Source organism: Scytonema sp. UIC 10036, from assembly GCF_009725235.1.
Window position 1 is genome coordinate 57,672 of sequence record NZ_WJFC01000006.1, and the last position, 94,840, is coordinate 152,511.

At 44.5% G+C, this 94,840-nt stretch carries 45 protein-coding genes (1 of these 45 running past the window's edge); 31 read left to right on the plus strand and 14 right to left on the minus strand.

The window, feature by feature from the left end; genetic code table 11:
* The 6 genes from F7734_RS04825 to F7734_RS04850 form a co-directional block, all read left to right on the plus strand.
* Positions 1–411: the 3' end of a phytanoyl-CoA dioxygenase family protein gene (locus F7734_RS04825; protein ID WP_155743629.1), read on the plus strand. Its footprint begins 498 nt before the window's first position; 411 of the gene's 909 nt are visible here — the last part of the coding sequence; its start codon lies off the left edge, out of view; its stop codon occupies positions 409–411.
* Positions 412–880: 469 nt separating this feature from the next.
* Positions 881–7,321, plus strand: a complete 6,441-nt coding sequence (locus F7734_RS04830; protein WP_155743630.1) for an SDR family NAD(P)-dependent oxidoreductase — start codon at positions 881–883, stop codon at positions 7,319–7,321.
* A gap of 209 nt (positions 7,322–7,530) precedes the next feature.
* The gene (locus F7734_RS04835) at positions 7,531–32,046 is read left to right on the plus strand and encodes an SDR family NAD(P)-dependent oxidoreductase (protein WP_155743631.1); all 24,516 of its coding nucleotides are present in this window, start codon (positions 7,531–7,533) and stop codon (positions 32,044–32,046) included.
* A 72-nt stretch (positions 32,047–32,118) separates the two neighbouring features.
* Positions 32,119–56,154 (plus strand): SDR family NAD(P)-dependent oxidoreductase, encoded by a 24,036-nt coding sequence (locus F7734_RS04840; protein WP_155743632.1) that lies wholly within the window; start codon positions 32,119–32,121, stop codon positions 56,152–56,154.
* Between the two features lie 46 nt (positions 56,155–56,200).
* Positions 56,201–57,577 carry a cytochrome P450 gene (locus F7734_RS04845; protein ID WP_155743633.1) on the plus strand — a complete coding sequence of 459 codons (1,377 nt, stop codon included), beginning with the start codon at positions 56,201–56,203 and terminating at the stop codon, positions 57,575–57,577.
* Between the two features lie 98 nt (positions 57,578–57,675).
* Entirely contained in the window at positions 57,676–58,749 is a 1,074-nt protein-coding gene (locus F7734_RS04850; RefSeq protein WP_155743634.1) for an aromatic ring-hydroxylating dioxygenase subunit alpha, read from the plus strand.
* A 118-nt stretch (positions 58,750–58,867) separates the two neighbouring features.
* Here the strand turns inward: F7734_RS04850 and F7734_RS04855 are convergent, their stop codons facing one another.
* Positions 58,868–59,719 (minus strand): methyltransferase domain-containing protein, encoded by an 852-nt coding sequence (locus F7734_RS04855; RefSeq protein ID WP_166481736.1) that lies wholly within the window; start codon positions 59,717–59,719, stop codon positions 58,868–58,870.
* Between the two features lie 739 nt (positions 59,720–60,458).
* Between F7734_RS04855 and F7734_RS04860 the strand changes: the two genes are divergently transcribed.
* The 3 genes from F7734_RS04860 (at position 60,459) to F7734_RS04870 (ending at position 63,692) form a co-directional block, all read left to right on the plus strand.
* Positions 60,459–61,331 carry a methyltransferase domain-containing protein gene (locus F7734_RS04860; RefSeq protein WP_155743636.1) on the plus strand — a complete coding sequence of 291 codons (873 nt, stop codon included), beginning with the start codon at positions 60,459–60,461 and terminating at the stop codon, positions 61,329–61,331.
* A gap of 285 nt (positions 61,332–61,616) precedes the next feature.
* Complete coding sequence (gene fabD / locus F7734_RS04865) at positions 61,617–62,681, plus strand: ACP S-malonyltransferase (protein WP_155743637.1); 1,065 nt, start codon at positions 61,617–61,619, stop codon at positions 62,679–62,681.
* Positions 62,682–62,918: 237 nt separating this feature from the next.
* Entirely contained in the window at positions 62,919–63,692 is a 774-nt protein-coding gene (locus F7734_RS04870) for an alpha/beta fold hydrolase (RefSeq protein ID WP_155743638.1), read from the plus strand.
* 32 nt (positions 63,693–63,724) lie between these two features.
* Here the strand turns inward: F7734_RS04870 and F7734_RS04875 are convergent, their stop codons facing one another.
* On the minus strand, positions 63,725–66,904 hold the full coding sequence (locus F7734_RS04875; protein WP_155743639.1) for a DUF4394 domain-containing protein: 3,180 nt from the start codon (positions 66,902–66,904) through the stop codon (positions 63,725–63,727).
* Between the two features lie 496 nt (positions 66,905–67,400).
* Between F7734_RS04875 and F7734_RS04880 the strand changes: the two genes are divergently transcribed.
* Positions 67,401–68,951 (plus strand): S8 family peptidase, encoded by a 1,551-nt coding sequence (locus F7734_RS04880; RefSeq protein ID WP_155743640.1) that lies wholly within the window; start codon positions 67,401–67,403, stop codon positions 68,949–68,951.
* A gap of 89 nt (positions 68,952–69,040) precedes the next feature.
* Here F7734_RS04880 and F7734_RS04885 read toward each other — a convergent pair whose 3' ends face one another.
* From F7734_RS04885 to xth, 3 genes are all read right to left on the minus strand, one after another.
* Positions 69,041–70,537: an HlyD family efflux transporter periplasmic adaptor subunit gene (locus F7734_RS04885; RefSeq protein WP_155743641.1), complete on the minus strand. Its 1,497-nt coding sequence runs from the start codon at positions 70,535–70,537 to the stop codon at positions 69,041–69,043.
* A gap of 124 nt (positions 70,538–70,661) precedes the next feature.
* Positions 70,662–71,537 (minus strand): SDR family oxidoreductase, encoded by an 876-nt coding sequence (locus F7734_RS04890; RefSeq protein WP_155743642.1) that lies wholly within the window; start codon positions 71,535–71,537, stop codon positions 70,662–70,664.
* Positions 71,538–71,759: 222 nt separating this feature from the next.
* Positions 71,760–72,542, minus strand: a complete 783-nt coding sequence (xth, locus tag F7734_RS04895) for an exodeoxyribonuclease III (RefSeq protein ID WP_155743643.1) — start codon at positions 72,540–72,542, stop codon at positions 71,760–71,762.
* Positions 72,543–72,939: 397 nt separating this feature from the next.
* Between xth and F7734_RS04900 the strand changes: the two genes are divergently transcribed.
* Both F7734_RS04900 and F7734_RS04905 read left to right on the plus strand, forming a co-directional pair.
* A complete protein-coding gene (locus F7734_RS04900; protein ID WP_155743644.1) occupies positions 72,940–74,007 on the plus strand; it encodes a glycosyltransferase family 4 protein in 1,068 nt (355 codons plus the stop codon).
* 59 nt (positions 74,008–74,066) lie between these two features.
* Positions 74,067–74,252 (plus strand): hypothetical protein, encoded by a 186-nt coding sequence (locus F7734_RS04905; RefSeq protein WP_155743645.1) that lies wholly within the window; start codon positions 74,067–74,069, stop codon positions 74,250–74,252.
* A 669-nt stretch (positions 74,253–74,921) separates the two neighbouring features.
* Here F7734_RS04905 and F7734_RS04910 read toward each other — a convergent pair.
* On the minus strand, positions 74,922–75,194 hold the full coding sequence (locus tag F7734_RS04910) for a helix-turn-helix domain-containing protein (protein WP_155743646.1): 273 nt from the start codon (positions 75,192–75,194) through the stop codon (positions 74,922–74,924).
* 114 nt (positions 75,195–75,308) lie between these two features.
* Entirely contained in the window at positions 75,309–76,424 is a 1,116-nt protein-coding gene (locus tag F7734_RS04915; RefSeq protein WP_155743647.1) for a histidine decarboxylase, read from the minus strand.
* A gap of 458 nt (positions 76,425–76,882) precedes the next feature.
* Between F7734_RS04915 and F7734_RS04920 the strand changes: the two genes are divergently transcribed.
* From F7734_RS04920 to F7734_RS04930, 3 genes are all read left to right on the plus strand, one after another.
* Positions 76,883–77,425, plus strand: coding sequence for a GNAT family N-acetyltransferase (locus F7734_RS04920; protein ID WP_155743648.1), 543 nt, complete (start codon positions 76,883–76,885; stop codon positions 77,423–77,425).
* A gap of 328 nt (positions 77,426–77,753) precedes the next feature.
* Complete coding sequence (locus tag F7734_RS04925) at positions 77,754–78,065, plus strand: hypothetical protein (protein ID WP_155743649.1); 312 nt, start codon at positions 77,754–77,756, stop codon at positions 78,063–78,065.
* A 10-nt stretch (positions 78,066–78,075) separates the two neighbouring features.
* Positions 78,076–78,582: a GNAT family protein gene (locus F7734_RS04930; RefSeq protein WP_155743650.1), complete on the plus strand. Its 507-nt coding sequence runs from the start codon at positions 78,076–78,078 to the stop codon at positions 78,580–78,582.
* A 72-nt stretch (positions 78,583–78,654) separates the two neighbouring features.
* Here the strand turns inward: F7734_RS04930 and F7734_RS04935 are convergent, their stop codons facing one another.
* Together F7734_RS04935 and F7734_RS04940 are read right to left on the minus strand one after the other, a co-directional pair.
* Positions 78,655–78,861 carry a hypothetical protein gene (locus F7734_RS04935; protein WP_155743651.1) on the minus strand — a complete coding sequence of 69 codons (207 nt, stop codon included), beginning with the start codon at positions 78,859–78,861 and terminating at the stop codon, positions 78,655–78,657.
* A 1-nt stretch (position 78,862) separates the two neighbouring features.
* Entirely contained in the window at positions 78,863–79,126 is a 264-nt protein-coding gene (locus F7734_RS04940) for a hypothetical protein (RefSeq protein WP_207714020.1), read from the minus strand.
* A 219-nt stretch (positions 79,127–79,345) separates the two neighbouring features.
* Between F7734_RS04940 and F7734_RS04950 the strand changes: the two genes are divergently transcribed.
* The 10 genes from F7734_RS04950 (at position 79,346) to F7734_RS04995 (ending at position 87,582) form a co-directional block, all read left to right on the plus strand.
* The gene (locus F7734_RS04950; RefSeq protein WP_166481737.1) at positions 79,346–79,726 is read left to right on the plus strand and encodes a helix-turn-helix transcriptional regulator; all 381 of its coding nucleotides are present in this window, start codon (positions 79,346–79,348) and stop codon (positions 79,724–79,726) included.
* Between the two features lie 136 nt (positions 79,727–79,862).
* Positions 79,863–80,051 carry a hypothetical protein gene (locus F7734_RS04955; protein ID WP_155743653.1) on the plus strand — a complete coding sequence of 63 codons (189 nt, stop codon included), beginning with the start codon at positions 79,863–79,865 and terminating at the stop codon, positions 80,049–80,051.
* On the plus strand, positions 80,048–80,242 hold the full coding sequence (locus F7734_RS04960; RefSeq protein ID WP_155743654.1) for a hypothetical protein: 195 nt from the start codon (positions 80,048–80,050) through the stop codon (positions 80,240–80,242). The genes F7734_RS04955 and F7734_RS04960 overlap by 4 nt, the downstream gene beginning before the upstream one ends.
* Positions 80,243–80,272: 30 nt before the next feature.
* A complete protein-coding gene (locus F7734_RS04965) occupies positions 80,273–80,488 on the plus strand; it encodes a hypothetical protein (RefSeq protein WP_155743655.1) in 216 nt (71 codons plus the stop codon).
* A gap of 14 nt (positions 80,489–80,502) precedes the next feature.
* The gene (locus F7734_RS04970; protein WP_155743656.1) at positions 80,503–81,063 is read left to right on the plus strand and encodes a pyridoxamine 5'-phosphate oxidase family protein; all 561 of its coding nucleotides are present in this window, start codon (positions 80,503–80,505) and stop codon (positions 81,061–81,063) included.
* A gap of 159 nt (positions 81,064–81,222) precedes the next feature.
* Positions 81,223–82,272 carry a hypothetical protein gene (locus F7734_RS04975; protein ID WP_155743657.1) on the plus strand — a complete coding sequence of 350 codons (1,050 nt, stop codon included), beginning with the start codon at positions 81,223–81,225 and terminating at the stop codon, positions 82,270–82,272.
* Between the two features lie 485 nt (positions 82,273–82,757).
* Positions 82,758–82,958 (plus strand): hypothetical protein, encoded by a 201-nt coding sequence (locus F7734_RS04980; RefSeq protein WP_155743658.1) that lies wholly within the window; start codon positions 82,758–82,760, stop codon positions 82,956–82,958.
* 33 nt (positions 82,959–82,991) lie between these two features.
* Positions 82,992–83,570, plus strand: a complete 579-nt coding sequence (locus tag F7734_RS04985) for a hypothetical protein (RefSeq protein ID WP_155743659.1) — start codon at positions 82,992–82,994, stop codon at positions 83,568–83,570.
* Between the two features lie 345 nt (positions 83,571–83,915).
* On the plus strand, positions 83,916–86,750 hold the full coding sequence (locus F7734_RS04990; RefSeq protein ID WP_155743660.1) for a GAF domain-containing protein: 2,835 nt from the start codon (positions 83,916–83,918) through the stop codon (positions 86,748–86,750).
* A gap of 43 nt (positions 86,751–86,793) precedes the next feature.
* A complete protein-coding gene (locus F7734_RS04995) occupies positions 86,794–87,582 on the plus strand; it encodes an effector-associated domain EAD1-containing protein (protein WP_155743661.1) in 789 nt (262 codons plus the stop codon).
* A 272-nt stretch (positions 87,583–87,854) separates the two neighbouring features.
* Here F7734_RS04995 and F7734_RS65090 read toward each other — a convergent pair whose 3' ends face one another.
* Positions 87,855–87,986: a hypothetical protein gene (locus tag F7734_RS65090; RefSeq protein WP_279239665.1), complete on the minus strand. Its 132-nt coding sequence runs from the start codon at positions 87,984–87,986 to the stop codon at positions 87,855–87,857.
* A gap of 170 nt (positions 87,987–88,156) precedes the next feature.
* On the opposite strand from F7734_RS65090, the gene F7734_RS05000 reads away from it, so the two are divergent.
* The 3 genes from F7734_RS05000 to F7734_RS05010 all read left to right on the plus strand — a co-directional run bounded on the left by F7734_RS05000 (position 88,157) and on the right by F7734_RS05010 (position 89,469).
* Complete coding sequence (locus F7734_RS05000) at positions 88,157–88,459, plus strand: helix-turn-helix transcriptional regulator (protein WP_155743662.1); 303 nt, start codon at positions 88,157–88,159, stop codon at positions 88,457–88,459.
* A gap of 52 nt (positions 88,460–88,511) precedes the next feature.
* On the plus strand, positions 88,512–88,868 hold the full coding sequence (locus F7734_RS05005; protein ID WP_155743663.1) for a hypothetical protein: 357 nt from the start codon (positions 88,512–88,514) through the stop codon (positions 88,866–88,868).
* A gap of 205 nt (positions 88,869–89,073) precedes the next feature.
* Positions 89,074–89,469 (plus strand): 4a-hydroxytetrahydrobiopterin dehydratase, encoded by a 396-nt coding sequence (locus F7734_RS05010; RefSeq protein WP_155743669.1) that lies wholly within the window; start codon positions 89,074–89,076, stop codon positions 89,467–89,469.
* Between the two features lie 58 nt (positions 89,470–89,527).
* Here F7734_RS05010 and F7734_RS05015 read toward each other — a convergent pair whose 3' ends face one another.
* On the minus strand, positions 89,528–90,061 hold the full coding sequence (locus F7734_RS05015) for a DUF2808 domain-containing protein (protein ID WP_155743664.1): 534 nt from the start codon (positions 90,059–90,061) through the stop codon (positions 89,528–89,530).
* Positions 90,062–90,369: 308 nt separating this feature from the next.
* Between F7734_RS05015 and F7734_RS05020 the strand changes: the two genes are divergently transcribed.
* Positions 90,370–91,398, plus strand: a complete 1,029-nt coding sequence (locus tag F7734_RS05020) for a zinc-binding dehydrogenase (protein WP_166481739.1) — start codon at positions 90,370–90,372, stop codon at positions 91,396–91,398.
* Positions 91,399–91,512: 114 nt separating this feature from the next.
* Positions 91,513–92,124: a hypothetical protein gene (locus tag F7734_RS05025; protein WP_155743670.1), complete on the plus strand. Its 612-nt coding sequence runs from the start codon at positions 91,513–91,515 to the stop codon at positions 92,122–92,124.
* Positions 92,125–92,194: 70 nt separating this feature from the next.
* Here F7734_RS05025 and F7734_RS05030 read toward each other — a convergent pair whose 3' ends face one another.
* Positions 92,195–92,542 carry a hypothetical protein gene (locus F7734_RS05030; protein ID WP_038077332.1) on the minus strand — a complete coding sequence of 116 codons (348 nt, stop codon included), beginning with the start codon at positions 92,540–92,542 and terminating at the stop codon, positions 92,195–92,197.
* A 308-nt stretch (positions 92,543–92,850) separates the two neighbouring features.
* Between F7734_RS05030 and F7734_RS63100 the strand changes: the two genes are divergently transcribed.
* Complete coding sequence (locus tag F7734_RS63100) at positions 92,851–93,108, plus strand: hypothetical protein (RefSeq protein WP_243146691.1); 258 nt, start codon at positions 92,851–92,853, stop codon at positions 93,106–93,108.
* Positions 93,109–93,222: 114 nt separating this feature from the next.
* Here the strand turns inward: F7734_RS63100 and F7734_RS05045 are convergent, their stop codons facing one another.
* Both F7734_RS05045 and F7734_RS05050 read right to left on the minus strand, forming a co-directional pair.
* On the minus strand, positions 93,223–94,086 hold the full coding sequence (locus tag F7734_RS05045) for a fructosamine kinase family protein (RefSeq protein WP_155743671.1): 864 nt from the start codon (positions 94,084–94,086) through the stop codon (positions 93,223–93,225).
* A gap of 151 nt (positions 94,087–94,237) precedes the next feature.
* Positions 94,238–94,840 (minus strand): insulinase family protein (locus F7734_RS05050; protein WP_166481738.1); only part of this gene is annotated, 603 nt, incomplete at its 5' end.

The window sequence follows — 94,840 nt, forward strand, 5'->3', positions numbered from 1 at the left end:
TCTGACCAGGTAAGATTTCTGCATGCACCTGTGGAAGATTATCGCCAACCTTTGCGGACAGCTGCTTTTCAAGCAGGTGTGAAGCATCCGGAAATTATCCAACTCACAATTCCAAGGGGAGGATGTGTATTTATACACGGGGATTTATGGCGTGGTTTAGGGAAAAACACAACTCAAGAACAAAAAAGCCGTAGCTTTGCAGTCAGCAGCTTCCCAATGCATGCTCAGTTTCAACCGCCTGGAGTTGGATATGGATATATTTTTGAGCGCTATAGAATGATTGGTAGCCTTGAGATGGATGAAAGCTTTTTTCCCATTCTCTGGACTCCTAACGGTTATCGAACTCCAATGGTGGAAGTTTATTGTCAGGATGCACTTGTTCCTTCGGTAGCATTCACATCTTCAATCTAACCCTGTTTTTTCACTCTCGGAAAACAATAATCGAAGCCAATTTCTTAAATTTTGACTTAATCCAGGTTTGAGGCTTTGTTTTCTCACAAAAACTAAAATTTATAATCCTGCCTTGGAATACACAAGGGTACTTCGAGTAACAAGTTTGTGGATAGACCCTGTTGCGCTCGCTTGTGCGAGCGCAACAGTATACCAGAGACGTCGGCTGAAAACTTCATTCTTGCGTTACCTGGCAAAAGTTTTCGGTCTACTGAAAATGCCAAAACAATTATTACGACGAGCAGCTTAATAGATCGATGGTCACATATATGGATATAATCAAGAACAATACACATTTTTTCATCACAATGGTAAACTGCTAATTTGACTTTCTACCATTTTCTTGTGCTTGAATTATATTTTGGACGAGTCTAAAGGAATTTTTACGACCCATTGTTTTTGCCAAATCTCAGAGAAAAGGGAGTTAGTAGTGAAAGCATCATCAACTCACCCTCGTAAATTGGTAGAAGAATTGATCGTTCATGGAATTTTCAAAACCCTAAAGACGCTTGGTGTTTTGGAGTCCATGACGAATTTGTGCGATCTTGAAGAGATGAGAAAGCAACTCGATATCCCGGACAAGTATCGTCGTTTATGGGGTGAACTCGTTCGGATTCTCATTCAGGCAGAGAAAATTGAAGATCGCGGTTCACAACAAATTCTGTTAAAAGAAAAATCTGACGTCATTGAGAAACAAATTCGCTCCATCGATATAGATTGGGAAGCAGATCGGTTGCGTGAATCTTATCCCCTATTAAAGCCGCAACTGGATATCCTTGTGCCCTGCCTAAAGGAACTGCCGGAAATTTTGACTGGTCATAAACCAGCCACAGAAGTTATATTCGCCCATTCCTCGATGGAACGGGTGGAAGCAATTTATAAGGAGCATCCCTCCGCTGAATATTTTAACCTACGCGTAGCCGACGTTGTGACGGCTGCCGTAGAACAGGCGCTGCCAAACCTTAGTGTGGGGGAAAAAATACGCATTTTGGAAATAGGCGCGGGTACTGGTGGCACTAGTGCATTCTTGTTTAAAGCACTTAATGTGTATTCAGATCGGTTGCGCTATATTTATACCGATATATCAAAACGCTTCCTGATTCACGCTAACGAAACCTTCTGTGAGCAGTATTCATTTATAGAGACGCAATTGTTGAATATCGAACAAGCTGTTACCGAACAAGGGTTCGATCCCGCTAGTATCGATATTGTGGTAGCAGCCAACGTCTTGCACGCCACACGCAACATTAGCAGAACCTTACAAAATGTTAAAACATTACTCAAGTGCGATGGACTCCTGGTATTAAATGAGTTGACAGAAGTTTCGCCTTTTCTCACGGTAACCTTTGGTTTGTTGGATGGCTGGTGGTTGTATGATGACGAAACCATTCGTCTGCCAGGAGCGCCTGCTCTGTCAGCAAAAAATTGGCAGTTAATGCTGGAAAAACAGCATTTTCACCACGTCATCCTGTTGGATGAAGAAGCTCGGGCGTTGGGACAGCAAATTATCATCGCGCAAAGCGATGGTAAAATCGGAGATGCGCCTCCGATTACACGCAAGGTAGCCACCTCAATGAATCCTCTCAGGCAAGAGGAAACAGCGACGCTCTCATCAACGGAAATCGCCGCCTCAGTCGAAGCCAGCCTGATGATACAATTGAGCCTGTGCATAAAGATCGAACAAAATCGGCTTAACATCCATACCACGTTTTCAGATTATGGCGTGGATTCAATTCTCATGCTCGATTTTGTCGATAAAATTAATGAGGCGCTGGGGATTAAGTTAAACCCCTCAGAGTTATTTAATTATACTACTGTAGAACGTCTTACCGAATTTATTGTCGATCGCTATAAAAACGAGCTATCTGCACTAAAACAAACACCAGAAAAACAAGCGGTTCAGATTCAGGAAAACAAAAGCGAAATAAAGGAAATAAGGGAGGACAATAACAAGAGCGATAGGGATCTTCGTGACATCGCGATTATTGGCATATCAGGTCAGTTTCCGGGTGCGACAAACACCCAGCAATTTTGGCAAAATCTGAAAGTAGGCATCCATAGTGTGGACGAACTGCCCGAAAGCCGTCTGAATCGTCAAATGTACAGCCCGCAGCCAGAGGCAGGAAAATGTTATTGCAAGTGGGGCGGTATTTTAGAAGAACAGGCCTATTTTGACCCCTTGTTTTTTGAAATCTCTCCTAAAGAAGCCGCCGAGATGAATCCTTCTCAGCGGGTATTTATGCAGGAAGCCTATCGAGCACTAGAAGATGCTGGTCTTGTGAATGAAAACATTTCACAATTGCGTTGCGGCATCTATGTCGGTTGCGAGCCAAACGGCTACAGCCAACAGGGTTTCACTGGCTCCTCTGAAGCCCTTGTTGCTTCCAGAATCTCCTATTTTCTCAATTTGCAGGGACCAGCTATGGTGATTAATTCCGGCTGTTCCTCTTCTTTAGTTGCCATTCATCTGGCTTGTGAGAGCCTTCGTCATGGCGAGAACGATATCGCCTTGGCTGGAGGAGTGTTTACCAATCTTAATAGTGACTTACTAGTCTGTCTGTCATCCATTGAAATGCTCTCATCTTCTGGCGAATGTCGTGCCTTTGACGAAGCTGCCAATGGTACCGTTCTAGGGGAAGGTGTTAGCGTTCTGGTGTTAAAAAAATTACAGAACGCCCTGGATGATGGCGATCTGATTTATGGTGTTATCAAAGGCAGTGGCATTAATCAGGACGGAAGAAGCAACGGCATTACCGCACCCAACGGTCTCGCGCAAGAAAAACTTATAAAGCGAATCTATCAAGAATATAATATTGATGCTAGCAAAATTACCTATATTGAAGCCCACGGCACGGGAACCAAATTGGGCGATCCGGTTGAGGCGAATGCGCTGAAGAAAGTATTTTCTTCAATCAGCGCAGACTCAGGCTGGCGTTGCGGAGTAGGTTCAGTTAAATCAAGTATAGGACATACGGCGGCGGCGGCGGGTGCTATAGGTTTGATTAAGATTTTGTTGTGCATGAAACACCGCCAGTTGCCCGGTCTGGTGCATTTTAACAAACTCAACCCTCTGATCGATTTTAACGACACAGGTCTGTATATCGTCGAGCAATTGCAGGACTGGGAAGCCAAGCCAGGTGAGCCGTTAATGGCGGCTATAAACTCTTTTGGTCACAGCGGAACCAATGCCCACCTCGTTGTTCAAGAAGCGCCCGTGCAGCCAATTGCTGACAGTAACAAAGCATTTCATTTAATCTGTTTATCAGCCAAAACTGATGAAGCACTAAAACTTAAAATAAAGGATTTAAGTGAGTATTTGGCACGCAACGAAAAGCGGGGAACTTTAGGAGCGATCGCTTATACCTTGAATATCGGTCGTGCCCATTTTAAAAAACGCTGTGCTTTCGTCGTCGATTCAATAGAGGCTTTGCAAAATGCCCTGAAGGGAAATTTAGATGGTCTCATTAGCAACGCGGAAAAATTGAGCCGACAAGAACAGGCATTTTGCAAGAAAGTTTTTGATTTGACAGTGGCAGAGCTTCACAATACAGAAAACCTGGAAAGTGGAGGCGATCGCACCACCTATAAAGATAACCTCATGGCTCTGGCTGGTCTTTATCTCAAAGGTTTTGATTTAGACTGGCAGCAGATTTACGAAGGTCAGGTTTATCACCGAGTATCCCTTCCGCCCTATCCCTTTGCCAAAGAAGTATACTGGATTAAAGAGCAAAAAAAAATTAACTTCACCGAACCCGTTGCCCGCAAACCTGAAACCGTTAGCGACAGCCATCAGCCAAATCAAAAAGCAACCCTAGGTGGACAGTTTTATTTGCCCCAATGGAAACGCCTCGAACCAACGCGATCCAGTGCCAGCGATCGTGCGAAGCCAGCAATCGCTTCTGGCACCGTTGTTATTTTTTATCCACCGACAATGTCCGGTGTAAAAGATGATATTAAAAAGTGCCACGAGCAACCACCCGCAACCCAAGTCCTAAGCTTTGAGCTTGGCGACAATCCTTCGTCTGAGTTAAATGTTCGCGATCCCAATGCTTTTAAACTTGCCCTCGCATCCCCCCAACTGGCATTGGAAGCGTTGATCGAGCAAGGCAAAGCTTTAACACTCTACTTTATAATGCCCGCTCCCGATGAAGCCCTTGGTTTAGAGTTAAACCTCGAACGCCTTGAGAATAACCAGTCGCTGGGTTTAATCGCACTTTTGGGCTTGATTCAGGCACTGTTGACCTACCACTGCTATTCCAGCAAACTGACCCTTAAAGTCGTGACTCAGCAAACACAGGCGTGCAAAGCCTCTGAGCGGATTGCCCCCTATGGTGCAGATGTGGTTGGTTTTGTTCAGTCGTTAACGAAAGAATACGAGCTGTGGCAGGTAAGCTGCGTAGATATCAATCGGCAGACATTGCAGACATCCGAGCAAAGCAAAAAGTTTGCTTCGGCGCTGACTGCGCTAAAGCCACCGACGGACGGGCGCGTCCTGTGCTGGCGAGAAGGGCATTTTTATGACAATGTTTTAACCCTGGCAAATCTACACAGTACACAAGGAAGTTCCTTCAAGACTCGGGGCGTATACCTGATTATTGGCGGTGCTGGAGGTTTGGGTTTGGTGCTCAGCCAGTATCTGCTTGAAAACGTTCAAGCGAAACTGGTATGGGTTGGACGGCGTAGCGTCGAGGCTTTGGCACCGGAGGCGCTACAGCTATTAAAAGACCAAAGCGCCGACGTGTTGTACCAGCAAGCGGATCTTTGCGATCTTGAGGCTATGCAGCGAGTGGTGCAGCAAGCCAAAGCACATTTTGGACGTATTGACGGCGTTATCCATTCGGCTTTAGTTTTGGAAGACCGAGCGATCGCCGATATGGATGAGAAAACGCTACACAAAGTACTTGCTCCCAAAGTAAAGGGCAATGTGGTACTTCAGCAAGCCCTAGCCAATGAGCCTTTGGACTTCCTGTTGTTTTTCTCTGCCGGACAGTCCTTTATGAGTCATGCCGGACAGAGCAATTACGCTTCTGCCTGTACCTTTGAAGATGCTTGGGCGCGGTACCAGGAGCGGCAGCAAAACTATCCGGTAAAAATTATCAACTGGGGCTATTGGGGCGAGGTTGGCATTGTCGCTACCGACGATTACCGTCAAAGAATGGCCAAACAGGGCGTGCTATCCATTAATCCCCAAGAGGGGATGGAAGTGGTTGAGCGCTGTCTGGCGTCTTACGCCACACAAGTCGCTTATTTTAAAGCGCAACCGAGTGCCTTGAGCCGTTTTGGCTTAAACGATACAGGAATAATGTACGCGTGTCAGAAAAGTGCTTCACCTGCGCTGATTCATTCCGTAATGACTGCAACCCAACATCCATCAATTTCGCTGCAAGACAGACAGCGCCATCAGCAAGCCCTTCAACAGTTGGATCGTCTTGCTTGTTATTTACTTCTGCGTGCATTCCAGACAATGGGTGTGTTTTGTCAGCCCGGTGAGCGCTACGAGCAACAGGCGCTGGCAACTAGATTAGCTATTCCAGAAAGCTATCACCAGCTCTACAAAGAATGGCTGAACTTGCTGCACAAGGCAGGCTTTATTGAGGTGAATGGTTTGCACATTGAAGTGAAAAACACTTTACCAAAAGATAACGACGAACATCAGAACTGGTTAAAACCCTATCCCGAACTGGCATGCCACGAAAAACTGTTGCGAATTTGCCTGCAGGCTTACCCGGATATTATCCGGGGATCTGTTGCAGCGACGGATGTTATTTTTCCAGAAGCGTCGATGGAACTGGTTGAAGGTGTTTATCAGGGGAATACCGCCGATGCGCTGAATGCTAAAGCGAGAGATGCTGCAGTTGCCTGCGTAAAAGCACGCTTAGCCGAGTGTCAAAAAGATTCGGGCACGTTCTTGCAGGAAAAAATTATCTTTTTAGAAGTCGGGGCGGGAATCGGCGGTATGACCGGCGAGGTGTTGAAAGGTCTGGCACCCTATGGACAATATATAGAATATTATTACACCGATATCTCCGAGCATTTTGTTCAGTACGGTCGCCGTCGTTATGGCAAGGATTACCCCTTTGTCCAATTTCAACGTTTAGACATTGAGCAGGAGCGTGAAGCGCTAAGCGATGTTTTGCCTAGTGCCTGCGATGTCGTATTAGCTGCAAATGTACTGCATGCAACCCAATCCATTCGCAACACAATACAACACGTTAAAGCCCTACTAAAACGGCACGGATTGTTAATTTTAAATGAAGCTACGACCCTTACAAGCTTTGCCACGTTGACTTTCGGGTTATTAGAGGGCTGGTGGCTCTATCAGGATGCTGGAGTGCGTATGTCTGGCGGGCCTTTATTAAGTGCGCCCATGTGGCATAGTTTGCTCGAAGAGGAAGGTTTTGACAACGTTGTGTCCCTGGGCGAGCAAGGCGAAGGTGAAATGTTGGGACAGCACATTATTGTTGGTCGAAGTGATGGCTGGAGCTTGCGTAAAAACGCGATCGACCATCAAACACGGGAAAATTGGGACATGGAGGAAAAGCAAACCGAGCCGAAAATCTCAGACTCGGCAAGCACTGTTACTACCAGCATTGTTACCCAAGTCAAGAACGCCTACAGCCCCGCACAGCTTGTCAAAAAAGTCGAAGCGCAGATTGTGGAAATCCTTTCAGAAGCACTGGATATAGTAGGGACTCGTGTGGAACTTGATGTGCCGTTTTCTGAGTACGGTGTGGACTCGATTCTGTCTGTTTCGATTATTAACCAATTAAACGAGCGCCTGGGGATTCGTCTTAAACGTCCCGATCTCTTTAATTACACTACCATTGAAAGCATGGCGGCGCATATTGTTGAAACTTTAGCGATCGCCTGACGGAGTCTTAGCAGACAGGTAGACAAGTAGACAAGGATAGACAAGGTAGACAAGGTAGACAAGGTAGAAAGGTAGACAAGGCGGACAAGGTAGACAAGGTAGACAAGGCGACAAGCAGAAAAACAGCGCCAGATGATTCCGATCAAAAAACTCAAAGCAAGCCTCAAACACCTCAAGGCACTTTACAAACACACCAGGAACCGATTGCTGTGATAGGAATGTCTGCCTGCGTGCCCGGTGCTGATAATGTACATAAGTTCTGGGACAACCTGGTGGCAGGTAAAAATTCCGTGTCCCGGATTTCACGCGATCGCTGGCAACGGGAGTCAGTGAATGATTTACCTGGCGGGCTGGATACCTCCCAGCGGCAAGGCGGATTCATGGATAATATTGCCGAATTCGATCCGCTGTTTTTTGCCATTTCTCCTCAAGAGGCGCAGTGGATGGACCCGGCACAAAGGCTATTTCTACAGCAGGCTTGGTCTGCTTTGGAAGATGCCGGATATAATCCGCGATCGTTAGAGGGCACTTCATGCGCTGTTTTTGTTGGCTGCTCTGCAACAAACTATGGTGTAAAAGAAGGCGAGCGTGCGGGTTATGTGCCCTATGCAATGACCAATAGCGAAGCCATATTACCCGCAAGAGTCTCATATTTTCTAGATTTGAAAGGGCCGAGCATTCCCATTAACACCGCCTGTTCCTCGTCTCTGGTTGCTGTTCATCTTGCCTGCGAACACCTTCGTTCCGGGCAGAGTGACATGGCTTTGGCTGGCGGTGCTTCCACGCTGATTGGTTCTGCTTTACACATCGGTTTGAAAGGTGCCGGGATGTTATCTCCCGACGGCGTATGCAGAGCATTCGATCGCGAGGCTAATGGTTTTGTTCTTGGCGAAGCGGTTGGCGTTGTCGTTCTCAAACCTCTGTCCTCAGCATTAGCCGACGGGGATTCAATATATGGTTTAATTATTGGTTCGGCTATTAACCAGGACGGCAAAACCAATGGTATCATGGCACCGAATGGTCCGTCTCAAACCGCATTAATTGAGTCGGTATACCGCAAATTCCAAATAGATCCCAATACAATTGGCTATATTGAAGCTCATGGTACCGGCACGCAACTAGGTGACCCGATAGAAGTCAACGCCCTTGCTGCCGCCTATAAAACATTCACCACCCAAACACAGTACTGTGCCATAGGCTCGGTAAAAACTAATATCGGGCATACCACCACTGCTGCTGGTGTATGCGGATTAATTAAGTCCTTGCTGTGTTTAAAAAATAAAAAACTTGTACCATCCCTAAATTATAACGAGCCCAACGAAAACATTGAGTTTTCACAAACTCCTTTTTATGTCAATACCCAGGTAAAAGATTGGTCGGATAATAAGGTCAGTGTACGACGTGCGGCTGTGAGTTCCTTTGGCTACAGTGGCACTAACGCACATATGGTGGTGGAAGAGTTTGTTGACACCAGAACGAGCACTGCCGGACACCAGAGTCCTGCACTTATTGTATTGTCGGCAAGAAATGAGGCGTGTCTCAAAAATTTGGCTGGCAATCTAAGGGCTTATCTGAACAGACATGGCTTGAGTAAAGATAGCCAGTTGCAGCTTGCAGATGTGGCTTACACGCTTCAGGTTGGCAGACAGGCAATGTCAGAGCGTTTGGCTTTTGTTGCCAACAGTGTGACTGATGTGGTAAAATGCCTGACCGATTTTCTTGACGGCAAGGCAAATAGTCAGGATTTATACCGGGGTAAGGTTAAATCGACAGGCGACAGAAACGATTTGCTTTTGGAGGGTGATGCCGGACAAGCCTTTATCGACGCCATTTTCAAGCAACAGGATTACCGCAAGCTAGCCGCATTATGGGTGGTTGGCACGGGCTTGGACTGGAATTTACTCTATGGTGAAAACCGTCCCCGCCGCATCTCGCTGCCCAGCTATCCTTTTGCCAGAGAAAGTTATTGGTTGGATGAAGTTGTAGAAGCAAAGGCAGAGAATTTCACAACAGAGAAGGTAAAAGGAGAGACTGTCACCGCTCACATCGAACCAAGCACCGAGCTAATGACTTTTGAGGAAGTTTGGCAGGAGAAGCCTTTGAGCGACGCTTTTAATTCTGTCAGCTACAAAAACGTTATTTATTTTCTTTCCAAGTCAGAAAATCAGCAGGCAATGCTTGAGGCAATGCAAGCCATTGACCCGATAATTAATGTTATTTTCATTGCCCGAGGTGATGCTTATGCAAAACACTCGTCTCATACTTATACGGTTGACCCGACCGATATCCAGAGCTATCGTGAAGTTTTTACAGACATTGGTCAGAATCACGGCAAAGTAGACGCGCTGCTTTATCTATGGCCGACTGAGGATTCGCGTTGCTTGTACGATCCATCCGCCATCGTTCATATTTTGCAGGCATTAGCCAACAGCACGCTAAAACCTTCCCGGTTCTTGCTTGTGGCTTCTTTTGCTACTGCCCTGGAGCGTTGTTATCTTGAATCCTGGCTTGGCTTTGAACGCTCTTTAAAGCTAATTATGCCTGGAATTCAGGTTGCTGGGCTCTATCAGGAAAATGCAGGGCAAGGTCAAACTATCTCTATGGCAGAATGGAGTCAACGCATTTTCTCTGAACTTAAAACGCCTAAAGCCCAGACGGTGCTGATACAAAAGCAGCGACGCTACGTCTGTCAGATTCAAGAAACCATGCTGGCAACCCAGGGCGCTTCTGTAGCATCGGCAATCAAACCTGGTGGTACTTACCTAATTACCGGTGGCTGTGGGGGCTTGGGTTTTTTGGTTGCACAACACCTGGCACAACATTTTAAGCAACCTACCTCTGTACCGGGCAAAGCCGTTAATTTAATTCTGACAGGGCGATCGCCTCTGGATGAAAAGATACAGAGCAAACTAACGCGACTGGAAAAACTGGGAGCAAAGATTGAATATATTCAAGCAGATGTATCCGATTCGGTAGCCATGAGAAATGGCATTGACCGGGCTAAAAACCGCTTTGGCGACATACACGGTATTTTTCATATCGCTGGGATTGCAGGCAGTGCAACTATCCTCGACAAAAATATCGACGCCTTTCAAAAGGTGCTTAGCCCTAAAATTGCGGGAACGTTGCTGCTTGACGATTTGTGCCTTGATGAGCCACTTGATTTTGTCTGCTATTTTTCCTCTTCTGCGGCTATATTGGGGGACTTTGGGACTTGCGACTACGCCATTGGCAATCGTTTTCAAATGGCCTATGCCACCTATCGCAATCAATTGCAACAGCAAGGTATGCGCCAAGGTAAGGCGCTGGCAATCAATTGGCCGCTGTGGCAGGAAGGCGGAATGGGCTTTAATACAGACGAAAATACTAAGATGTATTTGCGCTCCAGCGGTCAGCGTGCTCTGGAAACTCAGGAAGGTCTGGCGGTTTTGGATAAAATCCTCAGCCAAAACAAAACACAGCATTTGGTATTGGTCGGGCAGCCAAGCCGGATTTATGGCTTTTTAGGGCTGACTCAAGCCCCCTTAAATCCATCACTCGAGCAATCACCTGTGAAGCCATCACCTGTGAATCAAGTATTGATGCGGCCAGAGCTAAGAGGCTTAAGTCTGGAAGAGTCGGTATTATGGGATTTAAGAAATATTATCGCCCAACAACTCAAAGTGCCTTGGGAACAGCTCGAGCGAGAAACCAACTTAGCTGATTTTGGTTTTGATTCAATTAGCTTATTGAGCTTTGCCACGCGCCTCAGCGAGCATTATCAACTTGAAATAACACCCGCCCTGTTTTTTGGGTATTCGACTCTGGAGCAGCTGACGCAGTATTTTTTAAGCGAACATAGCGACTTTATCCAAGCCTTTTATCAGGAGCAGGGGAAAACAGAAGTGCATTTAGCGGAGGTTCCCGCTCAAGAAAACGCTTTTAGCGAAAGCTTGCCTGAAGAAAGCGATTCTATCCAAAGCTTGTCCGAAGAAGTGCGATCGCAAACAACGGATGACGCGATAAACGAAGAACCCATCGCCATTATTGGCATGAGTGGCAGATTTCCCAAAGCCTACGATATCGAACAAATGTGGAATATTCTGGCAGAGGGCAAATGTGCGGTAGAAGAAATTCCCCAAAATTATTTTGACTGGCGCAGGTATTATGGAGACCCAAGTCAGGACGCCAACAAAACCAACGGAAAATGGTGCGCCTGTATTCCTGGCGTTGCAGAATTCGACCCACTGTTTTTCCAGATTTCCCCGCGAGAAGCGCCAAACATAGATCCCCGCCAACGGCACCTGTTACAAGAGTCCTGGAATGCTTTGGAAAATGCTGGATACGGACCGCATCATATTAATAACCAAAAAATTGGCACTTTTGTCGGCGCTGAAGAAGGGGATTATTATCTGCGCGTCAAAGAGGGCAACATCACCTCCAATCACTCGGGTATTCTAGCTGCCCGTCTGGCCTATTTCTTAAATTTGAAAGGGCCAACAATGACGATTAATACCGCGTGTTCCTCCTCCCTAGTGGCGGCCCATCAAGCTTGCTTGAGTTTGCGGCAGCGCGAATGCGATACGGCAATAGTGGCGGGCGTGAATCTTATGCTCACTCCCTATGGCTATATCGGCATGGCGCAAGCAGGTATGCTGTCCAATGATGGTCGCTGTTATGCCTTCGATCGCCGTGCTAATGGCTTAGTACCTGGTGAAGCAGTGGTGGTGGTTGTGCTTAAGCGCTTAAGTCGGGCGCTTGCTGACGGCGATCCCATTCATGCGTTGATATTGGGTAGCGGCGTTAACTATGATGGAAAAACCAATGGCATCACTGCACCCAGCGGCGTTTCCCAAACCGAGTTGGTTAAGGATGTTTATCGACGAGCCAGGGTTAGCCCGCAGAATATTGATTACATTGTGACTCACGGTACCGGTACCAAGTTAGGCGATCCGGTCGAGATCAACGCACTTAGCGAAGTCTTTAAGGGCAGCGAACACCCCTGCGCTATCAGTTCCAGCAAGACCAATTTTGGCCATACTTTTTCGGCTTCGGGTCTTGTCAGTCTTGTCAGCTTGGTGCAGGCGCTTCGTCATGAAACCCTGCCTAAAAGCCTGAATTTTGCTCAGCCAAACGATTTTATTTCGTGGGATAAAAGTCTTCTCTATGTTAATACGACAAATCAGCCCTGGCACGATTTACCAGGTAAAAAGCGCATTGGCGCGGTGAGTGCTTTTGGGATGAGTGGCACAAATGCCCATATGCTCGTTCAGAGTTACCGACTCAGCAAAAAAGAACAGCGCGTAACCCCACCTTATTCGCTGCTTGTTTTGTCAGCAAAAACTGAAGAAGCGCTGCAACTCAGAGTCAAAGCCATGATTCAGTTCTTGCAAGAGGGGCTTGGGGATAATGTCACACTAGACGATATCAGTTATACCTTGTTTGAAGGTCGCCACCACTTTCAATACCGTCTGGCGATCGTGGTTCAGGATGTCGCTGATGCTATTTACAGTTGGACACAGTCAGGGCATCCAGATAAGAAACCCAATATCTTTCAGGGTAAAGTGCCTACCGAATTTAACGGTCAAAAGGTCATCCGGAATTATATCAATGAATTACTTCAAAAAATTCGCCTCTCGTCCGGCGATGAGAACTTGTACCGGGAAAACCTCTTGGGTTTAGCCGATTTTTATTGTCAGGGCTATGATATTCCCTGGTCTACGCTGTATGGCGATACACCTCCACGTCGTATTAATCTTCCTGGCTATCCGTTTTCCCAACAGCATTTCTGGTTGGATTTCTCTCCACAGTCAGATGACGAGCAGGTTCCTACCGAAATATCTGTTGCTGAGCCGCAAAGAAAAACAGTCAATGAGCAAAAACCACTCAAGGAACTTAGCTATCTTTTAAAATGGGAGCAGCAAACACAAATCAAAACTGAGATAAAAGCAAGTCAGGTTGTTTTGCTAGTTTACTTTGAATCCGCATCGCAATTTGAAAAAACGCTGGCACACTTCTTCCAGCAGCAGTGTGCATCACAGGCGATCGAGATTCAATTAGGGCTTGAAACCAAACAAGTATCAGAACATAAATGGTACTGCGACGTGAATGCCCCTCAAGGTTTTCAGACCTGCCTGCAAGGGTATTCACAGACAATCGATAGCGTTTACTTTCTTTGTGCTGATGGTTCCCAAGGCAGCACGCAAGAAACTGAAATTCAGTTGTTGCGGCTTGTCAAAGCACTTAAACAACGCCTGCAGAACAATGCCTTTATCGATACCACCATCCTAAGCGTGGATAACTACCGCGTAGATAACAGCGTAACTAGCCCCAACGATGGTGGTATTAGCGGTCTCGGGTATTCGGTGGCACAAGGCGACCACCGTTTCCGGGTGAGAAACATTGACTTGTCTCGGGAAGATCTGGTTAGTGCGGAAAAACAGCGATCCCTACCAGGTATAATATTAAGCGAACCCCCGTCGGATAGAGGTGAGGTGACTAAGTTGCAGGCAGGCTTGCGCTACAAGCAGCGTTTCTTCAAGCTTGATTGGCAGGCTTTGCAAGGGTTGAAGCCACAGGCAGCGGGTTTAAAAACTGGCGGCGTCTATGTTTTGATGGGAGGAGCGGGAACCGTTGGCACGATTATTACCCGCTATCTCATAGAAAAATATCAGGCAAAAGTGGTTTGGCTGGGGCGTCGTCCGCTGACATCTTCTGCCGTGCAGGAAAAACTACAGGCGTTCGGTGCAATGGACGAAAGGAGTGTCCCACTTTACATTCAAGCTGATGTCACCGATCGCTCGTCAATGGTTCAGGCTGTCGAAAAAATCAAACAGCATTATCCTCGTATCAATGGTGCTATTTTCTCCGCACTCGTATTTAAGTTTGATAACTCCATAGCACAGACCAGCGAGGTAGACTTTAATGAGGTCTTAGATACCAAGAAAAAAGGTGCGCCTTATTTTTATGAGGCATTCAAAAATGAACCCTTGGATTTTATGTGTTATTTCTCATCGGTTCAAGCCTTTTCATTTTTGTCCTCTCGTGATAGTGCGGGATACGCAGCAGGAATCACCAGCGCTGATACCTTCGTACATTCCATCGACAGCAGTGCAGCCTTTCCTGTAGGTATTATTAATTGGGGCTACTGGCGGGCATCACTGGCAGGAACCGAGACCGAGAAGCGTTTGGCAGGTCACTATGATTTAATCTCCGATAATGAGGGCTGCCAATTTTTTGATGAATTTGTACCCATGCTCGGCACAGGGCTTGTAAAACAAGTGCTTTGTTTGGGTGCCTCAAAAGCCGTAGAGGGATTAATGGGTTGCGATCCAAAGCAGATAATTACCCTTAACAAACCCGACGCGAATTCTTTTATTCACCTTCTTTTCAACAAGAATGAAGCAGATAAAGATGCAGGTGAGGAGACAGACATAGCACGTCTTTTGGATAAAGATTTCAGAAACGAACTTAACGACTGGCTGGTGCGTCTGTTGTTTTTACAAATACGACAACTTGGGATATTTTTAATCGGCGGCGAGCAGAAAGAAAGTACCCATTGGCAAAAACAAGCCGGGGTGATAGAAAAATACGGACGCTGGTGGCGCGAGTGCTGCTTGGGGCTGCTGGAAAGCTATGGCTATGTCAAGTGTGAAGGCGAACGGGTTGAAGTCGCTACCAATATCAAAATAGACGAGGCGAATCAACTCTGGCAGGGCTGGGACAACTACCGAAACTCATTCCTCAACCAGCCGGAAAAGAAAACCGCTATCGATTTATTGGATAGCTGTCTGAGAAACCTGCCGCAAATTCTACGTGGTAGCATTCAGGCTACAGATATTCTTTTTCCAAAATCGTCAATGGAAAAAGTAGAAAATATGTACCAAAGGAATTCGCTATCCGACTATTTTAATACCTTTGTTGCGAAAAGCGCCGAAGCTTATATTCGTCAGCGGATTCAGGTAGATCCCCAAACAAGGATTCGGATTTTGGAAATAGGTGCAGGTACCGGGGGAACCACTGCATTGGTCTTACCGCAACTGCGCCCGGTTCAGTATGCTATAGACGAATATTGTTATACTGACCTTTCTAAAGCCTTTTTAATACACGCACAAAAAACTTATGGTCCGTATTATTCCTATCTGGATTACAAGCAGCTCAATATCGAACAAGCGCTAGAGCCTCAGGGAATAGAGCCTGGTACTTACGATCTTGTCATCGCTACCAACGTATTACATGCGACAAAAAATATCAGGCAAACACTTCGCCATACCAAAACAGCTTTGAAACGTCACGGTCTGTTATTGATAAATGAAGTGGTTGAAAAATCCATTATCGGCACTTTAACCTTTGGTTTGTTAGATGGCTGGTGGCTTTACCAAGATGAAGAGTTACGCATCCCAGGTTCTCCGCTGATCGAGCTTGAATGTTGGCTGAGGATTTTAAAAGAAGAAGGATTTACCTCGACCTTTTTGCCAGCGCAAGCTGCCTGTGAATTGGGTCAGCAAGTATTGGTAGCAGAAAGTGACGGTCTTGTCAAGCGAAACAGAGAGCGATCGCCAAAGGAGGTCGAATCATCCGCTCAATCTGCGATACCTGTGGTACAGGAAGTGCCTTTGACTCAAGAGCAGCCTGTAATGCCAAGTGTAGTACAATCTATAGTACAAAGGCAGCCCGTGCAGGAGATATCTTCCGAAACACTTCGGGAATACGCCAGTGAGGTCATTCTGAAATATCTTGCCGAAACTTTAGATATGGCGCAAGCGAGTATTGACCTGCAGGTGTCCTTTTCTGACTATGGTATTGATTCCATTCTTGGCATTGGTTTTATTGACCAACTTGCTAAGACGTTCGGAATTACCCTGAATACCGCTATTTTGTTTGATTACACAAACATTACGCGTCTCAGCCATTATCTGGTAGATACCCATGCAGAAAAAATTCAAAACGAACTGCAAAAAAATAGAGTGCCGTCGGTTGATAAGGACATAAGCACAAAGAATACAGGCACATACACAGAAACAAAGGTAGAAACGACGGTAGACAGTCAGCCAGAAAATAAACCAGAAAATAAACCAGAAAACCCGGTGTCTAAAATGGCATCTGACCATCGCAAGGCAGAAATTTGCCAAGAGATTGCCGTTATTGGTATGTCAGGGCAGTTTCCCGAAGCCAAAGACGTAGATACATTTTGGCAAAACCTGATTCGGGGGCATGATGGTGTTACTGAGTTATCCGCCAATTATCTCAACCCGGATTTGTTTAGCCCGCACAAACAAGCGGGAAAAACCTATTGTAAATGGGGCGGCATTTTAGAGGAGCGAGATTGTTTTGACCCGCTATTTTTCAACATCACCCCTAGGGAAGCTGAGTCGATGAACCCCCATCAGCGTCTCATTCTGAGCGAGAGCTGGAAAGCGCTAGAAGATGCAGGCTACAATCCCAAAGACTTAGAAAACTCTCGGGTTAGCGTATTTATTGGTGCCGAACCCACCGACTATGTCCACGAAACCTTTACTGGTTCTTCCGACGCCATTGTTGCCTCCCGCTTATCCTACTATCTCAACCTCAAAGGGCCCGCTTTGGTAGTCAATACGGGTTGCTCGTCTTCTGCTTTGGCCATCCATTTAGGCTGCGAAAGTTTACGCAGTGGAGAGTCCTCGATGGCACTGGCGGGCGGAGTTTTCGCCGTTATGCAAGAAAAAGCGCTCGTTACACTGTCACAGATCGAAATGCTGAGTACCAGTGGCCGCTGTCGTACTTTTGATAAATCCTGTGATGGTACGGTGTTATCCGAAGGTGTCGGTGTCGTCGTGTTAAAACGACTTAACGATGCCATCAGAGACAAAGACCCGATTTATGGTGTCATTCAAGCCTCTGGTGCAAATCAGGATGGTGCAAGCAATGGTATTACGGCTCCCAGTGGTTTGTCGCAAGAAGAACTGGTGACTTCTATTTATCGGCAATATCACATAAACCCAGAAACTATTAGTTATGTTGAAGCTCATGGAACCGGCACGCGACTGGGGGATACGGTCGAGGCTAATGCGTTGAAGCGGGCTTTTAAACAGTTTACCGATAAGACGCAATTCTGTGCGCTAGGCAGTGCAAAATCCCACATTGGCCATACCGGCGCTGCTTCTGGCGTTATTGGTTTAATAAAAATTTTATTGTCCATGCGCCATCATCAACTGCCCAAACTGCTGCATTTTGAAGAACTCAATCCAGCGATCGAATTGGAAAATTCGGCGTTTTATATCAATACTCAGCATACGGAATGGAGGAGCAAGGGCGAACCCTTAATTGCAGCACTGAATTCTTTTGGCCATAGTGGTACGAATGTTCACCTTGTAGTTCGGGAGTATCAGTCGGGATCGCAGGAGAAAGTCGAAGCTGATTCAGTCCTGATTCCACTGTCTGCCAAAACGCCCGAATGCCTTAAGGCTTATGCTGAAAAATTAGCGATGTTTTTAGAGAATAGATGTTTACGTGGAATGACAAGTGAAGAAATCAGCCTCATTGATTTAGCGTTTACCCTCCAGCTTGGACGCGAAGCGATGCGAGAACGCTGCATATTCCTGGTTAAGAATATCCCGGATTTAATCGCACAATTAAAAGCTTTTGCGAAAGACGAGACTTTAAACGATTTGAGTTGGTATGGGCGAGTCGGACACAGCAAAAATAACAATGTTTTTGCTGATGATGAGTCCCAGCAAATCATCGCCCAATGGCTGGAAAAAGGAAAACTTGAAAAAGTTGCCGCCGCCTGGGTACAGGGCATGAACATCGACTGGTCGGTACTTTATAGCGAAGTCGCAGCACGTAAAATTCATGTCCCAACCTATCCTTTTGCACGGGAACGTTATTGGAAGCCCGAACAGCAAAGCACTGCCCAGCAAACCGTTGTCGAGACTACCCAGAAAACCACTGCTTCTGAAACAAGCCCTGCAACCTTTGAAACGCTTTTGCTTGAACCCTGTTGGGTAGAGCAAACCGTTGAAAATTCAGGTTCGATCGCCCAGTTCAGCAGACATCTGGTTGTTCTTTGCGAACCCGATGGAATGACGCGGGAAAGTATCACCAGCAGGATGGAAACGGTGGATTGTCTCGTTCTTCGATCGCCATCGAAGAATATCGCCGAACGTTTCCAGTGCTATGTGTCGCTGCTATTTACAGAAATTCAACAGATTCTCAAAAGCAAACAAGAAACACAAACCTTACTCCAGTTAGTCATTCGTGACTTGCCCGAACATCAGCTTTTTGCCGGTCTTGCTGGTTTGCTGATGACGGCTCACCTGGAAAACCCAAACCTGGTTTGCCAGCTTTTAAGCGTCACAGCGAATGACAGTGCGGAAAATATTGTCGCCAAACTAAAAACCAATACTCGATCGCCCTTAGAGCAACGTATCGAATATCGCAACGGAAAACGTCAGATTGCCAGATGGAAAGAAATACCTATTTCTAGCGATAAAGTAAGTATTCCTTGGAAGGAAAAAGGGAAGTACCTGATTACCGGAGGGCTGGGTGGTGTAGGGCTACTTTTCAGTAAGGAAATTGCCCAACAGATTTGCGGTGGAACAATTATTCTGACCGGTCGTTCGCCCCTTGACGAGACAAAGCGACAGGTGCTGCAAACCCTACAGGAGTTCTGCGTGCAAAGTCGTACACACGTTGAATATCGGCAGGTGAACGTTTGCGACTCGCAGGGCGTTGCGAAATTAATTGAGGATATTAACAAAGATTTCGGGCATCTCAACGGTATTATTCACGCCGCTGGTGTGATTCACGATAACTTTATTATTAAAAAGACGCCGCAAGAGTTAGACAAAGTGCTTGCGTCCAAAGTCATGGGCTTGGTGAATCTCGATGAGGCAACTAAGAACCAGCCGTTGGACTTTTTCTTTTTCTGTTCGTCAGTAGCGGGTGCTATTGGTAACATCGGACAGGCGGATTATGCCTGCGCCAACGCCTTTATGGATGCCTATGCACAGTACCGAAATCATCTCTTGGATTCCCATCAGCGTCAGGGGCGAGCTTTATCCATAAATTGGCCCCTATGGCAGGAAGGTGGTATGCGGGTTGATGAAGCGACTGAGAAAATGATGGCGCAAAGTATCGGGTTGCTTGCCATGCCTACCTCGGTTGGCATTCGTGCCTTGTATCAAGCCTTTGCCAGCGATCGCGATCGGGTGATGGTTCTGGGGGGCGATGTAGCTAAACTCAAACAATTCTTTGTGGACTTGCCAGAAAAAACAGTTTTGTCTGAAGCTGGGGATGCTGGGGCTGCATTGAATTCGGGGGAACTGCAAGAAAAAACTCTCGGCAAATTAAAAGCTTTATTTGCCGAAATGAATAAGTTACCTTTGGACAGAGTCGATGCGGAAGAGCCGTTGGAAAGTTATGGTATTGACTCGATCGCGATCGCCCAGTTGAATCAAAAGTTAACCGAGGGGCTAGGCTCTGTCTCTAAAACGCTGTTTTATGAATTCCAAACCTTAGGAGATGTCGCGCACCACTTAGCCGTTACTTATAGTGATGCTTGTCTGAAATGGACTGGGCTAAATGCCTCCCTTGCGACTTCTGATGTAAAAGTCGGATCTGTAAAAACCGAGCCCGTAAAAAGCAAGCATTCTAACGACAACTCCCCACAGGTGCTGAATGATGCAGCACAACAACCTATTGCCATTATCGGGTTAAGTGGTCGTTATCCAAAAGCCAAAACAGTGGCAGAGTTTTGGCAGAATCTGAAGAACGGCGAACAATGCATTAGCGAAATTCCCAGCCAGCGTTGGGATTGGCGGCGTCATTATCATGCCGATCCCAATGAGGCTGTGAAGTTAGGCAAGAGTTATAGTAAATGGGGTGGGTTTTTAGAGGACTGCGATCGCTTTGACCCCATGTTCTTTAACATGACCCCACGGGAGGCGGAAAATATCGATCCCCAGGAACGCATATTCCTGCAAGAAAGTTGGAAGGCACTGGAAGACGCCGGATATTCACCCTCCAACCTGCCCGTTGATTTGCGCCAAAGAATCGGTGTTTTTGCGGGCATAACAAAACAAGGCTTTAATTTATACCGCACGGAAGTCGGGCAGAACCATCAAAACGGCGCTCGTCAAATGGAGTTCCCCGCGACATCCTTTGCCTCTCTGGTGAACCGGGTTTCCTATTTCCTCAACCTCCAAGGACCGAGTTTCCCCGTCGATACGATGTGCTCCTCTTCTTTAGTCGCCATACATGAGGCTTGTGAATATATTCGCAGTGGCAAGGGGGATATGGCTGTGGTTGGAGGCGTAAATTTATACCTACACCCCTCTTCCTATCTCGAACTTTCTTTGGGACAATTTGTTTCCAAAGGTTCAACCTGTGCCGCGTTTGAAAAAGATGGCGATGGCTTTGTTCCTGGAGAAGGAGTTGGGGTCGTCATCCTCAAATCTTACAAGCAGGCGCTTAAAGATGGGGATAGCATTTATGCTCTGATTCGGGGAAGTGCGGTCAATCACGATGGTAGGACAAATGGTTATAAAACTCCTAACCCCGGACCAAAAGCAGCTGTTATTCGTCAGGCACTGCAACACAGTGGTATTGATGCGCGAAGCATCAGCTATATCGAAGCAGCAGCACAAGGTTCGGACATGGGGGATGCTATAGAAGCCACTGCATTGACTGAAGTGTTTAGCGATCGCAACAATGTTGAGGGAACCTATCGCATCGGTTCAGTCAAACCCAATATCGGTCACTGCGAATCGGCGTCGGGAATGTCGCAACTCACCAAAGTGGTTTTATCATTAAAACACAAAACCCTAGTGCCTACATTGCGTTCGAGAGAACTCAGTTCCAGCATTGATTTCGCTCGACTGCCCTTTGAGTTACAGCAAGACATCAGTGAATGGAAACCCGTTCGCGTGGATGGTACAGAAGTACCGCGAAGAGCAGGGGTGATGAACATCGGTGCAGGCGGGGTGAATGCTTACATCATTCTCGAAGAATACCGGGCTAATACAAAGCCTGCTAACAATACGCAGGAACCAGTGCTTTTTATTTTATCGGCGAAAAATGAAGAACGCCTGGAACAATACGTTCGGGACTGGCAGGTTTACCTTAAAAATAATCAAAGCCTTGATTTATCAGCCCTAGCTTACACCCTGCAGGTAGGACGGGAAAGCATGGCGTGTCGTCTCGCCTTTGTGGTTAAACAGCCGGTGGAAATTGAGGAGCATCTAACGCGCTGGCTTGAAACCCGCGAACTGGGTGAGGTAGGTTTTTACGGTGATGTGACTCGGGGGAAAATCAGGAACCCAGAGGCGGTAGCAGCGCGGATAAAAGAGGGTGATGCCAATAATGCTCGCGAGATTGCTGCACTATGGGTGCTAGGCAATACCATTCCGTGGGATGAATGGCATGGTGGAAAGACTTTGGGCAGACTCAGTGGCTTGCCGACTTATCCTTTTGCAACGAGAACTTGCTGGATTCGTCATGACAGCGAACAGCCAGAATGGGAAAATTCAGAGAGCGAACGCAGTATGGAAAAAAGCGACGGCGATCGCCAGAATGGAAGCCAGATTGAAAATAAGGCTGTTGAATTTTACACCCGAATGTCACGAGACTGTGACAAAGAATTTCAGGAAGAGTATTTGTCTTTTGGCGCTTTCCCTAAAAGAATTCCTGGCTTCTCCATGACTCGTATTGCCATGAATGCGGAAAAGTATCCAGAAGAACTGGAAATGATTAAGGAAAAACAGCGCGAGGTGCGTCAGGTTCTATTCTGCCGCGAGGATTTCGATCGCGTTCGTACTTTCCTTGACATTGGTTGCGGTCATGGTACGGATGTTATTCAGATTGCCGCGCTTTATCCTCACATACAAACCCACGGTTTTACCATTACTGAATCTCAAGCTATCCTGGGAAATCGGCGTATTGAGAATATGAATTTGGGTTCTCGTGCGCGAATTTATCACAAAGATAGTTCAAAAGATAAGTTCCCTGACAACTGCGATATTATCCTCGGTGTCGAAGTCACCTTTCATATTCGCGACAAAAATGCCCTGTTTCAAAAGATGGCAGACGCCCTTAGCGATCGCGGAGCAATTTTGTTGATGGATTATATCGGTAACCTGCGAGGCAGTATTATCGACCCCAGTGTGGAGATTAGTATCCCCACTCAGCAGCAGTGGATTGACTTGTTATCGGAACACGGTTTGATTATTGATGAAATTATTGATGCATCAACCGAAATTTCCAACTATCTCTACGATCCCGAACACGCCGAACATACCAAACACCTGCCAAAAGTCAGCCAGGATAGCTATCGCAACTATGCCAATCAAGCCATATCCTTGGAAAAGGGCTGGATTACTTATTGTTTGTTAAGACTGAAAAGAGATATCGGGCGCAGCGAACAAGAACGGCGCGAGCATAATGCCTGGAAAATCGCCAATCAAACACCCTATGCCCAAGCTTTAGATGAAATGCTGCGTATCGGGCATATTCCCTATCCTCCAACTGGGGGGCTCAAAATGGCTAAGCTGCGTGAGAACAAACCTGTGGAAATTCCACAACCCCCGACTCTTGAGAAAAGCGTCCATGACTCGGAACAACTCAAAAGCACCCTAAAGGACATTTTTGTTAAAATCTTGGGTTTTGAAACACGGGAACTCGAAGCCATAGAGCGGTTTCAACTTACGGAATTAGGAATCAATTCCGTGAACGCAGTCGAATTACTGGAAGCCATTAACACAGAGTTTGACCTGCATTTGCCCACCAGTGTGGTCTTTGAGTGCCATAGTTTGGAGGATTTAGTTGGGTACATTAAGGTTGAGTTAAAGAAAAAACCCGTTGTACCCGTAATATCATGTCCGCTTATAGACCCTGAAAAACTCACGCAAAGACGCAAAGGCGCTGAGGAATCAAGAAATTTTTATTATGGTTATGCTACCGAACAGGATATAGCTCAAAAAGCGTCAGTGCCAGTTCAAAAATGTGCCGATCTAATTCAAGAAACCGCTGCACTTGTAGAAAAAAAAGCATCGGTAACAAATGATGATATTGCTATTATCGGGATCTCCTGTCGCTGTGCTGGTGCCAAAGATAGAGAGCAATTCTGGCACATCGTGAGCCAAGGTAAAGATTGTATCCAAGACTTAAAAAATCCTCAATGGCTTGAGTATATTGCTGCCCATTGTTCGGAAACTTTTTCTATCCGCTATGGCATCCTCCCAGAGATAGATTATTTTGACCCGCTGTTTTTCCATATCTCGCCTAAAGAAGCCGATGCAATGGACGCAACCCACCGGGTGCTTTTGGAAGAATGTTACCGAGCCTTGGAAGACGCGGGTTACAACCCTTCCTCATTAAAGAAACAAGCCGTAGGAACTTATATAGGCGCGATGGGAAGCTCTTCACCGGGCAAGGGTTTGTCCCATCTTGATATGCTGGGTTCAGAGACGAGTATCCTGTCAGCACGCATAGCATATTTCTTGGACTTAAAAGGTCCTGCACTGACTCTCAATACGGCCTGTTCTTCTTCCCTGGTTGCCATTGATGTTGCCAGCCGAGCATTAAAAAGTGGTGAAATTAATCTTGCCATCACCGGAGGTGTAACCCTTTATCAGCATCCCAGCACCTTTCTTTCGATGCACAATGCGGGTATGCTTTCCCCAAGCGGACAATGCCGTCCCTTTGATAACGCTGCTGATGGAATTGTCGTTGGTGACGGAGTTGGTGTTGTTATTCTCAAGCGGTTGCAGGACGCTGAGCGCGATGGCGATTCAATTTATGGCATTATCCGCAGCTGTGGTATTAACCAGGACGGACAAACTGCTGGCATAACTGTACCCAGTTTCCTTTCCCAAAGCGAGCTGGAAATTTCAGTCTACAAAAAAGCCAACATTCATATTGAAGACTTACAATATATTGAGGCTCATGGAACGTCTACCAAACTGGGCGACCCCATTGAGATTCATGCCCTGAGTAGAAGTTTTCAAGCCTTTACCTCAAAACAGAAATTCTGTGCCATTGGTTCGTTAAAAGCTAATGTAGGTCATACAACTGCAGCGTCAGGCGTGTTGGGTGTTATTAAAGTCCTGCTGAGTATGAAGCATCAGCAACTGCCGCCGTCGATCCACTTTAACGAGGCTAACAAACACATTGATTTTGAAAACAGCCCTGTCTACGTTAACACCAAGCTAAAACCCTGGCCGCAAAATTCACGGGGTTCCCGTCTGGCAGCAGTCAGTTCCTTTGGTTTTAGTGGCACCAATGCACACCTGGTGTTGGAAGAATATATTCCCCAACTAGAGGAAAATGCCAACGTATTTATACCCAAGGTTTTCCTTCTTTCTGCTGAAACCGAGCAAGGGTTGCAACAGTATGCACGGAATGTGAAGGGCTATCTTGAGGAGATTTCTACCATTGACTTTGAGCATTTCCTCTATACTTTTCAAGTTGGAAGGGAAGCGTTTACTTATCGTTTAGCCCTCATTGCTAACAATCGGCAGGCGCTGATACAACAACTGGCGCAATGGCTTGAAGATGGAGGAAAAGCAACAGGAAATAGCGAAAAGCCAGGTTTTGGAGACAGTGAGGAAGAAAAAGCATTTCTTCAAAGCTTGATATCCACTCAGAAAGTGGATAAACTTGCCCAGTTATGGGAACAAGGTGCTTCGGTGGATTGGAGTGCTTTTTATCAACCCGGACAATTCCGTCGGTTAGCTGGTTTGCCAACCTATCCTTTCGCCCGCGAGTATTTTGGTGCAAATCGGGATGGCGCAAGTCAAGATGGAGAAGCAAAACAAGCGCCTGGTGGTGACGGGGCTATGCCTTTATCTTCGGCAGAAACCTTAATCTGCTGCCCGTACTGGAAGGAAAAACCCGTTGCCAGAACTGTCGAATCATTTGAGTATTCCCGGCATTTGGTCTTTTTATATGGTATAGAGCATATCTCTGCATCGGGTATACAAGCTAAAATGCCGGATGTTGAATGCGTGCATTTATGTCCCAATACTTTATCTAGTGGTGCGGGTTTAGAAAAAATTTATCAAGATAGTTTTACCCAAACTTTTGAAACGATTCAGGGAATTCTTGTTAGTAAAATTCGGGGTAAAATTTTAATTCAATGTGTTGTGCCCCAGGCAAACCAACAATGTTTGTCGGCTATTTCCGGTATGCTGAAAACGGCTCAACTAGAAAATCCAAAAGTGTTGGGGCAGCTGATTGAAGTTACTGCCTCTGAGACGGAAAGTAGTTTGATAAACAAGCTCCGTGAAAATAGTCGATGCCCTGAAGATAAACAAATTTCCTACGAGCGAGGGCAGCGTACAGTGCTTGCATGGAAAGAGCTTGTCGTTCCCGATCGCGCCTGTAAAATGCCTTGGAGAGAAGGTGGTGTTTATTTAATAACTGGTGGTGCTGGTGGTTTGGGCTTAATTTTTGCTGAAGAAATTGCCAGTCAAACACAAAGTTCTACTCTGATCTTGAGCGGGCGATCGCACTTAAGTTTGGAAAAGAAAAAATATTTTTCTCATAGGCTACAAACACTTGGCGCAAGAGTAGAGTACTGGCAGGCTGATATTAGCAATAAAAACGATGTTGACGCCCTCATTCAACGCATTATCAAAGAATATGGCTCGCTGAATGGAATTCTGCATTGTGCGGGGATTGCGCGGGATAATTTTATTATCAAAAAAACATCGGCTGAGTTCCAGGCGGTACTAGCCCCGAAAGTGGCGGGTGTCATTCATTTGGACACAGCAAGCATTGATTTGAATCTTGATTTCTTTGTGTTGTTTTCTTCAATTGCAGGTACAATGGGCAATGCGGGACAGGCTGATTATTCCACCGCCAATGCCTTTATGGATAACTTTTCAACCTATCGTAACGATCTGGTCAAAGCCGGACAACGATGCGGGCAAACACTTTCCATTAATTGGCCGCTTTGGCAAGCGGGCGGTATGCAACTGGACGCTCACAGCATTTCAGCTATGAAGCAGAGCGTGGGGCTGGGGACAATCGATACAGCGCACGGTGTTCGGGCATTGGTCAAGGGGTTAGCCTCGGGAGAGAGTCAGATTTTAGTGGCAGGAGGCGATCTCCCCACTCTGAGAAAGTGGTTGTTACAACCATCGGCGGAAAAAGCATCAGATCGGCCAATGGCTCATGTAAAACAAGACGATCGCGATCGCACCCTAACACAGGTAGAAAAACAGCGCCTTCAGGAAAAAACTTTAGTTCAACTCAAAGCTCTTTTGGGAGAGGTTTTCGGTTTAGCACCAGATCGGATTAAAACCCATGATGCGTTTGAGCGTTACGGTATAGACTCCGTGATGATTACGCAATTGAATCAGGAACTGGCAAAGGTTTTTCCAGAAATCTCAAAAACCTTGTTTTTCGAGTACCAAACATCCCACGCGCTGGTTACCTACCTGGTTGATGAATACCCCCTAGAGTGCATGGTTTGGACTGGGCTTAAGACTGAGATTGAGACTGAGACTGAGACTGCGATCGCAGAACCCTCTGTACCCGAAAGTCTTTTACCCGAAGTGCTAAATGAAACTGCGGGTTCTGCCTGGGTGCAAACGCAAAACCCGCAGGTTCAGGAAGCGATCGCGATTATTGGTGTAAGCGCTCACTTTTCACAAGCAGATACACTGCAAGCTTATTGGCAAAACCTGCAAGCCGGAAAAGACTGCGTTGGCGAAATCCCCGCCAATCGCTGGTCATTGGACGGCTTTTTTGTTGAGGACGCCGACGAAGCGATCGCTCAGAGAAAAAGTTATAGTAAATGGGGCGGTTTTCTGGAAAGCTTTGCGGATTTCGATCCTCTGTTTTTTGGCATTCCCCCGCGTGATGTCCTAAGTATCGATCCGCAGGAACGCTTATTTCTCCAAGCGTCTTGGGAGGCACTGGAAGACGCAGGCTACACCCGCGACACTTTACGCGAGATATATCAACAGCAAGTCGGTGTGTTTGCAGGCATCACCAAAACTGGCTTTGACTTGTATGGACCTGAGTTATGGAAGCGCGGCGAACAAGCTTTTCCACACACCTCCTTCAGCTCGGTTGCCAACCGCACGTCATACTTTTTAAATCTGCAAGGTCCGAGTCTATCGATTGATACGATGTGCTCATCGTCATTAATCGCTATTCGCGAAGCTTGCGAACATTTACGTCGTAAAGACTGCAAACTTGCCTTAGCAGGCGGTGTCAACTTATACCTGCACCCCTCCACTTACGTGCAGATGTGTGCGCTGCGTATGTTATCGAAAGACGGCAAGTGCAAAGCCTTCGGTAAGGGCGGCAACGGTTTTGTTCCCGGCGAGGGCGTGGGAGTCGTTTTACTGAAACCACTGTCTGAAGCCATTCGCGATCGCGACAATATCTACGCCGTTATTCGCGCAAGCCATGTTAATCACGGCGGAAAAACCAATGGTTACACCGTGCCCAACCCAAATGCACAAGCAGATTTGATTCGCCAAACACTCAACAAGGGAGGCATTGATGCGCGTAGCATCAGCTATATAGAAGCCCACGGGACAGGAACAGAATTAGGCGATCCAATAGAAATTACCGGCTTGACCCAAGCCTTTAAAAAAGAAACTGCCGATACTGGTTTTTGCGCGATAGGTTCTGCAAAATCTAATTTGGGACACTTGGAAGCCGCATCGGGTATAGCGGGGCTGTGCAAAATTCTCCTGCAACTCAAGCACTGCCAGCTTGCTCCGACTTTGCACACAGACGACTTAAACCCCAATATTGCTTTCGAGAAAACGCCCTTTGTGGTACAGCGGACTCTTTCAGAATGGAAAAGACCCCTTGTGGAAATGAACGGCGAGGTTAAGGAATACCCAAGACGAGCGGGCATTTCCTCTTTTGGTGCTGGCGGCTCGAATGCACATTTGATTGTCGAAGAGTATGCTGAGAAGTATGGCGAGGAGTATCCTGAGGAGGATGCTAACGAACCCGTAGCGATCGTGTTGTCGGCAAAAAATACCGAGCAACTCCTGAAAATGGCCGACAATTTAAGGCGCTTTTTAATTGCCGAGACCGAAACCAAGCCGCCCCGTCTGGAAGAAATCGCATACACTCTTCAGACGGGACGCGAGGCAATGGAAGAGCGTCTGGCACTTATTGTGAGCAGCCTAGAAGAACTTGAGAAAAAACTAAAATCCTTTGTTGAGGGGCAGGAAAATATTTCCTCGCTTTATCGCGGGCATATAAGACAGGATCGGGACTTACTGTCAGATTTTGCCCTTGAGGAAGAATTTTCCACCATAATTGACGAATGGATTGCATCAAAGAAAATAAGTAAACTGTTAAATCTGTGGGTTAAAGGTTTCCCCATTGATTGGGAGAGATTCTATACCAAGCGCAAACCGCGACGTATTAGTCTTCCCACCTATCCCTTTGCCAAAGAGTATTATTGGTTCGATCGCGAGGGATTTGATAACAGCATCTTCGATAACAAGCAAAATGCAACTGAAGATAGTGCATCACGAAGCATTTGTTATCTGCAAAAGCAGTGGGTGCTTGATGAGCCACAACCCGATGAACCAGAACGCCAAAAAACAGCGACGGGAAAAATTGCGCTTCTAAGCACCCAGGAAACTCGATTACTAGCGACTCTGCTGGAAGAGGAACTTCCCAACAGCCATATAATTGAACTTGATGACATCAAGTCACAACTGGAACAAAGTGACACAGATTGGAATGAATATGGCGGCTGCATAGATTTGTTGGGTTGTGGGAAAGGCGAAAAAGCCCTAGATTCCCTTGACTGGATGCTGTGGCTCCAGCGCACCATCGAAAAAGGAGCCAAAACTGGTCTGACGCTGCTTGGTGTCACCCAAGGCTTAGAGTCCTTTCAAAACAGCGAGGTGAATTTATCGGGTGCATCTCGTGTAGGGCTTTACCGCATGCTGCAAAGCGAGTATACCCACGTGCAATCCCGCCATGTCGATACCGATCCCCGTCTTAAGACAGCAGCTTTGGCAGAACAAATTGCTCGTGAGTTTTTGCTGAACGACGAGAACTGTGAAATTTGTTACCGAGATGGAAAACGCTATCGTGCGTATTTGGCAGAGTCTTTGCTAAAAGCGACAAAAAGACAAAGCACAGAACTTCAGTTTGCTGAGGAAGAAGTGCTATTAATTACTGGAGGAACAGGCGGTTTGGGGCTTTTATGCGCTCAGCATTTTGTCGAGCGCTACGGGGTGAAACGTTTGGTGCTAACAGGACGCTCAGCACTGCCGCCGCGTACACAGTGGGCTGCTCCGCAAAGTGACAAGGTGAAGCAAAAGATACACGCTATTCAATCGCTGGAGGCGCAGGGTGTCAAGGTGCAGGTATTGTCGCTGACTTTAAGTGATACAGCAGCCGTGCAAGAAAGCCTGCGCGAAATAACAGCGAACTTTGGACCGATCGCCGGTCTTCTTCATTGTGCTGGAATAGTGGATTCAGAAAACCCCGCCTTTGTTCGCAAGTCGATAGCAGGCGTGGCACGGGTGTTAGAACCTAAAGTGGCAGGACTTCAATCGCTGTTGATGCAATGCAAACAGCAACCCTTAAAATTCGCCGTCTTGTTTTCCTCTGTGTCGGCAATTATTCCCAGTTTGGCAAGCGGACAGAGTGACTATGCAATGGCCAATACTTATATGGATTATGTGGCAGAAGCAACGGCTGGCGTGCTGGTTAGTATTCAGTGGCCGAGCTGGCAGGAAACTGGGATGGGTGCCGCGAACAGCAGGGCATATAACGAGACGGGTTTGCTCCGTCAAAGCGATCGCGAAGGGCTGCAACAGTTAGATGATATACTTTCCCACAAAATCGGCCCTGTCGTTCTACCTGCCGTTGTCCATTCTGCATTGTGGAATCCACAACAACTGATGAAGCATCAGAGCAGGCGAGTGAGTGATTCCCAAGTATTGAGTCAAAACCACCAGATGCCAGTGAGCGTAGAAACCTCTACACAAAGCAGCGCTTCCAGCAAGTTGACTCTGGATGGTTTAATCAATCTATTTTCCCAGGAACTGGGGATCGCTGCCCAAAAACTGGATTTGGACAAATCCTTTGCAGACTATGGTTTGGATTCTATCTGGCTTGCTCAACTTGCAAGCAAAATAAATCAACAACTTGTTGAACCAATGGCTCCTTCCACCTTATACGAGTACTCGTCGTTAAATTCGCTGGCGTCCTGGCTGGATAGCGCACAGGCACCTGCTTTAAAAGCGAAAACCCAGAATAAAGTGGAGCAGAAAGTCGAGCAAAAAGTTGAGCAGAAAAATAGCGAACACGCCGTTCAAATATCCCCACCCCCCCAAACAAGCCAACCTCGTTCTGGCAGCGCTTTACCTAGATCTTTATCGAAGAAGGCATTGGATATCGCCGTGGTTGGTATGTCCTGTCGTTTTCCAGGGGCGAAAAATCTGGATGAGTATTGGGCTTTACTATCAGAAGGCAAAAATTCTATCCGTCCTGTTCCGGCGGATCGCTGGTCCAGTCCGACGCCCTTTTATGCGGGCTTAATCGATAATATCAGTCATTTTGACCCCGCCTTTTTCCTGATTCCCCAAGAAGATGCGAAGGTTATGGACCCCCAAGCGCTTTTGGTGTTGGAAGAAAGTCTAAACCTGTTTTATCACGCGGGTTATACATTAGAAGAGATAAAGGGCGGAGCTACGGGGGTTTACTTAGGTGCCCGCAGTCAACATCGTGTCGATGCATCCGATCTTTATCAAGCCAGAAATCCGATTGTAGCTGCTCAGAATTATCTAGCCACTCATGTCTCGCAGTTTTTTGATTTGAAAGGGCCAAGTCTTGTTATTGATACTGCCTGCTCCTCGGCACTAGTGGGAATGAATTTTGCCATCCAGTCCCTGCTCACTGGCGAAATCGACTCAGCGGTGGTCGGAGGTGTCAGTCTCCTGGTCAACGAAAATGCACATCGTATATTTCAGCAGCGCAATCTGTTGAACCAGGGGTCTTCGTTTCATATTTTCGACCAACGGGCTTCCGGCATAACCTTAGGTGAAGGGGTGGGGCTGGTGTTGTTAAAAACCCTAGAGCAGGCGCAACAAGATGGCGATCGCATTTACGCCGTCATCAAAGGTTTGGCAATCAATAACGACGGTCGCACAGCAGGACCTGCAACGCCAAATATCAAAGCGCTAAAAGAAGTCATGCAACGCGCCCTGGTGCAAAGTGGCAAACAGCCGCAAGACATTGCCCATATTGAAGCTAACGGTTCTGGCTCTGAGGTGACTGATTTGCTGGAGCTTAAAGCTATTGAAGCGGTTTATCGCAGCGAAAATAAAGCACCTTGCAGCTTGGGTTCCATCAAGCCCAATATTGGGCATCCATTATGTGCTGAAGGTATTGCCGGCTTTATCAAACTGGTGTGTATGCTGCAGCACCAGCAACAGGTACCCTTTTTATCTGGGCAAATGCCCTTGACACATTACAACATAGATGCTTCACCGTTTTATTTCTGTCGCCAAGCGAGTGCATGGAGAGAAACCTCGCCACTTGTTGTTGCGCTCAACTCTTTTGCCGACGGTGGCACCAATGCCCATGTCGTTATAGAAAATTGGCCGCAAACGGAGTCTGGCAAAGAACGACAGCCGACAGCATCTCCCAAGCTGAAACGGGTAAATGTTCTCGGCGATGTGCTTGTTCCTGAAGCTGTCGTTGGCGAAAAGGTGACACAAGACACAGAAGAAGTCAGCCATAATCCCTGGTGGGAGGATGACACGTAAGTGAGACGGTGCGTCAGTAAAACGCACCCAAACAATCATCTTCTTTTATAAACACGAAACGGGACAAAGAAAGTGAAAAAAGAATTTACTATAAGTGCAAACCATCCCATTGTTAAAAACCATCAAGCCTATGGTCAGGCGTTATTGCCCGGTTTGGCTTATGTTGATTTACTGTACCAGTTCTTTCGCGGGCAGGGGCATGATTTTGCGACATTGGAGCTTCGCAACCTGTCGATTTATCGTCCCTTAGTCGTTGGCAAAGATAGCAGTCTTAAGCTTGTGCTGCAAGCAGATGAAGTATCCGAGGGGCTGTGGTCGATCCAATTGCAAGACCGGGAGCAACGCGATGGTCAGGTAGCCAAAGCTCCCCTACTTTATATTAAGGCGGAAATGCACCATCGCAGTGAAGCTATGGTGTTTGAAGACTTTCTGGATTTTCCCTCTCTCCTAGCCAACAGCAACAACCGCATTAGCTTGCGTGATATTTATGCTCAGTGTAGTTCTCAGGGGTTGGTTCACTCGGGAATGATGAAGGCAGAAGGCACGGTTTACACCCTGGATGACGCACAAATTGTAGAGGTTTCTCTGCCAGCCGAAGCCGCTTCTGCTACTGTTGCTGCTGATTTTATGTTTCACCCCACCCTTTTGGATGGGAGCGCCGTAGGCTCATCAAATTTGTTTGCTCAGGTGGTTGAAGGCGAAGAGCGTTTATTTTTACCCTTATTCTATGAAAACTTCCGCGCCTGTGAGTTGTTCCGGCAAAAGTGCATTGTCAGGGTTAAGACAGCATCGGTACGACGAAAAAAAGACACGATCTATATGGACATGGAGTTTTTTAACGAGTCTGGGAAAAAAATTGCCCAATTAAAAGACTTTGTTAATAAACTGGTACGAGAAACCGCTTCTATTAATCCAAATCTTAAAAAATCAGACACGGTTCCACCGGCTAAGCCGAAGCAGAATGAGGAAGAATCTGGCAAATCACCAGCAAGCAAGCCCGATATTGACAAGTCTGAGGCTTTTGAAAGGATGGAAAACCTGCTCAAAGAGATTGTTGCCTCATGTTTGGAATGTCCACCAGAGAGCATAGATACTGATGCTGGGTATTATGAACTCGGTATGGATTCGGCAATGCTGTTGCAAGTTGTCACAGCCTTGGAAAAAAAATTTGCCGTTAAACTTATTCCCACTCTGTTATTTGAATACACCAGCATCGCAGAGTTGGCTGGTTACCTTATAAATGAGAATTTTACAGAGAATCTTACAGAGAATCTTACAAATAAAAACTTTACTGACGAACAGGACGTTTATCCAGTACCCGCAAATATTATTAAAACACAGGCTAAAAACGAGGGTGATATTGCCATTATTGGCATAGCAGGGCGCTATCCCGGTGCAAACAATATTAATGAATTTTGGCAAAATTTAATTACAGGCAAAGACTGTATTACTGAAATCCCTGAGGGGCGATGGGACTGGCGCAGCTTAATCGACCTCAAATCACCGTCAGGGAAAAGCATATCAAAATGGGGGGGATTCATACAAGACCCCGATTGCTTCGACCATCAGTTTTTCCGGATTTCTCCACGGGAAGCCGAAGTGCTAGACCCCCAGGAACGCCTATTTTTGCAAATCTGCTGGGAAGCTATTGAAGATGCTGGCTATACTCCCGAAACGTTAGTCACCAGACAGCAAGACAAACATCGCAGGCAAAGTGTTGGTGTGTTTGTCGGTGTGATGCATAAAGATTATGTTTTTCTTGGTGCAGAAGCCATTGAGCGCGGAGAACAGTTTCATTTGTCCTTAAACTATGCGCCGATCGCCAACCGGGTTTCCTATTTTTGTAATTTTCACGGTCCCTCGATGGTCATCGACACGGTGTGTTCGTCCTCACTCACCGCTTTACACTTGGCTCTGGAAAGTATCAAAAATGGGGAAAGCGATATTGCGTTAGCCGGAGGGGTCAACCTGTCTTTGCATCCATATAAGTATATCACCTATGGTTTGCTCGATATGTATTCCAGTGACGGGCGTTGTCGGACTTTTGGCAGCGGCGGTGATGGTTATGTTTCGGGTGAAGGGGTGGGTGCTGTTGTTTTAAAACCTTTGGCACTGGCTGTTCGAGATCGCGATCGCATTTATGCGGTCATCAAAGGCAGTGCAATCAATCATGTGGGCAAAGTGTCCGGTATCAGCGTGCCAAATCCAGTGGCCCAGAGTGATATGATTTTGCATTGTCTGGAGAAAACTGGCATTAACCCACGAACGATTAGCTATGTCGAAGCTCATGGCACGGGGACTTCCCTTGGCGATCCTATCGAGATACAGGGCTTGACCAAGGCATTTACAACCTACACCAACGATACACAATTTTGTGCGATCGGCTCCGTCAAATCCAACATTGGTCATACCGAGTCGGCTGCTGGAATCAGTGGTTTGACAAAAATAGCTTTACAATTATACTATAAAACCCTCGTTCCGTCACTACACTCCCAAGAAATTAATCCTCACCTCGATTTGCAGGCATCGCCCTTTTATCTCCAGCATCAAACCCAACACTGGGAGCGGTCCTCAAACTATCCACGGCGGGCAAGTTTAAGCTCCTTTGGGGCAACGGGGTCAAATGCCCATGTGATTCTGGAAGAATATATTCCCGAAGCAAGGGAAACCGTTTCGGTGCAGACTGTAGAGGCTGTAGAGAAAAGTATGCCCGTGCTTGTTCCTCTGTCCGCTAAAAGCGAGGAGCGTCTTAAAGAAGCGGCACAAAACCTCTATCATTATCTCGTCTCTAAGCCTGAAGGTTTCGCAGAGCAGAAAATAGCGCAGCTCCGTGACATAGCCTACACCTTGCAGGTGGGGCGAAAAGCAATGGATTCCCGGCTGATTTTTCTCGTTCATCACAAGCAGCAGTTAATTGAAAACCTAAAAGCTTTTTTGGATGGTCATGGGACAAAGGAAAATAGTTGGTACAACAACCAGGTTAAACAGCAAAAACATTCCCGTGGCGACAATAGCTCGGCAATGTTACAGCAGTGGATGGTTGAGGGCAGACTCGATCAAATTGCAGAGGCATGGATTCAAGGTGCTCCCTTAAATTGGGAAGATTTATATGCGTTGGATAGCACTTCAGCAAAACCATCCCGCGTCAGTTTGCCAACTTACCCGTTTGCCAAAGTGCGTCATTGGGTGCCGAGGAAAGTTAAAACTGCGACGCTGTTTGCTGCTCTTCACCCCTTGTTGCACCGCAATACCTCTACACTCAGCGAACAGCGTTTCAGTTCTACTTTGAATGGTGAAGAATTTTTCCTCGCCGATCATCAAGTGCAGGGCAAAAAAGTTCTCCCCGGTGTTGCTTATCTTGAAATGGCGCGAGCTGCTGTTGCACTGGCTACCTCAGTCAATGATTTCAACGCCATAGGATTCAAGAACATTATTTGGGAACAACCGCTGGTTGTTGATGAGGCAGAAAAAACGGTTCATATTAGCTTGTCTGCAAAACAAAATTCACAAGTCGGTTTTGAAATTTACACAGGAGACGAGCAAAGCCGCACCATTCACTGCTGGGGGACTGCTATTTTAAAGGCACCGGATAGTGAAGCTTATCTGGATCTTGATGATTTGCAAGAAAAAACAAATCAAAACCATTTCACTCCGGAACAGTGTTACCAAGCCTTTATGGCTATGGGTATTGATTATCGCTCTGGGCATCAAGGGATCGCAGCTGTTCATGTCGGCAGCAATCAAATATTAGCAGAACTCAGCTTACCTTCTTCTGTGTTGGACGATCGCGAACAATTTGTGCTCCATCCCAGTATGCTGGATTCAGCGTTGCAAGCGGCGATTGGTTTTGGTCTTACCACGCAGACATCCGATGCAGAACGACAAACATCTTTACCTTATGCTTTGGAAACGCTGGAAATCAAAGCGAAATGCACCACTGACCTTTGGGTTTGGATACGGTATGCTGACAACAATAAAGCAGGCAGCCCGATTCAAAAATTTGATTTGGATCTGTGCGATGACACCGGCAAAATTTGCGTGGTGATGAGAGGTTTTTCTTCTCGTGTTTTCCGTTCTCAGGAACAGCTGTCCTCTGTGGAAGCAACATCCCATCCTCGGTTGCACCCCTTATTGCACAGACAAATACCCACAGATGACTCAGGGGGCGATCGATTTACCAGCCGATTCACTGGAGTTGAATTTTTTCTGCGAGATCACCAGCAAGTGATGCTGGGGGCGGCTTACCTCGAAATGGCTCGCTGTGCCGGTCAGTTGAGTACTGGGCAGGCAATTCTGGGACTGAAAAATATTGTCTGGAGCCAGCTTCTTTTCATTGCCGGACAAGCACGGGATGTCTTTGTTCAGTTGTATCGCCATCGCTTCAGTATAACAACACAGGAGCGGACTTCCGCCCAGAACGTACATTTTCAGGGTCAACTTGTTGTTGACCAAACTTCGCACCCAGGGACACCCCCCAGACTCAACATTCAGGATATTCTATCCCGGTGTCCGGCAAGCGTAGAAACCGCCGATTGCGATCGCCTGCTGCAATCCACCCACGGCCCCAGCCTGCTAGCGATCGCACAATTGTGGTACAACCAGAATGAGGCATTAGCTTTACTCCAGTTACCCGATTTTATGCTCTCGGGCCGTGAAGATTACGTTCTTCACCCGAGTATGGTGAATGGCGCAATCCTCAGCAGCGTTGTCTTTTCTTTGCTGCATGGGCAACAAGAAAATCTGCCCGTGCCTTTTGCCTTAGACAAGCTTTGGATATATAGAGAAATACCCGCACGGGCATACGCCTATGTGAGCTTGAGTTCTGCCAACAAGCACGATATCGAGGTGGTGGACGAAAAGGGCAACATCCTTGTTTCATTTAAAGGCTTTACCACTTCGGTTAAAGGTGCATTGCAAGGTCGTGCAAACAGCAACACAGAGAAAAGTGTTGCACAAAGCAATACGATTTATGCCAGAACTCAATGGGAGGAAAGCGCCTTATCTGATGACCAGCCCTTGCAACAAACAGCATCTTCACAGGCGGCTGCACCCATTTTTATTCTGGCGCAAGAAAATCCAGATTTGAAAAACATATTATACCAGAGATGGCCGACAGCAAACATTGAAACTCTAGCACCAGTGGAAGGAGATATCGCCGAAACCGTTCAGGCAAACTTCCTGCGGGTTTTTCAGCTCGTCAAAACTTGCATTGCAGGAAGACCTAAACTCATCCAGCCAATTGTCATCCTTGTCCCTGAAAACGAAAACGCTTATCTTTATGCTGGTTTTGCCGCTTTGCTTAAAACAGCGAGATTTGAAAATGCAAAAATAGCAGGCAAATTGATTCGTTACGCCGTTGACGATAAAACAGCAGATTTTGCCGAACTTGTGGCAGCGGAAGTGGATGGGGCGACACAGGATGTAGAAGTCTGCTATACCCAAACGGGAACCAGAAAGACTAAGAAATTATACGAAATAAACGACTTTGGTCAAAGCAAGGAACAGTCTCTTCTGGAAGCAGGTTTGTTACATGAAGGAGATGTGATTTGGATTACTGGGGGACTGGGCGGTTTAGGGCAAATTTTTGTCAGACACCTCAGTCACATCAAAGGCTTAAAGCTTATCTTGAGCGGGCGTTCGACCTTAGATGCAGCAAAAGAAAAAGTGTTGCACTCACTTCAGCAGGGGGATGCCGAGATTAGCTACCTCTGTTGCGATATCAGCGATAAAAAAGCAGTGGCTGCCCTTGTCCAAAGTATTCTGAAAAAATATGGCAAATTAAATGGCGTTATTCACAGTGCTGGTGTGAACCAGGATGCCTATATCCTTAATAAAGCGAGGGAAGAATTTACCACCGTATTGCGCCCCAAAGTAGCGGGAATTTTGGAGATAGAGGAGGCGTGTCAAAATATACCATTGAAGTTTATGGTGTTGTTTTCTTCCATTGCAGGGGTTTTTGGCAGTATTGGTCAAGTTGATTATGCGACGGCGAATGCTTTTCTTGACAGTTTTGCCGAGGCGCGAAATCTCCGCGTCCAGCAAGGGAAGTGCTTTGGTAAAACAATTTCCATAAATTGGCCTCTGTGGAAAGAGGGTGGTATGGGGGTGGATACACAGAATGAAACTCTCATGCAGCAAAATACCGGCATGATTGCGCTGGAAACCAACGCAGGGTTAAATGCATTTGAATTGGTCTTGGCTTCTGAATTTAACCAGATTCTGGTGGCTCAGGGGGAAACGGAAAAAATCCGCTCCCGTTTGTTGTCGTCCCAACCTACGGCGGAAAATGAGCACCAGGTTCAAGCAGATGCATCCAATCCCGTGGAGCAGCAAAATAAGGATGAGCAAAGCAAAGAGGAGCAAAGTCAACGGACATGGCTGATGCGATCGCTGCATAAGGATCTTGCTGCATTTATCTGTCGCCTGCAGAAGGTTAAACCCGAAGAAATCGACATTGATGCCGAGTTTTCAAACTATGGTTTTGATTCCATTAGCTTTACCAGTTTTACCAATTATTTGAACGAAATGTACGGCTTGGAATTAATGCCTACGCTTTTCTTCGAGTATTCCAGTTTGCGATCGCTTGCCAACTCGCTGCTAGAGAATCATCAAGAAGCATTGCTGAAAAAATACAAGCTCCCAAAAAAAGCTGTACTAACCCAAACCCAAACCCAAACCCAAACCCAATCTCAAACCCAATCCCAATCTCAAACAGACCAGATTGACAAAAGCCAGCGCTTTGTGCATTCACCTACCGCACCCCTGCGAGCGGGCTCTACTCAAGAGAATAGAATCCCAGAGAATAAGGCTAAAGCTGAGCCCATCGCCATTATTGGTATGAGCGGCAAATTTCCGGGAGCGGAAAATTTGACAGAATTTTGGAATCATCTACAGGCCAACCGCGATCTCATCAGCGAAATACCCGAAGAGCGTTGGAATTGGCGGGATTACTACGGGGAGAGCCAAAACGAAAACGGCAAGACTAGGATTAAATGGGGTGGTTTTATCACTGACATCGATCGCTTCGACCCTTTATTTTTTGGTATTTCCCCGGTAGAAGCCGAGTTAATGGACCCCCAATTTCGCCTCTTTCTAGAAACGGTTTGGGCGACGATTGAAAATGCAGGTTATCGGGCGAGCGATTTGTCTGGTAGTAAAACCGGCGTTTACGTAGGGGTAACCACCACAGATTATAAAGATTTAATGCAGCAGGCACGGGTGAAGGAAAATTCTCAGGAATACCATGCAATGTTTCCCTTCATGCTGGCCAATCGCGTTTCTTATTTACTAAATTTTCGCGGACCGAGTGAGGCGATAGATACCGCTTGTTCCAGTTCCTTAGTAGCTATTCATCGTGCCATAGAAAGCATACGCCAGGGAAGTTGTGACATGGCTGTGGCTGGAGGGGTGAATATTATCGCTAACCCGCAATTGGTGATTGCAGCAGCTCAAGGCGGTATGTTGAGTGAAGACGGACGCTGCAAGACTTTTGATAAAAGCGCCAATGGCTATGTCCGAGGTGAAGGCGTCGGCGCTATTTTGTTAAAACCCCTGGCAAAAGCCATAGCAGACAACGATTCTATCTACGGAGTGATTCGCGGTTCGGCAGAAAATCATGGTGGCAAAGCGACTTCCCCCACAGCACCCAATCCGGTGGCGCAGCAAGAATTACTGGTTTGGGCCTACACCCAAGCAGGGATCGCTCCTGAAACCGTGGGTTATATTGAAGCCCACGGAACGGGAACCCCGCTTGGCGATCCGATTGAAATTAATGGGCTTAAAAACGCGTTTGCCCAGCTTTACAAACAAAACGGAAGCTCCCCTGCTAGCGAGCCTCATTGTGCGTTGGGCTCCGTGAAAACCAATATCGGACATTTGGAAGCTGCTGCGGGAATTTCAGGCGTTCTGAAAGTCCTATTGATGATAAAGCATCGAGTCATTCCCGGTAACAGTCATCTTAAGGAGCCAAACCCTTATTTACAATTGAGCGGCAGCCCCTTTTATCTAGCCAAGGACACTCAAACTTGGGCAGCCTTACACGATGAAGCTCAAAACCCAATACCCCGGCGTGCAGGGGTGAGTAGTTTTGGCATTGGCGGTACGAATGTACATCTAGTTTTGGAAGAATATGTTGCCGAGCCAGTCGCTGAAGGAGTAGACAGTGGCGAAGCCTCGTTAATTATTTTTTCAGCAAAAAATAAACAGCGTCTTGTTGAGATTGCCAGGAATTTGCATGACTTTCTCATTGCCAACCGCCAATCTTCTCCAGGAAATCCCTTACGTCTTTGTGATATCGCTTACACGCTTCAGATAGGACGGGAGGAGATGGAACATCGTTTGGGCTTTGTTGCTTCCTCCATTGCCGAACTCGAAGAAAAGCTTGCCGTTTTTATTAGCACCCAGGGAGAAAGTCAAGACTTATACGAGGGCAGCACTAAAGGAAATAAGGATACCTTAGAGGCTTTTGAGTCTGATGATGATTTACAGGAGATGCTGGCAAAGTGGATTGAGGATAAGAAATTTGAAAAAATTCTCAAGCTTTGGGTCAAAGGGCTTTCTGTGAACTGGCATCGCTTCTATCGCCCAAACTTACCCCGGCGTATCAGTTTGCCAACCTATCCCTTTGCACGCGAACGGTACTGGATTCCTGCATCTGCTCAGCCTTCACCTGCACCCAATACATCCTCGGCATCTCCCGCCCAAGCCGATGAAGCTACCGGAGTTTTAATATGTCACCCGGTGTGGAAAGAAAAACCAGCCCCTGTCAAGCCCGATTCCGTCGATCTTGCTTCGCTGAATTACAGCCAACACCTGATTCTGTTTTGTGACATGGACGCCCCTGCGGGTTTACAGAACCGTTTGTGTAAAGGCGGCGTTTGTCGTGCGCTTCAGCCTCAGAGTAAAGATTTGGCGCTGGGCTATCAGTCCCTTTGCGAGCAGGTTTTTACCCATTTCAAAGAGATTCTTGAGAACAAACCGACGGGCAAGGTATTTGTACAGATTGTTATTCCCAGCGCAGAGACGGAGGATGCTGAAGGTACAGGGCGGCTGTTTCAAGGTCTTTCTGCGTTGCTGAAAACCGCCCATTTGGAAAACCCAAGAATCATCGGGCAACTTATTGAAATCGATCCGCACGATACGAATGACGAGCCGATTAAACGAGTACGGGAAAACAGTCAGTCGCCAGAAGATGTTTGGGTAAGATACCGCAACGGGCGACGTGAGGTGGTGTCCTGGGAAGAGCTTCCTTTTTCAGAACAGACAGTCGCTCACATCCCCTGGAAAGAAGGGGGAGTGTATTTAATTACTGGTGGCGCTGGTGGCTTGGGTTTGATTTTTGCGAGGGAAATTGCCCGTCGTGTCAAAGCCCCAACCCTCATTTTGGCAGGTCGCTCCCCCTTGAGCCAGAAAAAACAGGAGCAATTGCAACAAGAAGCGAAACTACTGGGTGCGCGGATCGAATATCGACAAACCGATGTCAGCCAACAGAAAGAAGTGGATGACCTCATCCAGAGTATTTTACGCGACTTCACCAAACTCGATGGTATTTTGCACGCCGCCGGTCTGATTCGCGACAGCTTTATCATTAAAAAAACGGCTGCACAGTTTCAAGAGGTGCTTGCCCCCAAAGTGCGCGGTACAGTGTATTTGGATCGGGCAAGCAAGGAAATAAACCTGGATTTCTTTATCTTGTTTTCCTCGGGTGCCGCAGTGTTGGGTAATGCCGGTCAGGCAGATTACGCTGCTGCCAATGCCTTTATGGATGCCTATGCCGATTATCGTCATACCCTGTGTGCGTCAAATAAACGCTTTGGTCGAAGCCTTTCTATTAATTGGCCGCTTTGGCAAGAGGGCGGTATGCATATGGATGAGCAGACGCTGAAGGCGTTGGAGCAAAATTCAGGCATAAGAGCGCTGCAAACCGACAGTGGGGTAAATGCTCTGTTTCGTGCCCTTAGCTTACAACCGAACCAGGTTATGGTGCTGTTCGGCAATCTTACCAAAATCCGACAAGGGCTGTTTGCTGCATCAACAGAGCCCAGTCGCAAGGAATCTTCATCTTCAAGTTTTGCGATCGATGAGCAACGCTTGTTGGCTAAGACATTGCACCAGTGTAAAACTCTTTTTGGCAGCATTATCAAATTATCCCCAGATCGCATTGAGGCAGAAGAACCACTGGAACGCTATGGCATTGACTCGGTGATTATTGCTCAAATGAATCTCCGTTTGGAGGAGATTTTTGGTGAAATCTCAAAAACTTTGCTCTATGAATACCAAACACTGGGGGAACTGGCGAGTTATTTAACGACAGAGTATAGAAAAGAATGCATGGCTTGGACAGGCTTGGCTGTTGACTCCACAACTGCCATCCCAAGTGCTTCAGAGGTCAAAACCGCTTCAGAAGCCAAGCCATCATTAGAATCACAAACTGCTCCAGAAGTCAAGCCATTATCAGGTTGGTCTGTAAATGTACTAACACCGTCGCAATACGAACCCATTGCGATTATCGGTTTGGCTGGTCGATATGCTCAAGCCAATACGCTGCAAGCTTACTGGGAAAATTTGCAGTCGGGCAAGGATTGTGTGACAGAAATTCCTCCAGAACGCTGGTCTTTGGAAGGCTTTTATCATGAGAATCTTGAAGAGGCAATTATTCAGGGTAAGAGTTACTGCAAATGGGGAAGTTTTATTGACGGTTTTGCCAACTTCGATCCGCTGTTCTTCTCAATTTCTCCTCGCGAAGCCATTGGTATCGATCCGCAGGAACGCCTGTTTCTGCAAAGCGCTTGGGAGGCGATGGAAGATGCAGGCTACACCAGAGAAACACTGCGAGATAAGTTTCGCCAGCGAATCGGGGTATTTGTCGGTATTACCAAAACAGGTTTTAGTTTATACGGTCCAGAGTTATGGCAGCGTGGTGAAACTGTTTACCCGCATACATCTTTTAGCTCGGTAGCCAATCGCATTTCTTATATTTTAAACCTGCGCGGTCCGAGTTTACCGATAGATACCATGTGCTCCTCTTCCTTAACGGCTATTCACGAAGCCTGCGAACACATACGTCGTCGGGAGTGTGACTTGGCTATTGCAGGTGGTGTGAATTTATACCTCCATCCGGCTTCCTACGTGCAAATGTGTGCAGCCCAGATGCTGTCGCGGGATGGGAAATGTAAAAGCTTTGGTGAAGGTGGCAACGGTTTTGTGCCAGGTGAAGGGGTGGGCGCGGTACTGCTTAAGCCGCTTGCCCAGGCAATTGACGATCGCGATAATATCTATGCAGTCATTCGTGCGTCGAGTGTGAACCACGGCGGAAAAACCAATGGCTATACCGTACCCAATCCAAATGCACAGGCAGAACTGATTGAAGAAACGTTAAACAAAGCTGGGCTGGATGCACGCACGCTCAGTTACATTGAGGCGCATGGGACGGGGACTGAATTGGGCGATCCTATCGAAATCAGCGGCTTGACCAAAGCGTTTGAGAAACATACCACCGCTACCAATTTCTGTGCCTTGGGTTCGGTGAAATCCAATCTGGGACATTTGGAAGCAGCAGCAGGAATTGCAGGGCTGACTAAAATTATCCTGCAACTGAAACACGAGCAACTTGTTCCAACCCTGCATGCCACGGAATTAAACCCCAATATCAATTTTGCCAAAACCCCCTTTGTGTTGCAGCAAACACTGTCGCCGTGGAAAAGACCGGTGATTGACATCGATGGTGAAACTAAAGAATACCCCAGAAAAGCGGGAATTTCCTCCTTTGGTGCCGGTGGGTCTAACGCTCACCTGGTTGTTGAAGAGTACGTGAGGGAAACGAGAGAAGGCGATCGCAACGATGGGCTTGGCGACGAACCCCAAATCGTTGTATTATCAGCGAAAAATGAAGCCCGCCTCTACTGTGTTGCACAAAATTTACACGATTACCTGAGTTCAAAGCAAGGAGCAAACTTAAAGCTGCGCGACATCGCCTATACCCTCCAGTTAGGGCGTGAGGCAATGGAAGAACGTTTAGGTCTAATTGTCCGTTCCCTGGACGAGTTGAAACAAAAGCTGAAGGGCTTTGTTGCACGAGAAAGCGGCATTGAAGATTTGTATCGCGGGCAAGTGAAAGGGGGTCAAAAATCACTGGCTTTATTTGCTGACGACGATGAACTTCAGGAGGCGGTAGAAAAATGGATTCAACGCAAAAAACTCGCCAAGTTAGTCGAACTTTGGACACAGGGGCTGGCGGTTAATTGGAGCAAACTTCATGGCGAATCAAAACCCCATCGTATAAGCTTGCCGACGTATCCTTTTGAACAAACAAAATACTGGTTCGAACAGGCGCTTAATGCGAAACCTAAAACTTCAGCTTTGTCAGAGGAGCAAAGTGCTGTAAAATTACATCCCCTGATCCACGAAAATACCTCAAACTTTCTCAAGCAACGCTTCAGTTCCAGCTTTAGCGGTCAAGAATTTTTCCTAGCCGATCATCTGGTGCAAGGCAACCGCGTTCTGCCCGGTGTTGCTTATCTTGAAATGGTTCGCATGGCAGTCACCTTGGCGGTAGGTACCCAAATGGAGGGGTGCGATCTGCGTTTTTCTGATGTGGTTTGGGCAAGAGCAATTGTTGTCGGCGATCGACCCCTAAGAGTGCATACTGCATTGCAGATGGAGGATAGCGCAACGATTAGCTTTGAAATTTATACCAACGCAGATATGGAGGAAAAGGACGGCGAGGAAAATGCTGTCATACATTGCCAAGGTTCTGTAGAGCTTTGCTTTTTAGACAAAGGGCAAGAGTTGGATTTGGCGAATTTACAAAGCCAGTGCCAGCACAAAACTCTTTCTGCCGCCCAATGCTATCAAGTCTTTGAATCTGTCGGCATTCACTACGGTGCGGGGCATCGGGGCATTGATACCGTCTATGCGGGCAATGGGCAGGTACTGGCAAAACTGATTCTGCCTCCCTCTGTTGCCAACACGGCGGATTGCTTTGTTTTGCATCCGAGTTTGATGGATTCTGCTTTGCAAGCTTCCCTTGGCTTAGCCATAGGCAGCAATCTTTCATCCGAGCCCAAACCCTCCTTGCCCTATGCGCTGGAAACCCTTGAAATATACGATGCGGGAATGCCGAGTTGGGCTTGGATTCGCGAATCTTACCACAGCAGCCCAGAGATTCAAAAACTTGATATCGATTTGTGCGACGAGCAGGGGCAGATTTGTGTTAGTATGCGAGGATTCTCGTCACGGGTCCTGGATCGACCATTAGTCTCCCAAGATGCCAGTTTAACCCTGCTGAGCCCGGTATGGAATGCTATCTCAGTCGAGCAAACAGAAGACCAGCAAGACGCTTTTGCCAGCGATCGCGTGCTTATTATCGGTGGCAGCAAACAGCAAAAAGCTGCTATCGGGCAGGTTTATCCCGATGCTGTATGTTTGTCGGAAAACGAATTCGAGGAGATAAGCCGCCAAGTTCAGGCACTATCGTCTCAAATGAATGTAGTGCATATTATTTGGATAGCGCCAACTCGACCCATAACGTCTGTAAGACAACAGTCACTGATTAACGAACAAGACCAAGGGGTGCTTTATCTGTTCCGTCTGCTGAAAGTGCTGCTGGCATTCGGTTACGGTGATAAGGTGCTGCATTGGACGGTTATTACCACGCAAACCCAAGTGGTACGCAAACAGGATGTTATCAACCCCACCCATGCCAGTGTACACGGCTTGATCGGTTCGCTTGCTAAGGAATATCCCCATTGGAAAATCCGCCTGTTGGATATGGATGCATCTCGGGATTGGCCCGTTCGCGATATGCTGGCATTACCTGCGGATAAAAATGGCGATGCAGTTGCCTATCGGGCAAAGGAGTGGTTTAAACAAGCGTTGGTGCCTGTTTTTGAAAGCGATCGCGGAGCGCAACCCTGCTATCGTTCCCAGGGGGTCTATGTAGTGATTGGCGGCGCAGGTGGTATTGGCGAAGCCTGGAGCCAGTGGGCGATCGAGCACTATCAAGCGCGGATTATCTGGCTGGGCAGAAGAAAAAAAGATTCTTCGATTCAGGAAAAACTGGACGCTTTATCAAAACTCGGCACCCCACCAATCTACATTGAAGCTGATGCTAGCGACCTAGCGGCTTTACAAAAAGCGTATCAGGAAATGAAACGCAACTACGGTCATATTCACGGTGTCATTCATTCGGCAATTGTCCTGGCAGACAAAAGCTTAGCCAACATGGATGAACAGCAATTCCAAGCTGGGCTGAGGGCAAAAGTTGATGTGAGCGTGCGTCTGGCGCAAGTGTTCGCGGAGGAAGCGCTGGATTTTGTCCTGTTTTTCTCTTCCATTCAGTCTGTTGCCAAAATGCCTGGGCAAAGTAATTATGCTGCTGGATGCACCTTTAAAGATGCGTTTGCCAGTCAACTGGCACAGGAGTGGTCCTGCCCGGTTAAAGTGATAAACTGGGGCTATTGGGGTAGTGTCGGTGTTGTGGCGACAAGCGCATATCGCGATCGCATGGCGCGAGCGGGAGTGGGGTCAATCGAGCCGCAAGAGGGTATGATGGCCATACAAACCCTGCTGCGATCGCCACTCAATCAGTTAGCCTTGTTCAAACAATTACCCCCTGCGAGCAACACTCAACCCTCAGAGAATCAAAGCTTAGAGGAGTGGATAACAAGTTATCAAGACGAGATCCCTTGCTGCATTGACAGTTTGCAACAATATCTTCCGAAACAGACCCTTCCTGTTATCAATATAGAAGCTTCGGCTGCAGAACAAGCCACGGCAATAGAAGAAATGTCGGCCCAATTACTTTTGGCTACTTTGCAATCCTTAGGCGTATTTGAAGGGAGTTCCGAACAACGTGCATCCGTTTTACCAATTGTTGAACGCTACGGGCGATGGCTGGAAGAAAGCTTGAGCGTCTTGCTGACAAAAGGATATCTTGAATATGATGGGCAGTGTTATACAAATAAGCTGTCCTCTGTTGACCTAGCACGCTTATGGCAGGAGTGGGATCGGGCAAAAGTTCTCTGGCTGCAAGATAGCAATTACAAGGCACTGGCAACTCTGGTGGAAACGTGTTTGCGTGCTTTGCCTGAAATACTGACAGGAAAACAACAGGCAACCGATGTTATTTTCCCCGACTCCTCCCTCGCACTGGTGGAGAATGTTTACAAAGGTAACGCGATCGCGGATTTTTACAATCAAACTCTTCAAAGGAGCGTAGTCGCTTATATTCAAGCACGATTGGCGCAAAACCCCACGGCACAAATCCGGATACTGGAAATCGGTGCCGGAACAGGTGGAACAAGCGCTGGTTTGCTAGCCCAACTCCGCCCATTCCGGAATAATATCGCAGAGTACTGTTACACCGATCTTTCAAAAGCGTTTTTACAGCACGCCGAGCGAGAGTATGCCCCCGAACACCCGTATATTGTGACGCAGATTTTTGATGTGGAAAAACCACTTGCCGAACAGGGTATACAAGCTAATCGCTACGATTTAGCGATCGCGGCAAATGTACTCCATGCTACAAAGAATATTCGCAATACTCTGCGTAATGCAAAAGCCAGCTTACGCAAACATGGTTTAATCTTCTTAAACGAAATGAGTGCTAAGTCCCTGTTTACCCACTTAACCTTTGGTTTGTTAGAAGGCTGGTGGCTGTATGAGGATGCGGCTTTGCGAATAACTGGCAGCCCAGCATTAAGTTCGGAAAGTTGGGCAGATGTTTTGACAGAAGAGGGCTTTAGTTCCGTTACTTTTCCTGCGTTGTTTTCAGCGCAATCTGCACATGATTTTGGTCAACAGATTATCATAGCACAAAGCGATGGTATTGTTCGGCAAAAGTCTCGTCGCCAGACCTCACTATTGACGCCGTCTGCACCCGCAAGGCAAAGCTTAGAGGTGAAAGAGAAAGAAATCCGGCAGGCGCAACCTCTATCTAAACTGAATCTGACAGCTAAACCGACAGCAAACGCTGAAACCCTACGCGAGAAAGCTAAGGTTTACATCAAAAAACTGGTTGCCTCGACGCTGCAACTTTCAAGTGACCAGATTGACTCTGCCCAACCCTTGGAAACCTATGGTCTGGATTCAATTTTGGTGATCCAATTGACCAGTACTTTACGTAAAGCATTTAAAAATATCAGCAACACATTATTTTTTGAAGTACAAACGATTGATGGTGTTGTCGATTATTTACTTGAAAGTCAGTCGGAGGAATTTATTGCCTTGCTTGGGCTTGAAAAGCATCCTATTGCTGAAACAGCGATCGTAAAAAGTACGGCAATTGAAGTACCCAAAACTGAAAGACAAACTATTGGGAAAAATCGACCCTTACTAAAACCGGATTTTAGAACTGCCCGACGATTTAATGCTTTGGCTGAATCACAAGAAAATGGATCGACCGACCATCGGGATATCGCCATTATCGGACTGAGCGGACGTTACCCGCAGGCTAAGAATATCAATGATTTTTGGCAGAATTTAAAAGCTGGGAAAAACTGCATCAGCGAAATTCCGCAAGAGCGTTGGGACTGGAAGCGCTATTTTGATGCGGAAAAAGGTAAAGAAGGAAAACTTTACACCAAATGGGGAGGCTTTATTGACGATGTAGACAAATTTGACCCTCTATTTTTCCAATTATCGGCGAGAGAAGCCGAGCGCATGGACCCTCAGGAAAGATTATTTTTGGAGTGTGCCTACAGCTGTATTGAAGACGCGGGCTACACACCTGCAAACCTCTGTGACAGCCGCAAAGTAGGGGTTTTCGTTGGGGTGATGAACAGCACTTACCCCCTGCAGCCAAGTGACTGGTCGATGGCCAATCGGGTTTCCTACCTGTTTAACTTTCAAGGTCCCAGCCTGTCGGTGGATACGGCTTGCTCGTCTTCGCTAACCGCACTGCATTTGGCGGTAGAGAGTTTGCACAGTGGCACCAGCGAATGTGCGATCGTCGGTGGTGTAAACTTGATTCTCGACCCGATTCAATATTTAAGTCTCAGCGCAATGATGATGCTTTCTGCAACCAATGAGTGTAAACCTTTTGGCGATAATGCCGATGGTTTTATCGATGGAGAAGGCGTAGGGGCAGTGATTTTAAAACCCTTGGCGAAAGCAGAGCAAGACGGAGACGCGATCTACGGCATCATCAAAGGCAGTACAATCAATGCAGGCGGAAAAACCAATGGTTATACCGTGCCCAATCCCATAGCACAATCGCAGTTAATCCAGGAAGCCCTAGCGCGAGCTGGGGTGAACCCGAGAACAATCAGTTATCTGGAAGCTCATGGCACGGGCACAGCATTAGGCGATCCCATTGAAATTAACGGTTTGAGTAGAGCCTTTGGCCGCAGTGAAGACAAGCAATTCTGTGCCATAGGTTCGGTTAAATCAAATATCGGCCACACCGAAAGCGCAGCAGGTATTGCTGCTATAACCAAAGTCTTACTGCAATTGAAGCACCGCCAATTAGTACCTTCGTTACATTCACAGCAGTTAAACCCCAGTATTCATTTTGCTGACACCCCCTTTGTTGTGCAGCAGACACTCGAGCCTTGGCAAAGACCAGTACTGACGATTGATGGGGAAACCAAAGTGTACCCGCGAATTGCCGGAATATCATCCTTTGGTGCTGGTGGTGCTAACGCCCATGTTATTATCCAAGAATATATCAATGAAGAAGCAAGTTTGGGGGCTTATGCCGACGCAGGGGAACTAGATCGACCCAGCTTGATTGTAATTTCTGCCAAAGACGAAAATCGGCTCGGGGAAGTTGCGAGAAATCTGTGCCATTACGCAAGAGAGTGCAGCCTAGCAGATAAGAGCGAAACACAAACAGCCCAGCTTCAAGCTATGGCTTATACCCTCCAGGTGGGACGCGAAGCGATGGAAGAGCGCCTGGGACTGGTAGTCTCTTCTTTTACCGAACTAAGTGAAAAACTCCAAGAATTTTTGGATGGTCGAAGCGATGTAGAAAACCTCTATCGGGGACAAGTCAAACGCAATAAAGAAGCCATGTCGGTACTTGCCAGTGATGAAGACTTCGGAGAAACCATACAAACTTGGATTCACAAAGGGAAGTACGCCAAAATCTTGGAGCTTTGGGTCAAAGGCTTTGTTTTCGACTGGAGCAAGCTGTATGGCGAAAAGAAACCACCTCGTCTTCACTTACCAACCTATCCTTTTGCGCGGGAACGCTATTGGGCAAAAGCAATCGACCTTTCAGTTGCCTGTACTTCATCAGTCGCCCACCATCAAAGCGCAGATCTCATCCATCCTCTGGTGCATAAAAATACTTCCAATCTTGCCGAACAACGTTTTAGCTCGACATTTAGCGGACAGGAGTTTTTCCTGACAGATCATCGCATAAACGGAGAGAAGACGTTACCTGGTGTTGCCTATCTTGAAATGGCACGGGTAGCAGTAGAGCAAGCGCTGCCAAATCCCCCAGCAAGCTTGGAAAAAACCTTCCAACTTAAAAACATTGTCTGGGCGAACCCCTTTATCTTCAACAGTCAAGGGCAAACCGTTCATGTCAGAATTTTTCCAAGCACTTTTGAAGACAGTAAGGAAAACAATACCAGCGCAAACAATAACGGTAACGTTAGTTTTGAAGAGATTGGTTACGAAATCTATTCAAACACAGTCGCAGAAAATGAGGTTATTGTACACAGCCAGGGTGTGGCAACTTTCAGTAAGATTCGTGAAGTCGCTGCTTTAGATTTGTCAGCTTTGCAGGCGAGGATCGATCGGAAATGCCTCAGCACGCAGGAATGTTATGACGCATTTAAAGCAATGGGGATTGAGTATGGCAAAGGGCAACAAGGTATAGAAGATGTCTATGTGAGTCACAGCCAAGCCAGTCGCTGTGAAGTTTTAGCAAAACTCCGGTTACCTTATGTTGTTGCCGATACTGCAAGTGAATTTGTTCTTCACCCCAGCGTTATGGATTCAGCTTTACAAGCTTGTATTGGACTGTCGGTTGGACAATCCGCGTCTGAGTCTGGGCAGGTTTCAGTTCCCTTTGCGTTAGACAAGCTGGAAATCATTAAAAAATGTAAAGCGACGATGTGGGCTTGGATACGCTATTCCGATAACAGTTCTGCCAGCAGACAAACCTCAAGTCATCGCGTGACCAAGATTGATATCGATTTGTGTGATGAAAGCGGTGATATTTGCGTTCGGATAAAGGGATTTTCCACTCGCACTCTTGCCATACAGGAGAGCAAATCCATTGCCACTTGGATGGGCTTCCCAGTTTGGACAGAAAAAGCATTGTCTGAAAATGAACGTTCTGAATATGCAAGTACTGCATATGCTCGACGCATTATTATGTTATGTGATATGGAATGGTTTTGCGATCGCGCAATTGAATCTCAAATCGAAGGCGCGATGTGTATTCATTTGACGACTCAAGCAAAAACACTGGCAAAACGTTTTCAAGAAATTGCGGTTCAGGTCTTTGAGCGAATAAAAGCGGTACTCGAAGAAAAAAACAAAGGGACAACGTTTATCCAGATTCTGATACCTTCTTCTGGAGAAACGCAGCTTTTTAGTGCGCTCACTGGTTTGCTTAAAACGGCTCACTTGGAAAACCCAGCGATTCTGGGGCAACTTATCACACTAGAGTCGAGTGAAACTCAGGAGGGTTTAATCGATAAAATTCAGCGAAACAGTCATTGCCCTGAAGACACTTTTATCCGCTATCAGCAAGAAAGACGCCAGACGATTTCGTGGCAAGAACTGCCGGTTTCAGCGCAAACCATGCAAATTCCCTGGCAAGAAGGCGGTGTTTATCTGATTACGGGCGGACTGGGCGGACTTGGATTCATTTTTGCCAAACACATTGCACAGCAAACAAGAAAAGTTTCTCTTATTCTAACCGGACGCGCTGCGTTAGATGAGCGACGGCGCAAGCAAATCGAAGAACTCGAATCTTTGGGGGCAAGGGTAGAGTACCAGCAGGTTGATGTCAGCCAGCAGCAGGAAACAGAGCGCTTAATTGCAAACATTGAAAACGATATCGGATCGCTCAAGGGGATTTTGCATAGTGCCGGTCTTATTCGGGATAATTTTATTATCAAGAAAACAGCGAGTGAGTTTCAATCGGTGCTTGCGCCTAAAGTCGATGGCGCGATCCATTTGGATCGGGCGACTAAAGATTTGAATCTCGATTTCTTTATTTTATTTTCTTCTCTGGCGGGCAATAACGGCAACGTGGGACAGGTAGATTATGCCTGCGCCAACGCGTTTATGGATGCTTATGCCCATTACCGTAATAACTTGGTTGCTGCCAAAGAACGTGTCGGACAAACCCTTTCTATTAATTGGCCGCTGTGGAAAGAGGGGGGTATGCAAATTGATGCCTGGAGTAAAAAGACGATTCTGCAAAACCTGGGGCTGGTGCCGATGGAGACAAACCTTGGAATTCAAGCCCTGATTCAAGGTCTTTCTTCAGGACAGAGCCAACTGATGGTTTTGACAGGAGATCTGGAACGCTTGCAAATTTCGCAACAGGCACGTCCATCATCGCTGCCATCTACCGATATTGAACGCGATATTGAACGCGAAGGCATTCATGAAAATGAATTTGAGGAAAATAAATTTGATGAAAATGAACTTGAGGCAAGGTCAGTTCATTATTTCAAAAACCTCATTTCATCTATCTTAAAAATCCCTGCTCATCGAATTCAAAATGACGAATTGCTAGAGACATATGGCATTGATTCTGTTGTGATTATGCAGTTAACCAATCAGTTGGAAAAGGTTTTTGGTTCTCTGTCAAAAACTCTCTTTTTTGAGTATCCAACCATTGATGAAATCAACAGGTATTTTGTCACATCTCATAAAGAACAATTAAAAGTTGCCCTCGGTTTAGGTAAGGCAAAGACACCTGAAAATCATCGCTCGGCTTTTGTCGATAAAGCCAGTCCAACGATAAATCGAGGAGCGCGCTTTTTGACTCATGCCCCACGCTTATCGCCATCACCCGTTCCACAAACCCAGGACATCGCCATTATTAGTGTTTCCGGTCGTTATCCCCTGTCTCCAGATTTAGAAACATTCTGGGAAAATTTATCTCAGGGTAAAAACTGTATTACTGAAGTTCCCGAAAGTCGCTGGGACTGCAATTTGTATTTCGATTCAAAGTCTTCCAACCCTGGTAAGACACATAGCAAGTGGGGCGGTTTCTTGACCGACGTGGATAAATTTGACCCCCTGTTTTTCAATATTTCCCCTCGTGAAGCTGAGTTGATGAACCCCAATGAGCGTCTTTTCCTGGAAACAGTCTGGGATTTGATTGAACGTTCGGGGTATACGCCGGAAAGAATACAGGAGCAACACGAGAATAAAGTGGGGGTTTATGTCGGAGCTATGTATCAGCAGTATCAAGCTTTAGCTTCTGACCCCGTAAAAGAGTCAATCCTTTCCTTATCTTCCTATAGTGCGATCGCCAATCGCGTGTCTTACTTTTTTGATTTTCATGGTCCGAGTATGGCGATTGACACGATGTGTTCTTCTTCATTAATCGCGATACAGTTGGCTTGTGAAAGTCTGCTGAAAGGTGAATGTCAGTTGGCGATTGCTGGGGGCGTGAACCTTTCGATTCATGCGAACAAATACATTGGCTTAAGCCTTAGCAAAATGATTAGCGGGCAAAACACCAGCAAAAGCTTTGGCGAGGGTGATGGATATGTTCCTGCAGAAGGTGTTGGTGCGGTGTTGTTAAAACCCATGACCAATGCAATAGAAGATGGGGATTCCATTTTAGCCGTCATTAAATCTATTAGTTCAAATCATGGCGGGCATACTCACGGATTTCATGTACCAAACCCGAATGCACAAGCCCAATTAATTGAAGATAACTTCCGTAAATCTGGCATCGATCCGCGCACGATTACTTATGTTGAATCGGCGGCAAATGGTTCTCCCCTGGGAGATCCGATTGAGGTTAGTGCGCTTAATAAAGCTTTTCAAAAATTCACTCAGGATAAAGGTTTTTGTGCGATTGGTTCGGTAAAATCAAACATAGGTCATGCCGAGGCGGCCTCTGGAATATCCCAACTGACAAAAGTGATTTTACAGCTTCAGCACCAACAGCTTGTACCGTCGATTCATGCAGAATCGCTTAATCCGAATTTAAGCTTCGATGGCTCGCCTTTTTATCTGCAACAAAAACTTCAACCTTGGCGGCGATCGGTATTAAATATTAATGGTCAGGAGCGGGAGTTTCCCCGACGCGCAACGGTTAGCTCCTTTGGTGCTGGGGGTTCCAATGCACATTTGATTATCGAAGAATATATTCCTTCTCTCAGTAAAAGTATAGTATTGAATGATACTAAAGTCTCGAGCGATCGCGAGGTGATAGTTTTCTCTGCGAAAAGTCGCGATCGTCTTCAGGCAGTGCTGCAACAGATGGGGGATTTTGTTCGCTCCAATGAACAACTATCCCTGAAGAATATGGCTTATACCCTCCAAGTGGGACGTATGGCGATGACGCATCGAATCGCGATTCTGGTGAATAATCGAGAAGAATTGATTCAGGGAATTCAGGAAGCTTTGAATTGTCTGGAGGAAAATACCATAATGGATACTTCCATTCCGGTGTTTATGGGCGATCTGGAGGCAGAACGCTCAGAAATCAAATATCTGCTTTCTGGTAAATCCGGAGAGGCGATGATAAAAGTGCTGTTGAGCGAAAATAATTTGGAAAAAATTGCACTTTACTGGGTTAAAGGAGGTAAGATTGACTGGGAATTACTGCATAAACAAGGTCAGGGTTCTATAATTTCTCTGCCAACGTATCCCTTTGCCAAACGGCGCTGCTGGGTTGAGGCTAAAGTTGAGGTTAAAGTTCCATCCCAAGTTCCGTCCGAGGTTCAGACAGAACCGCTTTCTCAAAGCGTTGGCGATCGCAACCCCTCTGACAAAAACATAGAGGCAGCGCTTAAGGATATTATGCTTCTAACCTTAGGGCTGAGGGCAGAAGAAATCAATCTCAATACCCCACTGGTTCAATATGGGGTTGATTCCATCATGTTTCTGCAAATTTTCCAGCAAATAAAAACCAATATTAGCGATCGCGTTAACTTGGGGCAACTGCTGGAATGCCAAACAATGCAGGATATGGTTCTCTATTTGAAATCGCAAAGAGATACACCGCAAATCGAACCAGAGCAAGCGGGAAGTTTCTCTTCGTCAAAAGACACTCTTTTCCCAGAGCTCATCCAGCTGAATTCGAGTACCAAGGGAAGACCCGTTTTCTGGTTTCACGGTATGGCTGGCGTTAAGGTTTACGAGCCCGTTGCTGAAAAAAGCCAGCGCCCCTTCTATGGCATCCAGCCTTGGAGTTGGATTGACAAAACTCAGATGACTTCTCACATACAACCTATGGTGAAGCGTTATCTTGAGGCCATACGCTCCGTACAGCCGGAGGGTCCCTACGATTTTGGCGGATATTCCTTGGGTGGGATGTTTGCTTATGAAGCAACCCGTCAATTACAGGAACTGGGAGAAAGAGTTGAGAGCATTGTGATGGTAGATACATTACAATACAAACCCGGAGAAATGGAGCAATACTCGCGCAAAACAAACTATCTGATTGCCTTGAACCGCGCCTTGACCTTATCTGCATGGCAAGCATCAGAAAAAACCGTGCAGGAGATGCTGATTAATTCCGATGAACTTGATGCTAACCTCAGTGACGAAGAGTATTTAACTCAACTGATTGCCTTGGCGAAACAGCGAGGGTTGGTGAAAACCGAGACGGAAATACGTACCAGTCTCGAACAAGCAACAAGCTTGGATGAATTTTACCAAACCGATCCCTTTGCTTTTATGTTGCTACCCGATCCCAATGCGGTCAATTGTTATTATTTCCGAAATAAGAATGGATCGATGTTGGGCGATCGCACTTCCTATTATTTTGCGACACCAGAGGATAGAGAAAAATTTGCCACAACCGATTGGTCAGCCGCTTCCCGACAGTGGAAAACGAACTTGCCAAATATGCAAATTATTGATGTTGATTCCTCCAGTCACATGACCATGTTCTCGGAAGAGAAGTCACGCCAAACAATTGTTGAATTTTGTGAAATTCTGTATTCAGAGTAACAATTCACACTTGTCTCACCTAACAAATAATACACAGTAACCAAATATGACTGCCGTCAAGACATTTTTTAACGAAAATCAATTACCCGATGGGCCAAAAGCTGCTCCATTCTTTCAATTGCTTGATTGGATTGCTCGACCTTTTGAATATCTAGACGAATGCACCGATAAATACGGCGATCTCTTTACTTTAAGGCTATTAGGATTTTCTCCACTTGTATTTATAACCAATCCTCAAGGGATTAAAGAGATTTTCAACCTTGATGGTCAATATTTTGATGCCGCACATACGAACAAAAATGGGGGTGGTCGTCTTATCATGGGCGATAATTCCTTAATCTTAATGGATGGAGCTCGTCACGAAAGGGAACGTAAATTACTGATGCCACCTTTTCATGGAGAGAAAGTAAAATCCTATGCCAAGTCAATCTGTGAAATAACTGAAAAAGTAGCTTCTCTTTGGAAGATCGACCGACCTTTTCTGGCTAGAGATATCGCTCAAGAAATTACCCTCAAGGTAATTATGCAGGTACTATTTGGATTCAGTGAAGGGGAGAAGTGCGAACGACTTAGCTCCCTGATAGCTCATTGGTTACACATGACCTCTTCTCCATTGCGATTGAGTTTTATATTCTTGAAACCTCTGCAAGTAGACTTAGGACCTTGGAGCCCTTGGGGCAACTTTATCAGAACCAAACAAAAAATCCACGACTTATTCCAAGTGGAAATAGACGATAAACGAACTCATCCTGAAAAACTTGGCAATGATATCCTCAGTTTAATGCTATCTGCAACTGACTCAGAGGGTCAGTCAATGAGTGACGAGCAGTTAAAAGATGAACTCATTACCTTGTTATCTGCTGGACATGAAACAACTGCTAATGGTCTAGCTTGGGGTTTTTACTGGCTTGCAAAAAATCCCTCAGTAAAAGAAAAACTATCACAAGAAATCGATAGTTTAGGCAAAAATCCCGATCCTATTGAAATATCTCGTCTTCCCTATTTAACGGCTGTTTGTCAAGAAATATTACGGCTTTATCCCGTAGTACAAGTTGCCTTGGCGAGATTTGCAAAACAAGATATAGAAATCATGGGTCGCTGTTTTAAAGCAGGAACAACATTTATTCCCAGCATTTATTCAGTTCATCGTCGAGAAGATTTGTATCCGAATTCCAAACAATTCCAACCAGAAAGATTTTTGGAGCGGCAATATACTGCTTATGAATTTCTTCCTTTTGGTGGGGGCGTGCGGATGTGTTTGGGTCACGCTTTGGCTATGCTAGAAATGAAACTGGTAATAGCTACGATCGTATCTAAATACAACTTAGAATTAGCTGATGATAAACCTATCAAACCAATACGTCGCAGCGCTACGATCTCACCCTCAAATGGAGTTCCTTTAGTTGTGACTGGTTTGCGCTAATTTGTCATATCATGTCCGGTTAATGACCCATAATGTAGAGACTGACATATCAGTCTAAACAGAGTTGTGCAAATTTTTATTGTAGTTCATTGTGTCTTATGGTCAGCGAATTTAAAAAAACCTCAGAGAGAAAGCTAACGCGATCGGAAACAGGAGTCGAAAAAAATCCGCTAAATCTGACCGCCAGTTGGTACGTCGCTATGCCCACTAAAGAATTGGGGAAAAAGCCAAAAGCCATTGAGTTATTCGGTCAATCCTTAGTCGCTTGGCGAGATGAGAAGGGTAACCCAGTCATCATGGATCGTTTCTGTTCGCATATGGGCGCTAGTCTGGCGATTGGGGAGATAAAAGAAGGTTGTCTTCAATGTCCGTTTCATCACTGGCGGTATGACAATTCTGGAAAATGTGTTTCCATCCCTGAGATAGACAGTATTCCCCCAACTGCTCGTCAGGCAATTTACATAACAGAAGAAAGATATGGTTACATTTGGATCTGGTATGGTACCCAGACTCCTCTGTTCCCCATGCCTGAGTTTCCAGTTGCTGACGACAAGCAGCATTATATGCCTCTTTACTTTACGTTCAACACCAAAACGACGGTACTACGGATACTAGAGAATGCGTATGATTATCGTCATAGCGTCACAGTACATAAGGTGCCCGTGACCTATACTGAAGTCACTCTGCTTGATGAACTTCCTTTAGCTGGAGATGAGCAAAATCAGCCACGTAGTAAAAACGAAGTTTGGTGCAGGATTTTGATAGAAAGCAAGCTTGAGACGTATGGTGGTCTAATGGGTTCATTGGCAAGGGCTTTGGGGCTTCATGTTGAAACCGTGATGGGGCGAGTAGATAGCTGGCCTAGTGGACATTTATGTTCATATTTTACCAATGGCAAAGAAGCGTTTTGGATGCTACAGGGAATCACTCCAGTAGGTGAAAACAATACAACCGGACATATGTTGTTCGTGGTAAAGAAAACTGGCTCTTTATTAGTGGATATAATTTTTCGTGCAGTTTTTAGTCGGCAAAACAAAAATGTTTTTGTAGAGGATTTACCTATTTGGAACACTCTAAGCGATGACAAGGGAGGAGCTTATGTCAAACACGACCGACCTATGTTGAAGCTCAGAGAATTTTATCAAAGTTGGGTCGATAAGGTTGAGATTTAGTGGTACAAATTGACTACAAAAATGGGGAGGGAGAGGCTGCCGTTAGCAACCTTTCTCTCCTTTGATAATTATTATTTTTATTAGGTGTATACTTTATTTTCTGGAAGTCCTTTAACTTCTAAGAACGAACTCTTTTTTTTGCCTTTACCAATATATACCCAAGATTCTCACACACACTCTCAAATACTTGGAGCCAACCGTCGATCGCTTCCCTCTGAACGTATTGCAGAATTTCGGTTTCATACTGTTTGAAACCAGCTTTAACCTTAGGAACCATAAAAGGCATCATAGATTCGGTTACGTCATCAATTTCAATCAAGTCAAACCCGGCTTCATCCAATAGTCCTGGATAATCTTCCTTTGGAAGATGGTCTGAATGCAGTTGTTCTTTAGCAAACGTCTTGAATTCTTCAGCAGTGTTTGGTCCTGTTATGAAGTCCGCGATGAGTAGTGTTGCCCCTGGTTTCAAGATTCGAGAAGCTTCTCGTAGGGCTTCGCGATGTCCCATGTGATAAATAGTTTCTAAAAACCAGCCTCCGTCATAGGTTGCGTCGTCGCATGGTATTGCCAACGCATTGCTCTGGATGAAGCGAACGCGATCGGACATAGCAGCTTCCTCAGCTAGCTCCCTCGCTCTATCGTATTGGTACTTGCTAATTGTAATTCCATCAACGAAACATTCTTTCGCTTTTGCAATCTGTATGGCTGGGATACCTACACCGCATCCAAGATCGCAGAAACGTTCCCCCGGACGGATCTCTGACTTATCGATCATAATTTGAGTCAGGCGATCGGCTGCTTCACTAAGACTGGCATTAGGATTATTTTTATCCCAGTAGCCAAAATGTAACTGGTTGTCAAAAATGAGATACAAACCTAGTTCTCCGGTTGCATCGTACATTTCTGCTACCTTTTCTGGTTTAAGACTACTCATGGTTGCTTCATTTTCCTCTAGATCTAACTTACTCACTGAGCCTCCCATAGCCTATAAACATGATTCAGATTCTATGATGGTGTTGATAAAACATCGTTACGTACAATACACTATGTAACAATATTTTACTAACAGCATTATAAACTGTATTGACTCTCTATATGGGTTCCAAAAAATATCACCTCTATAGTCAAGGCTGCCGCTAGGGGGCTTATCCAGGAGAATTGAGATGCTAAGACCATATTTACTCTATACGCATTGAGAACGTAAAGGTATATATCCTTTGATTTTTAAAATTATTTTTTGGAATTTCCTAAAACCGAATCATTAAATATATAATGTAAGCATCTTCTGATGACACAGTATGTGTGGAGTCAAGCATTCACAAATCTACATAAAGACGTAATACCAAACATGATTATTTTCTAGGAATGTTGGCAGAAGTTGAAGCTTGGAGGCTAGAACCATTTACGAACTTGAGTACGAGACACTCGGTTAGACTAACTGTTTCGAGTTCTTCCCGATTTATTGCCTTGAGAATATTAGGGGGAATATCAAATATCCGAGGCTCACTTTACAATTTACCTCATTCTTTTGGCTCAATTTTTGGTATCGTCGATTTAGGTATGCAAGTCTTGTTGAGGTCATCGGGCCTCTCTTGAGTGATATCTACGCTCTAAGATTTCATGTTAAATTTGCTAAACCAATTTTTTCAAGTGCCTAGAAGTTAAACATTGCATTGTTGCATCAGTAAGATAAGTTAATTAGGAGAAAAATGAGTAATTATACACCAGAAAAAGTAGCACAGATGTACGATGCTCTCGAAGATCAAGGAGAGACTGCTGTCCTTATCGATCAGTATCATTTGGGCTATTGGGACGAGACAAATGCGAATGGAAGTCTTACCGAAGCTGCAGATCGTCTCACTGAAGTTATGATTGGCAAGGTAAGCATTCAGCCAGGGGAACGCTTTTGCGATCTTGGCTGTGGGGTTGGTGCCCCAGCAATACAGCTTGCAAAAGCGACAGGATGTTTCATTGATGGAATTACGATAAGTGAATCTCAATACGAAAAAGCACAGCAATTAGCCGCAAAAGCAGGTCTATCTGAGCAGGTACACTTCATCCTAGGTGATGCCTTGAATATGCCCTGCGAAGACGCAACCTATGACGGAGGCTGGTTTTTTGAATCAATTTTTCATATGGGTCATCGCAAAGCCCTTCAAGAAGCTTCTCGAATCTTGAAGCCGGGAGCAATCTTAGTTATTGCAGACGTTCCAGCACGACCTACTATGACCGAAGAATTCAAAAAGCTTTGCGAAGAACAGAGCCATTCGTTTGTGATCCCGAAAGAAGACTATCCAGAAGTGTTGGATGCGGCTGGTTTTGACTTGATTGAAATTGAGGACGTGACCGACTTCGTGATGACTCCTCTTGTACCTAAGATGAGACTTGCGTGCCAACAGTATGAATCCGAATTCTTACAATACGTCCAGAGCCCACAGATGCAAGATTGGCTCCGGTCATACCAAAATAGGCGTGGTATGGAATATATTGAGAGTGAAGCGATCGAGTATTGGATTCAAATGCTCCAGGAGATGTGTGACAACCTTGGGTATGCGCTGGTAACTGCTCAAAAAAGAGCGTAAATGCTGATTTAGAACTTAGCATATCTCCCAATAGGATTCGGTTAACATTTAATACCAATTTTTTATAAAGATACATAGAAAGAACCCCACAGCCTATGGCACCTCCCCTTATAAAGGGGAGGAAAATAAATTTCCTGTTTCCCCCCTTTATAAGGGGGGATTAAGGGGGGTAAAAAGAGATGTCACAGATGGTGGAGTTTTTTCTATGCATCTTCATCTGAAAACGGTATAAATTCTTTAGGCTTCTCAAAGAAGCCTACCTGAAAAAATAACAAAAGGATAGCTATGATCGCTTATATGTTTCCAGGCCAAGGCTCTCAGATGAGAGGAATGGGAGCAAATTTCTTTAGTAAATTTCCTGAACTGACACAAAAAGCTGATTCAATTTTAGGGTATTCAATTGAAGATCTTTGTTTGAACGATCCGCAAAAAGAGTTGAATCAAACTCAATTTACCCAACCCGCTCTTTATGTTGTAAATGCCCTCTCCTATCGGAGCAAAATCCAAGAGACTGGTAAAAAGCCCGACTTTGTGATAGGACACAGCTTGGGAGAATATAATGCTTTGGAAGCTTCAGGCGCAATTACTTTTGAAGATGGACTAAAGCTGGTTCAAAAAAGAGGGATACTAATGAGCCAAGCTCCTCCAGGGGGAATGGCAGCTGTTATTGGTGTAAATGGAGAACAAGTTGAAAAACTTTTGAAAAAATATGGTTTTGATACTATAGATGTGGCTAACTTTAACTCTCCAGAGCAAGTAGTTATCTCCGGTTTAAGAGAGGATATTGCTAAGGCAAGTGACATTTTTCAAGAGGCAGGTACAAAATACATCGTTTTAAATACAAGTGGTGCCTTTCACTCTCGTTATATGGAGTCTTCAAAAGTCCAGTTTGAACAGTTTCTTAAAGGTTTTTCCTTTTCTAAACTTCAAATTCCAGTAATTTCCAATGTCACCGCACGACCCTACATCCAAAGTGAAATCGCTGAAAATCTAGCTAAGCAAATAACCCATTCAATCAAATGGAATGACAGCATACGTTACCTCTTGGCTCAGGGTGAGGTCGAGTTTCAGGAAATGGGAGTTGGGACCGTTTTGACTAAGTTAATAACTTATATTAAAACTAAGGAAAAGCCGCTTGAAATTAAAAAAACGTCTAATAATTGGACTGTCCGGGAAAAAGTAGACCGATGGAATTTAACCCACCCGATTGGTTCAAAGGTTTTTGTAGATGGATATGAAAGCCCATTGGAAACTAGAACAGAAGCCATAGTTCTGTTTGGGCATCGAGCTGCCATCTACATGAAAGGATACAATGGGTATTTTGCGCTTGATGAGGTAACTCCAGCGTAATTTCACAGTCAAATTTAGATACACCACCACAACAAGTAATTTTTAGTTATGGAAAGTTTGGGAAACCCTATCTTTGCCAAAGCATTAACTATACAGCAAATTTCAACCTGGTGAGGTACAAAAATTACCCCCCTCTGTCCCCCCTTACAAAGGGGGGATGAAAGGGGGGAGTGTACCTCATGAGACTGAGAAAGGCTATAAGAATTTCAAGACTTGTAATATTCAAAAATTAATCTAATGGCACTTACCAAATATCGAAAGTTAGCAGGAGGAAGAATTGGATTGAGGCAACTGCGTCAATCAGAGCATTTGCAATCAATTCAGTTACTCTGTTTCCCATACGTGGGGGGAAATTCTTTAGCATTTAATCCATTAGCCAGATACTTACCTAATAATTGGGATTTATGGGCTGTCGATCCTCCAGGACATGGAGGAGCAAAAGGTATTGTGATTGAAAACTTAGAAGAATTGATTATGGAATACATTTATCATATTCCTTGGGATGAATTTGATTGTATAGTTCTTTTCGGACATAGTTTGGGTGGTTATATAGTACACGCGCTAGCAACAGAATTACCAAAATACCGGGAGGCTTCACTGTTGTGTGCGATAATTTGTGCAACTAAACCTTACCATAAACGCTCTAAATTAGAATTATACTCCCGTTTGGACGATGCAGCACTTTTGCAAAAGTTAGTAAATCTAGGTGGGATTCCTACGGATACTGCAAATAATGCAGAAATTTTTGAATTTTTTAAGGAAGTTATCCGTTCTGACTTTCGTCTTTTTGAAACCTGTAACCCACCAGAAAATTTGCTGACATTACCGATGCTAGCATTAGGGAGTTTAGAAGACACGTTTTGTCCATTTCCGCATATATATGACTGGCAGCTATATGTTAAAAACTGCGAAGTAGATTGTTTACCAGGGAATCATTTTTGCTTGCAAACGCATCCTTTAGAATTGTGCAATCGTATTGTTTCTTTTGTCAATTGTATTGCTAAGAGTTAATTTTACCGTATTCTCTCAATAACGGCTATGACTTAAATAGTCACACGCATAATGACATCATTAAAGTCCTTATCTCCACCACCTCGTAAATCCTCAAAGCCGAACGTATTGTCACCGAGAAAGCGAATATGATCGACGCGATCGGAATTTGCTCCTAAATAGGCAAAATATACCTCATCCAACTTTTCACCGTTAAGAACTTGGTTCACTGAGCCATTTGCAATTAGGAAAGGAGCAAAAATAGAGCCACCTGCAAACTGTCCTGAGACGGTCGCTGTTTGTTGGTTTCCTACACTGAAGTCAATTCCTGTGACACGATTACTTACCGCAGCTTGAGCATAACCTGTGTTACCTGGTAGGATATCTGCAGTACCATCACCATTGGTATCAATTCCACCATTCTGGTCTACCACGCGGTAAAATCCTACAAAATTGTCGAAGGCTGCTTCACGATTAACCGTAAATGAAGTATTGACTTGTCCTGTGAGAGAGCTAAAATCTAGCACCTCGCTCTGTCCTTGTCCGTGCAATGCAGTTCCTGCTGATGTACCTTGGCTAGCTAGATTAACCTGTAGCACTACATCATTAAAGTCATTACTACCAGTGTTGGGACTATCTTCAAAGCCAAAGGTGAAATTACTGGCAGTCGTATTAGAAATACGTACCGAAGTCTGGTTACTAAAAAAGACATTGTTCCTAGAAATCTGTCCTGCTCGCAATTCATCAAGACTACCGTTTTGAATCAAGAAAGTCGAAAAACGTGCATTAGACCCAAAATCTAGAGTGCTTGATAATCCACCAGCGCCAAAGCCATTTGGATTGTTATTGAGTGTGGAGAAGATGGTACGGGAACGAGCGATCGCAGCATCAAGATAGCCTGTAGCATTAGGGGCAATGCCATTGATTGTACCCAAATCGTCATCAACCGTGAAAGCAACAATCTCATTGACAAAAGTATTCTTTTGACTGGATAAAGAAAACTGTACAAAATTTTGAACGTTGTTAGTAGTAGAGATAATAGCACTACCGTTGGCAGCAAAATTAGCCGCGATTGTGCCAACAGTATTGCCAACAGTCTCGCTCACAACAGTACTGCCAACAGTACTGCCAACAGTATTGCCAACAGTATTGCCAACAGTCTCGTTAACAACAGTATTGCCAACAGTACTGCCAACAGTATTGCCAACAGTCTCGCTAACAACAGTGTCATTATCACTGATGTTAAGGGTAGCAGTGTCCTGAGAAGCTAAAACAGCTCCATTCGTCGGATTACTCAAAACCAGTGAAACTGTCTCGTTGTTTTCAATCAGGTTGTCATCAGTAATATTTAAGGTAGCAGAGGCAGTTGTTTGACCATCAGCAAAAGTTACAGTTATAGGATCGGCAGTGTAGTCAGTACTTGCAGTGGCTGTTCCACCTGTAGCAGCCACACTAACAGTGAATTCACCTCTCGAACCACCTGTACGAACTAAATTGAGCGCGATCGCACTGCCATTCTCATCAACGGTATAGGTAGGCGTGCCAAATGCTACTGCGCCAATAGGAGCTTCACCAACCGTCAAACCAGCCAAACTTGTTGCACCTGTACCGATGGGACTCAAAAAGGTAGCAGCCCCCGTACTGAGTTCGATAGCATACAAATTAGTCACATCCCCAACTCTTAATGCTGCTAGCGCCCGTCCGGATGCTGCTGCATTTGATGCTTGTACCCGTGAATTTGACGGAATATCGAAACCGCTGACTTCAGTAAAGTCTAGTGGAGTACTGTTAAGAGTCACTGGTAATTGAACTGTTTGCGTGCCATTATTAGGCGGGTTCTGAATAAACAGGCTGTTGCTAGTTGCATCTAGCGTGTATTGAGTTGTGGCTGTGGTTCCATTGAAACTGTTGGTGTAGGCAGTGCCAGAAATCCCAACGGAACCGATGGGAAGCCCATTAACTGAACCATCAGCGTTAATACCGTCTAATCCGGTATTTCCATCAACAGCAACACCTGTAATTGGATTGAGGCGGAAGTTCAACCCAGTACCTGTGACGACACGGATGCGATCAACTGTTGGATTAAAATCAAAACCAAAACCAGTGTCAGCAGAGGGTAGATCCACAAGGTTACCAACAGCATCAACAAAAGCAATTTGCCCTGCTCCCTCACCCACGATTGTTACTGTTCCAGTTTGAGGATCGATCGAGTACAAACTACCTGTGTTAGCTGCATCGTTAATTCCCAGCCCGTATAATTGCCCAGTCGCTGGACGTAGGTCAATGCCTACTAGGGTCTCACCTGCGGCTACACCAGTAACAGGGGCGGAGGTCACTGTTTGAGCACTGGCGCTATTGAAGCGAAGAAGTTGAGTACCGTCTACAGTCAATCCAATCGCGGGTAAGCCGTCAGGAACTACTTCATTTTCGAGTGCAAACCCTTGAATTGGCTCTGTACCAGCACCAACGGTTCCAACCAATGTCGCCGCACCAGTAGAGAGTTCTAGAGCGTAAAGTCCAGTTTGACCGCCAACCGTGAGAACGGCAAATGCTTGTCCTGTTGCTGAAGTATTTGATGCTGAGACATTAACACTTGATGGAATATCAAAGCCATTGACGCTAGTAAAGTCCAGAGGACTGCCATTAAGAGTCACTACCAATGGTGATGTTTGGGTACCATTGTTAAGAGGATTCCGAATGACTAATGTATTAGTGGCTGAATCCAGTGTGTATTGAGTCGTTGCTGTAACGTTGGGAGCGCTGTTTGTGTATGCTGTAGCATCAGTTGTAGTGGTACCGCCACCGCTCGAATCATCAGGATTGATATCCGCCACAAGCACGTTGCTGTCAATGGCTGCTCCAGTGTTTGGGTTAACGCGAAAGTTTAGTCCATTTGAAGTAACGATGCGGAGGCGATCGACAGTTGGGTTAAAATCTACTTCAAAGCTGGAACCTGTAATTGCAACAGAATTGCCTGTATCATCAACAAGTTGTCCCAATGTCCCGATAGCAACAGCAGATCCAGTTTGGGTACTGATGGCATAAAGTTGGGCATTACCCATACCATCACTAGCGATTCCGTAGAGTTTGCCGTTTTGGGGACGGAGGTCAATACCTACTAAATTCTGACCTGCAGCGAGTCCAGTAATAGGGATGCCAGCGTTAGGATTATCAGGGTTAGAAGTATCAAAGGAGACGATTCTGTTGTTACTAAGAACATAAGCTGTTGTCATGTTTTTATCTCTCTATCAAGGTTAAGGATAATTGCACAAAATCTGTGTTATTCAGAACGAGAATTTACTCATAAACCAAAAGTAAAATAAGTTACTCGGTTTACTAGAAAAAATACTCTTATTCCTTATTCAAAGAGTTCTTAATATTTCTGGATAAACACTGAGTAAATAAAAATACTTGAAAAAATGTGCGGTCAATGCGCTCGCGTGCGTACCGCAATCCCATTAGCATTTCATGAATTCACGAATGCTAGAAAATACAAAACCTTTTTAAAAATAATATTTGTCAAATAATTATCTTTTTTTTATTTGATTAAATAGTAATTTCTACATAAGTGAGTAAATAGGTTGAATTAAATAATAAGATGCAGTGCGAATCCAAAAGCCAGCAAGAAGCTCGCAATACTGCTCTTGATGGATTAATTACGCCTACCTACTTGAAGACATAAATTTGCATGAAAAGCTCTCGATAGATTTGAGTGAGGAGAAAATACTGATGCCCCATGATATTACGAGTAACAGTTTATCTTCCGATAAAGGGCTAACTATTTCTTCTGTCTCCTCAGTAAATTGCTTTGATTCTAACGATAACTATGACTTAAACCTTAACAGTCGCAGTCGCCGTCATTCGAGAATAGAAAATTTAGAAGCAAGTACAAGCTCTGTAACAACCGACAGTATGGCAGCTAACAACCAATTTAGCTCTACTTCTGGTTATGGTTCGATTAATGCAGCCTTAGGAGTCGCTCAAGCTATCGGTCAGGATACCTTTGCTGATGTTGCCGATCTTGGAGGTAACAATTGGGGAGCTGATTTTGTGAAAGCTCCAGAAGTGTGGGCAAAAGGGTATACAGGTCAAGGTGCTGTTGTTGCTGTTTTAGATACTGGAGTCGATCGCAATCACAATGACTTACAAACAAATATTTGGACAAATAGCAAAGAAATTGCCGACAATGGCATAGATGACGACAACAATGGTTATATAGATGATGCCCATGGATGGAACTTTGACGGTGATAATAAAGATACTTTAGATATCAACGGTCATGGCACTCATGTGTCTGGCACTATTGCAGGAGCAAACAATAATGTTGGAGTGACGGGTATTGCTTATGATGCCAAAATTATGCCAGTGAAAGTATTGAATGACTCTGGTGCAGGTTCCTACAGTGCGATCGCTAATGGAATTTACTATGCCGTCAACAATGGTGCTAACGTCATCAATCTGAGTTTAAGTGGGAGTACTGGTAATTTTCTTGTGGAGTTAGCCCTTGATTATGCCAGCCGCCAGGGCGTCATCGTGGTTATGGCAGCAGGGAACGAAAGCGATTCACAACCTGCCTATCCCGCCCGTTACGCAGAAAAATACGGAATTGCTGTTGGGGCAGTAGATAAGGATAACAATATAGCAGACTTCTCCAACAAAGCAGGAAGCAATACCCTCACTTACGTAACTGCACCTGGTGTTAATATTTACTCTACAATTCCAGACAATGGCTATACTTTTTACAATGGCACATCTATGGCAACGCCTCATGTTGCAGGTGTTGTTGCTCTTATGCTCAGCGCTAACAAAAACTTAACCGATGCTCAAGTCCGTCAAATTGTCTCACAAACCTCAAGCAACAGTACACAAGCAGCGACTTTAAATCTATCTAACTTTGTTACACAAAGCAATTGGACATCTTCTAGCTTCCGTATCAAGCAATATGAAGATGGCTTTAGTAAAACAGAAGAACTAGCTTTCTTGCCTATTCCAGAAATCGGTAGTTGGACAGGTGAAATTCCTACCTTATCAAATCAGTTGAAGAGTGCTAAGGATCTGCAAGAGTCTGCTTTTAGTCTCCAAGCTAAAATCAAGAACAATGAGACATCTGGAAATGCTGTTCTTCGCTCACAAGAATTTAGGAGTGGAAATACTTTCAATATCGCCAGCTATAGCCTAAGCAATAATGATAAGGATAGAAAAGAAAAGGATGAAGGTACAGGTGATATTGAGAAGATTTTGGCAGAACTTGAAAAAATAATCGAGCAATATTTTTCTTGAAAATAGGGACTGGGGATAAGGGGGACAAGGGGGACAAGGGGGACAAGGGGGACAAGGGAGAAACTAACAATCCCCAATCCCCAATCGTATTACCTAACAGAAAAAGCCTCGCTAAATCGACGAGTAATTGGCTCCATAATAAAAGTCAAAACTGACTTTTTACGAGTTACAATTTCCCCAGAAGCTGTCATCCCTGGAGTAAATGCAACCTCTTGACCCCTTACCATAACTGCGTGTTTGCTCAACTTAATTCTTGTAGGAAAAACTAAACCCATTTCCTTATCAACAATGGCATTGGGACTAACTTGTACCACTGTACCATCAATTGTGCCAAATTCTTGGAAAGGAAAAGTTGCCATCTTAACTTTTGCTTTCATTCCCTCACGAATAAAACCAATGTCGCGATTGAGGACTTTTACTTCCAAAAGAAGTTCTTCTCCTTCAGGTAAAATTGACAGCAATTCTTCACCTGCTTGAACAGGTCCTTTAGTTGCTTTGACTCTGTAAACAGTACCGGAAACAGGGGCTTTTATGGTTTCCATATCTTTTTGTTTCTTCGCTCGATCGAGCTCACCTTGAACAGTGGTCAATTCTTCTTGACGCTTATTAATTTGAGTTAAAATTTCACTCTGGCGTTCTGAAGCTAATTTTTCTGCTTGAGAACGTGCAGCTTGATATGCCTGTTCGGCTTGACGGATTTCTTGGGCTTGAGCATCAATATCTTTTTCTAAAGATTTGACTTTATCTTGCGCCTCTATGACTCTATTTTGAGCGTTTGTAATTTCGTCACTAGCCCTAGTAATTTCCGCATTTGCACGATTGAGTCTTTCTTGTGCGTCTAAGTAATCAACTCTGGGTATCGCACCAGGAGTGACTAAAGTTTTCAGACTTTGTTCTCTTTGCTTGGCAATAGTCAAACTATTTTCAACTTTAGCACGGAGATTTTGAGCGTTAGCAAGGTTAGTTCTGGCATTGGCAAAGCTAGTTCTCGCGTTCACCAAATTTTCTTGCAATCGAGTTAATCTGACTTTAGCTTGATCCATTCGGGCTAACTGACGCTTTGCTTCTGCTTCAGCAGCAGCAAGACTTGCTTGAAAATCTCGCAAACGCGAATTTAACAGTTCATCTTGGAGTTGCGTTCCCGCAGTTTTAGCTCCAGTGCGTTCTGCATCTAAACGTCGCAAATCCTCCTGAATCAGCTTGGTTGATTGCGCTAGACGAGCAACATCAACTTGTTGATAATCGGGATCGCGTTGAATCAAGATTTGCTCTTTGACAACACGATCGCCTTCTTTGACGTTAACTGTAAGAATCGATCCATTGCCCAAAGCTGTTACGGGACGAACTTGTGCAGAGGCAATTAACTCGCCCGGTGCTGTCGCCACTTCATCAATTTGGGAAAAGTTTGTCCATGAGATCGCTCCAAATACGACGGCGCTAATTGTTCCCGCTAACAATCTAGTATATAAAGGTGGCAATTCCTGAACTGCCTTACCTAGTTCATAAGAAAGTTGTTCGTCTGGTTTGGCAAAACGCTGTTTTGTTTTACGTGCTTGCGCTGCACTTGCTACTAGGGAATATTTCATAAAAAGTTAGTTGTTAGTTGTTAGTTGTTAGTTGTTAGTTGTTAGTTGTTAGTTGTTGGTGGTTGGTGGTTGGTGGTTGGTGGTTCTACTAACCACTAACGACTAACCACTAACCATTTACCAATTAAACCGCCAAATATCGGCGTAGGAAGTTTTCTAGTGTTTCCAATTGAAAATTGAAAATTGCTTCTACTTTAGCAATCTCCTCATGTTTACAGAAAAATTCATTTGCTAGTAACGTGCGGAAAGTACCCAAACTTTTCTGTGCTTGGGGATTAAATAAGCCAAATCCCCCGCGTACCACATCCACTAGAAACAGTGGTGGATTGATAACCACTGGTTCTTTATTAAATACGCGACTAAAAATTTTGGGAATATCCTCTCGCAGTAAAATAGATGGACCTCCAACGGCAAAAATTTGATTGCGAGCAGCTTCCAATGTTACAGAATCAACCACGATCCTAGCCAAATCATCTGTACTGACAATAGAGGTACGATTTTTAGGGTCACCCACGAGCAGGTATAACCCTGTTTCTCGAAACCTTTCTGCTGATGGCAGCAAATCCGATGCTAATCCAGCTGGACGTAAAATAGTGTAGTTTAAACCACTAGTTTCCAGGTATTTTTCTACTGCTCGTTTGGCTTTGAACACGGGAGCATCTTCGTAACCCCGATCTGCTCCCAAAACGGAAATGAACACAAAGTGTTGCACTCCATTTGCTTTTGCCCGATCGATCAGTTCAATATTAGCGCGGTAGTCTAAGGATAGGGCATCACCATCAGAACCGTGAGCGCTAATAATATACCGAACGTCTTGACAAGCTTTTTGGATATCTTGCTGTTGGCGCAAATCCCCAATAAAAATATTTGCTCCTCTGTGTTCTAACTCACCGTAACGTGAAGTGAGGCGAACAAACGCCCGCACGTGATTTTCCTGTTCCCGCAAAAGTCGCACGACTCTGCGACCTATTCCTCCTGTAGCTCCAGTAACTAGAAACATAGGATTTTGGATTTTAGATTTTGGATTTTGGATTGGGTCATGAACACTTGGTATTGTAAGTTGAGCTATTTCCGATCGCCCACATCCCTCTATGCAATAGACATTTCCACAATAATCTAAAATTCGACATCTGAAATCCACGCATCCAAAATCTAAAATCCAAAATCTAAAATCCAAAATCTAAAATCCAAAATCTAAAATCCAAAATCTAAAATCCAAAATCTAAAATTCCACAACGACTGGCGCGTGATCGCTGGGTTGAGTTAATTTTCTGGGAGTGACATCAATAGAGCAGCTTTGAGCACGCTCGTATAAGTCTGGTGTGAGATAGTGATGGTCGATTCGCCAACCCAGGTTACGCCGAAAAGCAGCAGCGCGATAATCCCACCAACTATAATGCCCGCTTTCAAGTGTAAATTTCCGAAAAACATCACTGAATCCCAGTGATAAAACATCTCGTAGGGCTTGTCGCTCTGGAACGGATGCCATAATATGATTTATTGCGATCGCACTGTCATAAATATCCCTATCTTCTAAAGCGATATTAAAGTCGCCACACATACAAATATTGGGTGAAGACACCAGAAGCGATTTTAAATACTCGCGCAGCACTGTTAGCCAGCGCAGTTTGTAATCGTATTTTTCGCTTCCGACAGAGGAGCCATTTGGTACATAAAGATTAACAATTCTTATATTATCTATTGTACCTGCAATTATCCGTTTTTGTTCGTCCCATCCTGGTTCTAAATTTGACAAAACATCATAAAAACTATTGCTGATATCCTTGAGTGGTTGGGAACTTGCGATCGCAACACCGTTGTACGATTTTTGTCCTGATGTGTAAAGGTGATAGCCTAATTCCTCAAAAAGGGCACGCGGAAATTCAGTATCAACAACTTTAGTCTCTTGTATGCAGAGGACATCAACCCGATGTTGGCTCAACCAATCGATAACATGCCCTATGCGAGTGCGAATCGAGTTGACATTCCAAGTAGCAACTTTCATTTTTTTACAGTGGGTTATCAGTAGTCAGTGGTCATTAGTCAATAGTTAATAGTCACCAATCAACGGTCATTGGTCAAGAGTTAGCGGTCAGCAAAAATTATTGATCCCGTCTGGGAATTTAGTATGATTGGTTACAAAACTTTAGTGTTTTAATGATCCCCAGGGTAGATGATAGCGATGTGCGATCGGCAGTATATTAATAGTGTAGTTGCTAACTAATGATGACTGCTCTGGAGTAACTTGCTGGTAACTATTTCTAGGTACGGTTAACCGAAATTGCACTCTTGCAAAATAATTGGGTTAACTTAAAATTCAGATAGGTAAGTATAAATGCTTTACCTGAAGAGAAACCAATCATAGTTACAGGCTAGTACAAGCTACTGAACTAAAAAAACCTATGAAAATCGCTCAAGTAGCCCCCTTGTGGGAACGAGTTCCACCTCCAACATACGGAGGAATTGAACTAGTTGTGAGTCGTTTGACTGATGAACTCGTAAGACGGGGTCATGATGTCACGCTGTTTGCATCTGGCGATTCGCAAACGTTGGCTAAGTTAGAAGCAGTCTATCCTCGTGCGTTGCGCTTAGACCCAAATGTCAAAGAGTATGCAGTGTACGAAATGCTAGAACTCAGCCAAGTCTACCAGCTAGCATCGGAATTCGACATAATTCACTCCCACGTAGGGATATCGGCATTACCTTTGGCGAGTTTAGTGTCAACGCCCACAGTACATACCCTGCACGGCAGGTTTACACAGGACAATCGACACGTTTATTCTCATCACCAGAAGCAACCTTACGTCAGCATTAGTAACGCGCAACGTCAAATAGACCTGAATTATGCAGGCACGGTTTATAACGGGATTAATCCAGAAGATTATCCTTTTGTAGCCAAACACGAAGAACCACCATATCTCGCATTCTTGGGACGCTTTTCTCCAGAAAAGGGACCGCAACACGCGATCGCCATTGCCAAACGAACGGGCTGGCGTTTGAAGATGGCAGGAAAAGTAGACGTAGTAGACTCTAAGTTTTTTGAACAAGAAATTGCCCCCCAAATAGATGGTCAGCAAATTCAGTATTTAGGTGAAATTAACCATGCTGAGAAAGTTGAACTTCTGGGTAATGCTGCTATTACTCTCTTCCCCATTACTTGGCAAGAACCTTTTGGTCTAGTGATGATTGAATCAATGGCAACTGGTACACCAGTTATTGCCATCGATATGGGTTCTGTATCAGAAGTTGTTGCCAATGGTGTGTCAGGTTTTGTGTGCCAAAGCTACGAAGAAATGGCAGCAATGATTCCCGCCGCATTGGAATTAAATCGTCAAACTTGCCGAGAATATATAGAAAGCAGGTTTAGCGTTATCCAAATGGTTGATGGATATGAAGCGGTCTATACCAAAATTATCAAAGATCGCATCAATACCAATGGTCGAATTCATTCCGCCAAAATTCAATTTTAATCAACAGTTTTTAACACCATTTATATCAAAATTTCTTTAATAAGAAGGAGGACATAAATATGAGTATGCGATCCAACAGTTGTCCCTGTTGCGGTGATTGCCTCTTGCGTCATGTCCGTCATGGTGAAGTTTACTGGTTCTGTAAAACATGTTGGCAAGAAGTACCCTTATTAACAGTCAATCGTTTATCCAAAGTAGAAGGAAGAAATTTCGGCGTTGTAACTAAGGTGGGGGCTAGGGATTAGGGACTAGGGATTGGGAAAAAATTAGTTCGTAGTAGCGCTTAAGCGCAGGCATCGCAACTACAAACCAGTGATGATTATTTGCACTTAGATTTTTGTAGGGTTGGCACTGCCAACCCTATTAATTTACCCACTTAAGGGGGATGACCGAATAATTCGTAATTCGTAATTCGTAATTCGTAATTGAAAATTCACCAATTATGAATTTAATTAATAATTAATGAGATTGAGGGTAAAAGCCCCCAACGCCCAGATTATGAAAAATCAAAAAATGCGTTGCATCCTCAATTAGGCCCCTCGAAACTTCCGTGGGGTAATAATTACGAATTACGAATTGGAGCGCAGCGACTTGACATTGGTACGAGAACATCACAAACATGAAAAACAGCGAAACCCAACAATCAAAGATGATTTTGACCAATTGTCAAAAGAACAATTCGTCTCCAAGTGCATAAGCGAATGTAAGTGCCACAGATGGAACTACTATCGATTCCTCATGGCTTAACCTCATGTGGGCTGTAGTATGAGAAAATTGAAACGAGCACAAATTGTGTAAGCCAATGGCAGATATGCTCGTCAAACTTTACAATTTACCTGATGCCAGTCCTTACCTACAGAAACTGCGAGAACAATCTTTGTACGTTCGTCAGGCGCATCCGGGAGAGAAACGTATTATTTCCGAGTGGGTATTGCAACTTTTTGCAACCAATACTTCGATAACAAAGCCTGCCCTTCCTCACCCAAGTTTTGCACCATGCCTTCAATGAGCTTAAATGCCATTGGAGAAGGCTTTGAGCGCCCGTTTTCCCAACGGTTGATTGTTGGAAATGTAACACCTAAGCTGGCAGCAAATTGCTCTTGAGTTAAACCAGTCAAAAGGCGCAGTTCCCGGATAAACTTACTTATTTCCGGTTGGTTAAGTGCTAGTGGTTTTTTAATATTCATTTGTTAAGAACTTACCAATCAGCAGGGTAAGCGATCTATCGAGTTTTTACTCACCGAATGCGATCGCATTTGGTGAGAATTTTTACTAACAAACGGAAGGCATTCAGTCACAATTTAAACTACAAGACAATAAGGATTCTTAATTTCAGCCTCTTGTAAAAACTGTGACAGCACTGGACGAGTATGGTTCTGCATGACTACAATGTGTGCAATCTTTCCATAGCAAGCCAACTGCCATCGCTTGACAATCAACTCAACAGGACGCTGAAAAACAACTGTAGTGGAAAAAGGATTGAGAAGCGCAAATTGATCGGTAGCGACAATTTGATTGTAAAGATACTCGGCGTTTTGGAGACATTGAGCGACTTCGAGAGCAAACATATGTTGCCGCCTTTGAATGGCATCCCAAAGAATCACTGGTGTTAATCCATTCCTGCTACCTGTAATTGTTGTATCAGTTGAACCAAGATATTCCACATCGGATGATTTTACTTGATGCTTGCGAGCTAAAACAATTCCACAAGGAACGGGAGAACCTATGAATTTATGACCGCTAACCGCTACCGAACCAATAGGATATTTACTAAAATCTATATTGATAGCGCCTTCTATAAAAGGAACGAGCATTCCTCCTAATGCTCCATCTACATGGATATGAAAATCAGTTATTTTCAATTCTTCAAGAATCTGGATGACTTTACTTAGATCGTCTACGGCACCTGTGACTGTAGTCCCTACATTTACATTGATAATTGCAGGAGAATTTCGATTATTTATAAGTGCTTGGCGCAAAGACGAATATTCTATTTCACCATGATTTTGAGATTGAACCTCCACGAAAGGTATGCGAAACATTTTGGCAGCTTTCGCTACTGAATAGTGGCAATCTTGAGAGCCATAAAGAATTCCATTTGGGTATAGCTCGCGTCCCAAAAGGATACCGTATAGATTTCCTTCAGTTCCGCAGGATGTTATGTATCCCCACGTATCATCTATAGGTAAATGATAAAGATTGGCAAAAAATTGAATGACTTCGCGCTCAAAATCTTTAGTATTTAACCCATAATTTCCTTCTACATATGGATCGCCTAAATTATTCAGCATATACTCCAAAAGCGGTAAGATTTTCTGGTAGTCAATTTGAAGATTATAGGGATAACCAGCATGAAATTTTGTACGGTGTTCGAGACGCTCTAACAGAGCATCAATGGACAAACAAGAATCAGGCATATTTTTGATTTACCTAAATTTAAAAACTGTACAAACAACTCGGTCAAGCGCCAAGGTTTTTCATATTAATTTGTCAAGAACTTACCAGTCAGTAGGGTAAGTTATATATCGAGTTTTATATTAACTGCTACATTTTAACCGTGTCATCGCTCGGAATACACGCAACTCACACCAAAGCCACTCTTTCCGCTTTTTGTATCAAGCATCTTTTTCAAAACTTTATAATTAGTGGTTTAAGATAGCTGCTGCAAAAAGTTATCTCACTGTTGACTCAGTACAGCAAGGGTTGTGTACGCAAATCATCGTGTAACAATTCATCAACAGGCTCTTGTCCTCAATATGCAAACAAGATGACTTTCCCCCAGAACTAAATGGAAGTGCAATCTGCCGGTATGCTGTAGCAAAGCGATCGCCCTTATAATGTCTGTTCGACAAAACACTACCAGTAGGACTTTGACATGACCCAGGTTAACGAAAAGATTTTACAAATTGATAGTTTTATCATGCGACCAGTCCAAATATCTGACGTGGATGTACTTACAGCAATTTGGTCAGATCCTGCAGTCACTCAATTTCTTCCAAGTCGCGGTGCTTGTATCCCACGAGAAAGTGTGGAAACGGTGCTCATCTCCTTCATCGAACACTGGAATATTTATGGCTACGGGGTTTGGGCTATTGAGGAAAATTCGTCCTCACAAACCATCGGTTATTGCGGTCTTCGCTACCTAAATGAAATCAATGATATTGAAGTTCTTTACGGTTTAGCTAAAGATTACTGGGGCAGGGGGATTGCAACAAAAGCAGCAAAAGCAGCAATTGACTTTGGATTTAGCAAGTCTGGATTGAAGCGGATTATTGCCCTTGCACTACCAGAAAATTGCGCTTCCATTCGAGTTATGGAAAAAGCTGGCTTTCAGTATGAGAAAACAATCCACTGCTTTGGTCTAGATGCAGTATGCTACGCCATCTATCAAGAAGAAATTACTGAAGATAAGTGTTAAATCTTGTTGCTGGCGATCGCCTTAATTCGCGATATGAATGTCGCAGTTAGAGCCGAAGCGATCGCAAACTGTTGAAAAATCTGTTTTGCAGTCAGCTCGTGAAATTAGGCTTCCATCCCTTGACAAATTTTGAATTCTAGTTACAAAAAAATTCAGTACAACTAGTAAAAAAACATTCCAATTCTTTTTAAGATTTTTATCACCCCTTGGGGTACTGTGGGTACAATATTGATTTTTTTATCTTAAAAAAGTGTTGATAAAATAATTCTTATTCACTTAGCTCGAACTTTCAGCAAATCTCAGACTAAGTCATAGGTATGGTAAGACAATGACAGAGTTACACAACGAAGATTCAATTATGTACGTGTCGCGAATGGATGCTTGCCTCAATCGTTGGTTCGCGACCTATGAGGATGCGAGGGCTTCTCTAGACTCGATTGGCGGGTATCTGTTTCCCTACAAAGGACAATACTTTATCACAGAAAGCGAAGCGATTCGGGAACTAGGACTCGATCCCGAAGATCCGGACTGGGCAAAAATTGGCTGGGACTGGGTGAGACCACTAGATACTCAAGCTTGGCAGCGCCTCAAAGAAAAACGGCTCTTTAGCAATTCAATCTCTACATCTGATAAAACTTGATGTCTCGGTCATGACTCATGAAGTCACACTTGTACCCTTTAGGTCGGACGACGCAGCCCTACTCTCGCAGTGGCTATCAGCACCACACGTGGCACAATGGTATCCCGAACCACAAGAACACCTTGACTGGGCTTTATGCCCACCCGTTGGGGGTGAACGGGGGATAATCGCGGTAAATGGTGCTAGAGTTGGCTACCTGCGTTGGCAGGCTGTTTCCCGCGAGATACTAGACTCCGTTGGATTGAAGGAAATACCTGCAAACTCGGTTGATATCGACATTTTGATTGGTGAAGTCAGCTACGTAGGACGGGGCATCGGACCACAAGCCTTGCAGCTACTCATAAAGCGTCTGCGCGAAGACACTTCTATTCCTCTGCTAGGACTCACCACCTCCATCCACAATCATGCGGCACAACGAGCGTACCGCAAAGCAGGCTTTAGGGATTTGCGAGAGTACGATCCACCGGGCTACGGTAGGTGTCTCCTTATGGTCATGAGCTTGAGCCACGAGGTCTAACCTGAAGCAGATCCCAGTGTTTCCCCAGAACTAGAATGGAGTGCGATAAGCCGAAGCGTAATCGCAACCGGATTAGCATTCAGATTGTCTGCTTTTTTGTTTGAACTTACGTATTGAAGCTGCACTAACAACCACAAAAGCCAGCAAACCTAAGGTATAAGAAGGTTCTGGCACGCGACGTATAATAAGAGGTCCTGCAGTAATGGAGATATTACCACCAGTACTCAATGCTGGATTGGAAGGGCTAGCGCTAAGTGAGGTATTTTCATTGATTGTCAATCTATCTGCTCAAGTACTTCCGGTCTTCATTCTTCCAACCGTACTCGTTGAGCAGCTTTTTATACTCTTTTTTGGATAAGTGCTCTTTTTGTTGGGCAAGCATTATGGCGTGGGTCAGGATGTTTTGGGTTGCAAGATCGAGTCCATCAAAGGAATCTTCAGGAGTTTCCGGCGCTATGGCGTTGGCTTGGGCTTCAACGTATTGGTTGAGTTCTCGTTGAGCAATGATTTGTTCGTTTGACGCAAGAGCTTGATTTTGTGGCATGATAAGTAATGTTTATAGGTTTTTGTGGAAGGCGATCGCTCATTCCGTTAAGAAGTACGCGATCGCCTTCTATTTTGGAAAAAACTAACTACAAGTTAAACTTTGATTTATTAAATCAAATTGGCTTGTATACATTTGATTATATACGTGTTTAAATAGAAGACACAAACCGATTTATGAATTAATCTTTGAGAAAGTACATTGTAGGTGTTGATTTATATGATTCAGACATTGATTAGATGGAGACTCAAAGAAGTAATGGCTAGGTACGACATCAAAGGCAAAGACCTAGCCAAGAAGCTAGATATCAGCACCAACGCGATGTCTGCTCTTAGAAGGGCGAAGACCATGCCCCGGTTAGACGGTACGGCATTAAACTTGTTATGCAATGCTCTTAACGAGCTAGCACAAGACTTGGATAAATCAATTACACCAGGCGATTTACTGGATTACGCACTCGATCCCATTCATCCACCGGAAGCAGACAGGGTGTTTAGCTTGGCAAAACGACGTAAAGCCAACCGACAGCAAGCACCAAAAGACGAAGATTCAGATACTCCCAGCTTAAAACTTGTCACAGATGATTCAAGCGTTGCATAAGAGAATAAGGGGACAATAATTCGATGGAGACTTCGGTTACTCAAGATACTAGCACCTCCCAAGAATCACTTAACTTCAAAGGACTAATGAAATCTAGTACACAACTTGTATCGTTAGCGACCGGTGAGGAGTTAGCTTGATTCTCATCATACGGACTCGCGTCACTCCCGAACAAATGGAACAGATGCTGGAGGAATTGAAGTTTTACATTAAATTAGCAGTCGAGGCACGAGTGACGCGGGTGGAATTACCAATAAGGATTTGGCGCTGGCTCGAAAAGCAAACGAGTTGGCTCAGTAATTTTACGTGCGATCGCTCGAAGTGAAAGAGAGAGTTCGCTTGCCTGTTGGCACCCCAAACCGATTGGTTGATACCAAAATGGTCTTTGCAACTCCTATGTCCGCAGACCGCGATAAGCCGGGTACGGCGGCGCTGCCATGCGATCGCACTCGTTCTGCCATATCAGCCCAAAGTTTTTGCTTTCAGGCACTGAAAACCAACTCAAAAAATGTATAATGAAGCCTTTGCTTTTACAAAACCACAATCATGAAGCAGAGCATCATAAAAATTTCGACACCAGCACCAAAAGTTCAAGGCGAGCTCGGTTTACCTGAAGCTGACCAAACAAGCTTACCAGAAGAATTACTTGAACCAGAATCTATAGATATGCACCAACCAGTGCCAAGAAACTATACCGTTAGTTCGGGCGGTTGGAAAGCATCGGATATTTTGAGAGAAATGAGATTGGACAGTTTTGAGTAACGTATCTTTAATGTATGGAAAGCGCCACCGAAAGTAATAAATGGGTTAATACAATTGATTCTAAAAGCCCTGATGCGATCGCAAAAGCTCAACGCATTATTGCTAATAACATTTACTGCACGCTCTCAACTTGCTCTGTGGATGGTATCCCTTGGGCATCACCCGTCTTTTTTGCCTATGATGACAACTTGAACATTTACTGGTCTTCAGCTATAGCATCCAATCATTCACAAAATATCTACCAAAATAACGGACGCTTAGCAGTTGCCATCTTTAATTCCAGCGTTTTAGAAGGCACGGGTGAAGGACTGTATTTCTACGGTACTGCCTCAGAACTGGGTCCGGAACGTACTCCCCAAGTGATGCAACTGCTCCTACATCGCACTGGCAAGCAACTCATAAGGACACCAGAAGATTACTTAAATGAGTCACCTCGGCGCATCTACCAATTTCAACCGCAATCGGCTTGGGTGACGGGCGATCGCTTACCAGTTGGCAGCCCGAACCGATTGGTTGATACCAAGATTCAGATAAATGTAGCTGATTTACAATTGGCGTTTCATAACCAAAATTGAGTTTTTGTATAATAATAAACTGTGGGAAACACACAAAAAAGTGATGTTAGAGAGATTGCAGTGCTCAAAGAGCGATCGCCACTGTAGCGCTTGTGAAGTGCTATTCGATTATCAGTCACAGCCAGCCAACCTGTAGAAAACATATTAAGACGAGAAGAAATGAAATCTAGATTGACTTTCTGCATTTTTTGTCTGAGTATCTCTTTACTCGCGGGTTTATCTACTATCTTTACAAAGAGCAAAGTACTTGCTCAAACCGAGCAAATTGTTCAGATTAATGTCAAGATAGTTGACGGAAACCCCAGAGGGAATCTTAAAGCGCCACGTTCCTTTGGTTGGAAAAATCCTTGGTTTTGGGATGCTGCTTTCCCTAGAATAAGTTTTGTCAATCCCGATCTTGGTATTACTGTCATCGACACTAACTCTAACTATTTCTGTAAAAGTCCGGTTACGGGGTTTAAGCTAGAGGATACACTGGCCTGTGTTTTTACAGGAGTTCAGATTGTTAATGGCACTGCTCGTCTTGCAATAATCGATTATGATGTTCTTGAGCACGATCTTATTGGTTCGGGAACGTGTGGAGTTGGGCAAACTTGTAGAATTGGACAAGCTGAAGTAACCGTAATACAAGTCCCTTGTGGGGACAGAGAAATCCAGGTTAATTATCCATCCGAACCAGAATACATACAGGCATATAATGGAAGATTATCGGGCTATCACCGCTATCCTTCAGAAGGAAAGAAGATAGAAAGTAGGATATGTTCCACAAGTTTGCCGGGATGTACGAGACAATCGGTATTTGAAACCATGTTAAGTCAGGTGAGATTTATTGCACCCACAACCGCAACAGATCCAGTCGAGAACTGCAAGATTACTAATCTTAACATTCCGTTGGTTCCGGCGGGAGATGACCCGATTTTAACAATTATTGATAATGGTACGTTCTCTATAAAAAACTACACGAGAGCCGCTCATGCACTCCACTCTGGTGTTGTAACTAGAACGGTTCTTGAGATCTCCGGGTTTGTATACGTTAATACTTTTGGAGAAGGTTATGGGCTTTTTCCTACTGCCAATAATTTACTTGCTACCGATCTGTGGCAAGATGTAGATGCTGGTTTAGTTAAAGCCATGCAAGAAAAATTAGATGGGAAACAGAATCTTTTTAAAGAGCCAACACTTTGGGGGTACGATCGTCAACTTTTTTAGCCGAGCTTTTTTAGAATTCCCAACTCTAACAAATACTGTATCGAGCGAATTTACAGAGATTTTAAAACAAAATTGTTTTTCTCAATATATTGTAATTTTTTATCTCTAAATAAATATTATTTTCTAGAAAATAAGTTATTTTTAAAGGTAATGTATGTAAAGTTTTTAGAAAATTCGACTTTATTCAAACAAGAACTTGAGGTTTTCAACAAATTCATGCCATAGATACTGCTTTTGCACCGTTTCTTCAGTCGATTTTTACAGTGATGTTATTGATAATATTCCCACTTTCATTCCCTACAGCAGAGCGAGGCAAATTGATAGCACGAGCGCGTCTACTCCCATTCAATCTATAAGATAGATGCACCTTCGATAACAGTCATTGAAGGATTTTAACCTTGTGATTTAAACAAATTTCAAGTTACTAGAGTAAAGAGTAGCAGTATCTTGCAGTTGCTACAAAACTTCAGATGGGGCAGACTACTATGTTCGCACGCATTCGCAAAACCGTTGTTACCGCTATCGTTGCAGTTATTGCCACCGCGTCTACAGGTTTCGGTATGATTTTCCTTGCCGCATTCATCACTGTATTAAGCGGGAATGCATCGACCAAAACGGCACAAGAAACACCAGTTATGGAAACACAAGCACAGAACTCGCCTCCACTGCCAGCAGTCAGTCAATAATCTGTAACCATTAAGAAAGAAATTGCAAGCATTATGAGAACGGGCGTAGATTTCAAACATGACTTTCAAGGCTCGTTGAGCGAAAACGGAAATATTATTGAAGTTCAATACTTGGATAGCAATTCTCGCTCTCCGATAACCAGAATTGCTAAATTTGATTTAGATAGTAAAAAGCAATTTACTACAGAGATTCAAGACGGTCAAAATTATAATAGTGAAGGTAAGATTGATTACGCAGTTGTCAGAAATGGTGAGAATGCAATCCTACACATTCACTCGCTTGAAAACAATGGCGAATTAGTGAAGAAGAGCGCTTACGTCATTACCTACAAATCCTCTCGAATCGCAGTTGAATCTTCTGAAATTCCTCTCGTACTGGAATCAAAAACAGTTAGACATTTGAACACATCTGAATTTTTCATCACAACAGTGCAAGCAGATAACTTAAACTGTCGTCTCACCCCTGTCAACGGTAAAAGCGTAAAACGCCTATCAAAAGAGCAATCGGTGCAAGTTGTTGCTACTGATGAGAATGTAGATAATGATACTTGGTACAAGATTGCTACTGGTGACTGTTGGGTAAATGGTAGATACCTGAGCGATCGCAGTTGACAAGGTGCTTAAGTGCGATCGCTCGACTGGGCATTTTTTTCACGTTCAAAAGCCTTGCTGCATAAGGGTTACAAAATGTGCATCTTAGGAAGATAGGGACTGTCGTAGCGCCATAAGCCTTATTAAGTCTTTGCACGGGGAACTGCTGCGATCGCTAAACATGATTGATATTATAATTTTTTGAGCTACCGGAAAATGTGATAGAAAATGTGTATTCAAGTGTAAATGCAGCCATTTTCCTAATATAACTATGCCGTCAGACTACTTAGGGCACAATATTAGAGGGCGGTAGTTTATTTGACTTTTGTAAAAAGTCCATTCATTAAGTAAGTAGAGAGAGATACTATGAAAGATGAACAGGCAAAATCAAAAGAAAAAGCTTTAGAACAACAAATTTTGAATGCTTTAGAACAAGTAGAAAAAGCTACCTCAAAGCTCTTTAAATTAGAAAATATTTTAGAACAAATCTGTCGAGATATCCAAGCATTAAATTTTGATTTTGTTAGTATATCTTTAATTTCTCTCGAGCATAATACTATTGAGGGTATATACGGTACTGGAATTGCCAAACAATGGACTGGGATGGCAAAGCATTACTTGGAGAAAGACCCAGAATTACGAGATATTCAAGCAGATATAGTCCTAACTCGTCAAACTGAGGTGATTTCAGGATGGGACAGACGGTTTGACCGCTGGATTTACAGAGAGTACGGTCACGAACAGCTACTTCGTGTCTTTACACCTATTGTATTGGTTGAAGATAACAACGGTAAAATAATAGAAGATTGGTTTGAATATTGCCAATGGGAGAAGATTGTTCCTAAATTTCAAGAAAGTAAGGAAGGACAGAATGAAGTGTTCCAAATACGTTTACCAAAAGATTTGCAATCTCAAGGAGAGATAGTAGTAATTGGAACAGTGGAAACGGGTTATAGCTGCTGTAAAAAACGAATTGAGCGCGAGCAATTATTTGAACTTCTGCAATATATTGCTAAAAAATCTCTAGAAATTTGGCAAGCACAGTTGCCTCGTGTTTTAGAAACTATCGCAGAGAGAGTTAAACAATTTCTGAATGCTGATGCTGCAACACTTCACTTTTTATACGAGCCAGATCAACAACAGGGGCGCTACATTTATGAAGTTTTTTCTGGCGGAGTTGGAAAGCAATTTCTCAAGGCTTGTCCTCCTCGTAATAATGGATTGGGAAGACAAGCAATTCAAGATAAAAAATACAAAGTTATTCCAGAGCCATCTGGCGAGCCTGACAACCTAGAAATGGAAAGATTCAATCCGAAAGCCTGTAACGCAGGCATTAAAGCAATGGCGGCTTTTCCATTGTTGGTTGATGGTAAAGAAGGAGTTTTGTATGTCCTTTTCCGGCGCGAGCATAAATTTATTAAACGCAAATTACGTTTTGTGGAATTATTCGTGCGGCGGTGGGCTGTTGATGCTATTTCCTACACCACCAGAATTCAACAAATGCGTGATGGCGCACGTTGGCGGTCTCTTCATTCAATTACCCAATCCCTCAGCCGCATACCAGAAATTAAAATACCAGATGTCAGTATACCAGACGTTAGTAATCTCCTGCGTCGTATTGCTTGGAATAGTTTGAATATCTTGGGAGCAGATGTCGTTAATATCTACGAATATATCCAGACTGAAAGGAAATTTATGACTCCTCCTAAGACAGCAGGGCGACTCAAAGAGGAGCAGAAGATGCGTGAAAAGGTTATTGGCGAACAGAATGTACCGTTCTTACTGATTAAGCATGGAGAAAACATTTATGCTCCATACCAGGAAGAAGAACCAATACTTCAGAATTCATCCTTCACCAATCAAGAAGGAATCAAGTCCGTAGCAGGTATTTTACTAAAGGTAGACAATCAAGATATCGTCGGGGTAATGCTAATCAATTACCGCAGGCTTCACAGTTTCTCTGAAGAGGAGAAAATCATTATTGAAACTCTTGCCTCTTCAGCAGCAATCGCAATCCAAAATCATAGATGGCTGACAGCTAGGGACAAAATAAACCGCCTAATAATAACTACTATAGACCAGGAAAAACTGCTGAAATTAATTGTCCGAGAATCTTTAAAAATTACTGGGGCAGATTTGGGAGGTATCTATCTGTTCGATTCGAGTAAGCAGGAGCTAGTGACGCAAGTGGAATGTGCTGCAAATAACACAGCGATCGATCCATCCGAAACACGTATCAGCATAAATCAAGGAATCACAGGTTGGGTAACAGAACACGGTCAGTCGGTTTTAGTGGATAATGTTCAAAATGACACACGATATCACCCCTATTTTCCCAACACGCGTTCTGAGTTGTGTGTGCCACTTCTAGACAAGGAACACCGCGTATTCGGGGTACTAAACGTCGAGAGTCAACGTATTTCAGCGTTTAACCAGAGACACCAAGGGATGTTGGAAGCCCTAGCAACCCAAGCTGTCATTGGCATCACTCAATATTTGGAGAACAAAAAACAGCTTGTCAAAATGAAAACTATGGCTGCCGTAGGCAACTTAGCTGGTCCATTAGTGCATCGTATGAATAATGGTGTTGGTGCGATTCGTAGCTGGGCACAAGACATTATTGATGAGGGTAATGAATATAGCCAGAATAAAGCCAATCAAATTTTGTCAACAGCAGATCAGATTATCCAAGCTACAGAGCGCATGAAAAGCTGGATTCAGGAGAAGCCTCAATCTGTAAATTTGCGTTATGTAGTAGATAGTGCCTTGGGACAAATGTACATACCACCGGGAATTACTCCAATTGTTAACATACCTACAAACCTGCCTCCCGTATTGGGAACCGAACAGCAATTGATTGATATTTTTGACAATCTTATCCAAAATGGCATAGACGCTCTGAATCAGATAGGTACATTGTCGATCGCTGGCACGCTAGTGCAACTAGACGTAGGGATTTGGGTTGAGATACGTGTCTGTGATACTGGTGTAGGTATCGAAGCCGAAAATTTGGAAAAAATTTTTGAGTTTGGATATACCACAAAAGAAGCAAAAAGAGGCATGGGTTTTGGGTTGTGGTGGACAAAATTTTACGTCGAATACTTTCTTGAAGGGCGTCTAAATGTGAACAGTGTATTAGGCCAAGGATCGCAATTCACTTTGTTGTTACCAGCTTATAATGAGCTAAAAGCTGAGCCATAAACTAGTATCAACTACTTGGAAGCGGTAACAAAAGGAGGAGAAGATGACACACTTAAGAATTCTTTTAGTTGAGGACGATCCTAATTGGCAAAAGATCCTTGACAGTAAAATTCATAGTGCCTTGGAAGGTATTGGTCACTCAGAAGATACAATCAAACTTGTTAAGACCTTTGCAGAAGCTTATGACATTCTTCAAAAAAGCCATTGGCATTTGCTGGTCACTGATATCGGCTTAAAAGATTCGTCTATTTCTCGTCGTCAAAAACTAGGAGTACAGCTTGTTGAGCTTGCCAGTCAGCAAAGAATTCCAGTTATTGTGGTGAGTGGTACACCAGTCGTAAACACTCAAGATATTCGTGACTTTTTCAAGGAACATGATGTATCTGACTATTTTAAAAAAGGGACTTTTGATAATAAAAATTTTATCAAGGCGGTTCAGGCAGTTTTGCAAAAGCAACTTCAAACCTTATCAACTACGAAGGAAATTTTTCATACTTTCCATGGCGATCTCAATCAACAATATACAATCAAGTTATTTGGTGAGCAGCGTAAAAAACTACAAGAAGCTTTAATTCATGCTTTTCCTAGCTTAGCACTACTTGAGCAGATGTTATCATTTGAATTGAATAAAAATTTAGATACAATTGCTGCCAAAAATGATTTAAAGGATGTTGTCTTTAACTTAATTAAAACAGCAGAAGCTCAAGGATGGGTTGAAGAGCTAGTTCGTGCTGCACGTGAAAGCAATCCCGGAAACTTAAGCTTGCAAGCTATTGCCCAAGAATTATTGCCAAATCATCAGGTGACACCTTCAGTAAAGGACAAATTTTGACACGAGCGATTGCACCAATATACCTACAGGCGCTACGGCTTAAGCCGTTAACTTACATTTTGCACCAAGAAAATTGATGTAATATATAACTCAGTATTAAATGAAAAACCCTTGATATAGCGATAAAATTCCACAAAAATTAAGTATTTTTATCGCGTATATTTTTACATTTTTTGGGTTTGTACGGAAAGCTGCAAGATCTCAGTTAAGCTTCGCTTATCGCTTCGGCGCAAGCCGAACTCGGCTTATCGCACTCTATCCACCATCCCACCTCACGCAAAACTTTGTCCATCACCTCTCAACTGTGCCAAAAAAGCGGTGTTGGCTTGGGCTTCAACGTATTGGTTGAGTTCTCGTTGAGCAATGATTTGTTCGTTTGACGCAAGGGTTTGATTTTGTGGCATGATAAGAAATGTTTATATGTTTTGTGGAAGGCGATCGCTCATTCCGTTAAGAAGTACGCGATCGCCTTTGTCTTTTCTTCTATTTTACTGATTAATCGCTAAAACGGTTGAACCGTTAATCAAGAAAAATGCTAAATTAGTAATTGACAATAGGAACGAAGGATTTTTGCATGACAGTAGTACTAATGAACCCTCCCGTTCCGCCCAAATTTATAAAAAGAGACGAAAGAAGAGCCGTGCAGCAGTCTAAAGTAAAAATTCGTTGCCGCTTGCAAGATTTAATCGATGCTCAAGGCATGACGAGATCTGCATTGGCTCAGGCAACAGGACTTACAAATGCAGCTATTAGAGGACTGTGCGAGAACATTGCAAAGCGCTATGATGCCGATACTTTAGCCGTGTTATGTGATTTTTTTGGGTGTGGAATGGGTGAGTTGTTTGAAGTCGTACCAAAAGAGGGGAAGGAGAGATAATTTATGGATTTGACTGCGCTTAATAAAGTAGATCCGAAACTTAAAAATACTGATGAAAGATATGCTACTAAACCAAGAGGGCTTTGTACGCGATCGCATCCCAACGCGGTTAAAAAATTTAGCAACGCACCTCAAGCAAATTGGCTCGCTTTCCTTGGACGCGACCCAGGGGACTGCCACAGCAGAACTCATTCGCGAGAGTCTCTACTTTATCGAGTGGACTGCTCCTGATATGGAGATCGACCCTGCTTATGAGTTGGTAGAGTTAGGACGAACTTTGGCACGGTGGTCGTTTCATTGGGATAAAATATGGTCTGACACTACAGCCAGAAACCAGGTGGCACATGAAGCTAACTCTTTATCGCAACAGGTTTTAGAGATGTCAGGTTTGTTAGGTGCGGCATCTTGAGAAAATTGCTGATGTTAGGCGCGAGGCAGCATATACAGTGTGCAATACGGATGGGTGCCCGTAGCGTGCCTTATCGCATACCTGACAAAACCTCAAATTTATAACAAAGTTAGTGCGATACAGCTGTACTGCCAAGAGGCACTTGGCTTATCGCCTATATACTTCATTGTATTGAGATAGGCGGGATATGCTTTATAGAACAGTTATGATTATCGCATTGGCAACATTATTGGTAGGTGTTTGCTCTGTCAGTCAAACATTTGCAAAAAATAATGCGCCTAACACCTATTCCTTCTCTTCAACATACGCTACGAGCGCCCCTGCCCTTTTATCCAATACCGAGTTAAAAGCAGCTTTAAGTAAATTGAATGGTTGGAGTATACAATCTGGAAAACTCCACCGCCAGTTTGAGTTTCAATCCTTTGTTGAAGCCTTTGGTTTTATGTCAAGCTTAGCATTGGTTGCTGAATCTATGGGCCATCACCCTGAATGGTACAACGTTTACAACCGCGTTACCATCGATCTGACAACAAGTGACGCGGGTGGAATTACTAATAAGGATTTGGAACTGGCTCGTAAGGCAAACGAGTTAGCTCAGTAATTTTACGTGCGATCGCTCGAAGTGAAAGGGAGCGATTACGTTTGCCAGTTCTCAATTACTAGCTATGTTTGGAAACTTTGATTTTTGCTGTTCCGACAAGTATTTCTTTGGACATACTTACTGTTTGTGCGCTCACCCGATATCGAAGAGTTGCACTATCATCTTTACGTAATTGAACGCCTTCAAAGGAAATCTCTGCTGTCGTTTCTGCACTTATGGGGCGAGCAAAAATGAGAGTTACCTGCTGTTTAGTTGCCTCTACCTTCACAGGGATATTCCGCCCATTTCGATCCAACACACTCAGGTGCTTGAAAGCTTCTATTTGCTCTGGCAAAGATACAATCAAACGCGTGAGAGCCTCTCCTCCAACCTGAATTTGGATGAAATAGCGATCGTTTGTAATTCCAGTTTCAGAGATCTTCGGAACACTGGGTTTGAGTAAAGAAGCCGCTACTCTGGGATAATCCGCGATCGGTTGGGGCAACTGTTCACCTGAAATAACAGGACTTGCTTGGGCAATTGTCTCAACTGTGTTAGTTGCGATTGTTATGAGTAGAGTCGGTAATATCAGACGAGCCAGCTTGTTCATCATATCATCCTCCTGAATTTAATGAGTTGACGCTGAGCGAGTCCATACTTGAGTGTTCTCCAGTTTGGGCAAACTACCATTTCCTCGCTTTATTGTACCAATCGTTCGGTATATAATAACTGTACCGAACGATTGGTTAAGTGTCAAGACCCAAATCAAAAACGAGGGCTTTATATTTTGCTGCATGAAATCCAACCAAAATGAAACCTATTATCAATGAAAGTGACAGCAAGAAAGCTTCTAGCTCGTGGTGTGGCTCAAGGTTACAATCAAGTGGAGTAAACTCCTAGTTAAATATGAGGTTACAATCCGTGTTAGCAGCTTTACTTTACGGTAAAGAGGATTTGCGTTTGGAAGAAGTCGCCGATCCTACTCCCGACAAAGGAGAAGTCATTCTTCAAATGGGAGTATCAACAACTTGTGGTACAGATTTGAAAGTGTGGCGGCGTGGGGGTCACGCCAGAATGCTTAAACCCCCTACTCTATTTGGTCACGAAGTTGCGGGACGGATTGTAGCTGTAGGAAAAGATGTTACAGATTGGCAAGTGGGCGATCGCGCAGTCGCAAATAATTCCGCTCCCTGTATGAAGTGTTTTTTTTGCGATCGCCAAGAGTACTCTTTATGTCCAAACTTAACCTGGAATAATGGAACATTTGCCCAATACTTAAAAATTCCCGCACCGATTGTGCAGCATAATATGTTGCCCATTCCTGATGACTTACCCGATGAATTAGCAGCCATGACAGAACCTTTGGCTTGTGTACTACATGGAGTCGCCCGTTCCAACGTCAAACCGGGTGCTCGTGTTGTCGTGTTAGGGGATGGGGCGATTGGGCTGATGTTCGTGGCAAAGTTGGTCGATACACAAGCGGAAGTCCTGCTTTTTGGCGGAAATGACCAACGACTGGCTGTTGGGAAGAAGCTGGGAGCAGCAGCTACCTTTAATTACCGCGAATTACCAGATATTCCTGCTGTTGTCAAAGATTTAACACAAGGAATGGGTGCAGATGTTGCGATCGAGGCAACAGGAGTACCAAGTGTTTGGGAAACAGCAATTGCCTGTGCTCGCCCCGGTGGAACTGTTAACCTTTTCGGTGGTTGTCCGCGAGATACCACTATTACTGTAAATACAGAACAACTGCACTATAGTGAACTCACACTAAAAGGAGTCTTCCACAACACCCCCGTATTTGTGCGAGAAGCCCTTTCACTTATTGCTAGCAGGAAAATTCCTTTTGAGTTATTGATTAGCGATCGCCAACCTTTGACGCAGTTAGAACAGGTATTCTGCGACATGAGAGAACGCAAGGTTATTAAAGTCGCAATAGTCCCAAATTAAAATGCTGTAATGACACTCTGCCCAAAAGTTGAGTGTTTTTTCAAATTGAGGTTAAAGCCTTGGACTGAAAAGGGGAAAACTATTATTACCTATCGTGTCAGTCACAAACAAAAAATGCTACAAAAATCTCTACCTAAGTTTTTCATATTACCTTTTTCTCTTATTGCCTGCTTTTCTGTTGGACTCATATTTAATACAACAGCTTTTGCATTACCAGGACAGTCCACAGAAGATGTTGCGGCTTGGATTAAAGCACATCCCACACTCCGCCCATCTCCCGTAGAGCGATTCTTTGTACAAAAGAGCGACACAGCTGCCCAAAGATTCACTTTTCAAGCATCAGTGCTAGCAGTCGGTAAAGTGGGATTTACAAAAGACCGCAGTAAAATTCGCAACGAGCGAATTACAATGTTCGATGCTGTTAACGGCATGACATTCGATCGCCTTCAAGAATCTTTACGATCTATTTATGGGTTAGAAATTTATCAAGACTTCAAAAATGCTCAAGTTGTGTACGAATATCCCAACCAAAGTACAGTGAATGCCTCTCGTTTTGCAAAAACTCCAATTAAAGAAGCTTTGCAGGGACAGTTACGTGTAGGTTCGCGCTATGCTTACTGGATAGAAGTCGCCCAACCCAGAGATGGGAAAGCATTTACAGGTCAAATGAGTGTTTTCCTGAAATCCGATTTAGATAAGTTACAGGCAGAGTTGAAAGTTCGTTAATTGCTAATTGCTAATTGCTAATTGCTAATTGTTCAAAAGCCATTAGCTATTAGCCATTAGCCATTAGCCATTAATGTAAACTTTGCCACTCGCCTGAAAGAATACTTTCAGTTGCGATCGCAATTCTCACCAAATCTTCCTTCAGCAGTGGCGGCCATTCAACCCCCGCTTTACGCCCTGCTGCAAATAATTGTTGAGTTTTAACAGCCAACTGGAACAAGGCATACACTATCTCCCTGTCCATCATAGTGGCGTCCTTCAAACCTTCAAACACCACCTTCATTGCCAGCAAAATCGAGGTAATTTGACCGGGTACAGGGGGCTTTCCCTGTTGGAGACGAGTTAACAGAGCATCTGGGCTGTCCTCATTTGTTACCGTTTGGTCAATTAGGAATTTGCGAGCAGTTTCGTAATTCATCTCTTAGGAACATCCATTATCCTGTGCTGACTTATTCAATTACAAATGAAATAAGCCATATTCTACCCGATCGTTACAGAATCGAATAGCATCAATCACACCATCACGCTCAATGTCAGTAATTAATGCATTAAATAATCGCTTTTTATTCAACCGTACATTTAATTTACTTATATTTTATTCACTCTAAGAAAATGCTACATTCGGCTTCAGATAAAACTTTATTCTAAATAATGTTCAGATAAAATATATAAGTATATTAAATCTATACACAATATTCAATTGTATGTTTTGCGTACTATATTTTGATGTGGGACGGCAAAAGGACCGATAAAGATAGATTGGCAAGATTTGGAATCGAAATCATTGACTATATCTGCATACAACACAATACAAAACTCGTGGTTCTCAACCGTATTGATTTGTCTCTAGAAAGAGAATTTGTCGAAGACATCTTGGCAATTATTCATGTCTTCAGTTCCAAACTCTATGGACTCAGGAAATACAAACAGAAAATCAAAGAAGATCCAGATTTACCCGGAAACCAATCTCAAAATAGTTTATAGAAAATGGTTGGCTGCTTGTCGCTGGTGCTATAACCAAGCTATTGCTTACCAAGCAGCAAAGCGTTTATAAACGGTAACGGAAGGCAGGAAACGTAACCTAATTTCGTAGAAAATCTATTTCAAAATTTGGGCTATCATCCGATTTGCTTGGGACGAGTAACTACCACCAAATAAATTGAAATGATTGAGGATGTGATACAGGTTGTATAAAATTTTGCGCTGCTCGTATCCTTCATCTAGAGGCCACACTTCGTTATATCCTTTATAGAAAGCAGCAGGAAAACCGCCAAAAAGTTCGGTCATGGCAATATCGACTTCGCGATCGCCATAATATGTTGCCGGATCGAAAATCACTGGTTCTCCCGACACAGTACACCCAGCATTTCCACCCCACAGATCGCCATGTACAAGTGAAGGTTGCGGTTTGTAATTTGCCAATAATTCAGGAATCGCCTCAAGCAACTCTTTTTCTTGAGGAAAATGTCCGTGTCGCCGCCGAGCCAATTGAAATTGATAACCCAAGCGATGCTTAGTATAAAAATTTACCCAATCTGTTGTCCAAGTATTAATTTGAGGCGTAGAACCAATAGTATTATTCATGTCCCAACCAAAACCTTGGTTGCTGGTGAATTTATGCATTGCAGCCAGTTTCCGTCCCATCTCTTCCCAAGATTTGGTATTCCCCGAACCTATTTCCAACCATTCTAACACCAAATAGCTGTAGTTTCCAGCAACACCAGAGCATATTGGTTTGGGAACGCGGATTGTTGCGGTTTGATACATTTGCTGTAAGCCCAGCGACTCCGCCTGAAACATATCAAGTTTTAACGCCTGGTTGAGCTTAACAAAGTAAGTACGCTTACCATCAGAGACTGCATAACCCTGGTTGATGCATCCGCCACTGACTGAGCGTTGCTGTGAAGACTTAAATTGTTCGCCTGTCGCCTGACTAATGTAAGCCTCTATTTCAGTCCACATCATGGATTTTGGATTTTGGATTTTGGATTTTGAATTGGGGATTGGGAATTGGGCAAGAGGGCATTGGGGATGAGTTATTAGTTCTTCTCCTTGTCCCCCTTGTCCCCCTTGTCCCCCTTGTCCTCTACTCCCTACTCCCTACCCCTACCCCCTAATTTATCGGTTTAAGCACGACAACACCATAAGCGTCTGGGGAAAGATAATCTTGGGAAGCTTGCATTAAGTCAGTTGCATCCAAGCTTTGAATGATAGCGGGGTAATTCAATGCAGGTTCTAAGTCACCTACCATGGATTGGTAGTAGCCGTATAAAGTAGCGCGATCGCTTGGCGTTTCATTGCCAAAAATAAACCTGTTAGCAACTTTTGTCCGAATTCTATCAATTTCCTCTTTTTTTACCATCTCCAATTGTAGATTGCGAATGTGTTGGATGATTCGGGCTTCTACATCTGGTAAATTTTCTACCGAACAATGAGCCAAAATATAAAAAGTTCCTTGTAACTGTTGGGTGATATTGCTAACAGATATCTGAGAAACCAGTCCTCGCTCTTCTCGTAAATCTTGTACTAACCTTGATGTCAAACCGTGTCCGAGAATCCCTGCTAAAACATCTAACGCATAAGTACACTCTAGCTGAGCCAACCCCGGTACTCGCCAAACGATCGCCAATCGTGCTTGTTGAAGACTTTCATCAATAAATTCTTTACGAACAATGCCTGTAAATGGAGGTTCGGGGTTAAATAGGGGGTAGGGGGT

What these genes read in the sequence shown, in the direction of transcription:
- F7734_RS04850 (WP_155743634.1), top strand. Translation starts at nt 57,676, where the DNA reads ATGGTCAGCGAATTTAAAAAAACCTCAGAGAGAAAGCTAACGCGATCG.
- F7734_RS04950 (WP_166481737.1), top strand. Translation starts at nt 79,346, where the DNA reads ATGATTCAGACATTGATTAGATGGAGACTCAAAGAAGTAATGGCTAGG.
- F7734_RS05045 (WP_155743671.1), bottom strand. Translation starts at nt 94,086, where the DNA reads ATGTGGACTGAAATAGAGGCTTACATTAGTCAGGCGACAGGCGAACAA.
- F7734_RS05010 (WP_155743669.1), top strand. Translation starts at nt 89,074, where the DNA reads ATGATTATCGCATTGGCAACATTATTGGTAGGTGTTTGCTCTGTCAGT.
- F7734_RS04910 (WP_155743646.1), bottom strand. Translation starts at nt 75,194, where the DNA reads ATGAATATTAAAAAACCACTAGCACTTAACCAACCGGAAATAAGTAAG.
- F7734_RS04970 (WP_155743656.1), top strand. Translation starts at nt 80,503, where the DNA reads ATGGAAAGCGCCACCGAAAGTAATAAATGGGTTAATACAATTGATTCT.
- F7734_RS05000 (WP_155743662.1), top strand. Translation starts at nt 88,157, where the DNA reads ATGACAGTAGTACTAATGAACCCTCCCGTTCCGCCCAAATTTATAAAA.
- F7734_RS04880 (WP_155743640.1), top strand. Translation starts at nt 67,401, where the DNA reads ATGCCCCATGATATTACGAGTAACAGTTTATCTTCCGATAAAGGGCTA.
- F7734_RS05025 (WP_155743670.1), top strand. Translation starts at nt 91,513, where the DNA reads ATGCTACAAAAATCTCTACCTAAGTTTTTCATATTACCTTTTTCTCTT.
- F7734_RS04995 (WP_155743661.1), top strand. Translation starts at nt 86,794, where the DNA reads ATGACACACTTAAGAATTCTTTTAGTTGAGGACGATCCTAATTGGCAA.
- F7734_RS65090 (WP_279239665.1), bottom strand. Translation starts at nt 87,986, where the DNA reads ATGCCACAAAATCAAACCCTTGCGTCAAACGAACAAATCATTGCTCAA.
- F7734_RS04930 (WP_155743650.1), top strand. Translation starts at nt 78,076, where the DNA reads ATGACTCATGAAGTCACACTTGTACCCTTTAGGTCGGACGACGCAGCC.
- F7734_RS04890 (WP_155743642.1), bottom strand. Translation starts at nt 71,537, where the DNA reads ATGTTTCTAGTTACTGGAGCTACAGGAGGAATAGGTCGCAGAGTCGTG.
- F7734_RS04845 (WP_155743633.1), top strand. Translation starts at nt 56,201, where the DNA reads ATGACTGCCGTCAAGACATTTTTTAACGAAAATCAATTACCCGATGGG.
- F7734_RS04870 (WP_155743638.1), top strand. Translation starts at nt 62,919, where the DNA reads ATGGCACTTACCAAATATCGAAAGTTAGCAGGAGGAAGAATTGGATTG.
- F7734_RS04940 (WP_207714020.1), bottom strand. Translation starts at nt 79,126, where the DNA reads ATGCCACAAAATCAAGCTCTTGCGTCAAACGAACAAATCATTGCTCAA.
- F7734_RS04915 (WP_155743647.1), bottom strand. Translation starts at nt 76,424, where the DNA reads ATGCCTGATTCTTGTTTGTCCATTGATGCTCTGTTAGAGCGTCTCGAA.
- F7734_RS04900 (WP_155743644.1), top strand. Translation starts at nt 72,940, where the DNA reads ATGAAAATCGCTCAAGTAGCCCCCTTGTGGGAACGAGTTCCACCTCCA.
- F7734_RS05015 (WP_155743664.1), bottom strand. Translation starts at nt 90,061, where the DNA reads ATGATGAACAAGCTGGCTCGTCTGATATTACCGACTCTACTCATAACA.
- F7734_RS04990 (WP_155743660.1), top strand. Translation starts at nt 83,916, where the DNA reads ATGAAAGATGAACAGGCAAAATCAAAAGAAAAAGCTTTAGAACAACAA.
- F7734_RS63100 (WP_243146691.1), top strand. Translation starts at nt 92,851, where the DNA reads ATGTGGGACGGCAAAAGGACCGATAAAGATAGATTGGCAAGATTTGGA.
- F7734_RS04920 (WP_155743648.1), top strand. Translation starts at nt 76,883, where the DNA reads ATGACCCAGGTTAACGAAAAGATTTTACAAATTGATAGTTTTATCATG.
- F7734_RS04875 (WP_155743639.1), bottom strand. Translation starts at nt 66,904, where the DNA reads ATGACAACAGCTTATGTTCTTAGTAACAACAGAATCGTCTCCTTTGAT.
- F7734_RS04980 (WP_155743658.1), top strand. Translation starts at nt 82,758, where the DNA reads ATGTTCGCACGCATTCGCAAAACCGTTGTTACCGCTATCGTTGCAGTT.
- F7734_RS04860 (WP_155743636.1), top strand. Translation starts at nt 60,459, where the DNA reads ATGAGTAATTATACACCAGAAAAAGTAGCACAGATGTACGATGCTCTC.
- F7734_RS04925 (WP_155743649.1), top strand. Translation starts at nt 77,754, where the DNA reads ATGACAGAGTTACACAACGAAGATTCAATTATGTACGTGTCGCGAATG.
- F7734_RS04885 (WP_155743641.1), bottom strand. Translation starts at nt 70,537, where the DNA reads ATGAAATATTCCCTAGTAGCAAGTGCAGCGCAAGCACGTAAAACAAAA.
- F7734_RS04905 (WP_155743645.1), top strand. Translation starts at nt 74,067, where the DNA reads ATGAGTATGCGATCCAACAGTTGTCCCTGTTGCGGTGATTGCCTCTTG.
- fabD (WP_155743637.1), top strand. Translation starts at nt 61,617, where the DNA reads ATGATCGCTTATATGTTTCCAGGCCAAGGCTCTCAGATGAGAGGAATG.
- F7734_RS04985 (WP_155743659.1), top strand. Translation starts at nt 82,992, where the DNA reads ATGAGAACGGGCGTAGATTTCAAACATGACTTTCAAGGCTCGTTGAGC.
- F7734_RS05030 (WP_038077332.1), bottom strand. Translation starts at nt 92,542, where the DNA reads ATGAATTACGAAACTGCTCGCAAATTCCTAATTGACCAAACGGTAACA.
- F7734_RS04965 (WP_155743655.1), top strand. Translation starts at nt 80,273, where the DNA reads ATGAAGCAGAGCATCATAAAAATTTCGACACCAGCACCAAAAGTTCAA.
- xth (WP_155743643.1), bottom strand. Translation starts at nt 72,542, where the DNA reads ATGAAAGTTGCTACTTGGAATGTCAACTCGATTCGCACTCGCATAGGG.
- F7734_RS05005 (WP_155743663.1), top strand. Translation starts at nt 88,512, where the DNA reads ATGAAAGATATGCTACTAAACCAAGAGGGCTTTGTACGCGATCGCATC.
- F7734_RS04975 (WP_155743657.1), top strand. Translation starts at nt 81,223, where the DNA reads ATGAAATCTAGATTGACTTTCTGCATTTTTTGTCTGAGTATCTCTTTA.